This is a genomic window from Streptomyces formicae, from assembly GCF_002556545.1.
In the GTDB taxonomy this organism is placed as follows: Bacteria; Actinomycetota; Actinomycetes; order Streptomycetales; family Streptomycetaceae; genus Streptomyces; species Streptomyces formicae_A.
In genome coordinates this window covers 8210367-8325709 of sequence record NZ_CP022685.1, presented here as the reverse complement: position 1 = coordinate 8325709, position 115343 = coordinate 8210367, and the positions used below count along the sequence as shown (strand labels likewise).

Here is a 115343-nt window from a genome sequence, read left to right as displayed (position 1 = left end):
GAAGTCGGTACTCTCTCGGTACTCGTCGAAGACCTGGCCCGCGCCCTCCACAAAGCTCCTGCCGAGCGCAAGAGCCCTTTCAAGGGCGCACTCGGGCGTCATTCCCTGAGTCGACTGCAGGGTGAGCCTGTGAATACTGTCGCCGACGAGCACGGTGCACCTGCTGAATCTCCGGGAGATCCACTTGACCATGCTCGTGAGTTTGGCAGTGGTGAAGTTGCTGTTCTCTAGGCTGACGCCGAGAAAACATGTATCGCGCCGTTCGAAGGTGTTCCTGCTCGATTCCGGGGAAACCGACGCGATCTCCGCCTTGTAACGCGTCCTGCGGGTGGGCGCTATCCGTGGTATCGGAGCAGCGATCCCCTGCGCATCTAACGACATCACATCCGCCTGGGTCCATGGGGGGAGGTACAGGAATGGCATTCGTCTGCCGCATGAAATTACTAACAGGAAGTTGAAGCAGCGGCCAATACCCCGGGGTTGGATTCAAGCCGCACCGCCAAGGAACCGAACCCTTCAGGGTTTTCACAGCAACTGACCAGGAAGCCAGTCCGTGTAGACACCATGAACCCGACCGTTCGGTACGGAAGGTCACCACTCGGCTGCACTGCGTGCGCGGCCCCGCCGGGCACCGGGCGGCACAGGCATCCGCATATCACTCAACGCCCCTCGCTGAGCAGGGAGTTGCCGATGGGGAGGCAAGTGCGCGCGGCGCCACCCGCACGGGCCGAGAGCACCGCGAAACGACCGAAGAGCGGACCGGCGTCCGCCCCGCCCGTGATGGCTCAATGCTTTCCCCGGGCCCGACAAGCCGCTCTCCGGGGACGTGTTGGCAAGCACCTCCACGTCCGTTACGGTGATCTCGTCTCCACCGCTCATCGAGCGCCGGACCTGTCGTCGAACGAGGACCTGCGAGGGCGACCTTCGCAACCGGCCCCGCCGACATGGCACTTCGAGACCTCTCCCGTTCTCCCCACCTCTCCAGCAGCGGCGCTCCGTATCCGGAAGCGCTCTTCGGCTGCGCCCTCTCCCCCGCCACCGGCACCGTCTCTACCGCCGCACGCCCGTGCGACGGCGATCAGGCCCGTCCGGCAGGGGCGGCCGCGAGGAGAAGTGGGCAATCGTGAGCGAGGGCACGACCGTGAGGAAGGGCACCGGCGGCGCGACGCCGCCGCCCTTCGCCGCCCGGCGATGGGCGCTGATCGCCATGTCCGTGGGCGTGTTCTGCATCCAGCTCGACTCGTTCGGCCTGAACCTCGCGCTGCCGAGGATCGGCCGCGACGTGGACGCGGGCGGCGCCGGTCTCCAGTGGGTGATCAGCGCCTACCTGCTCTCGACCGGCACGCTGATGCTGGGAACGGGCAGACTCGGCGACCTGTTCGGCCGTCGGCGACTCCTCGTCGCGGGTCTCTCCGTGTTCGGCGCGGCCTCGCTGGCCTGCGCGCTCGCGCCGACCCTGCCCGTCCTCGTGGGCGCCCGCGTCGCCCAGGGCGCGGGCGCCGCCATGATCATGCCGGTGGGCCTCTCCCTGCTGACCAACGTCTACCCGGCCGAGCTGCGCGGCCGCGCCACGGGCTGGGCCCTCGGCATCGGCGGCATCGCCACCGCCTGCGGTCCCTTCGTCGGCGGCGCCCTGACCGAGACGGTGTCCTGGCGGGCGATCTTCTGGCTCAACGTCCCTCTCGCCGCGCTCGGCGCGCTCTGCGCCGCGCGCACCGCCGAGAGCTTCGACGCCAGCGCGCCCCGCACCGTCGACTGGAGCGGACTGCTCAGTGCCACGGCCGCGCTCGCGGCACTCAGCGTCGTCATCGACCGCGGACCCCACTGGCCGTGGCCCGCCATTCTGGCGGGCGCGGCCGTCACGGCGAGCCTGCTGGCCCTCTTCGTACGACGTGAACGGTCCGCCGCCAACCCGCTGGTGCAGCTCACGCTCTTCCGCAACGGGCCGTACATGGCGCTCACGCTCGCCGGCGCCGCCGCTAACACGACGACGGTGATGTTCCTGTTCGTCGTACCCCTGACGCTCCAGGGCCAGTGGGACCTGTCGGTCGTCGTCGCGGGCACCGCGTTCCTCGCCCCCGCCCTCGCCATGGCCGTTGCCGGGCCGCTCGCCGGGCGGGTGCCGCCGCGTGCCGCGGTCCGGCTGATGACGGCCTGCCTGTGCGCGGGAGCGCTGGTGCTCGGCTGCCTCGCCCTGACCTCGTCCCTCACGCTGTACGTCGCCGTCGCCACGGTGGGCGGCGCGGTCCTCGGAGTGGCCAACTCCCTGACGCTCATCGCCACTCAGGGGGTCATCCGCCCCGAGCGGGCCGGTGAGGCGTCCGGAGTCACCAAGACGGTCATCACCGTGGCCGCGGGGCTCGGTGTCGGCCTGGCCGGAGCCGTCACCGACCAGGACCACGGCGTGGGGTCGGAGACGGCCGCCGACACGGCCCTGCTGATCACCGCGTCGGGCTGTCTGGTCGCGTGCCTGGTCCTGGTGGCATGGATCAGGACGCGGGAGGACCGGTGACTCCGCGGTCACCGCGCAGCACGAAGGCGCCCTCCCGGGGAAGGACGCCTTCGGTGTCGGCAGAGTCGCGCTCCTGTCCTCAGGAGGCTTCAAGAGGACTCAGGAGGCCGCCTCGATGTGCATCTTGATGGTGTGCGGGTTGCGGAAGCCCTTCGCCTCCACGTGGTCCCCGGAGCTCTCGCCCCGGATGCGCCGCCCGATCCACGGCACCAGGTACTCGCGCGCCCAGTGGATGTCGTCGCGCCGCACCTCCAGCGTGCCGCGCGGCGGCAGCGGCGGCCATGCCTGGTCCGGGTCGGCGGGCACCTCCAGGCCGAGCACCTGTCCGGCGCGCAGCGCCACGCGCGTGTGCCCCTCGGCGGAGAGGTGCAGGCGGTCGCCGTCCCAGGCGCGGCGGTCCTGGACGGTCTTGAGGGACCAGAGGTCGAGCACGGGGCAGCCGTACCGGTCGGCGATCGCGCGCACGTGCATGTTGTACGTGGCGATCTTGCCGCGCAGGTGCTTGAGGAGGGCCACGCCCCGGGTGTCGAAGCCCGTGGTCACCATGACGGTGCCGACGGCCGACGAGAGGTCCGCGACGGCCCGCTCGAACCGCTCGGCGACCTCGTCGGGGTCGGTGCCGGGACGGATGATGTCGTTGCCCCCGGCGCAGAAGGTCACCAGGTCGGGGGCGAGCTCCTTGGCACGCGGCAGCTGGTCCTCGACGATCTGGTCGAGGAGCTTCCCGCGTACGGCGAGGTTGGCGTACCGGAAGGTGTGTTCCGGCACCCGGTCGTCCAGCAGGACGGCGAGACGGTCGGCCCACCCGACGAACGTGCCGTCGGGGCCCGGGTCGCCCACCCCTTCCGTGAAGCTGTCGCCGACCGCTGCGTAGGAGTTGAATACGCCGTTGTTGATGGGGTGATTGATGAAGGATGTCGACTCTGCGCTCACAAAGTCACATCTTTCACCTCTCTAAGTGACCTACGCCACCGTAGGGAGGGGTTGACGGAGCGTGAGATAAGCCACCGGTCAAGTTTCCGCCAAGCCGGAATAAGGACGGGGCCGCGCGCCGTCAGACCCTCCGCAGCCGGAACACCCCGGCGTCCAGGTCCCCTCGGAGGCCGGTGAGCAGCCCACGCCGCAACAGGACTCCGCCCCGGTAGGTCTCCCCCGTGTCCCGGCACTCGTAGAGCGCCGCCGGGTCGAGCCCGCGCAGCCGCAGCGGCGCCTGCTCCTCGCCGTACGACTGCGACGGCAGCCAGGCGAGGACCACGGCATGGTCGCCGAGCACGTACTGCACGGCGCTCAGGCCCCCGTCCCAGGGGCGCAGCCGGTACAGGTCGCCGAGTTGCACCAAGGGCCTGATCTCCTTGTACAGATCCACCCATTCGCGTGCTTCGGCGAGTTCGCCCTCGTCCCACCGGGTGAGGTCGCCGCCGATCCCGAGCACCCCGGCCATGGCGCTGACGAACCGGAAGCGCAGCGAGCTGACCCGGTCGTTGAGCTGGACGTTGGGGCTGTCGGTGACCCAGGCGGCCATCACGCGCGCGGGGTGCAGCTGACTGAAGCCGTGCTGGATGGCGAGCCGGTCCAGGGGGTCGGTGTTGTCGGAGATCCACACCTGGTCGGTCCTGGCGAGGATGCCGAGGTCGACGCGGCCCCCGCCGCCCGAGCAGGACTCGAAGGACACCGTGGGGTGCGCGGCCCGCAGCCGGTCGACGAGGTCGTAGAGGTGCTGCGGGTGGGCCCACCACAGCTCCGGCAGATCGGCGTCGCCCGGCCGCCCGGCATCGGTGAAGCTCCGGTTGAAGTCCCACTTCACATAGTCGATGGGCGCGCTGGAGAGCAGCCCGTCGAGCTGTTTCCACAGGTACGCGCGTACGTCCGCGCGCGTGAGATCGAGCACCAGCTGGTTGCGGAACTCGGTACGGGCACGGCCGGGTTGGTGCTGCACCCAGTCGGGGTGTGCGCGGTAGAGGTCGCTGTCGGGGTTGACCATCTCCGGCTCCACCCAGATCCCGAACCGCATGCCGAGCCGGTGCACCTCGTCGGCCAGGGGCCCCAGCCCTTCGGGGAAGCGGTCGGGGTTCGGCGTCCAGTCGCCGAGCCCCGTCCGGTCGTCGACGCGGCCGCCGAACCACGCGTCGTCGACGACGAACAGCTCGACGCCGAGGTCCGCGGCCCGGTGCGCGAGCGCCCGCTGCTGCTCCTCGGAGATGTCGAAGCCGGTGGCCTCCCAGGAGTTGTAGAGCACCGGACGGACCGTCCGCGCGTCCGGGATCACGTGCGCGCGCTGGTAGGCGTGCCAGGCCCGGCTCGCACCGCCGAAGCCCGCGCCGCTCCACAGACCGGCGAAGACGGGGGTGACGATCGCCGTGCCGGGCCGCAGGACGGTGACCCCGGCGTCGTCGTGGCCCATGCCGCCGGTGATCTGTACGGCGCCGTCGGGCAGTTGGCGCACGGTGATCCGCCAGGACCCCGACCAGGCGAGGGCGCAGCTGTAGACCTCGCCGCTCTCCTCGCTCGCGCCCTCCGCGTCGAGCGCGACCCAGGGCAGATGGGCGTGACCGGTGTGCCCGCGCCTGCTGCCGATGGTCTGCTCGCCGTACGTGAGGTCGCCGCGCGTCAGGCGTGACTCGGCACCCCACCGGCCGTGCAGCTGCGAGAGCCGCCAGCGCTCGCGGCGCGGCAGCGTCCAGGTCGCCGAGTCCGCGCGCAGCACTTCCAGCGGCCGGGTGCGGTGGTCCCCCTCGTGGGTGAGGATCACGAACCGCTCGACGACATCGCCGCGCAGCCGGTGGACGAGGCTGATCGCGAGGTGGTGCAGGGGGTCCTCGAAGTGCAGCTGGAGTTCCTCGTCGAGCGCGGCCGATGCGGTGTGGCGCCACTCGGTGCCGCGCACCCGCTCGTCGCGGACGGACAGCGCGGGCCGTACGAAGCGGCGGCCGCCCTCCACCGGATACTCCTCGCGCCCGTCGAGCCACGACTCGAAGCCGCGCTCCGGAGGCGGTGGCTCGGCGGCCAGGGCCTCGGCGTCGGCCAGGGCGATGCGTGCGCCCCAGTACAGGTGCACCAGCTCGTCGCGGTCCGTGAGCCGCAGGGCGTAGCTGCTGGTGGGGCCCGAGAGCAGCCAGGTGCGGCCGTCCGTACCGATCTCGATCATCAAGCCCCCACCGACCCGGTTCCACGGTCCGCGCCGGCACGCGCGCGTGGGCACATCCTGGTGGGCGCTTCGCCGCCGGGGCAACGCCCGCGCAGGGGTGATTGCCTCAGGAACCCATGTCGTATCGTCGGAAGACGCGTCCACCGGCGAGCCGCGCCGGCAGCAGAGTCCGAGGAGAGCCCGTGACCCAGCAGGTCCCGTCGACAGAGCCCGAGCTTGCCGGAGTGCGCAACTTCCGTGACGTGGGCGGGCTGCCGACCGTGGACGGCCGCCGCGTACGCCCCGGCAGGCTCTTCCGCAGTGGTCACCTGGCACACGCGACCGAGGCCGACGCCGTCTTCCTCGGCTCGCTGGGACTGCACACGATCTTCGACTTCCGCAACGCCGCCGACCAGCGCCTGGAGGGCCCCGACGTCGCGCTGCCCGGCGTGCGCAACGTGAACCTGCCGCTCACCGACCCGGCCGACGGCGCCGAGTTCTGGAAGATGGTCCGCGACGGCGAGCTGGACCAGCTGCGCTCGGTCCTCGCCGACGGCAAGGCCGCGGACCGCATGTCGTCCTCGTACCGCGCGATCATCAAGCAGCGCACCGCCGAGCACAGCCAGGTGCTGCACGCGCTCGCCGAGGACAGCGTGCCCGCCCTGATGCACTGCGCGGCGGGCAAGGACCGCGCGGGGCTCTCCATAGCCGTGACGCTGCTTGCCGTCGGCGTCGAGCGCGATGCCATCGAGGCGGACTACCTGGAGTCGAACGCGGCGCACCGGCGCTACCGCGTGCAGCGTGCCACCGACGCCCCCGGCGGGATGTCCCCCGAGGTCATGGAGCTGCTCAGCCCGCTCTTCGACGCCCGTGCCGAGTATCTGGCGGCGGCCTTCGCGACGATCGACGAGACCTGGGGCACCGTGGACGCCTACCTCGCCGACGGCCTCAAGGTGACCCCGGCGACCCGTGAGCGGCTCCGCGAGCGCCTGCTCGACTGACCGGGCTACTGGTTCTGCGCGCCCAGCTCGAACAGCAGGTAGATGAAGGCCGCGAAGATGTGGCCCACCGCCACATAGATGATCAGCCGGACCCAGAGCGCCCTCGGGAACTTCTCCTCCAGGCGCATCGCCTTCTTGGCGGGCTGTTCGGGCTGCTCGGCCTCGACAGGTTCCTGCGGTGCGGATTCCGTCATGTCGACTCTCCCTGAGTGGGGCCCCCGAGGCACAGCGCGGTGGCGGGGCTCTGCAGCAGTGTGTGGACGAAGAGGAGATCGGCGCCGTCCCGGTCGGCGGCGGCGATCCGGTGCGGGGTCAGCGAGTCGAAGTGCGCGCTGTCCCCGGGCCCGAGGAGGTGCGCGGTGTCCCCGAGGCGCAGCCGCAGCCGCCCGGTGAGGACGTACAGCCACTCCTCACCGGGGTGGACGCGCACGATGTCGCCCTGCGCCCCGTACGGGACGTGCACGCGCAGCGCCTGCATGCCCCGGCCGGGGGCGCCCGCCTGCCAGTAGGTCCAGCCGCCCGCGCGGGTCGGCTCCATGGCGGCCGCGCGCACGATCGAGTCCCGGTCGGCGACCGTCTCGCCGAGGAGCTCGGAGACCGTCGTACCGTAGATACGCGCGAGCGCGAGCAGCATGGGCAGCGAGGGCTGGCGCTGCCCGGTCTCCAGACGGGACAGATGGGCGGGCGAGAGTCCGGCGGTGCGGGCCGCGGCCTCCAGGGTGAGCGACGCGCGGCGGCGCAGCTCACGCAGCTGGGGCGCGACGGCGGGCAGTGCCTCGTCCGCCGGGGACGGCTCGGCGGGCGGCTCTCCGTCCGCGCGGGACGGCTCGGCGGGCCCCAGGGGCTCGGCTTGGCTCATGGTCCGATTGAGCCAGAGCCTTGCCTCTCGGGCAACTTTCTTGCCCGAGAGGCAAAATCCTCAGGAGTGCGCCGTCACGTCACCGGTTCGCGACCGCCTGCTTCACCAGTGTCTTGCCGAAGTCCCACATCAGACCGCCCCCGCTGTGCGCGTCGTCCATCACGGCGGTGAACGCCTCGACGAAGCGGTCCACCTCCGCCTCGCCGACGGTCAGCGGCGGGATCAGCTTGATCACCTCCAGGTGATCGCCGGACACCTGGGTGAGGATGCGGTGCTTCTGCAGCAGCGGTACGACCACCATCTGCGCGAAGAGCCCCTTGCGGGCGGCCTGGAGCATCGTCCAACGACCGCGCAGCTTCAGCGACTTGGGCCTGCCGAACTCGATGCCGACCATGAGCCCCCGGCCGCGCACCTCGCTCAGCAGCTCATAGCGCTCCACCAGGGCCGCGAGCCGCGTCTTGAGCAGCTCCCCGGTCACCCGGGCGTTCTCGACGACCTTCTCGTCCTCCATCACGGACAGGACGGCGAGTCCCGCCGCCATGGCCTGCGCGTTGGACCCGAAGCTCGCCGAGTGCACGAGCACCCGGTCCATCGAGGAGTAGACCTTCTTGAAGATCCAGTCCTTGCCGAGGGTCGCGCCGACCGGCACGTAGCCGCCCGACAGCGCCTTGGCGACACAGAGCAGATCGGGCTCGACGCCCTCCTCGTGCTGATAGGCGTAGAAGTCGCCGGTCCTGCCGAGGCCCGTCTGCACCTCGTCGGCGATCAGCAGCGCCTTGTGCTGGTGGAGCAGCTCCTGGGCGGCGCGCAGATAGCCGGGCGGCGTCTCGTGCACCCCCTTGCCCTGGATGGGCTCGACGATGAGAGCGGCGACGTCGCCCTTCTTCAGCTCCTTGCGCAGCGCGTCCAGGTCGCCGAGCGACACGGCGGTGTCGGGCAGCAGCGGCGCGAAGCCGTCGCGGAAGCCGCCCTCGCCGTTGACGGAGAGCGATCCGGTGGTCAGCCCGTGGAAGGCGTGCGCGCAGTAGAGCACCCTCGGCCTGCCGGTGGCGTACCGGGCGAACTTCAGCGCCGTCTCGACCGCTTCGGTGCCGCTGTTGCCGAAGAACACCCGGTCCAGGTGCGGGCTGTGCGTGAGCAGCCGCTCGGCGAGCAGCCCCGGCAGCGGCTGGCAGTCGAAGCGGGTGAGGTCGGCGAGCGAGGCGTCGAGGACGTCGTGCAGCGCCTTGCGTACGACGGGGTGGTGCCTGCCGAGGCCCATCACCCCGAAGCCCGCGAGCATGTCGAGGTAGTCGTTGCCGTCCGCGTCCCAGAAGTACGCGCCCTCGGCCCGCTCGTAGACCTTGTCGAAGCCGATGGTGTGCAGCATGCGCGGCAGTTGGTGGTTGAGGTGCCGCGCGTGCAGTTCGTACCGCTCGGCGCCCCGCTCGGCGAGGAGTCTGCCGAGGTCGAACTCCTTGGCACCGCGTTCCTCCGTGCCGAACTCCTTGGTCATGCGCTGTGCTCCTTGCCTGGACCCTGCTCCCCCGTGCTCTCCTTGGCCGCCAGTGTGGCGCTGATCCGCCCCGCGATCTCGACCGGCGTGAGCCCGAGGTCCGCGAGCACCTCGCCGCGCTTGGCGTGCGCGAGGAACTGCTCGGGGATCCCGAACCTCCGTACCGGTACGTCCACTTCGGCCTCGCCGAGCGCGAGCGCGACCGCGGCGCCGACACCGGCGGAGCGGCTGTTGTCCTCGACGACCGCCACGACGCGGTGGCGCGCGGCGAGCCCCGGCAGCTCCGCGTCGACCGGCTTGACCCAGCGCGGGTCCACCACGGTGCAGCGCAGACCGCCCGCCCCGAGCAGCTCGGCGGCCTGGAGGCAGACCGGCGCCATCACGCCGACGGCGACCAACAGCACGTCGGCGTCGTCCTCCTGGAGCAGGATGTCCATCCCGCCGAGCCGGTCGACGGCCGGGATCGCGGGTCCCACCGACTCCTTGGGGAAGCGGAGCAGGGTCGGCGCGTCGTCCACGGTGACCGCCTCCCGCAGCTGGAGCCGCAGTTGGTCGGCGTCGCGCGGCGCCGCGATCCGCAGGCCCGGTACGACCTGGAGGATCGACATGTCCCACATGCCGTTGTGCGAGGCGCCGTCGACGCCGGTCACACCGGCCCTGTCGAGGACGAAGGTCACGCCGCACTTGTGCAGCGCCACGTCCATCAGGAGCTGGTCGAAGGCCCGGTTGAGGAAGGTCGCGTAGACCGCGACCACGGGATGCAGGCCGCCCGTCGCCAGTCCGGCCGCCGACACCGCGGCGTGCTGCTCGGCGATGCCGACGTCCCACACGCGGTCCGGGTACGCCTCGGCGAACTTGGTCAGGCCGACGGGCCCCAGCATCGCCGCGGTGATGGCGACCACGTCGTCGCGTTCGGCACCGATGCGGACGATCTCGTCCCCGAACACCGAGGTCCAGGAGGGTCCGTTGGACGGCGCGAGCGGTTCGCAGGTGAGCGGGTCCATGACGCCGACGGTGTGGAAGCGGTCGGCCTCGTCCGCGAGCGCGGGCTCGTAGCCGCGCCCCTTCTCGGTCAGGCAGTGGATCAGGACGGGCCCGTGGAAGCGTTTCGCGCGTCGCAGCGCCGACTCGACGGCCCCGATGTCGTGCCCGTCGATCGGCCCGACGTACTTGAGCCCCAGGTCCTCGAACATGCCCTGCGGCGCGAAGGCGTCCTTGAAGCCCTTCTTGGCGCCGTGCAGCGATTCGTAGAGCGTGCGCCCGACCACGGGGGTGCGCTGGAGTATGTCCTTGCCCCAGGCGAGCACCTGCTCGTAGCTGTCCGTCGTACGGAGCGTGGCGAGGTGGTTGGCGAGGCCGCCGATGGTCGGGGCGTAGGAGCGCTCGTTGTCGTTGACGACGATGATCAGCGGCCGGTCCTTGGCGGCGGCGATGTTGTTCAGCGCCTCCCAGGCCATGCCGCCGGTCAGCGCGCCGTCGCCGATGACGGCGACGACGTGGCCGCGCTCGCCGAGCACCTGGCGCGCCTTGGCGAGGCCGTCGGCCCAGCCGAGCGCGGTGGAGGCGTGACTGTTCTCGACGATGTCGTGCTCGGACTCCTCGCGCGAGGGGTAACCGGAGAGGCCGCCCTTGCCGCGCAGCTTGGAGAAGTCCTGCCGCCCCGTCAGGAGCTTGTGCACGTAGCTCTGGTGGCCGGTGTCCCACACGAGCCGGTCGACCGGCGACTCGAAGACCCGGTGCAGGGCGATGGAGAGCTCCACCACGCCCAGGTTGGGTCCGAGGTGCCCGCCGGTCCTGGCGACCGCGTGCACCAGGAACTCCCGGATCTCCTCTGCCAGTTCGTCGAGCTCCGCCTCGGACAGCGCCTTCAGATCGCGCGGCCCCCGAATGGTGTCCAGAATGGTCATGCTCGGGCCCCCTCTCCGGTTGTTCTCAGCTCACGGTGACGTCGGGCACCCCTGACGGGATGCCGTCGTCCTCCATCTGCGCGGCGATCTTCATCGCCTCTTCGATGAGGGTCTCGACGATCTTCGACTCGGGAACGGTCTTGATGACCTCGCCCTTCACGAAGATCTGCCCCTTGCCATTGCCCGACGCGACCCCGAGGTCCGCCTCACGAGCCTCACCGGGACCGTTGACCACACACCCCATGACCGCCACCCGCAACGGCACCTCCATGCCGTCCAGACCCGCGGTCACCTCTTCGGCCAGCTTGTACACATCCACCTGCGCCCGCCCGCACGACGGACACGACACGATCTCCAGACGCCGCTGGCGGAGATTGAGGGACTCCAGGATCTGGATGCCGACCTTGACCTCTTCGGCGGGCGGCGCGGACAGCGAGACACGGATCGTGTCGCCGATGCCCTCGCTCAACAGCGCACCGAACGCCACCGCCGACTTGATCGTGCCCTGGAAGGCGGGACCCGCCTCCGTCACCCCCAGGTGCAACGGATAGTCACACGCCGCCGCCAACTGCCGGTAGGCATTCACCATCACCACCGGATCGTTGTGCTTCACCGAGATCTTGATGTCCCGGAAACCGTGCTCCTCGAAGAGCGACGCCTCCCAGAGCGCCGACTCCACCAGAGCCTCCGGCGTCGCCTTGCCGTACTTCTTCAACAACCGCGCGTCCAACGACCCCGCGTTGACCCCGATCCGAATCGGCGTCCCCGCCGCCGAAGCCGCCTTCGCGATCTCCTTGACCTTGTCGTCGAACTGCTTGATGTTCCCCGGATTCACCCGCACCGCCGCACACCCGGCATCAATCGCCGCGAACACGTACTTCGGCTGGAAGTGAATGTCCGCGATCACCGGGATCTGCGACTTCCGCGCGATCGTGGCCAACGCGTCCGCGTCATCCTGCGTCGGACACGCCACCCGCACGATCTGGCAGCCCGACGCGGTCAGCTCCGCGATCTGCTGCAGGGTCGCACCGATGTCCGACGTACGCGTCGTCGTCATCGACTGCACCGAGATCGGCGCACCGCCCCCCACGGCCACCGGTCCGACCTCGATGCGCCGCGAGACGCGGCGCTCCGAGACGGGTCGGACCGGCAGCTCGGGAAGCCCCAAAGAGACGGGCTCTCCGGAGGTCACGACGTCACCCGCGGTTTCCGGAGACCGTCTCGCGCGCCGCGCGGATGGACTCCTTCAGGGAGCCCATGGTGGCGAGGACGGCGGTCGGCTCGTAGCCGCAGTGGGCCATGCAGTTGGCGCAGCGCGGGTCCTTGCCGCGGCCGTACTTGCTCCAGTCGGTCTCCTCGATGAGCTCCTTGTACGTGGGGACGTACCCGTCGCTCATCAGGTAGCAGGGGCGCTGCCAGCCGAAGAGCGAGTAGTTCGGGATCGCCCACGCGGTGCACGGGAAGTCCGCCTTGCCCTCCAGGAAGTCCAGGAAGAGCGGCGAGTGGTTCAGGCGCCAGCGCCGCCTGTTGCCGCCCGCGAAGGCCTTCTTGAAGAGTTCACGGGTCTGCTCCACGCCCAGGAAGTGCTCCTGGTCCGGCGCCTTCTCGTAGGCGTAGGCGGGCGACAGCATCATCTCGTCGACCTCCAGCTCGTCATTGAGGTAGTTGAGGACCTCGATGATGTTCTGCGGAGTGTCGTTGCTGAAGAAGGTCGAGTTGGTGGTGACGCGGAAACCGCGCTTCTTGGCCTCCTTGATGGCCGCCACCGCCTCGTCGAACACGCCCTCCTTCGCGACGGATTCGTCGTGCCTCTCCCGCATTCCGTCGATGTGCACGGCGAACGCGAAGTACGGCGAAGGCGTGAACTTCTCCAGCTTCTTGCGCAGCAGCATCGCGTTGGTGCACAGGAAGACGTATTTCTTCTTCGCCACCAACTGCCGGACGATCTCGTCCATGTGAGGGTGCATCAGCGGTTCGCCACCGGCGATGGACACCATCGGCGCACCGGATTCGAGCACGGCACCCACGGCCTGGGCCACCGGCATGCGCTGCTTGAGCACCCCGGCGGGGTGCTGGATCTTGCCGCATCCCTCGCACGCGAGGTTGCATGCGAAGAGCGGCTCCAACTCCACAATCAGCGGGAACTTCTCCCGCTTGCGCAGCTTCTGTTCAAAGAGATACGTCGCGACCTTGATGGTCTGGCGCAGCGGCATGGCCATCTGGCTCACCTCCGAGGGAGCAAAGAAGAACGGTGCCATTCGAAAAATGCGGGAAGAACGGCACGGAGAACGCGGAAAGCCGATATTCCACCGCGCACCGTGCCGATGCGGACGAGTTCGTGCTGTGGGGCGTCCACGACCACCCGGACGGCGGCAACGGGCCGCCGTCCGGCGCGCATCGCGCTGTGCAGCGTCGCGGCGGACTCCATGTCCACCGCGATCGCGCCCGTGGCCAGCAGGTCCTCCCGCTCGTGGCCGCGGACGACGTGATCGGAGCCGGTCAGCGGGCCGGTGTGCACCGTGCGCCCCGGCACGGCCTTCACCAGTTCCTCGACGAGGAGGCCCGTGCCCTGGCACCGGATGCTGCCGCGCGCGTCCCTGGTCTCCTCGGCGACGACCAGGTCGCCGGGGTGCATGCCGGGGGCGAGCCCGGCGCAGAAGCCGGTCGCCAGGACGGCCGCTTCGCGCAGCGCCTCCGTGCCGAGCGCCTTGGTGACGGCGCTGTCGGCGTTCTTGGGACCCATGCCGGTGCGCAGCACGGTCGTGGCGCCCGGCGCGCCGCCGCGGTCGCCGGTGCGCAGGGCGAGGTGCTCGATGCCGAGCGCGCAGGCGATCAGCAGCGGCGGATGGCCCGGCGGCCGGGCCGGGGCCTCGGCCATCAGCTCCCCTTGCCGGAGCCGCCCGTGAACGGCTCGCCGTTGACGTACCTGCCGAGCGCGGTCAGCGGGAACACCTGCCGGTAGAGGTGGTAGTTGATGGAGAAGTCCCAGGGGAATCCGGTGCCGGTGAAGTACGGCTCGTCCCAGGAGCCGTCCTCGCGCTGCGTCTCGGCGAGCCAGGCGATGCCCCGCTCCACGGACTTGGCCTCGCGTTCACCGGCCGAGAGGAGCGCGAGCAGCGCCCACGCGGTCTGCGAGGCGCTCGACGTGCCGTGCCCGACCCAGCCCCGGTCGCGGTAGGAGCGCAGGTCCTCGCCCCAGCCGCCGTCGTCGTTCTGTACCGACTCCACCCAGCTCACGGCGCGGCGGATGGCGCGGTGCGAGGCGGGCAGCCCCGCCGTGACCAGGGCGGGCACCACCGACCCCGTACCGTAGATGTAGTTGACGCCCCAGCGGCCGAACCAGGCGCCGTTCTCCTCCTGTTCGGCGAGCAGCCACTCGATGCCGCGCCGGGTGCGCGGGTCGTGCGACCTGCCCTCGACGGCGAGCATCTCCACCACGTGCCCGGTGACGTCGGCGGACGGCGGGTCGATGACCTCGCCGAAGTCGCAGAACGGCAGCCGGTTGGGGAAGGCGCTGGTGTTGTCGACGTCGAAGGCGCCCCAGGCGCCGTTCTTCGACTGCATGCCGAGGTTCCAGCGCACCCCGCGCTCGATGGCGTTCTCCATGCGCGCCTTGTCCGGATGCTTGACCCGGCGCAGCGCGAGGGCGACCTCCGCGGTGTCGTCGATGTCGGGGTAGTTGTCGTTGTGGAACTCGAACGCCCAGCCGCCCGGGGTCAGTCCCGGTCTGCGCACCGACCAGTCCCCTGGACGGACGATCTGCTCGCCCAGCATCCAGTCCGCGGCCTTGACCAACTGCGGGTGGTCGGCGGGCACTCCGGCGTCCGCGAGCGCGATGGTCGCCAGGCAGGTGTCCCACACCGGCGACTGACACGCCTCGATCATCCGGGCGCCGTCGTCGCGCCACACCGCGAACCGGTCGAGCGAGTCGAGCCCGGCCTTCAGGACCGGGTGGTCCAGGTCGTAGCCGAGCAGGTGCAGGGCGATCACGGAGTAGACGGCGGGCGGCTGGATCCCGCCCCAGCAGCCGTCGTTCTCCTGCCGCTCGATGATCCAGCGCGCCGCGCTGTTCATCGCGGCCTTGCGCACCCGGCGCGGCGCGACCTTGTGGTAGACGTGCAGCGCCTTGTCGAGCCGCTGGAAGATCCCGTCCCAACTCGCCACCGGGGCCAGGGGCTTGACGGGGTTCGGGCGGCGCGCGTCGGCGTGCAGCTCGTCCAGGGCGAACGGCGCGGGGCGCACGGGCCGCTTGGCGGAGACGATCGTGAGCGGCACGATGGTCTGCCGCGCCCAGCAGCCGAAGTCGTAGATGTTGAGCGGGAACCACTTGGGGAAGTAGATGAGCTCCGGCGGGAGTTCGGGCAGGTCGTCCCATTTCCACCAGCCGAAGAGGGCCAGCCAGATGCGGGTGAAGACCCGGCTCGCGGCGATGCCGCCCTGCTCCCTGACCCACGCGGAAGCCTTCACCATGTGCGGCTCGTCGGGCCTGTCGCCTGCCAGGCGCAAGGCGACGTACGCCTCGACGGTGGTGGAGAGTTCGCCGGGCCCGCCGTAGAAGGTGGCCCAGGTGCCGTCGTCGCGCTGCTCGCCGCGGATGAAGAGCGCGGCGGCGCGCGTGGTCGGCTCGTCCCTGATCCCGAGGAACTGCCGCAGGAGGAGGTCCTCGGCGTCCATCGTCACATTGGTCTCGAGGTCGCCCTTCCACCAGCCCTGGGCGTCCTGTCGGGAGAGCAGGAAATCCGTGGAGCGTTGTATGGCGCGCGCGGCGGCGTCACGCGTGCCCGGCGTCGCGGCGGTCGTGTCGAGTGGCTGGCTGGCCGAGGCTGCGCGGGGCGTGGCCGCTCCGGTGCTTCCGTCGGTCGTCGCTGTCATGGCTTCCCCTTCGTGCAGTGCGGTGGCTACGTCTGCTGTGGGTCCGCCGTCGGCCGACGCGAAGCGCCGGCCGGCGACTGCGAGTCATATGCGGCCGATAATGATCATCTCTTTCGTACGACGACGAAGTCGGCGAGCGCGACGAGCTGCGCCCGCACCCGGTCCGGCATCTGGACGGTGTCAAGGGCCTCGATGGCGATGGTGTGCTGGCGCCGGGCCTCCTCGGCGGTCCACTCGCGCCCGCCGGCCTCGTCGATCAGGGCGGCGCGCGCGGCGAACTCCTCCTCGGAGAAGTTCTCGAAGTCACTGCTCTTGGCGTCGGCGGCGAGCAGCTCGCCGAGCCGCTCGGACGCGGGTCCGCCCGCGGCGAGGGCCGCGACGACCGGCAGCGACTTCTTTCGCTGGCGCAGGTCGCTCCACGTCTGCTTGCCGGTGGCCTCGGGGTCGCCCCAGATGCCGAGCAGGTCGTCCACTGCCTGGAAGGCGAGGCCGAGGTGGTAGCCGTACTTCTCCAGGGTGTCGGCAGTGCGGTCGTCCGCGCCGCCGAGGACGGCGCCGATGGAGACCGCGCAGGCGAGCAGGGCGCCGGTCTTGTTGCCCTCCATCTCCAGGCACTCCTCGACGGTGACCCGCTCGCGGTGCTCGTAGGAGATGTCCTGCGCCTGGCCGTCGATCAGCGCGCGCGTGGCGGTGGTGAGGCGGCGCGTGGCGCGGCCCGCCTCGACGGTGCCGATCTCCAGGAGGATCTCGTTGGCGAGCGCGAAGAGCGCGTCGCCGACGAGGATGGCCTGCGCGGGGCCGTGCACCTTCCACACGGTGTCGCGGTGGCGGCGCTGTTCGTCGCCGTCCATCAGATCGTCGTGCAGGAGCGAGAAGTTGTGCACGAGCTCGACGGCGACCGCGCCGGGCACGCCGACCTCGGGGGCCGCGCCCGCGGCCTCGGCGGAGAGCAGGGCGAGCGCGGGGCGCACCGCCTTGCCGCCGTCGCCGTCGGACGGGTTGCCCGCGGCGTCGATCCACCCGAAGTGGTAGGCGGCGACGGTGTCCATGGGCGGCGCGAGGCGGTCCACCGCGGCCCGCAGCACCGGGGTGGCCAGCGTCCTTCCGCGCTCGAGCAGTGAGGTCACGTCCACCGTGTCGGCAGCCGTTTCGGCCGAGGGCACAGTCGGCACAGTTTCTCCTCTTGGTCCGGTGCTGGTGTTCTGGGGACCTGACCCCAGAAGGTCGAGCTTCACGCCGCCGCCTCCTCGAATGCGAAGAGGTGATCACGGGGGCGGTCGAGAGTGGAGAGGGCGGCCTCGGCCGCGCTGATGCCGCTGCGTACGGCGCTCTCCATGGTCGCGGGCCAGCCGGTGGCGGTCCACGCGCCCGCGAGGTACAGACCGGGGGCCTTCGTACGGGCGCCGGGCCTGAGCCTGCCGACGCCGGGCGTCGGCGCGAACGTGGCGGTGCGCTCGCGGGTCACGAAGAAGTCCCGCACCTCGGCGCCGTGCGCGGCGGGCAGCAGCCGCTCCAGCTCCGGAAGATAGCGCTCTCGCAGCGCGGCGACGGGGGCGTCGATCTCGTCCTGCGCGGCCGACTGGGAGAGCGCCAGGTACTGCCCCGAGGCGAGGCCCGAGGCGTCGGTCCGGTCGAAGACCCACTGGATCGGCGAGCCGAGGGCGGCGAAGAACGGCCGCTTGAGGACCTTGCGGTCGTACACCACGTGGATGTTGAGGATCGGCGCGTTGTCGATGTCGAGCAGCCGGTCGGGCTCGTCGAGCGCGCCGTCCGGGAGCAGGTCGTGCGTCTCGTGCTGCGGCACGGCGAGCACGACGGTGTCGGCCTCGATGCGCTCGCCGGGAACCTCCACGCTCCAACCGCCGTTGTCCGTACGGGAGATGGAGGTGACTCGTGTCTTCAGTTCGGTACGGACTCCCGCGGCGTCGAGCGCCTTGCGGGCGAGTCCGTCGTGCAGATCACCGAGGGGCACCCTGGCCCAGCCGATGTCGGCGGCGCCGGGGTCGGAGAGCAGCCCGGTCTTGAAGACCATCGCGGCGAGCCCGAGCGAGGCGTCGCCCGCGACGGCGTTGAGGGTCGCGACGCCCACCAGGTCCCAGAGGGCCTCGATGGCGCGCGCGGACTGGCCGTGCGCGGCCAGCCAGCTGCCGAAGTCCTGGCCGTCGAGCACGGGATCGGCCGGATCCAGTCCCTTGAGGGCGAGCGCCGCGCGTCCCACCTTGGCGCGCTCGGCGACCGACAGGTGCGGGTAGGTGGCGAGGCTCGCCGCCAGGTGCAGCGGCACGGGCAGCGCGGTGCGGCGCAGGCGTCCGAGCCGGTTGCGGTCGGCGTCGAGCACCGGCACGTCGAGTCGTTCCTGCACGGGTGCGAGGTGCGCGCCGCCGACGCGGTCGAGGAACCACCGGTAGGCCGTGCAGCAGCGCAGATAGACGTGCTGGCCGTTGTCGACGGTCAGTTCGCCGCGCCGGAAGGAGAAGGCGAGTCCGCCGAGCCGGGGCCTGCCTTCGAGCAGCGTCACGCGCAGTCCCGCGTCGGCGAGCGAGAGGGCCGCCGTGACACCGGCGAGCCCGCCGCCGACCACTACGGCGGCCGCCCCTCCAGGGCGGCCTCCGGCGTCCGCGTCCAGCCCGTCGGGCCGCATGTTCTCGCTGTTCACGCACCCTCCTTTTCAGCCGTTGCAGTCTGGGACGCGACCATGGAGCGGAGGGTTGCCCGCCGCTTCGCGGTGCCGGTCCCAGCCGCCCCACGCACGCCCAGGAGGCCCATCACGCGCGCCTCCTGACGGTCCCTCGTGAGACGCTCCGCGCGTCGAGGCCGGACAGGCCGCGCACGGCGACGTACGCCTTCTCGCGGCCCGGCAGCGAGACGCGGCCGCGCAGGACCGCCTCCGGTTCGCGCTCGATGCGGTCGAGCAGGCGCCGGTAGATGCCCGCCATGGCCGCCACACAGGCACCACTGCGCCGGTCCAGCATCGGCAGGAGTCGGTATCCCTCGGCGAAGAGGGCCCGCGCGCGCCGGACCTCGAAGTGCACGAGCCCCGCGAAGTCGGATCCGGCGGGCGGCTCGGAGCCCGAGAACCCGGCGGAGCAGCCGAACTTGGCGAGGTCCTCGGCGGGCAGGTACGTCCGTCCGTCCTCGGCGTCCTCGCGAACGTCACGGAGGATGTTGGTCAGTTGGAGCGCGAGGCCGAGCGTGTCGGCATACTCCGGCGCGCGCTCGGCATGGAGCGCCCCCCGTTCGGTACCGAACACGCCCAGCGAGAGCCGTCCGATGGCACCGGCCACGCAGCGGCAGTAGACCTTCAGGTCGTCCCACGTCTCGTACGTCTCGCCGCGCACGTCCATCAGGACGCCGTCGATCAGCTCGTCGAGGCCGCCCAGCGGGATGGGGAAGTGGGTCGCGGCGTGCGCCAGGGCGACCGCCACCGGGTCGGTGTCGTCCTCCTCCACCTTGCCCTCGCGGATCCGGGCGAGCAGCGCCCGGGTGTCGTCGAGCCGGTCCGCCTTGACGTCCGGCGCGAGCGCGCCGTCGCCGATGTCGTCCACGCGCCGCGAGAGCGCGTAGAGCGCGGACATGGCGCGCCGCTTGGGCGTCGGCAGCAGCCTGATGCCGTACGCGAAATTCCGGGCCTGCTGTCCGGTCACGGCCTCGCAGTAGCTGTACGCGGCGAGTACCGGTGCGGACATCTGCGGATCTGACTCCACGGTCCGGCTCACCCCTCTCCTCGCAGAACCGCCCCGGCCGCGCGCAGCAATCGGGGCTTGGTGGGCTTGGGTGGTCCTGGAAGCACGTCGTATCCGACGGCGGCGATCGACTGGACCGCCGCCGTCCCCCCTGCCACGAACCCCGCAAGCAGCAGCTTGAGCCTGCCGTGGACGCTACCCACCAGGGGGGTGCCTTCATTCAGCAGGCGGCGGGCGCGTTCCGCTTCGAATGCGACCAGGGCGCGCACCGACGCGCCTGCGCTCGGAGCGGCCAGGTCGCGCTCCTGGACGTGGAAGCGCTTCATGTCCTCGGCCGGCAGGTAAACACGGTCACGCCTGAGGTCCTCACTGACGTCCTGGAGGTGCTCGACGATCTGCAGTGCGGTGCAGACGGCGTCGGAGCGACGGATGCGTTCGGGGGTGGCCGTGCCGGTGATGGCGAGGACCAGCCGGCCGACGGGATTGGCGGAGAGCTCGCAGTACGCGAGGAGGTCGTCGTACGTCTCGTAGCGCCTGACGAGCTGGTCCTGGCGGTTGGCCTCGATCAGGCCGAGGAACGGCTCGGGGGTGAGGCCGCGGCGGCGCACGGTGGGCTGGAGCGCGCGCAGCAGCGGATGGTGCGGGGTGCCGTCGAAGACCCGGTGCAGATCGGCCTCGAAGGCGTCGAGGAAGGCGATCCTGTCGTCCGCGGCCGCCGGGTCGACGCCGAGGTAGCGGGCGTCCGCGCCGCCGGGGGCCAGGTCGCCGTCGCCGATGTCGTCGACGAGGCGGGCGTAGCCGTACACGGCCATGAGGTCGTCGCGCCAGGCCCTGGGCAGGAAGAAGGGTGCCACGGGGAAGTTCTCGTCCGCGGCCTTGTCGAGGACGGCGGATGCATCGCGGAGCTGGAGATCATCCGTAGCCATTGCCGTCACATCTCCCGTTCTACACTGCCGACCCAATACATCCTATTTCGGACACGCCGCCCAGCCCTCCCCAAGGCGGACCATGCCTGGGACCGGGGCGCCGCGCCATATCGCCCTACTTGCCACGAATCAGCACCGGTACAGCTTACGTTGTACAACCCAGCGCGCCTCGTCGGGGTGTTCCGCACGTCACAAGAACACACCGATTGGCGTCAATCTTCCCTGAACTCAAGTGAGTTGAGGGAACTCTGGGACTGCCGCCGACCAGCAGAACGGCGGGGCCCCACCGGACTGCTCCCGGTGGGGCCCCGCCGCCGAACGAGTGGGCGCCGCGTGGCGCGATCGGGCTACTTGCCCGTGAACTTCTCGTACTCCTTGATGACCTCGTCGGTCGGTCCGTCCATGCGCAGCTCGCCGCGTTCCAGCCAGAGCACCCGGTCGCAGGTGTCGCGGATGGACTTGTTGTTGTGGCTGACCAGGAAGACCGTGCCGGCCTCCTTGCGGAGCTCGCGGATGCGGGCCTCGGAGCGCTTTTGGAACTTGCGGTCGCCGGTGGCGAGGGCCTCGTCGATCATGAGGACGTCGTGGTCCTTGGCCGCCGCGATGGAGAAGCGGAGGCGCGCCGCCATGCCGGAGGAGTAGGTGCGCATCGGCAGGGTGATGAAGTCGCCCTTCTCGTTGATGCCCGAGAAGTCGACGATCTCCTGGTAGCGCGCCTTGATCTGCTCGCGGGACATGCCCATCGCGAGCCCGCCGAGGATGACGTTGCGCTCGCCGGTCAGGTCGTTCATCAGGGCCGCGTTCACGCCGAGGAGCGAGGGCTGGCCGTCGGTGTAGACCTTGCCCTGCTCGGCGGGGAGCAGACCCGCGATGGCGCGCAGCAGCGTGGACTTGCCGGAGCCGTTCGAGCCGATCAGGCCGATGGCCTCGCCCCGGTAGGCGGTGAAGCTGACGCCGCGCACGGCGTGCACCTTGCGCACGCCCCGCTCCTCGCCGCGCTTGAGCATGCGGCTGAGGGCCGAGGTGGCGCTGCCCTTGCCGGTCTTCGCGCCGTTGACGCGGTAGACGATGTGCAGCTCGTCGGCGATGACGGTCGGGATGTGGCCCTTGCCCGCGTTGCGGTCGGCCACGTCGGTCGTGTCGTTCTTGTCGTCAGCCACGGCCGTAACGCTCCTCAGCCTTCCAGAAGTACACGAAACCGACCGCGCCGAGCAGGACCGCCCAGCCCACGGCGAAGATCCACACGTGGGGCGGCAGGTACGAGGATCCGTAGTCGTCGATCATGGCGAAGCGGATCAGGTCCATGTAGATGGAGGCCGGGTTCCACTGGAGGACGTCCCCGACCCACCCGGGCACGTCCTCCTTGTCCGCGAGCATCGCGGGGATGCTGAACATGACGCCCGACGCGTACATCCAGGTCCGCATCACGAACGGCATCAGCTGCGCGAGGTCGGGCGTCTTGCTGCCCATCCTGGCGAAGATCAGCGCGAGGCCCATGTTGAAGACGAACTGGAGGGCGAGCGCGGGCAGCACGAGCAGCCAGGACCAGGTCGGGAAGATGCCGAACCCGACCATGATCAGCACGAGCACGATCATCGAGAAGAGCAGCTGCTGGAGCTGCTGGAGCGCGAAGGAGATCGGCAGCGAGGCGCGCGGGAAGTGCAGCGCCCGCACCAGGCCGAGGTTGCCGGAGATCGCCCGCACGCCCGCCATGACCGAGCTCTGGGTGAACGTGAAGACGAACACGCCCGTCACCAGGAACGGCACGTAGATCTCGTGCGGGATGCCCTTCCTGGCACCGAGCAGGAGTCCGAAGATGAAGAAGTAGACCGCCGCGTTCAGCAGGGGCGTCGCCACCTGCCACAGCTGGCCCAGCTTGGCCTGGCTGTACTGGGCGGTCAGCTTCGCCTGGGAGAAGGCGAGGATGAAGTGACGCCGTCCCCAGAGCTGGCGGACGTACTCGAAAAGTCCGGGCCGTGCGCCGCTGACGGTCAGACCGTACTTGGCGGCGAGTTCGGCCCGGGAGAGCCCGTCATCGGGCGACGGAGTCGACGGTGATGATGTCACCGCGACCCCGCCGTCATGCGTTGTCTCACTCACGAGTGGAAACTTTCGTCTTCAGAAGCGCAGCCGGTCGGGCGTAGGCGTGGGCCAGGGACCGGGGTATGGCCCAGATGCTCTCAGACCCGAGCTTGTCAGATGACGGGAGGGCGGCCCAGTCGGGTCAGCCGCCACACCGTACGCCACTTCATGGGACGCCGAGGTCCGCAGGGCGTGGTCCAGCCCTCCTTGAAACCGCCGAACCAGGCCTTGAGCGCGGGCCGCGAGGGGCGCCGGGCCAGGGTGAGGAGCAGCCAGACCCCGAGGTAGACGGGGACGAGCAGCGCGGGGAGGTTGCGGCGGGCCAGCCAGACGCGGTTGCGGGCGACCATCCGGTGGTAGACCGCGTGCCGCGAGGGGGCGGTCGTCGGGTGGAACAGCACCATGTCGGCGCGGTAGTCGATCATCCAGCCCGCGTCGAGCGCACGCCAGGCGAGGTCGGTCTCCTCGTGGGCGTAGAAGAACTCGTCGGGCAGCCCGCCGACCTGCTCGGTGACCTTCGTGCGCACGGCGTTGGCGCCGCCGAGGAAGGTCGTCACGCGCGAGGAGCGCATCGGGTCCGCGGCGCGCAGGCGCGGCACGTGGCGGCGCTGGGTCTCCCCCGTGTCCGGGTCGGCGATGCGGAAGCTGATGATGCCGAGCTCCGGGTCGGCGGCGAAGGCCTCGCGGCACAGCTGGGCCGTGTCCATGTTCGCGAGCAGGCCGTCGTCGTCCAGGAAGAGCAGGATGTCGACGTCGGTGCCGCCGGGGCCGAAGGCCTCGATGCCGACGTTGCGCCCGCCGGGGATGCCGAGGTTCTCGGGCAGCTCCACGGTGCGTACGCCCGCGGGGACGTCCGGCACGGGGGCGCCGTTGCCGACCACGACCACCTCGACCGGGTCGCCGTCCTGCTTGGCGACCGAGTCGAGGAGGGCGCGCAGCTCCTGCGGCCGGTTGCCCATCGTGATGATGACGGCGCCGACCTTCAGCTTCTGTGCCGGGGTGCTCACTTCAACCTGCTCGATACGAGGATGGACACGAGGTGGAGCAGGGTCTGCAGCAGCGCGATGCCCGCGAGCACCGCGACGCCGAGGCGCGAGAAGAACAGGTCACCGCGGACCTGGTCGACGATCGCCAGACCCAGGATCAGCAGGGACGCCTCGACCCCGAGGATGAGGCGGTGGAACTTCAGCGCGGCGGCGGCCCTGCGGGCCAGCGCCATGCCGGACGAGCGCGGCTCGGACGCCGCCTCCTTGACCGGCTCCTTGCCGGTCTGGTGGCGGGCGACGCCGACCAGGTCCGTCTCCGCCTTGATCAGGATCGCGCCGAGTGCGGCGAGCGTGCCGAGGAAGGCCCACAGCCAGTCGATGCGCCCCGAGCCCCACAGGTCGGCCGCGCGCAGACCGAAGCCGACCAGGACGGCGGCGTCGCACAGGTAGGCGGCGACCCGGTCCAGGTAGACGCCCGCCATCGAGTACTGCTTCTTCCAGCGGGCGATCTCGCCGTCGACGCAGTCGAGCAGCAGGTACAGCTGGACCGCGAGCACGCCGAGCACGGCGCCCGTGATCCCCGGCACGAGGAGGGCGGGGGCGGCGAGGGCGCCGGCGACGGTCATCACGTAGGTCAGCTGGTTGGGCGTGACCTTCGTGTTCACCAGGTGCCGGTCGATGCGCAGGGAGACCTCGCGCATGTAGAGCCGGCCGGCCCAGTGTTCGCCGCTCCGTCGGTCCTTCACCCCCGGGGGGTGAACAACCGGGCGGAGCTCAGCTACCGATGGCTTTTGCATAGTCGGCGTATGCGTCCCTGATCTGGTCGGTGGACAGGTCGAGGTGTTCGAGGATCGTGTAGCGGCCCGGCCTGGTCTGCGGAGCGAACTCCACGACCTTCACGAACTCGTCCACGGTGAATCCGATCTCCTCCGGCAGCACCGGCAGGCCGTGGCGGCGCAGCACCTGGGCCATGAACCCCGACTCCTCGCGGGCACCGCGCAGGTGCATCGCGAAGGCCGCGCCGAGGCCGCACTGCTCGCCGTGGCTCGCGGCGCGCTTGGGGAAGAGGAGGTCGAAGGCGTGGTTGATCTCGTGGCAGGCGCCGGACGCCGGACGGGAGTCACCCGAGACCGACATCGCGATGCCCGTGAGGACCAGACCCTCGGCGAGGACCTGCAAGAAGGCGTCGTCGCCGACGCCGCCGGGGTGGCGGAGCACGGCCTCGCCCGCCTGGCGGGCCATCGCGGCCGCGAGACCGTCGATGTCCTCGCCGCGCTCGCGCGCCGCGAGCTCCCAGTCCGCGATCGCGGAGATGTTGGACAGGGCGTCACCGATGCCCGAGCGGACGAAGCGGACCGGCGCCTCACGGATGACGTCGAGGTCGATGACGACCGCTATCGGGTTGGGCACGCCGTACGAACCGCGGCCCGCGTCGTTGTCGAGGGTCGCGACGGGCGAGCAGAGGCCGTCGTGCGACAGGTTCGTCGCGACGGCGACCAGCGGCAGGCCGACGCGCGCCGCGGCGAACTTGGCGCAGTCGATGATCTTGCCGCCACCGAGGCCGACGACGGCGTCGTAGCGGCCCTTCTTCATGGCGTCGGCGAGCTTGATGGCGTCATCGAGGGTGCCGCCGCCCACCTCGAACCACTCGGCGCCGGGCAGCGACGACATCAGGCGCTCCCGCAGGACCGCGCCGGAGCCGCCGCTGATGGCGATGGCGAGCTTGCCGGTCGACGAGCAGATCCGCTGGTCGGCGAGGACACCGGCCAGGTCGTTGAGCGCCCCCGGCCGGATGTCGACGACGACCGGCGAGGGGATGAGCCTCGTCAGTACTGGCACGCGATCTCCCGGCCCTTGGCGAGGTCCTCGTGGTTGTCGATCTCGACCCACTTGACGTCGCCGATCGGCGCCACATCGATCTTGAAGCCGCGGTTCACGAGCTCCTGGTAGCCGTCCTCGTAGTAGAGGTCGGGGTCGCGCTCGAAGGTGGTCTTCAGCGCGTCGGCGAGCTCGTCGGCCGCCTCGCCCTCGATGAGGGTGACGCCGATGTACTCACCGGTGGCCGTCGCCGGGTCCATGAGCTTGGTGATCTTCTGGACGCCCTTGGCGGGGTCCACGATGACCTTCATCTCCTCGTCGGCGAGGTTCTTCACCGTGTCGAGGGCGAGGATGATCTTCTTGCCGTCGCCGCGGGCGGCGAGCAGCGTCTTCTCGACGGAGACCGGGTGCACGGTGTCGCCGTTGGCGAGGATCACCGAGTGCTTGATCGCGTCACGGCCGCACCACAGGGAGTAGGCGTTGTTCCACTCCTCGGCCTTGTCGTTGTCGATCAGGGTCAGCTTGACGCCGTACTTGGCCTCGAGCGCCGCCTTGCGGTCGTAGACCGCCTCCTTGCGGTACCCGACGATGATCGCGACCTCGGTCAGGCCGATCTCGGCGAAGTTCTTCAGGGTGAGGTCGAGGACGGCCAGCTCGTTCTCGGTTCCCTCGCCCACGACGGGCACCAGCGCCTTCGGCAGCGTTTCGGTGTAGGGGCGCAGACGCCGGCCGGCGCCGGCGGCCAGGACGAGGCCGATCATGCGGGTTCTCCTTCATCGTGTACGGCGGGTGCTCCGGAAGAGACCCAGAAGCGGATGCTCTCGACGAGCACCACGAGTGCCACGGCCACGGCGAGTGCCGTGAGCGCGACGGTGAAATCTGTGGTGGGCAGCAGGGCGGCGGCGAGCGCGACCACGAGGGTCCTGCCTTCTTGGCCGCCGATGGCCCGCACCAGCCAGCGCGGGGGCGCGCCGGTGCCGCCCTTGATGCGGTACACCGTGTCGTAGTGATGGTAGGCGACCGCGGCCACCAGCCCGAAAGCCGCGGGCAGCGCTCCGTTCACATCGGCTTTGGCCGCCAGTACCAGGACCGTGCCGTACTCGGCCGCGCGGAAGAACGGCGGAACCAGCCAGTCCAGGGGGGCCTTGAGGGAGCGCGAGAGCGCGAGGCCGGAGGTGATGACGTACACGACGGCGGCGACGACCACCCACGGGCTGCCGTAGGAGGTGAAGGCGGCCACCGCGACGAGGGCGGCGCCGCCGACGAAGGCGGTGACGGGCGCGGGCAGCGGCAGGCGGCCCCGCTTGAGCGCGGCGAACGCCGACGCCAGCGGGCCGTTGTCGGCGAGCTCGCCGAGGGCCAGCGCGGCACGGTCGGTGCGGGTCGCCTTGCGGGTCAGGGAGCGCAGGACGCGTCCCGCCGTGGTGTAGCAGGCGGCGAGCGCGCAGCCGATGATCAGGACGACGAGCGTGACGCGCGGGGTGGTGACCGCGGTGAGCACCGCGATCATCGCCCAGCGTTCGCCGATCGGCAGCACTATCATCCGGCGCACCCAGACCGTCCACCCGACGCTGTCGAGCTTGTCCGAGAGGGCGGCGGTGGGGCTGGTGTTGGCGGTGGCGTCGTGGTTCGCCTCGTTGAAGGAGAAGTCCACGACGTGCCGACAGGTCTGCAGGACCATCGCCCCGAGCGCGAGCGCCCACACGTCGTCGCCGCCGCGGGCCGCGCCGAGCGCGAGACCCGCGTAGTAGGCGTACTCCTTGGCGCGGTCGAACGTCGCGTCCAGCCAGGCGCCGAGCGTCGAGTACTGCAGGGAGTAGCGGGCGAGCTGTCCGTCCGTGCAGTCAAGGACGAAGGAGAAGAGGAGCAGCAGTCCCGCCGCGACGAAGCCGCCGCGGGTGCCGGTCGCCGCGCAGCCCGCCGCGATCAGGGCGGTGAGCAGCGAGGCCGTGGTGACCTGGTTCGGGGTCAGGCCCCGGCGGGCGCACCAGCGCGCGATGTAGCGGGAGTACGGGGAGATGCAGTACGTCGTGAAGAAGCCGTCCCGCGACTTGACCGCGGTCCGCAGGCGGACGGCCTCGTCGTCGACGGCGGCGACGGCCTGCCGCGCCTCGTTGCGGGTCTGCGGGTCGCTGGGCACGGTGGCGACGAGGGTGCCGAGCTCGGGGCGGTGCACGTCGGTGTCGGCCGACTCCAGCGCCGAGGCGACGAGGTCGGGGAGCGCGTCGAGCGTCACGACGCCGCCGGTGGTGCCCGCCGTGGTGCGCAGGGCGCTCGTCAGTTCCTTGCGGGCCTCGGGCTTGGCCGTGACGGCGCCGGGCACCGCCGCGGTGGCGAAGCGGGGGTCGGTGAGACCGAGGCGCAGGGCGTGGACGTGGCCGACGAAGCGCGCGTCGACGACCGCGACCCGCTGGTCGGCGGGGACCGCCGCGAGCAGCGTCTGCGCGTCCGCCGCGTCCGAGGCGACCCGCACGTCGAAGCCGAGGGACCGCAGATCACCTTCGAGCGGCGACCCGGGGACCGGCTGTCCGGTGAGGATGGCGGTCGACAGACGAACTCACTCCTTGAATCCCGGCGCGGCTCGCGCCGGGCGCATGCGTGAAGGGGGGTGCCCCTGGCCATGGCTGGCCTGGCGGCATGTCGGCAGAGGCTATCGGATGCTGGGAAGCGGGAATTCACCACCCGTTCACGGCGCGATCAACGCGACCTGCCAGGGCCTCGGCGTTCGCGATCATCATGGTCGATCGGGGGCCGCCCCCACAAACCGCGCCCGTCTTGCCCGCATAGCGTTCGCTTAGGGTGGGCGCCCATGACATGGCTGATCACAGGCGGAGCAGGATATATCGGGGCACATGTGGTGCGGGTGATGGCCGCCGCCGGGGAGGACGTCGTCGTACTGGACGACATTTCCTCAGGGGTGCCGCAGCGGCTGCCGGAGGACGTGCCGCTCGTCAAGGGCTCGTCGCTCGACGCGGACCTGCTGCGCCGGGTCCTGGCCGAACACGGCGTGACGGGCATCGTGCACCTGGCCGCCCGCAAGCAGGTCGGGGAGTCGGTGGAGCAGCCGCTGCGCTACTACCGGGAGAACCTGGGCGGCCTGACGACGCTGCTCGAGGCGGCGGCCGAGGCGGGTGTGCGGCGGTTCGTGTTCTCCTCGTCGGCGGCGGTGTACGGCAACCCGCCGGACGTGGACCTGGTCTCCGAGGACACCCCGTGCGTTCCGGTGAGCCCCTACGGCGAGACGAAGCTCGCCGGTGAGTGGCTGGTGCGGGCGGCCGGGCGGGCGCACGGCATGGCGACCGTGTGCCTGCGCTACTTCAACGTGGCGGGCGCGGCGAGCCCCGAGCTCGCGGACACCGGTGTCTACAACGTGATCCCGATGGTCTTCGACCGGCTGACCCGCGACGAGTCGCCGCGGATCTTCGGCGACACCCATCCGACCCCGGACGGCACCTGCGTGCGGGACTACATCCACGTGTCCGACCTCGCGGAGGCCCATCTGGCGGCGGCCCGTCGGCTCGCGGGCGCCGACGGGGGCGATCTGACGGTGAACATCGGCAGGGGCGAGGGCGTTTCCGTACGCGAACTGGTGACCCTCATCGGCGAGGTGAGCGGCGACCGCCGTCCCGCCGTGGTGGAGCCGCTGCGCGCCGGGGACTCCCCGCGCGCCGTCGCCGACGCCTCGCTCGCCGCGCGCGAACTGGGCTGGACCGCCCGGCGCGGGGTGCGCGAGATGGTCGAGTCGGCGTGGGCCGGATGGTGTCTGCACCACCCGGGAGCCCCTCGCGCGTGATCGTCGCGGAGCCCTGACCTGCACCCCTTCCCCTACCGGCAATCGTTGCCATTTTCGCAGGTCAGGGCACATGACAACGGTGTTCAGTGCAGCGTTGCGCGATACCCCCCACCCGTAGTTCACTGTCGTCTCGCGACCAACGGACAGCAGACCGATGACCGACGCGGGAGGGCGGCTCCATGGGGGCTGGGCACGATCACGGACACACACACGGGGCACCGACGACGGGGACGGCGGCCAACGCCTACAAGGGGCGGCTGCGCATAGCGCTCACCATCACGATCATCGTGATGTTCGCCCAGATCATCGGCGGCCTCATGGCCGATTCGCTCGCGCTCATCGCGGACTCGGCGCACATGGCGACGGACGCGCTCGGGCTCGGCATGGCCCTGCTCGCGATTCACTTCGCGAACAGACCGCCCACCGCGAACCGCACCTTCGGCTACGCGCGCGCCGAGATCCTCGCCGCGCTCGCCAACTGTCTGCTGCTGCTCGGCGTCGGCGGCTACGTGCTCTACGAGGCGGTCGAGCGGTTCATCACGCCCGCGCAGACGGAGGGCGGCCTCGCCGTGTTCTTCGGCGTCTTCGGACTCGTGGCGAACATGATCTCGCTGTCGCTGCTGATGCGCGGCCAGAAGGACAGCCTCAACGTGCGCGGCGCCTTCCTCGAGGTCCTCGCGGACACCCTGGGCTCGCTGACGGTGATCATCGCGGCGAGCGTCATCATGCTCACCGGCTGGCAGGCCGCCGACCCGATCGCCTCGCTCGTCATCGGCTTCATGATCGTCCCGCGTACGGTGAAGCTGCTCAAGGAGACGCTGAACGTGCTGCTCGAATCGGCGCCCAAGGACGTCGACATGGGTGAGGTGCGGGCCCACATGCTCGACCTGCCCGGCGTCGAGGACGTCCACGACCTGCACGCCTGGACGATCACCTCGGGCATGCCCGTGCTCTCCGCGCACGTGGTCGTCAGCTCCGACGCGCTCGACGCGATCGGCCACGAGAAGATGCTGCACGAGTTGCAGGGCTGCCTCGGCGACCACTTCGACCTGGAGCACTGCACCTTCCAGCTGGAGCCGAGCGGCCACGCGGAACACGAGGCGAAGCTCTGCCACTGACGGGCTCCCTCGGCGGACCTCCGCGCGCCCCCTGACAGTGCGGAATTCCCTTCACGCCCCCGTGCTCTTGTGGGACAGTCGACGGAGAGTTCACAAACGCACTTGCTCCGGGGGAAGGCAGTGTCACATCCACAACCTCCTGCCCCGCCCGGTCCGCCGCGGCCGGGGCACGATCCCGATTCCTTGGGCCGCCCGCGGCCGTTCTGGCAGATCGCCACCGCCGTCATCGGCGCTCTCGGGGCGGTCGCCGCGGCCGTCATCGGCGTCAAGCTCTCCGACAGCGGCGGCGGTCCCGGCCCGACCGCCGCGCCGCCGACCACATCGCCCGAACACCGGGCCAAACCGGCCCAGCCCTGGAAGCCCGGCAACGAGTTCTTCCTCAACGTGCCCGCCCAGCCCTACGACCTGGACAGCCCGTGGGCGCACGCCGACGCCCGGGTCTCGGGCTCGGACGTGCAGGTCGTCGGAAGCGACCGGGACACCCTCGCGGTGATGAACGGCGCGACGATGGCCGTCATCACCGCGAGCGGCAAACCGACGGTCGAGGAGTGCCGCAAGCGCGTCTCCGACACGGAGATGAGGACGGCCACCATCGAGATCGGCCAGTCCTACTGCTTCAGGACGACCGAGGACAACACCGTGGTGATGCAGGTCAAACGCCTGCAGAACGACGCGAACGGGGTGCGGCAGGTCGTGGTGGAGAACAGCTTCGCCGACGGGTAGCCATGTGACGCCGCCACGGGCTCTGTCACCGACGGTGTTACAGTGGCCAGAGTTCTTGAGTTCCCGAGGAGGTGGGTTGATGACTGTCGTGGCTTGCGCTGCTCTGCGCGGCGACACGTGCATCCCCACTTTCCGGGCGCACGTCTGACCTTCGTACGCAGTCGTACGTCAGGTCCGCGCGTCCTTCACTCAAGGATTTCCCGTTGACTGACAACACGTCCATCACCCACGCCTTCTTCGCCCTGCACCACGGCCTGCCTCGGCAGGGCCCGGGCTCCGACGCCACCACCCGGCGGCTGCTCTCCCTCGCGGGGGCGCTGCCCGAGCGTCCGCGCGTGCTCGACCTGGGCTGCGGTCCTGGCCGTGCCGCGCTGCTGCTCGCCGCCGAGGCCGGTGCCGAGGTGACCGCCGTCGATCTGCACGAGCCGTTCCTCGACGAACTCCGCGCGTCCGCCGAGGCGCGCGGGCTCACCGGATCGATCACCGCCGTCAACGCCGACATGACCGAACTCCCCCATCCGGACGGTTCGTTCGACCTGATCTGGGCGGAGAGCTCGGCCTACGCCGTCGGCTTCGACACCGCCCTGCGCGCCTGGCGCCGACTGCTCGCCCCCGGTGGGGCGCTCGTCCTCACCGAGTGCGAGTGGACGACCGCCGAGCCGTCCGCCGCCGCGCGCGCGTTCTGGGACCAGCACTACCCGCTGCGTACGGGCGAGGAGAACCTCAGGGCCGCCACCGGTGCCGGTTACTCCGTGCTCGGCGTGCACGCGCAGCCCGAGTCCGACTGGGACGAGTACTACGGGCCGCTGGGCGCCCGCGCCGACGCCGCCGCCCCGCAGAGCCCGGGCATGGCCGAGGCGCTCGCCGCCACGCGCGAGGAGATCGCGATGCGGCGCGAGCACGGGACGGAGTTCGGCTACACGGGCTACGTCCTGCGTCCCGTGGACGCGTGGCCCTGCCGCCCCGAGACGGAGTCGGACGTGGCCACCGTGCACGCAGTGAACGCCGCCGCCTTCGGCACCGAGAACGAGGCCGACCTGGTCGACGCGCTGCGCACCGACGCCGACGCCTGGCTGCCGGGCCTGTCGTACGTCGCGCAGGCGCCGGACGGCGAGGTCGCGGCGCACGCGCTGCTCACCCGTTGCCGGGTGGACGGGGCGCCCGCGCTCGCCCTCGCGCCGGTCGCCGTACTGCCGAAGTACCAGCGGACGGGGGCCGGTTCGGCCGTCGTCCGCGCGCTCCTGGACGCGGCACGCGCGCGTGGGGAGCGTCTCGTCCTCGTGCTCGGGCATCCCGCGTACTACCCGAGGTTCGGTTTCAAGCCCGCTTCCGGGTTCGGAATCCGGCCAGGGTTCGAGGTGCCCGACGAGGCCATGATGGCGCTCGTCCTGAACGGTCCGGACGATTCCTCGTGCGTACCGCAGGGCACGATCAGGTATCCGGCCGCTTTCGGCGTCTGACACGCCCCGGGCTCCGGCGTCCCTGACGCCCTCCGCATGTCCGCCGTGCCCCCCGCACGGCGGACATGCGGGCCCCGGGAGTGCCGGGAGTGTCCGAAACGTACGGCAGACTTGAGGCTCGAAGACCGAAGCGAAGGATGGGTATGCCGATCACACCTGCCACCGCGACGAACAGCTCGTCGAACGGCACCGGAGAAGCGATCTTGCTCGAACTCGTCGACGAGGACGGCAGGACGATCGGCACAGCGGAGAAACTCTCCGCGCATCAGGCGCCCGGGCAGCTGCACCGGGCGTTCTCCGTTTTCCTCTTCGACGAACAGGGCCGACTCCTGCTCCAACAGCGCGCCCTGGGCAAGTACCACTCCCCCGGCGTCTGGTCGAACACCTGCTGCGGGCACCCGTACCCCGGCGAGGCGCCGTTCGCCGCGGCCGCCCGGCGCACCTACGAGGAGCTGGGGGTCTCGCCCTCGCTGCTCGCCGAGGCGGGCACGGTGCGCTACAACCACCCGGACCCGGACTCGGGCCTGGTGGAGCAGGAGTACAACCACCTCTTCGTCGGCATGGTGCAGTCGCCGCTGCGCCCTGACCCCTCCGAGGTCGGCGAGACCGCGTTCGTGACCGCGCAGGAGCTCGCGGCCCGGCACGAGCAGGGTCCGTTCTCCGCGTGGTTCATGACCGTCCTCGACGCCGCGCGCCCGGCGATCAAGGAGCTGACCGGCCCCTCGGCGGGCTGGTAGCCACCGACCCGCGCTCATCCCCGTCGGGCTTCAGGGGCAGGGCCGCCCAGATGACCTTGCCCCCGCTCGCGGTGTGTTCGACGTCGCAGGCGCCGCCCGCCTCCGCCGTGATCTCGCGGACGAGCAGCAGCCCCCGCCCGCCCGTCTGGCCGTGGTCCGCCACCAGGGCCGTCGGGCGGTAGGGGTGGTTGTCCTCGACGGAGACCCGCACCCACTCGGCGCCGACCGCCACCTCCACGGCGAGCATCGGCGACAGCAGCGCCGCGTGGCGCACCGCGTTGGTGACCAGCTCGGAGACGATCAACAGCAGGCCCTGAATGAGGTCGTCGGACGCGGGTACTCCCTGCCTGGCGAGAAGATCCCGTACGGCGTGCCGCGCCTGGGGCACGGAGGCGTCGACGGCGGGGGCGGTGAAGCGCCAGACGCCCTCGTACGGAACCGTTCCCTCCCCCCTGGGAAGGGGGCCGGACCCCCTCCCGTCGTTCTCCATCGTCCGGTCGCCGCCCTTGCGCTCGATTGTCACCACACATCGAGTGTTGGGAATGCTCAGGTCCGGACCCCGCTACTGACCAGAAGTCAGCGACTATCGACGCGATTTGACCGTCGACGCATGACCCCGTCAGTTGTGCGACTGATCCTGTTCTTCCTCTTCCGTCTTCGAGGCTTCTTCAGGTTGTACGAGGCTGACGATGCGGCGGCCGCCGATGCCCGTGGCGATCAGGCCGAGGCCGTCGAAGAGCAGGGAGAGCGAGAAGAAGCAGCCGATCACGTACTGGCTGTCGCTGGGCCACCCGCCGAGCACCAGGATGCCGAGCAGCAGGCCGAAGGCGCCCTGCACCAGCGTCCAGCCGAACTGCGGACCGCGCACCACCAGGCTGCCGACCAGGCGGAACACCCCACCGGTGAGGAAGAGCAGCGCCGCGAACATGGTCAGCGCCTCCGCGGCCACCTCGGGCCTGCGGATGACGACGACGCCCGCCGCGAGGTTCAGCGCCGCGACCACGACGCCCAGCCAGAAGAAGTTGCTGCCGCGTGACTGGACCGCGTGCAGCAGGCCGACGAAACCGCCGATCAGCAGCAGCCAGCCGAACAGGAGCATCGAGGTGAGCGTGGCGAGACCGGTGTAGACGAGGCCGACGAGTCCGGCCACCGCGAGGATCCCGCCGAGCAGCGCGAGCCAGCCGAAGCTGCGGCTGAGTCTGGCGCCCTGGGCCGCGGGAGAGTCGGTCGTCTGCCGGGGAGCACCGGCGTCCTTGGATCGGGCCATCAGCGTCTCCCTCTCGCTCGACACCCCTTCTTGATCGTACGTTCGAGGGGTGCGGATAGCATCCGGCGCATGGAGCCGCAGCTGAGGCACACCGTCACGGACGGCGTCGCCACCGTCGTCATCGACCACCCGGCCAAGCGCAACGCGATGACCACGCGGATGTGGGGCCGGGTGCCGCCGCTCCTCGCGGGGCTCGCCGCCGACCCCGCCGTACGCGCGCTCGTGCTCACCGGGGCGGGGGACACCTTCTGCGCGGGCGCCGACATCTCCTCGCTGCGGGAGTCTGCGGGGTCCGCGCAGGACCTCGCGGTGCGGGCCGAGGAGGCCCTCGCGGCCTTCCCCAAGCCGACGCTCGCCGTGGTACGGGGCTACTGCGTGGGCGGCGGCTGTCAGCTGGCGGCGGCGTGCGACCTGCGGTTCGCGGCCGACGACACCTCCTTCGGGGTCACCCCTGCCAGGCTCGGCATCGTGTACCCGGCGACGACCACCCGGCGTCTGGTGTCGCTCGTGGGGCCCGCCACCGCCAAGTACCTGCTCTTCTCCGGCGAGTTGATCGGCGCGGAGCGGGCCCTGCGCACCGGCCTGGTCGACGAGGTGCTGCCCTCCGACGAACTCGACAAGCGCGTCGCGGAGTTCACCCGGGTCCTCGCCGCGCGCTCCCAGCTCACCCAGGCGGCGGCGAAGGAGTTCGCGGCGGGCCGCGTGGACCGGGACGCGTACTGGGCGGAGCAGGCGCGCGGCAGCGACGACACCGCCGAGGGTGTCGCCGCCTTCCTGGAACGCAAGCAGCCGCGCTTCACGTGGAGCCCGGCCGCCGACTGAACTCCCCCGCTCCGACTCCTACTGGTCGAAGCGGCTTCCCTCGCGGAACTTGGCCACGATGTGCGCGGGCGCCTTCTCCGGGGATCCCGCGTCGTAGGGCGGCTGCGGGTCGTACTCGGTGAGCAGCTGCACGGTCTGCGCGTGCTCGTCGCCCGCGATCTTCCCCGCCAGGGTGAGCCCCATGTCGATGCCCGCCGAGACGCCCGCCCCGGTGACGTACTTGCCGTCGAAGACCACCCGCTCCCCCGTCGACTCGACGCCGAGCCGCTCCAGCTCGCTCAGGGCCAGCCAGTGCGAGGTGGCGCGGCGGCCCTTGAGCAGACCGGCCGCGGCGAGCGCCAGGGAGCCCGTGCACACCGACGTCGTCCAGGTCGTGGTGGGGTCCACGGCGCGCAGCCAGTCGAGGAGCGGCGCGTTCTCCATCTGGTCGCTCTGTCCGGGGCCGCCGGGCACGACCACGATGTCGGGGCGCCTGACCTCGTCGAACGTCTTGTCGGCGATCAGCGCGAGGTTGCCGCTGTCGTCGCGCACCGGGCCCGCCTGCGCGGCCACGAAGACGGTCTCGGCGCCGGGCAGGCTGCTGAGGGTCTGGTAAGGACCGATCGCGTCCAGGACGGTGAAGCGCTCGTACAGGGCGATGGCGATCTGCATGGTGTCCCTATCGGTGAGTGGTGGATGTGACGTGCGGTGTGCGGTGGAAGCGGCGCCGGTACTCGGCCGGTGAGGCGCCGAGCGTCTTGACGAAGGAGCGGCGCATCGCCTCCGGAGTGCCGTAGCCACAGGCGCGCGAGACCTCCTCCACGCCGTCGGCGGTGTCTTCCAGGAGGCGGCGCGCGTGCTCGATGCGGACCCGTTCGACGTACTTGCCGGGCGTCGTGCCGGTCTCCGCCTGGAAGGCGCGGGCGAAGTGCCGGGGCGAGAGGCGGGCGCGGACGGCGAGCGCGTCGACCGAGAGGTCGTCGTCGGGGTGCTCGGTGATCCACTGCTGGACCTCGCGCAGCGGTTCGCGCCGTGCGGTCTGCGCGGCGAGCTGGGCGCTGAACTGCGCCTGGTTCCCCGGTCGGCGCAGGAAGACGACCAGATAGCGGGCGATGGTGAGTGCCGCCTCCCTGCCCAGGTCCTCCTCGACCAGGGCGAGGGCGAGGTCGATGCCCGCGGTGACCCCCGCGGACGTCGCCACGTGGCCGTCGCGTACGTAGATGGGGTCCGGGTCGACGTCGATGCCGGGGAAGTCCCTGGCGAGCTTGGCGCAGTACGCCCAGTGCGTGGTCACCCTGCGTCCCTCCAGGAGGCCCGCCTCGGCGAGCCGGATGGCGCCGGTGCAGACCGACACCAGGCGCTCGGCGCGCGGGCCGTGCTCGCGCAGCCAGTCGATCAGCTCGCGGTCCTCGGGGCGGGTGCCCTGGCCGCCCGGCACGAGCAGCGTGTGCGGGGCGGGGGCGTCCGCGAGCGAGGAGTCGGGGAGCAGGGTGAGCCCGCCGGAGGTGCGCACCGGGCCGCCGTCCAGCGAGGCCGTGTGCAGGCGGTACGCGCCGTCGGGGTCGCCGATGGCGTGCGCCGCGCCCGCGAAGACCTCCACGGGGCCCGTGACATCAAGGCTCTGGACGCCGTCGAAGAGGACGACCAGGACGATTCGCTGCTCCATGCCCCGATTCTTGACGGGGCCCCGGATGGCCGCAATGACGAGTTCCCCACCTTTCCTGCCATCGACGGCGGCCCCCTGACCTACATACCAACCAGTAGGTACCGTGCTCCCATGACCTCTTCGACGACCTCCCCCACGCAGGCCGCGCTGCCCCCGCGCGCCGGGCGCCGCTGTCACAACGTGCTGAACTCGCTCCACTCGACGCACTACTTCTCCCCCGACGTGTCGCGGGAGCTGGCCGGGCTCGGCATCACCCACCCCAGCGCGGTCAACTTCGCCGTGCGGGCGGCCGCCTTCGGCGCCGTCGGCGCCGGGGTGGTGACCGCCGCCTTCTACAACTACAAGCACACCCTCGTCGCCGAGCACCTGCCCGCGGTGTGGCGCACGGCCTCGCCCGAGGACGTCCTCGCGGCACGCGCGCGTGGCGTCGACACGACACTGCGCCGCCTCCTCGGCGAAGACCTCGTCTCCTCGCCCGAGATGGCGGAGGCCGCCGAACTCGCGCTGCGCGCCACCGAGGCGTGCTCGCGCTCCGCGCGCCCGCTCTACTCCGCCCACGCCGACCTGCCGGTGCCCGACGCGCCGCACCTGGCGTACTGGCACGCGGCGACGCTGCTGCGCGAACACCGCGGCGACGGGCACGTCAGCGCGCTGCTCGGCGCCGAACTCGACGGCATCGAGGCGCTGGTGAGCCACACCGCGACCGGCAAGGGCATGACGCCGAAGTGGAACTTCGCCACGCGCGGCTGGAGCCGGCAGGAGTGGGACGCGGCCACCGAACGGCTCCGTGATCGCGGAGTCATCGACGGCGAGGGCGAGTTGACCGAGCGGGGCGTGGAGCTGCGTCAGCACGTCGAGGCGGAGACGGACCGCCTGGACCGGGCGCCGTACGAGCACCTGGGCGAGGCGGGCGTGGAGCGCCTCACCGAGCTCGGCACGGTGTTCATCGGGACGGCGTTGCGGGCCGGGGCGTTCCCCGCGGACCTGCTCGGCAAGGCCTGAGCGCCGAAAAGCGCCACCTCACGGCACCGAACGGTGCCGAACGGCCCCGGCGGGGCATGGTCGTCGCCCACCGAGGTACCCGCTCGTCTCCCGGCCGCGCCACTCCGGCCGGACCGGGAGACGAAAGGGGAATGCATATGTTCCGTGCCATCGCGGACGTTCTGCGCCAGATAGCGGGCGCCATCGCCACGGTCGTCACCCTGCCCTTCCGGGCACTGGCCAGGCTGTTCGGCGGAGCCTCCGGTTCCGCGGGGCGCGGCGGCCGAGGAGGCCGGGCGCGCCGGGTCTGATCATGCGTTGTCGGCGCCACCTGCCACAATTGCCCGGCAACCTCTGTGAGAAGGCGGTACCGGAACGTGGCAGCTTTGACGACGTCCACTCCAGCGTCCATCGAAAGCAGGATCGCCGAAGAACTCGGCGTACGGGAGCGGCAGGTGAAGGCCGCCGTCGACCTGCTCGACGGCGGCTCCACGGTGCCCTTCATCGCGCGCTACCGCAAGGAAGCGACCGAGATGCTCGACGACGCGCAACTGCGCACGCTCGAGGAGCGGCTGCGGTACCTGCGCGAGCTGGAGGAGCGGCGCGCCGCGATCCTCGAATCGGTCCGTGAGCAGGGCAAGCTCACCGACGAGCTGGAGGCGCGGATCCGCGAGGCGGACACCAAGGCGCGCCTGGAGGACATCTACCTGCCCTTCAAGCCCAAGCGGCGCACCAAGGCGCAGATCGCCCGCGAGGCGGGACTCGAACCGCTGGCCGACGGGCTGCTCGGGGACCCGGGCGTGGAGCCCGCGGCCGCGGCCGCCGCGTTCGTGGACGCCGACAAGGGCGTCGCGGACGCGCAGGCCGCGCTGGACGGCGCCCGCGCGATCCTGGCCGAGCGGTTCTCGGAGGACGCCGACCTCATCGGCGAGCTGCGCGAGCGCATGTGGGTGCGCGGCCGCCTCGCCGCGAAGGTCCGCGACGGCAAGGAGGAGGCGGGCGCCAAGTTCGCCGACTACTTCGACTTCGCCGAGCCGTTCACCGAGCTTCCCTCGCACCGCGTCCTGGCGATGCTGCGCGGCGAGAAGGAGGAGGTGCTCGACCTGGTCCTGGAGCCCGAGGAGGCCACGGAGGGCCCGTCTTCGTACGAGGGGATCGTGGCCCACCGCTTCGGCGTGGCCGACCGCGGCCGCCCGGGCGACAAGTGGCTCCAGGACACGGTGCGCTGGTCGTGGCGGACCCGGATTCTCGTGCACCTCGGCATCGATCTGCGGCTGCGCCTGCGGACGGCCGCCGAGGACGAGGCGGTGCGGGTCTTCGCGTCGAACCTGCGCGACCTGCTGCTCGCGGCGCCCGCCGGCACGCGCGCGACGCTGGGGCTCGACCCCGGTTTCCGTACCGGCGTGAAGGTCGCCGTCGTGGACGCCACCGGCAAGGTCGTCGCGACGGACGTGATCCACCCGCACGTGCCCGCGAACAAGTGGGACGAGGCGATCGCCAAGCTCGCGCGGCTCGCCGCCGAGCACGCGGTCGACCTCATCGCCATCGGCAACGGCACGGCATCGCGCGAGACGGACAAGCTCGCCGGTGAACTGATCACCAAGCACCCGGAGTTGAACCTCACGAAGGTGATGGTCTCCGAGGCGGGCGCCTCGGTGTACTCCGCGTCCGCCTTCGCCTCGCAGGAGCTGCCGGACATGGACGTGTCGCTGCGCGGCGCGGTCTCCATCGCGCGCCGCCTCCAGGACCCGCTGGCCGAGCTGGTGAAGATCGACCCGAAGTCGATCGGCGTCGGCCAGTACCAGCACGACCTCTCCGAGGTGAAGCTGTCGCGCTCCCTCGACGCGGTCGTGGAGGACTGTGTGAACGGCGTCGGCGTGGACGTGAACACGGCGTCCGCCCCGCTGCTCGCCCGGGTCTCGGGCATCGGCGCGGGCCTCTCGGAGAACATCGTGGCGCACCGCGACGCCAACGGCCCGTTCAGGAGCCGCAAGGGCCTCAAGGACGTGGCGCGGCTCGGCCCCAAGGCGTACGAGCAGTGCGCGGGCTTCCTCCGCATCCGCGGCGGCGACGACCCGCTCGACGCCTCCAGCGTGCACCCGGAGGCGTACCCCGTGGTGCGCAAGATGGTGAAGTCGTCGGGCGGCGAGGTCGCCTCGCTGATCGGTGACACGGCGACGCTGCGCTCGCTGCGGCCCGACGACTTCGTGGACGACGTCTTCGGCCTGCCGACCGTGACGGACATCCTCAAGGAGCTGGAGAAGCCGGGCCGCGACCCGCGCCCCGCCTTCAAGACGGCGACCTTCAAGGACGGCGTCGAGAAGATCTCCGACCTGGCCCCGGGAATGGTGCTCGAAGGGGTCGTCACGAACGTGGCCGCCTTCGGTGCCTTCGTGGACGTGGGCGTGCACCAGGACGGGCTCGTGCACGTCTCGGCGATGTCCAAGACGTTCGTCAAGGACCCGCGCGATGTCGTGAAGCCCGGCGACATCGTCAAGGTGAAGGTGATGGACGTCGACATTCCGCGCAAGCGGATCTCGCTGACGCTGCGCCTGGACGACGAGGCGGCACCCGAGGGCGACGCGCGTCCCAAGCGGGGCGGGCGTCCGCCGCAGCAGCGCCAGCAGGGCCAGGGGCAAGGGCAGGGCCAGGGGCAGCGCGGCGGCGGACAGCGTGGTGGCGGTCAGCGCGGCGGGGGCCAGCGTGGCGGCCAGAAGCCGCAGCGCCAGGGCCCGCCGCCGGCGAACGACGCGATGGCCGAGGCACTGCGCAAGGCCGGTCTCGTCGATCCGGGGCGCCGCTGACGCGCCGGGAGTCCGGACGCGGAGGAGCGAGGGGGCGGCGCGGTCACGTCACCGTGACAGCTCCGTCACCTTGCCCTCCGCCACCTCGACGCGCCGCGTCACCCGCACCGCGTCGAGCATCCTGCGGTCGTGCGTGACCAGGAGCAGCGTGCCCTCGTAGGAGTCGAGGGCCGCCTCCAGTTGTTCGATGGCGGGCAGGTCGAGGTGGTTCGTCGGCTCGTCAAGGACGAGCAGGTTGACGCCCCTGCCCTGGAGGAGCGCGAGCGCCGCGCGGGTGCGCTCGCCCGGTGAGAGCGTGGCGGCGGAGCGCAGGACGTGCTCCGCCTTCAGGCCGAACTTGGCGAGCAGCGTGCGGACCTCGGCGGGCTCGGTGTCGGGCACGGCCGCGCAGAACGCGTCGAGCAGCGACTCCTCGCCGTGGAAGAGCGCGCGGGCCTGGTCGACCTCGCCGACCAGGACGCCCGAGCCGAGCGCCGCGTGGCCAGCGTCCAGCGGGACCCGGCCGAGCAGGGCGCCGAGCAGCGTCGACTTGCCCGAGCCGTTGGCGCCGGTGATCGCGACGCGGTCCGCCCAGTCGATCTGGAGCGTGACGGGGCCGAGCGTGAAGGCGCCGCGGCGCACCTCCGCGTCGCGCAGCGAAGCGACGACCGATCCCGAGCGCGGCGCCGCCGCGATCTCCATGCGCAGCTCCCACTCCTTGCGGGGCTCCTCGACCGCCTCCAGGCGCTCGATCATGCGCTGGGTCTGGCGGGCCTTGGCGGCCTGCTTCTCGGTCGCGTCGCTGCGGAAGTTCCTGCCGATCTTGTCGTTGTCCCCGTTGCCCGCCTTGGCCTTGCGGCGGGCGTTCTTGACGCCCTTGTCCGCCCAGGAGCGCTGCATCTGGGCGCGGCCCTGGAGCGCGGACATCTTGCCCTCGTACTCCTCGTAGTCGTCGCGGGCGTGACGGCGGGCCACCTCCCGCTCCTCCAGGTAGGCGTCGTAACCGCCTCCGTAGAGGTTGATCTGCTGCTGGGCCAGGTCGAGTTCGAGGACCTTGGTGACGGTGCGGGTGAGGAACTCGCGGTCGTGGCTGACCACGACGGTGCCCGCGCGCAGGCCGCGCACGAAGCTCTCCAGGCGCTCAAGACCGGCGAGGTCCAGGTCGTTGGTCGGCTCGTCCAGGAGGAACACGTCGTAGCGGGAAAGGAGCAGCGAGGCGAGTCCCGCGCGGGCGGCCTGGCCGCCGGAGAGCGAGGTCATCGGCTGGTCGAGGCCCACGGCGAGGCCGAGCGAACCGGTGACCTCCTCCGCCCGCTCGTCCAGATCCGCGCCGCCGAGGGCGAGCCAGCGCTCCAGGCTGTCGGCGTAGGCGTCGTCGGCACCGGGGGCGCCGTCGACCAGTGCCTGGGTGGCCTCGTCCATGACGCGCTGTGCCTCGGCGACGCCGGTGCGGCGGGCCAGGAACGCCCGGACGCTCTCGCCGGGGCGGCGGTCGGGCTCCTGCGGCAGGTGGCCCACCGCGGCGGTCGGCGGCGAGAGCCTCAGCTCGCCGCCCTCCGGGGTGTCCAGGCCGGCGAGCAGCCGCAGGAGGGTGGACTTCCCGGCTCCGTTGGCGCCCACCAGGCCGATGACGTCGCCGGGGGCGACGACCAGTTCAAGGCCGGAGAACAGGGTGCGGTCGCCGTGGCCGGCGGCGAGGTCTTTGGCGACGAGGGTTGCGGTCATCAGGGACGTGATTCTAGGCGAGCCAGGACGCCGGGCGGGGCTCAGGCCGGGCTAGCCCGATGTGGGGGCGACCAGGACGCTGCCGGTCGTGCGGGCCACCACGTACGACTCGCCCTTGGTGGCCTTCCCGTCGAGCGGCACCCGGTGCTCGCCGGGTTCGAGGACCGCGTCGAAGAGTTCCTGGGTGTGGGTGCGGTAGAGGCGGTCGAGGCGGTACGCGATGAGCTGGACCCGGCACGTCGAGGTGACCTCGACCGATGCCGTGCCGGGAGTGGCCGCGAGCCGGGTGAGGCGGCGCAGCTCCCCGGGGCTGCGGTCCAGGGCGTGCTCGATCTGGGCCACCAGGAGCGGGATGATCGGCGCGAGCCCGTCCACGTAGGCGACCTCGACGCCCGCCGAGTCGAACGCGGCGCGCACGGCGGCACGGTCGGCGGAGGGGACGGCGCGGCCGAAGGCGACGGCCCCGTAGGTGCGCAGCTCGTCCGGCGGGACCCCCGCCGCGTCCGCCGCGATCTCCGCGCCGATGCCGATGGTGCGCAGGGCGGCGGCCAGCTTGGCGAGTACGGCCACGCGGGCCCCGATCAGCAGGACCCTGCGGCGGGCGGGGGGTTCGTCGGCGGCGAGCAACTGCCCCAGTTCCCTGCGGTATTCGGTGCCGCGGAAACGGAAGGGCCCTATGCCGTGGTAGCCGTTGAGCTCCAGGTCGGCCGGTTCGGCCGTCTGCCAGGCGAAGTCGCGCCAGACGAAGTCGTCGGACCCGTCGGTGGCGCGTTCGATGACGGCGGTGACAGCCCCGCAGTCCAGGCCCTCGCACTCGGGGCAGCCGTAGATGACGTACCGGCCGTCGCGCAGCGGTGCCGCCGCCTCCAGGAGGAGTCTGCGCACGTGCGCGGTGAAGATCGCGGGTGGGATGTCGGAGGCCAGGGGGGAGACCGCGTCGAGGTCGGAGAGCTGGAAGAGGAGGGGCCGACCGTTGACGATGAAGTCGACGAAATCGCGGTGCACTTGGTAGCCACCGTTGGCGAGAACTCCACCGGCGCGCATGGCCGGTGCCAGACCGAAGGTCGCGTACTCGGCAGACATGCTTGGAGTATCCCCACCTGATGTGTGATGTGAGCACGGCATCGCACATTCCCCCGCGTTCCCGCGACGGGTGATGAGGGTGGGGCCGGGGATGCGCCCAGGAGGCGGCGCGTCCGGCGACCGCCGCCTCCTGATGCCGCTCTGCCGCCCCGCGTCAGCGGGTCTCGACGGTGGCGTTGTCGGCCTCGGGGCCCTCCTCGTCCTGGGCGGGGCCGATCCGGATCTCGAAGTCGCCGTCGTACTGCTGGTGGCCCGCGATCACGGCCTTCTCGACGGCCTCGGTGCCGTGCTCACCGCGCACGATCAGCGGGTCGTGGCGCAGGTCGCGCATGAGGGACACGCACATCCCGATCATCACGATGGTGAAGGGCGCCGCGACCAGGATGGTGAGGTTGCGCAGACCGGTCAGCGCGTCGTCGGAACCGTCGCCGATGAGCAGCATGATCGCGCCGACGGCACCGGTCACGATGCCCCAGAAGACCACGACGAACCGGCCGGGTTCGAGTGCGCCCTTCTGCGAGAGCGTGCCCATCACGATGGACGCCGCGTCCGCGCCGGAGACGAAGAAGATGCCGACGAGGATCATCACGAGCAGGCTGGTGGCCGTGGCGATGGGGTACTCGTGCAGCAGGCCGAAGAGCTGTGCCTCCGGTGTCGTGTCACCCTTGAGCCCGCCCCGGTCGGCGACCGTCATGGCGCTGCCGCCGAAGACGCAGAACCAGATCAGGCTGACCGTGCTGGGCACCAGGATGACGCCGCCGACGAACTGACGGATCGTACGGCCGCGGCTGATGCGCGCGATGAACATGCCGACGAAGGGCGTCCAGGAGATCCACCAGGCCCAGTAGAAGACCGTCCAGGCGCTGAGCCAGTCGGCGACGCCCTTGCCGCTGGCCGCCTCGGTGCGGCCGATCAGCTGCGGGAGGTCGTCGAGGTAGGCGCCGAGCGAGGTCGGCAGCATGTCGAGCATGATGACGGTCGGGCCCGCGATGAAGACGAAGACCACGAGCAGCCCGGCGAGCACCATGTTGATGTTCGAGAGCCACTGCACGCCCTTCTCCACGCCGGAGATGGCGGACGCCACGAAGGCGAGGGTCAGTACGGCGATGATGACGACGAGCAGTCCTGTGCTCGCGTCGTCCATCCAGTCGAGCACCTCGATGCCGCTGCCGATCTGCAGGGCGCCGAGGCCGAGGGACGCGGCCGAGCCGAAGAGCGTGGCGAAGATGGCGAGGATGTCGATGATCCTGCCCCAGGTGCCGTGGGCGTGCTTCTCGCCGATGAGCGGCTCGAAGACGGCGCTGATGGTCTGCCTGCGCTGCCGCCGGAACGTGCTGTAGGCGATGGCGAGGCCCACGACCGCGTAGATCGCCCACGGGTGGAGCGTCCAGTGGAAGAGGGTGGTGGCCATGGCCGTTTCCATCTTCGCCGCGGAGTCCGCCGGGTCGGTGCCCGGCGGTGGCGTCGTGAAGTGGGAGAGCGGCTCGCTCACGCCGTAGAACATCAGACCGATGCCCATACCGGCGCTGAACATCATCGCGACCCAGGAGACGGTCTTGAACTCCGGCTCCTCGCCCTCCTGGCCGAGCGTGATCTTCCCGTACCGGCTGACGGCCAGCCAGAGCGCGAAGACCACGAAGCCCGTGGCGGTCAGCATGAAGAACCAACCGCCGTTGTGCATCAGGCCGTTGAGCATGTCCGTGGAGACGTTCTGGAGCGAGTCCGTCGCCACCCCGCCCCAGACCACGAACGCCAGGGTGAGCACGGCGGTGACGCCGAACACGACCCGGTCCGTCTGTGGTGCCCGGCCGGCGGGGGCGGTCGCCGCGATGTCCGGCGATCCTCCCCCGTCGTCCGATTTCTGATGATCCTGCGTCACAAGTGACACCTTTCAAGGGGTCGATTACGTCGGGACTTTGTCCTCCGTTACCCCCTACCACATGTGACGCACATCTCACCTCATCAACAGCTCATGTCGGGCCGCCCTTTGGCGAGGTGGTACGGAGCGCGCTCGTCAAGGAGCAGCGGCACCAGGGCCCTCGCGGACTGTCGCAGCGGGACGTAGGCGCCGTTCTTCTGGCGCTTCACCGTGACGCCGTGCAGCGCCAGTTCGTCCTTGATGTCGGCGTACTGGGCGGCGTCGAGCCGGTAGCCGCACGGCGGGTCCTGGATGATCTCGGACGGCTCGGCGGGGTCGTTGTCGGCGCCGCCGAGGTAGACCGGGCCCCGGTCGCGGAAGCCCTCGGCGCGGGCCGCGTCCGTGGCCCGCTCCAGGCGCGCACGCCGCTCGTCGGTGTAGTCGAGGAGGCCGCCGAGCGCCGCGCGCTGGGACGTCACCCTGCGGCGGTTGTTGAGGGCCCCGTCGTTCTTCTCGGCGTCGGTCAGGGGGTCGACGCGGCTCTCGATGAGCAGGCCCGCCGCGTGCTTGATCCCGGAGACGTTGCGCAGGATGCGCTCCTGGCCGTCGCCCGCGGTCTGCTTGATGGGCTCGCCGGTGACCGGGTCGGTCCAGATGCCGTAGGTGCCGGTGGTGTGTCCCGCGTGCTCGGCGGCCGGTCGCACGTAGTCCTTCGACAGGGTCTGCGCCTCGCCGTGCACGGCCTCGTCGGTGTTGAGGTTGCGCGGCCAGAGGTCGAAGAGGTCCTTGTCGTAGTACTTGGGCGTGGCGCCGTACTCGTGCAGGTCGTAGATGACGTCGGGCCGCCGGTCGCGGATCACGGCGGCCATGGCGCGGGCCTCCGCGGTCGCGAGCGAGATGTGGTCGCGGTTGATGTCGACGCCGTCGGAGTTGCCCCGGGTGTCGGCGGCGCGGCCGTCCGGGTTGGCGGTGGGGACCACGAGCAGCGTGGTGCGGTTCAGGAACCGCTCGGTCTTCTTGTCCTTGGCGTACGCCAGGTCGCGGATCGTGGAGAGACAGGCGTCGCGGCCCGACGGCTCGTCGCCGTGCTGGCTGCAGATCAGCAACACGGTGTTCTTCGTCGGCCGTTCACCGATGCGGACCAGCTGGACGGGCCTGTCCTGCTTGGTGGTGCCGATGCGGGAGACGGAGACCCGGTCGCTCGCCTTGTCGACGGTGGCAAGGAGCTGCTGTTCCTCGGGCTGCGTCGTCCAGCGGGCGCCGTTGGACTGCTCGAATCCGGTACGGGGCGGTGTGGCCGTCGCCTGGGCGGGCACGGTCACCAGTGGTGCGGCGAGCGCCGCGGTGGCACAGGCGAGTGCCAGGGTGCGGAAGCGGGGTGTCATGAAGTACGGCCTCCCGGTACGGGGTTGAGCGGACGCGGCGGGGCCACGCCGTCGAGACGGGCTTCGCGGGGGGTGACGGATCCGGGGGCGGTGGCGGAGGTGGCGAACGCCTTCGCGCCGCCGACCAGCGGGACCTTCGCGTACGTACGGGACAGGTCGATGCCGAGTGTGGGGGTGTCGGCAGGAGGGTCGATGAGGTTCTTGTCGGTGCCGCCGATGATCAGCGCGAGGCGGTGGCCCTTCGGTACGACGTGATCGCTCGCGGCGAGATCGAGGGTGATGGTGTACGGCTTGCCCGGGGTGAGCGGGCGGCCCTTCTCGTCGTCGGCCCAGTTGCCGAGGTCGGCCCAGCCCCGGCTGAAGATCGTGTAGTCGACGTCGGCGGTCTTCGCGCGGGTCTCCTTGAAGCAGGCACTGTCACCCGTGGTGCTCGCGCCCCAGCAGGAGCGCTCGGGCAGCGTGCTGATGCCCTCGCCGGACGCGGCGTAATTGCGGATGGTGTCGGGTCCGAGGTCGACGAGGACCGCGGAGAGGTGGGCGGTGCGGGTCGTCGGGGTGGCGGTGACCGTCACCTTCGACGAGCCGGACAGGCGCAGGTCACGTGCGAGCGGCTTGCTGAGGAACCCGGCCTTCTCCGGGGTCGACGTGCCGATGCGCGCCGCCCAGTCCGTCTCGCCCAGCTTCGGGTCGTCGGTGAAGGTCTCGGTGCCGGAGCCGCGGCGCGGGCCCAGGGTGCCGACGCCGGGCGAAGTGCCCTTGGCGGGGCGGAGCTTGACGGTGTCGGTGGTGCGCGGGGGCCAGACGCGGTCGGTGGTCCAGCGGTCGGGGGCGCGCTCGATGTCGGCCATCGGCTCGCGGTCGACGCCGTTGTCGTAGCCCATGAGCTCATGGTCGAACCAGCGGTGCAGGGTGCGCACCCAGTCCGCGCGGCGGAAGTCGAAGGGGTCGACGTGGCCGGTCTGGCTGAGCCAGATCTTGCGGTCGACGCCGTGCTCGGCGAGGGCGTCCCACCACTGGCCGAAGTGCTTGGTGCGGACGTTCAGGTCCTGCATCCCGTGCACGACGAAGACGCTGGCCTTCACCTTGTCCACGTCGGGGACGTAGTCGCGCTCGCTCCACAGCCGGGTCCAGTCGCCGGTGCGCGGCGCCTCGTCGACCAGGCGGCGCTGCACCGCGCCGCAGCGGGCGCGGGCCTCGGGGCTCTCCACGTAGTCCGAGAGCGAGTCGGGTCCGCTGTCGTAGAGCGGGGCGCCCTTGGCGAAGTAGTAGTCGTACCAGGAGGAGATGGCGCCGATCGGCACGATGGTCTTGAGACCCGGCACTCCGGTGGCGGCCACGCCCTGCGCCACGGTGCCGTCGTAGCTCTTGCCGATCATGCCGGTCTTCCCGTTGGACCAGGAAGCCCTCGCGGGTTCCGTGCCGGTGCGGCTGGTGTAGCCGCGGGCGCGGCCGTTCAGCCAGTCGACGACGGCCTTGGCGGACTGGGTGTCGGAGCGGCCGCCGATGTCGACGCAGCCGTCCGAGCGGTTGGTGCCCGCGAGGTCCACGGCGACGTAGCCGTAGCCGCGGGGCACGAAGTAGTTGTCGTAGTAGAGCGGAAGTTGGACCGGCTGCCCGTTCGCGTCGTACGTCTTCTTCTGGCTCTCGTTGCCGCGCCCGCAGCAGGAGTAGTACGGGCTGGCGTCCATGATCACGGGTATCTCGCGGCCCGCGCGGTCCAGTTCGCGGGGCCTGACGATGTCGACGGCGACGCGGTCGGTCCTCCCGTCCGCGTCGCCGTCGATCCTGGTGTCGACCCATACGGATTCGCGTATCGCGTCCTCGTACGAGTACACGGGTCTGCTCTCGCCCGGCGGGCGGAGCGTCTCCCCCGGAGCGGCCGGGGCCTGTGCGGCTCCCAGCGCCGCGCCCGGGGACATGAGGGTGGCAAGGAGGGCGGTCAGGGCCGCCGCGATGAACGCTCTCCAGAGGAGGCGGGTGCGTCGCGCACGTATCGGCATGGCGCGGAAGGTACACCGGGGAACCCTCGCGCGACAGAGGGCGTGAGCATGCGCGACAGGTCCGTGGGTCGTAAAGGCACATGTCGGCCGAATGGCGATCGTGTGACGTCCGGGGCCATGGACATGGCGCGTGCGGGGAGTGCTGAATAGGGTCGACGATCAACGGATCCTGTGCGGACAGGTCTTGCAGGACCCCTTGTGGCAACCGTTCTTGTGCCCCTACGACTTGGAGCTTTCGTGCACCGCAGACTCATCGCCCCGGGCGCGCTCGCGGCCTCCCTTCTGCTGGCGATCCCGGCGTCGGCCGCCGACTTCTCCCCCGGGGCCCCGGGCATCGGCGACCCCTATTACCCGGCGAGCGGCAACGGCGGATACGACGTCTCGCACTACGACCTGCGGCTGAAGTACCAGCCCAAGACCGACCTCCTCGAAGGCACGGCGACCATCAACGCCCGGACCACGCAGGACCTTTCGCGGTTCAACCTCGACTTCGGCCTCAAGGTCTCCGAGGTGCGGGTCAACGGCAAGAAGGCGAAGTTCGCGAAGACCGGCGACCAGGAGCTGGAGATCACCCCGCCGGCCGGTCTCGCCAAGGGCACGGCGATCACCGTCGTCGTGCGGTACGCGGGCAAGCCCTCCGAGCTGAAGATCAACGGCTACACGGCCTGGCACCGCACGCCCGACGGCGGCGTCGCGGCGCAGGAGCCCGAGGCGGCCGTGTGGTGGTTCCCCTCCAACGACCACCCGCTGGACAAGGCCACCTACGACGTGTCGGTCTCGGTGCCCGACGGCAGCCAGGCGATCTCCAACGGCGTGCTCCAGTCGCAGAGTTCGAAGCTGGGCTGGACCCGCTACAACTGGCGCTCCAACAAGCCGCAGGCCAGCTACCTCACCACGCTCGCGGTCGGCAAGTTCGACATCACCACGGACAAGACGGAGTCCGGCCTCCCGGTCCTCAACGCCTACAGCAAGGACCTCGGCGACAACGCGGGCTCGGCGCGGGCCAGCATCGAGCGGACCACCGAGGTCGCCGAGTGGCTGGAGACGGTCTTCGGGAAGTACCCGTTCAACGCGCTCGGCGGCTACGTCCCGAACGTGAAGAGCAGCTACGCCCTGGAGACCCAGACCCGGCCCTTCTACAGCCCGGCCGCCTTCGCGAACGGCTCCAACGCGTCGATCGTCGTCCACGAGATCGCCCACCAGTGGTACGGCGACAGCGTCTCCGTGGACGGCTGGAAGGACATCTGGGTCAACGAGGGCTTCGCCCGCTACAGCCAGTGGCTGTGGTCGGAGAAGGAGGGCGAGGGCACGGCCCAGGAGCTCGCGGACTACGTGTACGCGCAGCACCCGGCCGACGACCCGTTCTGGACGGTCAAGCCGGGCGACCCGGGCCCGGACAACCAGTTCCACGGCGCGGTCTACGACCGGGGCGCGCTCGCCCTCCAGGCGCTGCGCAACGAGGTCGGCGACGACACGTTCTTCGCGATCCTCAAGGGCTGGCCGCAGAAGCACGCCTACGGCAACGCGAAGGTCTCCGACTTCGTGAAGTACGCCGAGAAGGTCTCGGGCAAGCCGCTCGCCGAGCTCTTCGACACCTGGCTCTACCAGCCCTCGCGCCCCGGGGCGCCCGCGGCGAAGCAGGCCAGGGTCGCCAGGTCTGCGGCGTCGGCCCCGGTCGCGCCCAAGTCCTGGAAGGAGATCGCCGCGACGAACGGCGTGCACGGGCACGGGGATGCGGACCGGCACGGGCACTGACCCGCGCACGCGCGGCCGGGCGCTTGACCGCGCCCGGCCGCGTCACGCCCTCGCGCGGTGTGCCGCCCTCGCCCTGCGCGCCGCGGGCAGATAGCGCAGCCGCTCCGGCAGCAGCGGCACCACCGTGCGTACGACCGCGCCGAAGCGGCGCAGCCTGCGTTCCTGCACGGGGGTCCAGGGAAGGCCGATCGCCTCGCGGGCGTCCGGAGGCAGCAGGCCGATCGTGACGAAGCTGCGGAAGCGGGCCAGCGGGGGCAGGAGCACGGGCCACAGGGCGCGGGCCACCAGGCGTACGGCGAGCGGGCCCCGGTCGGGCGGGGGCAGCGAGAGGTCCACGGCGGTCAGCTCCCGGGCGACGGCCGTCAGCTCCAGGTCCTCGGCGAGGACCGTTCGGTAGTACGGCCAGAACTCCTCGACGCTTCCCGGCATGTCCCGGTCGTGGAGGCCGAGGACCCGGCCGACCTGGAGCCACTCCGCGTACAGCCGCCGCTCCTGCTCCTCGGTGAAGGGCCTGGCCAGATACCGCTGGGCCTGTCGGTACACGGGGAAGCCGGTGGCGTGCACCCAGGCGTAGTGGGCGGGCGTCAGCGCGTGGTAGCGCCTGCCGTGCGCGTCCGTGCCCCGGATCCTCCTGTGCAGCACGCGGAGCCTGCGGCCCTCTTCGGCCGCCGCCGCTCCCCCGTACACCCACAGGAGCAGCGACCGCAGCGAGCGCTCGCCGCGCCCCCACGGGTCGGTGCGGAACACCGAGTGGTCGTCGACGCCCGCGCCGACGGCCGGGTGCGCGACCTGGAGGGCGAGGGCGGGCGGCAGGGAGAGGAAGACGCGGATGTCGCCCGCGATGCTCCAGAGGATGCCGCCGGGCGGGGGCGGTTCGGGGGCATCGGTCGCGTCGTCGGTCCTCATGCGGCGTGCTCCTTCGCCGTACGCGGGGGTGGGCCCGGAGCAGGGCCCGGAGCACCCATGAAATGCACACACTGTGGGCCTGTGCCCGTTATGTGTGCATTTCAGTATGCGACGGCGAGGATTACCGCGAGGCGCGCGGGCAGAGGTAGAAGAGTTCGGGATCTCCCTCGTCGAGGCCGTGGAGCAATCCGACCGGGCGCCAGTCGGCGCGTCGCAGCAGCTGCTGCATGGGGTGGTTGGAGACGTTGGTCGAGGTGAACAACTTCGCCGTGGTGCATCCGGCCTCGACGGCCGCGAGGAGACGTGCGCCCACACCTCGGTGTCGGGCGCCGGGGGCGACCATCAGCATGGTGAGGAAGCCCTGCTCGAAGAAGTTGTACTCCAGCACGCTGTACCCCACAGGTCCGGACGAGTCCCGGGCCACGAGGACCGCACCGCTCTCGCACCAGCGCCGGATGCTGTCCCGTCGTGCGCGGTCGCCCGCCGCCGCGACGGAATCGATCGTGGCCACCTCGGTCCAGTCCGACGGGTCCACGCGGTCCACTCGAAGCCCGCTGGGGTTCTCGACATCCATGGGGTGCATCGTGGCAGCGTACGGGTGGTAGGCGCTCGCCCATTGTGCGGCGGACGGCCTGTCAGCGCGGTGGTCCTCCGTCAGCGCGCGGCGGCGTACGCGTCCAGGATGATCTCCGCCACGGCGTCCGGTTCGCGCACCGTCGGGAAGTGGTCGCTGTGCGCGAGGCGCACGAGGCGGCAGCCGGGGATGCGCTCCGCCATCGTCTCGTTCACCCGGATCACGCCGGGCTGGTCGTGCTCGGCCAGGGCCAGGACGCACGGCACGTCGAGCTCGCCGAGCCGGTCGTAGACGGGCGGGTCGGGGACCTGGTGGGGATGGACCGCGAGCCACGCGGGAACCACCGCTCGCAGGTACTCCGCCACTTCGGGGTCGTCCCCGGTGCCGAGCACGGCGGACACGCGCCGGATCATGACCACGATCCCCTCCACGTCCCCCGCCCGGGCGAGGCCGCCGACCTCGGCCATGAACTCCGGCGTGAGGGGGTCCTCGGCGCCCGTGACGGTGGGGACCACCAGGGCGAGGCTCGCCACCCGCGCCGGGTCGCGCAGCGCGAGGCTGACGGCCGTCGCGCCGCCCATGCTCGATCCGGCGAGCACCGCGCGGGCCACCCCGAAGTGGTCGAGGACCGCGATCAGGTCCTCGACCAGCGAGAAGGGCGCGGTCGGCGCCGGTGACCTGCCGTACGCCCGCGCGTCGTAGCGGATCACGCGGTGCCGCTCAGTGAGGCGCGGCAGGACGCGGTCCCAGACGCGGGAGTCGGCCACGCCCGGGTGCAGCAGGACCAGGGGCAGGGCGTCGTCGCCCGTGCCGCCCGGGGCGCCCGAGTCGTGCGCCCAGACCTCGCCGTCCTTCACCGACACCATGACGTCCATGCCCCGAGTCTCCGGGGGCGCGGGCCGGGGCGCCAGAGGAGCCGTCCCACGAGGGCGCGAATGCGTACCGCTAGCGACCGGAACCCGTCGACCCGCCGTCCGGAGGGGCGCTCCCCGTACCGCCGTCGGGCCCCTCGAACCGTCCGGCGTTCACGGCGGGTACGGGTATCGGCTCGCCCACGATCCTGCTCGCCAGCTCCGACGCCACCTCCGAGACGCATCCCCGCAGTTCGGCCTCGGCCTCGGCGCGCTCGGCCTCCACCCTGGCCTGCCCGGTGGCGAGGAGCTCGGCGCGCTCGCGCAGACCCTCCTCACGGGACTCGGCGATCAGCGCGGCGCCCTCCTCGCGGGCGGCCTGGCGCACGCGCGCGGCCTCTCTGCGAGCTTCGGAGAGCAGCACGTCCCGCTCGCCACGGACGCGTTCGGCCGCGTGCCAGAGCTCGGCGGTCGGTCCTCCGGTGACGCCTTCGAGGATCGTCGCGCGTTCCTCCAGCACCCGGTTGACGCGGGGCAGGAAGCGTCCGACGGCGAGGTGGACGACGACGAAAAGGGCCGCCGCCAGGGCCAGGTGCTCGACCTGGGGGTTGAGCGGTCCGAGTTCCATGGGAATGAGCAGCATGCCGAAGCCATACCCGCTCATCCGTGCGCAACAACGCACACCTGCACGGCAGTTGGGAGTCGTCGCTCACATCCGCGCGCCACTAGGCGCTCGGGTCCCAGCGGCGCGCCCTCGCGGCGCGGTGCCCGCCACGGACGCCGAACGACGCGGTGGCGCCACCTCGGACATCCGTGATCTCCGACATGACGCCACCGTGCGGGCACCCGGCCGCAGCGCCGGGCCTGCCGCTGTTGCCGCTAGCGCGGTTCCTTCGGATCCGTGAGGCTCTGCGCCTCCTGGTCCACCCGGCGGCGGACGCCGAACCAGCCGACGACGAGAGCGACGCCCACGATCGGGATGAGGAACAGCGTCTTGCGGCCGACCTCGGCGTCCTTCCACATCAGGCAGAGGACGGCGAGCAGGAACGCGATCGTCACGTACTCCGTGATCCCGCTGCCGGGGAGGCGGAACTTCGGCCGGGTGATCTCGCCCCGCTTCGCACTGCGCACGAAGGCCAGGTGGCAGACCATGATCATGATCCAGGTCCCGATGATGCCGAGCGAGGCCACGTTCAGGACGATCTCGAAGGCCTGGTCGGGGACGATGCTGTTCAGGCCGACGCCGAGCACGCCGATCGAGGCGGTGAGCAGGATGCCGCCGTAGGGCACCTGGCTGCGGTTCATCCGCGCCGTGAACTTCGGGGCGGAGCCCGACATCGCCATGGAGCGCAGGATGCGGCCGGTGGAGTACAGGCCGGAGTTGAGCGAGGACATGGCCGCGGTGAGCACCACGAAGTTCATCACGTCACCGGCCGCCGGGACGCCGATCTTGGACAGGACCGTCACGAACGGGCTCTGGTCGGCCGAGTACACCGAACCGGGAAGCAGCAGGGCGAGCAGCACGACGGAGCCGACGTAGAACAGGCCCACGCGCCACATGATCGAGTTCACCGCGCGCGGGACGACCTTCTGCGGGTCCTTGGTCTCGCCCGCCGCGACACCGACCAGCTCCAGGGACGCGTACGCGAAGACGACGCCCTGCATGACGATCACGACCGGCATGATGCCGTTCGGCAGGAAGCCGCCGTGGTCGGTGATCATGTTCAGGCCCGGCGTCTCGCCGCCCACCTCGTGCTGGCTGGCCAGCAGGAAGATGCCGATGACCATGAAGGCGGTCAGCGCGGCCACCTTGATGATCGCGAACCAGAACTCCATCTCGCCGAAGTACTTCACCGAGATGAGGTTCACGGAGAGCACCACCGCGAGGGCGATCAGCGCGAGCACCCACTGGGGTATGTCGGTGAAGAAGCTCCAGTAGTGGGTGTAGAGGGCGATCGCCGTGATGTCGGCGATGCACGTGGTCGACCAGTTGAGGAAGTACATCCAACCGGCGAAGAACGCGCCCTTCTCACCGAGGAACTCACGCGCGTACGAGACGAAGGAACCCGACGAAGGACGGTAGAGGACCATCTCACCGAGGGCTCTGACGACGAAGAACGCGAAGATGCCGCACACGAGGTACGCGACGGCGAGTGCGGGGCCCGCCGAGTGGAGGCGGCCGCCCGCCCCGAGGAAGAGTCCTGTGCCGATCGCGCCACCGATCGCGATCATGTTGACGTGGCGGGCCTTGAGGTCCTTGCTGTATCCGGCGTCTCCCGCGTCCGCGGGGGCCTGGTTCGCATCGGTGCGGGATGCGTCCAGGGCGGCCGAATCTACGGCTTCCTTGCTCACGTGGTGGATCTACTCTCTGGTGCCCGGAAGAGAACCGGGGTCCGGATGTGCTCCGGTCCGCGACACCCCTGACGCGCGCGGACCGACGGGACACCTTCCCCCAGAGATCACCTCGTACGCGGTGGCGCACGTCACATAGCGGAACTTCTCACATGGTGGTCAAGGGGTGTACAGGGCGTCGATGACCTGCTCGTACTTGGCGCGGATGACCCGTCGGCGCAGCTTCAGGGACGGGGTCAGCTCGCCGGTCTCCGGGCCCCACTCCTCGCGGACGACGCGGTAGCGCTTGATCTGCTCGGTGCGGTTGAGCCGCGCGTTGGCCGCCGCCACGGCGCGGGCCACCTCTTCCCGCACGGCCGCGCTCTCCATCAGGTCGCCGGTGATCCCCCGCGCGGCGGCCCAGGCGGGTGCGAGCTCCGGGTCGAGGACGAGCAGCGCCACCAGATAGGAGCGGCCGTCGCCGTGCACCAGGGCCTGACCGATCAGGGGGTGCTCCTTGAGCGTGTTCTCGACGAGGGCGGGCGAGACGTTCTTGCCCGTCGAGGTCACGATCATCTCCTTCTTGCGGTCGGTCACCCAGAGGAAGCCGTCCTCGTCGATGCGCCCGATGTCACCGGTGGCGAACCAGCCCTCCGCGTCGCAGGCGCTGTCGACGCCGCCGTCGGGCCGCAGATAGCCGTCGAAGACGGTGGCACCGCGCACGAGGATCTCGCCGTCGTCCGCGACGCGCACCTCCAGACCGTCCAGCGGCTTGCCCACCGAGCCGAGCCGGAACGCGTCGGGGCCGTTCGACGTGACGACACCGGTGGTCTCGGTGAGGCCCCACGCGTCCATGATCACCAGGCCGAAGCCCGCCCAGAAGCGGGCCACGTCGAGCGGCATGGGCGCCGCCGCGCTCGCGGTCCACACCAGGCGGTCGAAACCGGCGAGCGCGAGCAACGGGTCGAGCACGCGCTCCTTGGCCTCCTGGTACGCCGCCGCGAGAGCGGCGGACGGTTCCTCGCCGCGCTCCCGGCAGTCGACGTGCGCGCGTGCGGTCTCGTTCGCCGCTTCGAGGGCCCGCCGCTGCTCCTCGGGCAGCCCCGCGAGCGCGGACTTCACGGACGCGGTGAGCTTCTCCCACACCCTCGGCACCCCGAAGAACTGGAAGGGGTGCAACTCGCGCGCGGTGGCGGCCACGTGGGCCGGGTCCGCGCACAGATGGACGTGCGCGGCGCGCAGGACCGGCAGGTAGATGCCGAGCATGCGCTCCGCGATGTGCGCGAAGGGCAGGTAGCAGATGTGCCCGACGTGTTCGGGGAACTCGACGGCGGCGTCCAGGGCGACCCCGTTGAGGACGACGTTGCGGTGGGTGAGCCGGACCCCCTTGGGCTCACCCGTGGTGCCCGACGTGTAGACGACGGTCAGCGCGTCGGTGGACCGGCCCTCGCGCCACGCCTTCTCGAAGGCGTCGGGATTGAAGAGGCGGCCGCCGGTGGCGTGCAGGGAGCCGTACGTACGGTGGGTGCCCGCCTCGGCGGCCTCCACCACGACGATCCTTTCGAGCGGGGCCGTGGCGTCGGCCAACAGGGGCCCCCAGCGCGGCAGTTCGCGGGCTCCCTCGACGATCGCGAAGCGGGCGCGGCTGTGCCGGACGATGTGCGCGACCTGTTCGGGAGCGGCGGTGCCGTACACGGTCACGGGGACGGCGCCCAGGTGGGTCAGGGCGAGGTCGCTCAGCCAGTGCTCGGGGCGGTTGCCCATCATCATCAGGACGTGCTCGCCGCGCCCGACGCCGAGGGCCTGGTAACCGGCGGCGAGCACCGCGACCTTGCGCCGCACCTCGCGCCAGGTGAGCGTCGCCCACCCCTCCCCCGACCGCCAGGAGAGGGCGGGAAGATCTCCGTGGTCCTCGGCGTTGCGGAGCAGCAGAGCGGGGAGCGTGATGTCGGCGAGGTCCCCGGGGAGTCGCGGGATCGTGGTCATGACCGCCTCCTGGCGCCATCGGCTGAGCGTGAGCGGATGCGTGCGCGGATGCCTGCGTGAGGAGCAAGTGACTGGCCCGGAGGGTTTCACAACACTGGTGTGCCAGCAATACTGTTGCACCGGATTGGTGCAGGCCGACGGGGAGAGAGGGCGCTGCCATGACGACGGACACCGGGAGCGTGCCGACGAACGGCGACGAGCCGACGTTCACGGTCGACGAACTGGCCGCCCGCGCGGGCGTCACGGTCCGCACGATCCGCTTCTACAGCACCAAAGGGCTGCTGCCGCCCCCGGTGATCGGCCCGCGCAGGGTGGGCCACTACGGCCCCGAGCACCTGTCCCGCCTCGCGCTCATCGAGGAGCTCCAGCACCAGGGCATGACGCTGGCCGCGATCGAACGCTATCTGGAGCAGTTGCCCGCGGACCTGAGCGCGCACGACCTGGCCATCCACCGTGCGCTGGTGGCGAGTTGGGCACCGGACGCGGCCGAGGACGTGTCACGCGCCGAGCTGGAGCGCAGGGCGGGCAGGACCCTCGCCGAGGCCGACCTGGACCGCCTGACCGCGATGGGGGTGACCGCGCGGACCCAGACCCCGGAGACCTACCGCGTGGACCCGGGGCTGCTGCGCCTGGGCGTACAACTGCTCGACGTGCCCATCGCGCACGAGACGATCCTGGCGGCGCGCACGGTCCTGATGGAGCACACCCGCTCGGCGGCGCACGAGCTGTCGCGGCTCTTCCGCGACGAGGTGTGGAGCCCCTACCGCGAGCGCGAGTCCGACCCCGAGCACGTCGCGGCGATGCGGTCGCTCTCGGCGCACATGCAGCCGATGGTGGTGCAGGCGCTGGTGACGGCGTTCCAGCGCTCCCTCAAGGAGGAGCTGCGGGGGTGGCTCAAGGAAGGCTGAGCCGCCCCCGGCCCGCGCGCTACACCCTGACGTCGGCCGCGCTGGCGGTCGGCGTCTCGTCCCGCGCGGCCTGCCGCATCCGCTCGGCGTAGACCTCGGAGAGGGCCCGCAGGTCCTTGCGCGCGTACGCCTGGCCCGAGTTGTCCCTGAGGTCCAGCGTGGCGATGTAGGCGCCCTCGCGGATCACGATCGACTGCGAGGTCTTCCTCGCGGGCGCCGCGTATCCGTAGGTGATGCTCGCGTCGCCCCGCGAAGGCCCGCCGAGGACCTCGAGCTCGTGGCGGTTGTTCTCCACGTAGCTCTTCCAGGCCGTGAAGGCGCGTTCGGCGGCCCGCTCGTTCCGGTACACGATGAGGTCGTAACCGGCGCTCTCGCCCTTGTCGTCGCTGCGGTAGCCGGCCCGGCCGTTGGCGACGGCGCCCTTGCACCTGACGCCCGGGTCCTTGCACACGGACGGCGCCTTGGCACGGCTGTACGGCTTGGTGGAGACGGTGCGCAAGGCGGTGGGCATCGCGTCGAGGGGCGGCAGGATGGCCTTGGCGTCCTGGGCTCCGCTCAGCGAACCGCCGCTCGTCCTGCCGCTGCCGGAGCCGCCCGTCGCGCCGCCGATGGTGCGGCTGTGCGAAGAGCCCGAGCCCGACTTGTGCTTCTTCTTGTTCTTCTTGCCCCCGCAGCCCGTCAGGGCCAGCGAGAGGACCAGCACTCCGACGCCGACTGCTCGCGTCGTTCCCCCAGTCGTGAACCGCACAGCGGTCACCTTCCACTTGTCGTGATCATGCCTACGGCAGGATACGACGCGGGAGCGGTGGTTCCGGTTCCGCCCCTGACCAGGCGGAACCGGAACCACCGGCGGGGTCAGGCGTCGCTGAACTTCTCGCCCTTGTCCGCCTTTTCGACCAGCAGGGCGGGCGGCGCGAACCGCTCCCCGTAGGTCTCGGCGAGCTCACGCGCGCGTGCCACGAATCCGGGCAGGCCGCCCTCGTAGCCGTTGATGTACTGCAGCACGCCCCCGGTCCAGCCGGGGAAGCCGATGCCGAAGATCGAGCCGATGTTGGCGTCGGCCACCGAGGTCAGCACGCCCTCCTCGAGGAGCCGCACGGTGTCGAGCGCCTCGGAGAAGAGCATCCGCTCCTGCATGTCCTGGAACGGGATCTCGTACCCGGGCTTGGTGAAGTGCTCGCGCAGACCCGGCCAGAGCTTGCCGCGCCTGCCGTCCTCGTAGTCGTAGAAGCCCGCTCCCCCGCTCCTGCCGGGCCGCTCGAACTCGTCGACCATGCGGTCGATGACGGTGTCCGACGGGTGGCCCGCCCAGCTGCCGCCCGCTTCCTCGACGGCGCGCTTGGTCTCGTTGCGGATCTTGCGGGGCAGCGTGAGCGTCAGCTCGTCCATCAGCGAGAGCACCTTCGCCGGGTAGCCCGCCTGGGCCGCCGCCTGCTCGACGGAGGCGGGCTCGATGCCCTCGCCGACCATCGCGACGCCCTCGTTGATGAAGTGCCCGATGACGCGCGAGGTGAAGAAGCCGCGCGAGTCGTTGACGACGATCGGCGTCTTGTTGATCTGGCGCACCAGGTCGAAGGCACGGGCGAGCGCCTCGTCCCCGGTCCGCTCGCCCTTGATGATCTCGACGAGCGGCATCTTGTCGACGGGCGAGAAGAAGTGCAGGCCGATGAAGTCCACAGGCCGCTCGACGCCTTCGGCGAGCTGGGTGATCGGCAGCGTCGAGGTGTTGGAGCACAGGAGCGCGTCGGGATCGACGACGTGCTGGATCTCCTGGAACACCTTGTGCTTGAGCGAGGTGTCCTCGAAGACCGCCTCGATCACCGCGTCGCAGCCCGCGAGCGCCTGGGGGTCGGCGGTCGGCGTGATGCGGGCGAGCAGCGCGTCCGCCTTCTCCTGGCTCGTACGCCCCTTGGCGACCGCCTTGGCACAGAGCTTCTCGGAGTAGCCCTTGCCCTTGGCGGCGGCCTCGGCGGAGACGTCCTTGAGGACCACGTCGATGCCCGCGCGCGCACACGAGTAGGCGATGCCCGCGCCCATCATGCCCGCGCCGAGCACGGCCACCTTGCGTACGGTCCTGGGCTCGATGCCCTGGGGGCGGTTGGCGCCGGAGTTGACGGCCTGGAGGTCGAAGAAGAACGCCTGGATCATGTTCTTGGCGATCTGCCCGGTGACCAGCTCGGTGAAGTACCGGGCCTCGATGGTCAGCGCGGTCTCGAAGTCGACCTGGGAGCCCTCGACGGCCGCCGCCATGATGTTGCGCGGGGCCGGGTAGGGGGCGCCCGCCGTCTGCTTCTTGAGGTTGGCGGGGAAGGCGGGCAGGTTCGCCGCGAACTTCGGGTGGGCGGGGGTGCCGCCGGGGATGCGGTAGCCGGGCTTGTCCCAGGGCTGCTGAGACTCGGGGTTGGCGTCGATGAAGGCGCGGGCCTTCTCGATCATCTCCTCGGGCGTGGCGGCCAGTTCGTGGACGAGCCCGTTCTCCAGGGCGCGCTTCGGGTTGTACTGGGTGCCCTGGAGGAGCACCTTGAGGAGCGCGTCAGTGATGCCCATGAGGCGTACGGTGCGGGTGACACCGCCGCCCGCGGGCAGCAGGCCCAGCGTGACCTCGGGCAGGCCGATCTTGGAGCCGGGGGCGTCGAGGGCGACGCGGTGGTGGGACGCGAGGGCGATCTCGTAACCGCCGCCGAGCGCGGCGCCGTTGATGGCGGCGACGACGGGCTTGCCGAGGGTCTCGATGCGGCGCAGCGAGTTCTTGATCTCGGTGCCCGTGTCGAACGCCAGCTGTGCGTTCTCCGGACCGATCTTGATCATGTCCTTGAGGTCGCCGCCCGCGAAGAAGGTCTTCTTGGCGGAGGTGTAGATGATGCCGCGGATCGAGTCGCGCTCGGCCTCCGCGCGGTCGGCGATCGCCGCGATGGAGTCCTTGAACGCCTGGTTCATGGTGTTCGCGGACTGGTTGGGGTCGTCAAGGACGAGGGTGACGACGCCGGTGTCGTCCTGTTCCCAGCGGATCGTGGTGCTTGTGGTCATGTCTGTGTCTCCGTGAAGTCTGTGGCAGGCGGAATCTGGGGAGGGCGGCGGGGTCTCGTGGCCGGTTCGACCGCCGGTGGGGGCTGATCGCGCAGTTCCCCGCGCCCCTGAGATGCGCACTCCGTGCGCCATCTCAGGGGCGCGGATCGGGGAAGGCCGCGGCGGAGCCGCATGCCTTCAGGGGCGCGGGGAACTGCGCGAGCAACCACGGCGCACCCGCGGTCGGCGACGCACCCCGGCCCCTACGGCGCGAAGCCCTACAGCCGCTCGACGATCGTCGCGATCCCCATGCCCCCACCCACGCACAACGTGGCAAGCCCGTACCGAAGGTCCCTCCGCTCCAGCTCGTCCACGAGCGTGCCCAGGATCATCGCCCCGGTCGCCCCCAGCGGATGCCCGAGCGCGATCGCGCCACCGTTGACGTTGACCTTGTCCAGGGACAGACCCATGTCCTTCACGAAGCGCAGCACCACCGCGGCGAACGCCTCGTTGATCTCGACGAGGTCGATGTCGTCGATGGTGAGCCCCGCCTTGGCGAGCGCCTTGCGCGTGGCGGGCGCGGGCCCGGTCAGCATGATCAGCGGATCGGATCCGGAGACCGCCGCGGAGACGATCCGGGCGCGCGGCGTCAGCCCGTACCGCTCGCCGACCTCCTTCGTGCCGACGGCGACGAGGGACGCGCCGTCGACGATGCCGGAGGAGTTGCCCGCGTGGTGGACGTGGTCGATCTGCTCGATCCAGTGGTACTTCTGCAGCGCCACCGCGTCGAAGCCGCCCAGGTCGCCGATGTCCTTGAAGGACGGCTTGAGCCCCGCGAGGGAGTCCGCGGTGGTGCCGGGGCGCATGTGCTCGTCGTGGTCGAGGACGACCAGGCCGTTGCGGTCCTTGACCGGTACGACGGACCGGCCGAAGCGGCCGTCCTTCCAGGCGGTCGCCGCGCGCTCCTGGGAGAGCGCCGCGTACTCGTCGACGTCGCGCCGCGAGAAGCCCTCGACGGTGGCGATCAGGTCGGCGCCGATGCCCTGCGGCGCGAAGTCGGTGTCCCAGTTGGTCATCGGGTCGTTGAACCAGGCGCCGCCGTCGGAGGCCATCGGCACCCGCGACATGGACTCGACGCCGCCCGCGAGGACCAGGTCCTCCCAGCCCGAACGGACCTTCATCGCGGCCAGGTTGACGGCTTCGAGGCCCGAGGCACAGAAGCGGTTCTCCTGGACGCCCGCGACCGTGTCGGGCAGTCCCGCGGCGATCGCCGCGATGCGCGCGATGTCGGATCCCTGGTCGCCGACGGGACCGACCACACCGAGCACGATGTCGTCGATGGCGGCCGGGTCGAGGCCCGGGAAGCGGGCCTGGATCTCGTGGATCAGGCCGACGACGAGATCGATCGGCTTGGTGCCGTGCAGGGCGCCGTTGGCCTTGCCGCGTCCGCGCGGGGTGCGGATCGCGTCGTATACGTACGCTTCGGTGGTCACGCGAGTGCCTTTCAGGGGTTCTTGGGGGTGAGGGGTCGGCCGCTGGGGCTCAGCCGAGGAGGGAACGGCCGATGATCTCCTTCATGATCTCGGTCGTACCGCCGTAGATGGTCTGGATGCGCCCGTCGGTGAAGGCCCTGGCGACGCGGTACTCACTCATGTAGCCGTAGCCGCCGTGCAGTTGCAGGCACCGGTCCGCGACCCGCTTCTGCAGCTCGGTGGCCCACCACTTCGCCATCGAGGCGTGCGTCGCGTCGAGTTCCCCGTTCGAGTGATCGACGATGCACCGGTCGAGGAACGTACGGGTGACGGCGCATTCGGTGGCCATCTCCGCGATCTCGAAGCGGACGTGCTGCAGCTTGGCGAGCGGCCGCCCGAACGCCTCGCGCTCCTTGACGTACGTCGTGGTGATCTCCAGGAGGTGTTCGGCGGCGGCGATCCCGGCGACGGCGATGCCCATGCGCTCCTGCGCGAGGTTCGTCATCAGATGGACGAAGGCGCCGTTGAGCTCGCCGAGCAGGTTCTCCTTGGGGACGCGTACGTCGTTGAAGAACAGCTCGGCGGTGTCCTGGGACTTCTGGCCGATCTTGTCGAGGTTGCGGCCGCGCTCGAAGCCTTCCGCGCCGCGCTCGACGACCAGCAGCGACAGGCCGTGCGCGCCGCCCTCGGGGGACGTCTTGGCGACGACGATGACGAGGTCGGCGAGGATGCCGTTCGAGATGAACGTCTTGGAGCCGTTCAGGAGCCAGTGGTCGCCTCTGTCCTCGGCGCTGGTGCGGATGCCCTGGAGGTCGGAGCCCGCCCCGGGCTCGGTCATCGCGATGGCCGTGATGGTCTCGCCGGAGCAGAAGCCGGGCAGCCAGCGCCGCTTCTGCTCGTCGGTGGCCAGCGAGGTCAGATAGGGGCCGATGATGTCGTTGTGCAGGCCGACGGCGAGCCCCGCGGCGCCCGCGCGCGTGAACTCCTCGGCGAGGACGGCGGAGTAGCGGAAGTCGTCGTTGCCGCCGCCTCCGTACTCCTCGGGGACGGCGAGTCCGAGCAGCCCCTGCTTCCCGGCCGCGAGCCAGGCCTCGCGGGAGACGATGCCGTCCTTCTCCCACTGCTCGTAGTGCGGGAGCACCTCCTTGGCGAGGAAGGTGCGCACCGTCTCGCGGAACGCGTCGTGCTCGGCGGAGAAGATCTGCCGTTTCATCTGTTCGTGGCCTCCTGGGGCCTAGAGCCAGCCCTTGACGGTTTCGATCGACGTGGCGGGGTCGGGGCCGACCGGGACGACGTTGAGCATGGTGACGCCCGCCTCGCGGAACGCCTCGACGCGCTCGCGCACGTAACTCTCGGGCCCGCACAGCGACATGAGCTCGCAGAACTCGTCCGGGACGGCGGCCTCGGCCTCCTTCTTCTTCCCGGAGAGGTAGAGCTCCTGGATGCGCGCGGCCTCCTTCTCGTAGCCGTACGCGACCGCGACGTCGTTGTAGAAGTTCTTCCCCTTGGCGCCCATGCCGCCTACGTAGAGGGCGATCGTGGGGCGCGCCAGGTCGCGCGCGGCCGCCGCGTCCTCGCCGATGGCGAGCAGTCCCCCGGCGACCGTGTGCAGCGGCCCGAGGGCCGGATCGCGCTTCTCCTTGCCCTCGGCGAGCGCGGCGCCCCACACCTGGTGGGCCTTTTCCGGGATGAAGAGGGTGGGCAGCCAGCCGTCGGCGACCTCGGCGGTCATGCGGACGTTCGCGGGGCCGAGGGATGCCACGTACAGCGGGACTTCGGGGCGCACCGGCCTGGTGAGGATCTTCAGGGGCTTGCCGAGCCTGCCGCCCTTCTCCGCAGGCAGCGGCATGTCCGTGATGCCGTGGTGGTCGATCACCTCGCGGCGCAGGATGCGGCGGGTCAGCTCGATGGTCTCGCGGGTACGGCCGATCGGCTTGTCGTACGCCCTGCCGTGCCAGCCCTCGACGACCTGCGGTCCTGAAGCGCCGAGGCCGATGATCGCGCGGCCCCCGGAGATCGCGTCGAGGCCCGCCGCGGTCTGGGCGATCAGGGCCGGGGTGCGCGAGTACACGTTGAGGATGGCGGCGCCGATCCTCATGCGCTCGGTGCGGGCCGCCAAGTAGCCCATGATCGTGGGCGAGTCGAAGCCGTACGCCTCCGCGACCCACACGGCGTCGAGGCCCGCGGCCTCCAGGGCCGCGACGCCGTCGGCGGCCTCGCGCGGGTCGCCCGCGTAGGCGAGCGGTGCCGAGATCTCCATCAGTGGTCCTCTTCCTCGTTCAGCGCCGGTACGTCCCAGTCGCGGGCCACCTCCGCGGTGTGCGCGCCGGGCCGGGCCGGGCCGCTGCGCACCCGGCCGGGCGTCGCGGAGAAGCGCGGCGCCGGGGCGGGCTGGGTGATGCCGCCGTGGTCGGTGAAGGTGCCGCGCGCGGCGAGGTGCGGATGTTCGGGCGCCTCGCGCAGCGACAGCACGGGCGCCACGCACGCGTCGGAGCCCTCGAAGACGGCCGTCCACTCCTCGCGCGTACGTTCCTTGAAGCGCGCGGCGACGGCCGTGCGCAGCTCGTCCCAGCGGGCCAGGTCCTTGCGGGCGGGGGCGGTCTCCGTGAGGCCGAGCAGCGCGATGAACTCGTCGTAGAACTGCTGCTCCAGGGAGCCCACGGCCATGTAGCCGCCGTCGGCGGTCTCGTAGGTGCCGTAGAAGGGGCAGCCGCCGTCCAGGAGGTTGGCGCCTCGCCGGTCCTGCCAGCCGCCGGCCGCGAGCATGCCGTGGATCATCGAGGACAGGTGCGCGGCGCCGTCGACGATCGCGGCGTCCACGACCTGCCCCTCGCCGTGCACGCGCGCGTGGTGCAGCGCGGCGAGGATGCCCACGACGAGGTAGAGCGAGCCGCCCGCGTAGTCGCCCACGAGGTTCGCGGGGATCGCGGGCGGCTCGTCCGGGTTGCCGATCATGCCGAGGGTGCCGGTGATCGCGATGTACGCGATGTCGTGCCCCGCGCGCTGCGCGAGCGGCCCCTCCTGGCCCCAGCCGGTCATCCGGCCGTAGACGAGCCGCGGATTGCGGGCGTGGCAGGCGGCGGGTCCGACGCCGAGGCGCTCGGCGACGCCCGGGCGGTAGCCCTCGATGAGGACGTCGGCACGCGCGACGAGGTCCAGGACGCGGTCCGCGCCGTCGGCGGCCTTGAGGTCGACGATCACGGAGCGTTTGTTGCGGTTGGTGACGTCGTACTCGGGATCGATCGCGAGGCCGCCGCCACCGGGGCGGTCCACGCGGACGACGTCGGCGCCGAGGTCGGCGAGGAGCATGGCCGCGAACGGTCCAGGACCGATGCCCGCGAGCTCCACCACACGCACCCCGGCGAGCGGTCCCTGAACGCCCTTGCCCGGCACTGCCATTGAGCCCCCAGCGTTATGACACAACTGATGTAACACCAGTGATGCTAAGAACGTGTTCCACTGTGCACAAGCCCCTGAAGAGCAAGCGCTTAGCCAATTTCGGCGGCGTCTAGCCTTCAGGCATGGATTCCGTACTGGTCAGCGCGTGTCTGCGCGGGGTGCCCTGCCGCTTCGACGGCCGCGCCAAAGCCTCGGCCGAGGTCGACGCCGCGGTGGCGGGCCGTGACGTCGTGTCGTTCTGCCCGGAGGCCGCGGGCGGCCTGCCGACGCCGCGCCGTCCCGCCGAACTCGTCGGCGGTGACGGGCACGACGTCCTGGACGGCGGCGCGCGGGTCGTCGAGGACACCGGGCGCGACGTGACGGCCGCATTCGTGGCGGGCGCCCACCGCGCGCTCGCCGCGGCGCGGGCGAGCGGGTGCACGGAGGCGCTCCTGATGCCGCGCAGTCCCTCGTGCGGGCGCGGCGCGGTCCACGACGGGTCGTTCGGCGGGGAGCTGGTGGCGGGCGACGGCGTCACGGCGGCGCTGTTCGAGCGGAACGGGATCAGGGTGCGTCCGGCGCCGGGGGCGTAGGCCCCGTTGCCATCGGCTAGCCTCTGCCACCGACAACTGCTCGGGCCCCACGGCGGAGAGGTGCCATGACCAGCCAGCACAGCAAGAACAGTGATCGCCCGTACGACATCGTGCTCTTCGGAGCGACCGGTTTCGTGGGGGTGCTGACCGCGCGGTACCTGGCCGCGCACGCGCCCGAAGGGCTCCGCTGGGCCGTCGCGGGACGCGATCCGAAGAAGCTGGAGCGGCTCAGGGAACGGCTCGCCGAGCAGCACCCTCGGTGCGCCGAACTCCCGCTGGTCGAGGCCGATGTCGCCGACCCCGCGAGCCTGCGGGCGCTGGCCGGTGACGCGCGCGTGGTCGCCACGACCGTCGGCCCCTATCTGACGTACGGCAAGGAGCTGGTCGCCGCGTGCGCGGAGGCGGGCACCGACTACGTCGACCTGACGGGTGAGCCCGAGTTCGTCGACCTCATGTACGTGCGGCACGACACCCGCGCGCGGGAGACCGGCGCGCGCCTGGTGCACGCCTGTGGCTTCGACTCGGTCCCGCACGACCTGGGCGCGTACTTCACGGTCAAGCAGTTGCCCGAGGGGGTGCCGCTGCGCGTCGACGGTTTCGTACGGGCGGGCGCGCAGTTCTCCGGCGGCACCTTCGCCTCCGCCCTGAACCAGTTCGGGCGGGGCCCGCAGATGCTGGCCGCCGCGAAGGACCGGCGGCGCCACGAGCCGCGCCTGGTGGGGCGCACGGCGTACGCCCCGCCGGGCGCGCCCCGCTATGCGGCCGAGGTCGGCGCGTGGGCCCTGCCGCTGCCCACCATCGACCCCCAGGTGGTGCAGCGTTCGGCCCGGGCACTCGAACGGTACGGGCCCGACTTCCGCTACCGGCACTACGCGGCCGTGAAGACGCTGCCGGTCGCGATCGGCGGCACCGCGGCGCTCGCCGGCGTGCTCGCCGCGGCCCAACTGCCGCCCGCGCGGCGCTGGTTGTCCGACCGTCTCAAGCCCGGAGCGGGGCCGAGCGAGGAGCGCCGCGCCACGTCGTGGTTCTCGGTGCGGTTCGTCGGCGAGGGCGGCGGCACCCGGGTCTACACCGAGGTCTCGGGCGGCGACCCGGGGTACGACGAGACGGCGAAGATCCTCGCCGAGTCGGCGCTCGCCCTGGCGCTCGACGACCTGCCCGAGACGTCCGGGCAGGTCACCACCGCGGTGGCCATGGGCGAAGCGCTGCTGACCCGCCTGACGGCCGCGGGGATCGGCTTCCGGGTCGCGGCGGTGCGCCAGACCTCCTAGGCGTATGCGGCGGCCGTGTCAGGCCCCGACGGCCCGGCGCAGCGCCGACCTGCACAGGGCGTCCGCGCGCCGCGTCGACTCCGGCAGCCGGTAGCGCGGGGTCAGGGCCAGTGTCTGGGCGCACGCGGTGGCCAGGCTCACGCGGTGGCCCACCGAGACGAACACCGGCTTGACGTCCTCGCGGGTGCGCAGCGCCTTGCCGACCTCCTCCACCCCTTCGAGCAGCGGCGACGCGCTTCCCCTCGCCGCCGCCGGAGGCTCGTACGAGAAGGTGAAGGGGTTCTTGGCGACGCCCAGGGTGGGAAGTCCTGTCAGCACGCCGAGGTGGCTCGCGAGGCCGAAGCGGCGCGGGTGCGCGATGCCGTAGCCGTCGCAGACGACGAGCCCCGGGTCGGCCGTCAGTTCGGAGAGGGCCGCGAGGACCGTCGGGATCTCGCGGAAGGCGAGCAGGCCGGGCACGTAGGGGAAGGCCACCGTGCCGACGGCGGTGGCCTCCTCCACGACGTCGAGCGTGGCGGCGTCCAGGACGACGACGGCGGCCGCGACGACGTCCCGCTCGTCGTCGTAGGCGACGTCCACGCCGGTGACGTGGCCCTGCCCGGGCGCGGGGCCCGGCTCGTCGAGGACGACTCGGGCGCGCAGTTCGTCCTGGACGGCACGGGCCGTCCGCTCGTCGGCGGGCCAGTCGGAGGGCGGCGCGTAGCTGGTCATGGTGCGGAACAGCCTAGTGGGCGCCGCGATCACCACCCGCAGGGACGACCGGCATCAAAGACGCGTAAAGATTGCCGGGATCCGGCAATGACCAAGCCCCTTCCGTGCTGTCAGGATCGCTGGGACCGAGGTGGACGGCATGACGGGGGAAGTGATCCGATGACGGTGTTTCTAGGTCTCGGCATCGCGGGAATCGTCCTGCTGGTGCTCTCGCTCGTCCTCGACGGAGTCCTCGAAGGACTCTTCGGCGGCGCGGGAGTTCTCGACGGGCTCTTCGACGGGCTGCTCTCCCTTCCGGTCATCGCCGGGTTCGTCTCGATGCTCGGCTTCGGCGGCGCGATCGCGCTCGGCACCACCGGCATCGGAGCGGGCCCCGCCACCGCCGTGGGAGTCGGCGCGGGGACCGGGGCGGCCTGGCTGACCTGGAAGGTCACCCGCGCCCTGATGCGCGACCAGACCGCGCGCACGCCCAACGGCGACGACCTCGTGGGCAGTTCGGGCGCCGTGGTCACCGCCATTCCGGCCGACGGCTACGGCGAGGTGCTCCTGCATCTCGCGGGCCAGCCGGTGAAGCTCGCGGCCCGCAGCCCGATCGCCGTGGCGCGGGGCACCGAGATCTGGGTCGACGCCACGCTGTCACCGACCTCGGTGGCCGTACGGCCCGTGGAGCGCTGACCACCGCGACCGCGGCGCCGCCACCACAAGATGTAGATGTACGCAACCGATCTGCCGTCCCCCGGGTGGCAGGGGGGAATTCGCATGAGTCCAGTCCTGACCGCAGTCGTCGGAGTCGTCGTACTCCTCGTCCTGTTGGCGCTCGTCGTCATCACCCGCTACAAGGTCGCGGGGCCCAGCGAGGCCTTCATCGTGACCGGGCGGCGCGGCAAGAGGTCCACCGATCCCGACACCGGCCGCGTGATGACCGACAACAGCGGCCAGAAGGTCGTGGTCGGCGGCGGTGTCTTCGTCGTGCCGTTCGTGCAGCAGAAGTTCACGCTCGACCTCTCCTCGCGGCACATCCCGATCGCGGTGCGCGGCGCGGTGACGCTGCGCGGCGTCAAGTCCAACCTCGAAGGCGTCGCCATCGTCAAGGTCGGCGGCACCGAGGACTCGATCAGGGCCGCGGCCCAGCGCTTCCTCGTGCAGCAGGACGGCATCGTCGGCTTCACCCAGGAGGTGCTCTCCGGCGCGCTGCGCTCCATCGTGGGGCGGATGTCGGTGGAGGACATCATCCGTGACCGTGCCGCGTTCGCCGGGCAGGTCGCCGAGGAGGCGGAGGCCAGCCTCTCCGGGCAGGGCCTGGTCCTCGACGCCTTCCAGATCCAGGACATCACCACGGAGGGCTCCTACCTGGAGGACCTCGGGCGCCCCGAGGCGGCCCGTGCCAAGCAGGAGGCCGACATCGCGGAGGCCGTGGCGCGCAGGGCCGCGGAGCAGGCGCGCCTCAAGGCCGAGGAGGAGATCGCGATCGCCCAGCGGACGTTCGCGCTCAAGCAGGCCGAGATCAAGGCCGAGACGGACGAGGCGTCGGCGCGGGCCGGGGCCGCGGGGCCGCTGGCCGAGGCGGCGCGCCAGCAGGAGGTCCTCACCGAGCAGGAGAAGGTCGCCAAGCGCCAGGCGGCGCTGACCGACAGCGAGTTGGACACCCAGGTCCGCAAGCCCGCCGACGCGGCGCGCTACCAGGCCGAGCAGGAGGCGGAGGCCCGCAGGATCGGCCTGGTCAAGCAGGCCGAGGCCGACGCCGAGCGGGCCAGGCTCACCGGTGAGGGCGAGAAGGCGCAGCGTGCCGCGCTCGCCGACGCCGTACGCCTGGAGGGCGAGGCAGAGGCCGCCGCGATCGGCGCGAAGGGTGCCGCGGAGGCCGAGGCGATGCTCAAGAAGGCGGACGCGTTCACGCAGTACGGCGACGCCGCGGTCCTGCAGATGCTCGTCGGGGTCCTGCCGGACGTGGTGGCCAAGGCGTCCGAGCCGCTCAGCGCGGTCGACAAGATGACGGTGATCTCCACGGACGGCGCGAGCCAGCTCTCCCGTACGGTCGCCGACAACGTCGCCCAGGGCGTCGAACTCCTCAACTCCACCACGGGAGTCGACCTCGCGCAGCTCCTCAAGGGGATCACCGGAGGAACGCGCGGCGCGTCGGCGGAGCCGGCGAAGCCCGCCGCCGACACCGCTCCCGACGCGGCGAACGGCAGGATCGAGATCACCCACTAGCCGCCGCGCCGCGCCCCGTCAGCGCTTGAAGGCCAGGCCGCCGTGCTCCCCGATGGGCTCGGCGGCCTCGGCGTCGGCGTCGGGCCGCCAGCAGGGCACGGAGACGACGCCGGGTTCGAGGAGTTCGAGACCGTCGAAGAAGGCGGCGATCTGGTCGACGGGACGCAGGAAGTAGGGCACGGCGCCGGACGCGTTGTAGCCGTCCTGGGCCGCTTCGTAGGCGGCGTCGATGCCCCGCGAACCGTCGTTGATGACCAGGTAGCTGCCGGACGGCAGCGCGTCCACCAGGCGTCCGACGATCTCCCGCGCCTGGTCGTAGTCGGGCATGTGGCCGAGGATGTTGCTGAGGATCAGGGCGGTGGGGCGGGTGAGGTCCAGCGTCTCGGCGGCGGACGCCAGGATGCGGTCCGGATCCGACAGGGTGGCGTCGACGTAGGCGGTCGCACCCTCGGGGGTGGACGTCAGCAGGGCGCGGGCGTGCGCCAGGACCATCGGGTCGTGGTCGACGTAGACGATCCGCGCATCGGGCGCGAGCCGCTGGGCCACCTCGTGGGTGTTGTCGACGGTCGGCAGGCCGGTGCCGATGTCCAGGAACTGCCGGATGCCCGCGTCGGTGACCAGGTGCGTGATGGCGCGCCGCAGGAAGGCGCGGCTGCTCCTTGCGACGGTGACGATGCCGGGGAAGACGGCGCTGTAGGCGTCGCCCGCCGCCTCGTCGACGGGGTAGTTGTCCTTCCCGCCCAGCCAGTAGTTCCAGATCCGGGCGGAGTGCGGCACCGAGGTGTCGATGCTCTGGTGTGCCGCCGCGGGTCCGGGCGTCGTCGCGTGGTCGGTCATGGTTCCCGTCCGTCTCTCCACCGTGGCCTGAATCGTTCATCGCACAACCTACGCGTCAACCGTCGCGTGGCGCACACCAGTTCACGCAAGCGGAGTTCCGGAGGATCGGAGCGAGTCGATTCCTCACGTTTCGGTACGTCCTGCCTATGTTGAGGCGGCAGACGATCCGCATCTAGGCCGGGACGGCACGTTGACCATGAACCGCACGAAGTACGCCTCCTTCTCCGCCATCGCGGCCACGGCCGTGCTCCTCGGCGCCCTGGCGGCACCGGCGACCGCGACGCCGCGCCCGGTCGCCGACCCGCCCCCGCAACCGGCGGCGGCCACAACTACGGCACCCCGTCCCACGCTCACCGCTCAGGCCACGCGGAGCACCGTGCGGCCCTCGGAGGAGTTCCGCGTCCTCGGCACGGCAGCGCACCTGCCGCCCGGCACCCCCGTCGCCCTCCAACAGAAGCAGGGCGAGCGGTGGGTGGGCCTGCCCGCGACGGTGCGCACCACAGCGCGCGGGACGTACTCGCTGCGGGTCGTGCTCGACTACCGGGGGCGCAACGCGCTGCGCATGACGGGCGGCGGCGCCGTCTCGCCCGTCGTGTACGTCACCGTGCGCGACTGTCCGGTTCAGGGCTGCGAGCCCAGCGCGGCCAAGTAGCCGTCCAGCAGCTCCGTCTGGCGCCCCGGCGGGAACCGGGCGGGGCTGAACAGGGCTTGCACCACCAGGCCGAGCACGAAGGACTGGGCCCCGGCGGCGAGGTCCGCCGGGTCCCCCGCGGGCAGCTCGCCCCGCTCCTGCGCCGCCGCCATCAGGTCGCGCAGCTTGTCCCTGCTCTGCTCGTACCTGCGGCCGTGCGCGGCGCTCAGCTCGGGATCGGCGAGCGCCACGTCCCAGGAGGAGACCCAGACGCGGTTGCTCGCGGTGGCCTCGTCGGTGAGCGGCAGGATGTCGAGCAGGGCGGCGCGGACGGCGGCGATCCCCGCGCCCGCGGCCCGCCGGGGCCGCGCGGCGCTGCGGGCGGCGAGCAGGTCGAGGGCGTAGGCGACCAGGTCGCGCTTGGCCGGGAAGTAGTGCGTGAGCAGGCCGGTGGTCGCGCCGAGTTCGGCGGCGACGGCGCGCATCGTCAGACCCCCGAACCCGTGCGCGGCAAGGACGCGCCAGACCGCTTCCGACACATCGCGGCGGCGGGCCTCGTGATCTCCCTTGGGGCGTGGCATGCTGCTACCGTACATAATCATAACGTTTGTTTTGTGAATGCGAGGTCACCCATGTTCTCCCTGCCGCTGCGGGACGACGCCCAGCTCCGACCGCTGGAGCCGTGGCACGCCGAGGAGTTCGCCGCCCACCTCGACCGCGCTCGCGAGCACATCCGGCCGTGGGTCGGCCCCGCCTTCGTCACGGACGACGTCGAGGGCGCGCGGGCCACCCTGCGCCGCTACGCGGAGCGCCAGGCCGCCGACGGCGCCCGCCTCTTCGGCATCTGGCGCGAGGGCACACTGATCGGCGGAGTGATGTTCGTGGCCCTCGACGCCGCGTCGGGCACCTGTGAGATCGGCTGCTGGCTGGAGCCGTCGGGCGAGGGCCACGGCCTGATCACCGGGGCCTGCCGCACGCTGCTCGACTGGGCGTTCACCACCCGGGGTCTGTTCCGCGCCGAGTGGCACTGCCGGGCGGACAACGACCGCAGCGCCGCGGTGGCCAAGCGGCTGGGCATGACCCTGGAGGGCGTGCGCCGGGGCGCGTGGCCCTACGACGGCGCGCGCCACGACAAGCAGATGTGGGCGGTCCTGGCCCCCGAGTACCGGGCAGGACGCGCCTGACCGGTCCTCCCCCACACCCGCCGTACCGTCTCCCGCGCCCCTCGGGATACTTGGATCATGGGATGGGCACTGCGCTCCGCCGGGGCCGCGGACAGGGAGACGATCGTCGAGCTTCGGGCCGTGGTGATGCGGCCCGACCTGGAGCGGCTCGGCAGGTTCGATCCGCACCGCGTGCGCCAGCGCTTCCGGGACGCCTTCCGGCCCGAGCAGACCTCGGTGATCGAGTCGGACGGCGCCTTCGTCGGCTGTGTCGCCCTGCGCCCCGCCGATTCCGCGTACTGGCTCGAACACTTCTTCCTGGACCCACGGGTCCAGGGGCGGGGCATCGGCTCGGCCGTCCTCGGCACGCTCCTGGGGCGCACCGACGCCGAGGGTGCGACCGTACGCCTCAACGTCCTCCAGGGCAGCGACGCCCGCAGGCTCTACGAGCGGCACGGCTTCACGGTGGAGAGCGAGGACCCGGTCGACGTCTTCATGGTCCGGGTGCCGGGAGCCCGGACCGTCCGGCGCCCCGGCGGGGTGCCGGGAGCCGCCGGGTAGCCTCACGATCATGTTCATTCTCGAATTGACCTACACCGCGCCCGTCTCCGCCGTCGACGAGCACCTGGAGGCCCACGTGGCGTGGCTCGACGAGCTGTACGAGGCCGGTGTCTTCATCGCGTCCGGGCGCAAGAACCCGCGCGACGGCGGCGTGATCATCGCCGTCGCGGACGACCGCGCGCGGATCGAGGAGATCACCGCGAGGGACCCGTTCACGATCGCCGGGGTCTGCGAGTACCGCATCATCGAGTTCATCGCGACGAAGACGGCGCCTGGACTCGACGCGTACCGTGAGCAGTTGCCCGCGTAGTCCGCTGGAGGTGCGGCCTTCGGCCTGCGGGCCGGTGGGGGCTGGTCGCGCCCCGCGGCGGAGCCGCGGATGATACGGCCCCGCGCCCCTCACGGAGCGCTCAGCGCCTCTCCAGGCGTGCGATCCGCCCCTTCTCGCCCGCGGCCCAGCAGCCCCGCGCCCCGGCACAGTCGACCGTGTCGTACGACCCGGTGTCGACCGTCCGCCAGGTGCGCCCGCCGTCCCTCGTGACGTCGGTGCCTGTCGGGCCGACCGCGAGCGCCGTGGAGCGGCTGTGCGGGAACCAGGCGACGCCCGAGCGGTAGGCGGGCGGCGGCCGGTGGGACGGGTCCCAGTCGCGGCCGCCGTTCCCGGTCACCGCCGCCGCCTTCGGGGACGGCTGGTCGGCCCGGTAGTCGCCGCCGACCGCGATCCCGTGCGTACGGTCGCGGAACGCGAGCCCGAACACGCCGCGGGCCGGGTCGCCCGCCGGGATCGGCGCGTCGGTCGCCCGCCAGGTCAGGCCCCGGTCCTCGGAGTGCAGGACCCGCGCGCGCGACGCCCCGCCGGTGGCCAGCCACACGTCGCGCGGGCCCGAACTCACCAGGCACTGGCCGCTGGCCGCGAAGCCGGACTCGCCCTCCTGGGCCGGGGGCATGCCGGTGTTCGGCAGCACCTTCCAGGAGCGGCCGCCGTCGGCGGTGGACAGGATGCGGAACCTGCCGTCGACCGGGTCGCTCATGGCGAGGCCGTGGCGGCGGTCGAAGAAGGTCACGCAGTCGTAGAACGCCTTGGCGTCGGTGTTGCGGAAGGACTCCGTCCAGGTCGCTCCGCCGTCCTCGGTGCGCAGCACCCGCGACGCCTCGCCCTCGCCGATGGCGAGCACCACGGCGCGGCGGCCGTCGAAGGCCTCCACGTCACGGAATTCGAGCGCGGAGGCGCCCGGCGGGGAGACATCGCGCCAGGTCTGGCCGCCGTCGGAGGTCCGCAGCACGGTCCCCTTGGTACCGGCCACCCAGGCCGCGTCGGGACCGACGGCGGCCAGGCCGCGGAACCGCGCGTCGGTCCCGCTCTTCTTGAGCTGCCAGCTCAGCGACCGTTCGGCGGCCGGTCCCCCGGCGTCACCCGCGTCCGCGAGAGCGGCGGCGGGCGGCACGAGCGCGGCTCCCGCCAGTGCGGCACCGCACAGTCCCACGAGTACCGTGCGCCTCAACGACTTCGACTTCCCCATGCCCCTCATGGCGGGCGAAGCTAGCCGACTCGCCGGGCCTCGTCCAGATGGCCGGAAGGGGTCCCCCCGTCGGTGATCGCAGGGAACCGTGGGCGCCCGGACGGTGTCGCGGTGACAGAGGTCACTCGGTCTGACCCGCCCTCCGTGTGCACGGATCTCGTCATTCCGTCGTCTATTCAAGTGCCCGACCCCAGTCGTCAAGCAGTCAGTGAGGGAGCAGGCGTTGTCCACCGTCATCGAGCAAGCCGTAGAGGCCCGCCTCGTCGCCGCCGCGCCGCGGATGCCGACCATTCCCGCGACACTCCACTACGACCAGCGGGACCCCTTCGCCGTCCGCATGAGTTTCCCGGCTCCCGCGACGCTGGAGGGCGTGGAGGTCTACTGGACCTTCGCCCGTGAACTGCTGAACCACGGGGTGGAGCGGGCGGTCGGCGACGGCGACGTGCGCGTGCGCCCCTACGGCTTCGACCGCACGGTCGTGGAGTTCCACGCGCCCGAGGGCACCGCGATCGTCCACGTGCGCACCGGCGAGCTCCGCCACTTCCTGCACCGCACCATGGCCCTGGTCCCCGTCGGCCAGGAGCACCGGCACGTCGATCTGGACCAGGACCTCGCCGAGCTGATGCGCGACGCCTGCTGAGCGCCGCCTGACGCAGCGACCCACGCTCCGGCCTCCGCCGTCCGCCCTCCGCCTCCCGGTCTCACCCGCCCCCACCCGAAGCGCGGGCCGCCTCGGCCGACGAGATGGCCGACGCGAGCGCCTTGCGGAGGTTCTCCATCACCGCCCGCAGCTCGGGCGACGCGCCACCGGCCCGCTCGGTCAGCTCGTCGATCCTGTCCCGGTAGCGCCTGCGGTCCTTGCCCGTGACGATCGTGCGCAGTTTGCCGGTGGCCGCGCACATGACCAGGGCCGCGTCTTCCTCGGGCACCTCGGCGACCGGCTGCTTGCCGTGCAGCACCGCGAGTGCCTCCGCGTGCAGCACTTCCACGTGTCCCACCCGCTCCAGTGCGTAGCGCCTTGCGGGGAAGAGACCGAGGACCCGGCCGCGCTCCGTCCGCAGATAGCCGTGCGCGACCAGCTGGTCGCGGACCGCGCTCAGGGTGCCGCGCGAGCGGTGCGTCAGCCAGCCTCGCCAGGTGCGCGGCCGGGACTGCTCGATCAGTTCGGCCAGTGCGTCGAGCGCCGTGTCGCCGGTGCGGGCGCCGATGACCGGGGTGACGACGCGGTCCTCCTCGAAGAGCACGCCGCGCTGGGCCAGCTCGGCGAGCGCGCCCGCCCTGACCGCCAGGTGCAGATCGGGTGCGCCGGTGATCTTGCCCCGGTGCGTGTTCCAGGCCAGCAGGAAGAGCCTGGCGGGCAGTGACAGCGTTCCGTGGTGCACGGCGCCTCCCACAATAAAACGTTGACATGCCCGCGGGCCCTTCCTACGGTGTACAGCGGTTCTGTTGCCGTCGATAGGAGAAGGACGTTGCTCGTCTGAGGTCATGAGACACCGCGTCACACAGCTGTCACCGCTGTGTACGTCGTTGTGCGACCTCGGCATCCGAGCCGTCCCGTCCCCCCGGCACAGGCCCTCTCTCCTCTCCGGCCTCACCCCGCCGCGGTGTCTCGAACGCGTTGCCCCTGACCGCGCTCCACACCACGCAACCGCGAGGCCCGTATGTCAACCTCCCCCCTCTCCCTCACCTGCACCTCGCTCACCTTCGGCTGGCCGGACGGCACCGGTGTCTTCGACGGACTCCAGATCGCCTTCGGACCCGGCAGGACCGGCCTCATCGGCACCAACGGGTCGGGAAAGTCCACCCTGTTGAAGCTGCTCGCCGGTGAGCTGAAGCCCACCGAAGGGACCGTCAAGGTCACCGGTGAGGTCGGCTACCTGCCGCAGAACGTCACCCTGGACACCGGGCTGCGCGTCGACGAGGTGCTCGGCATCGCCGAGCGCCGCGCCGCCCTGCACGCCATCGAGGCGGGCGACGCCGCCGAAGAACACTTCACCGCGGTCGGCGACGACTGGGACGTCGAGGAGCGCGCCCGCGCCACCCTCGACCAGCTCGGGCTCGGCCACATCGGCCTCGACCGCACGTCGGGCGAGGTGTCCGGCGGCGAGTCGGTGCTGCTGCGCCTGGCCGCGCTGCTGCTGCGCAGGCCCGACGTACTGCTGCTCGACGAACCCACCAACAACCTTGATCTGTACGCCCGTCGGCGCCTTTACGCGGCCGTCGACGCGTGGTCCGGGGTCCTGGTCGTGGTCAGCCACGACCGCGAACTCCTCGACCTCGTGGACCAGATCGCCGATCTGCGCGACGGCGAGGTCACCTGGTACGGCGGCAACTTCTCCGCCTACGAGGAGGCCCTCGCCGTCGAACAGGAGGCGGCGGAGCGCATGGTGCGCGTCGCCGAGTCCGACCTGCGCAAGCAGAAGCGCGATCTGGCCGACGCCCAGGTCAAGTTGGCTCGCCGCAAGCGGTACGGCCAGAAGATCCAGGACAGCGGGAGCCTGCCGAAGATCCTCGCGGGCGCGCGCAAGCGGGCCGCGCAGGAGTCGGCGGGCAAGCACCGCATCATGCACCAGGAGAAGCTCGCCGAGGCCAAGGAACGTCTGGACGACGCCGTCGAGGCGGTGCGGGACGACGACGAGATCCGCGTCGACCTGCCCCACACCCTGGTCCATCCGGGGCGCACCGTGCTCACCCTGAGCGGCCTCGAACTCTGCTACGGCGCCCGGGTGAAGGGCGAGTTCGAGCTGCGCGGCCCCGAGCGGATCGCGCTGATCGGGCGGAACGGCGCGGGCAAGACCACGCTGCTCCGTACGATCGCCGGGGAGCTCCCCGCGGTCTCCGGCGAGGCTCTCCCGCACGTGCCGATGCGGTTCCTGCCGCAGCGCCTCGACGTGCTCGACGACGAGCTGACCGTCGTGGAGAACGTACGGGCGTATGCTCCCGACGCGACCAACAACCGCGTCAGGGCGCGCCTTGCCCGGTTCCTCTTCAAGGGGGCCAAGGCCGATCAGCGGGCGGCGACCCTGTCGGGCGGCGAGCGGTTCCGCGCCGCGCTCGCGGCGCTGCTGCTCGCCGAGCCCGCGCCGCAGCTCCTGATGCTCGACGAGCCGACGAACAACCTCGACATGGCGAGCGTGAGACAGCTCTCGACGGCTCTGGAGTCCTACCGGGGCGCGCTGATCGTGGCCAGCCACGACCTGCCGTTCCTGGAGTCCATCGGCATCACGCGGTGGCTGCGGCTCGATGGCGAGCTGACCGAAATCACCCAGGAAAAGAAGACAGAAGCTGTCGGGTATTCGGACTAGCTTCGGTGGCATGGACCAGCTCAGCCACCAGTTCATCACCATCGCAGGGGCCCGTGAGAACAACCTCAAGGAGGTGAGCCTGCGCATCCCGAAGGGCCGTCTGACGGTCTTCACCGGGGTCTCCGGGTCCGGAAAGTCGTCGGTCGTCTTCGACACGATCGCGGTCGAGTCGCAGCGTCAGCTGAACGAGACCTTCACCTGGTTCGTCCGCAACCGGCTGCCCAAGTACGAGCGGCCGCACGCGGACACCATCGAGGACCTCTCGCCCGCGATCGTCGTCGACCAGAAGCCGATCGGCGGGCACTCCCGCTCGACGGTGGGCACGATGACCGACATCTACTCGGTGATCCGGGTGCTGTTCTCCCGGTACGGCACGCCCAGCGCGGGAGGGGCGACCGCGTACTCGTTCAACGACCCGGCGGGCATGTGCCCCGAGTGCGACGGCCTCGGGCGCACCGTGCGGCCCGACTACGACCGCATCCTCGACCCCGCCAAGTCCCTGGCGGACGGCGCGGTCCTCTTCCCGCCGTTCGCCGCCGGGACCTGGCAGGGCCAGACGTACACCAACACCACCGACCTGGACACGCACAAGCCGGTCGGTGAGTTCACCGCCGCCGAGCGGCAGTTCCTGCTGCGCGGCGGCGGCAGGAAGAAGGTCACGGTCGACAACACCGGCGGCGCGCGGGACATCGACTACGAGGGCCTCGCCGACCGCTTCGAGCGGCTCTACCTCAACCGCGACCTGTCGACGCTCGCCCAGAAGACCCGCGACATGGTGCAGGGGTTCCTCCAGGAGGGCCGCTGCCCGACCTGTCACGGCGCCCGCCTCAACGCGGCGGCGCTCGCCACCCGCGTCGGCGGCCTCGGCATCACCGACTGCACCCGCATGGAGGTCACCGACCTCATCGTCGCGCTCGGCCGGATCCACGACCCGGTGGCGGGCCCGATCGCCGGGGCGGCGGTGGCGGCCCTGGAGCGGATCGAGGCGATCGGCCTCGGCTACCTCAGCCTGGACCGCGAGACGTCCACCCTGTCGGGCGGCGAGGGCCAGCGCCTGAAGATGGTGCGCCACCTCGGCTCCAGCCTGACCGGCATGACCTACATCTTCGACGAGCCGAGCGTCGGTCTGCACCCGCGCGACGTGGGACGCCTGAACGACCTGCTGCTCCGGCTGCGCGACAAGGGCAACACGGTGCTCGTGGTCGAGCACGACCCGGACGTGATCGCGGTCGCCGACCACGTCGTCGACATGGGCCCGCGAGCCGGCACCGGCGGCGGTCTCGTCGTCTTCGAGGGCACCCCGGACGAGCTGCGCGGCGCGGACACCCTGACCGGGCGCCAGTTGCGCCGCACCACGGGCGTCAAGGAGCACCCGCGCGAGGCGACCGGCGGGCACTGGATCGAGGACGCCGATCTGCACAACCTCAAGAACGTGAGCGTGCGGGTGCCGACCGGGGTGCTCACGGCGGTGACGGGCGTCGCGGGCTCGGGCAAGAGCACGCTGGTGTCGGGGGCCTACGTCGCCTCGCACCCCGACGCCGTGGTCGTCGACCAGTCCTCGATCGGCATCTCGGGCCGCTCGACCCCGGCGACGTACCTCGGGATCATGGACACCCTGCGCAAGCTCTTCGCGCGCGAGAGCGGTGAGCGGGCGAGCCTGTTCAGCTTCAACTCGCAGGGCGCGTGCGAGCGTTGCCAGGGGCGCGGGATCATCTACAGCGACCTCGCGTTCATGGATCCGGTGACCACGACCTGCGAGGCGTGCGAGGGGCGCCGCTTCAAGGAAGAGGTGCTGCGGCTCACCGTCGCGGGCCACTCGATCGTCGACGTCCTGGAGATGACCGCCGAGCGGGCCCTGGACTTCTTCGACCGGCTCGGCGACGGCTTCGACGACAAGGGCGTACGCCGCCGTCTGAGCACCCTGCGGGACGTGGGCCTGACCTACCTCACGCTCGGCCAGCCGCTGAGCACGCTCTCCGGCGGCGAGCGCCAACGCATCAAGCTGGCCACCCAGTTGCACCGCACGGGCACGACGTACGTCCTGGACGAGCCGACCACCGGGCTGCACATGGCCGATGTCGACGGGCTGCTCGCGCTGCTCGACCGGCTGGTCGACGCGGGCAACACCGTGGTCGTCGTCGAGCACAACCTCGACGTGGTCAAGCACGCGGACTGGGTGATCGACCTGGGACCCGACGGCGGCAAGCACGGCGGGCGGATCGTCTTCGAGGGCACGCCCGCGCAACTCCTCGACGCCACCGGGTCGTTCACGGCGGATCATCTTCGCGGCGCTCTGGGCCGGGAGCGGGCACACGCTGCATGATGTGCGGCACTGCCCCGACGCCGTAGGGAGTCGCCACTGTGCCCAGCAAGAAGGCCCTGATCCGCCGCCCGGGACCGCGCATAGCGGAGGGCCTGGTCACCGGGGTGCGCCCGCCGGTCGATCCGGGCCTCGCGCTGCGGCAGTGGGCCGCGTACGTGGAGACGCTCGCGGCCCACGGCTGGCAGACCCTGGAGGTGGAGCCCGCCGACCACTGCCCGGACGCGGTGTTCGTCGAGGACACGGTGACCGTCTTCCGCAACGTGGCGCTGATAGCGCGGCCCGGCGCCCCGAGCCGCCTCGACGAGACACCGGGCGTGGAGGAGGCGGTGGCCAGGCTCGGCGCCTCGGTGGCCTGGGTGTGGGAGCCGGGCACGCTGGACGGCGGTGACGTCCTGAAGGTCGGCGACACGGTCTACGTGGGCCGCGGCGGCAGGACCAACGCGGACGGGGTGCGGCAGTTGCGGTCCGCCTTCGAACCACTCGGGGCGCGCGTCGTCGCCGTGCCCGTGACCCGGGTCCTACATCTGAAGTCGGCGGTGACGGCGCTGCCCGACGGGACGGTCATCGGATACGAGCCGCTCGTCGACCATCCCTCGCTCTTCCCGCACTTCCTGCCCGTGCCGGAGGAGGCGGGCGCGCACGTGGTGCTCCTCGGCGGCGGAAAGCTGCTGATGTCGGCGAGCGCGCCGAGGAGCGCGGAGCTCCTCGCCGATGTCGGATTCGACCCCGTTCTGGTGGACATCAGCGAGTTCGAGAAGCTCGAAGGCTGTGTGACGTGCCTCTCAGTCCGACTCCGTGACCTGTACGCCTGACCAGTAATGAGGCGGTAGTTGCGGCAGGGACGGGTGGGGCCGTGGCTCGGAGACCCTTTACGGCGGGTTTAACCTACGGCAACGTAACCTACGACACCGTAGGTAGTGCACCGCTCGCACTTCCCGCGCGCAACAATTCGTAAGAACTCCCGTCCCCCTCTGGAGCCCTCGTGACGATCACCTCTCCCCACCTCGGTAGCAGCGCGGACAGCTGGACCGACGCCCGGCTGCTCTACGCGCTGGAGGAAGTGGTCGAGCAGGAACTCAATCGCCACCTGAAGGTGGCCAAGGACTGGATGCCCCACGAGTACGTCCCGTTCTCCGACGCCCGGAACTTCCCCGGGATCTTCGAGGACGGCGAGGCGTGGGAGAAGGGCCAGTCCCCGGTCACCGACATCGGACGCATCGCCCTGGTGGTCAACCTGCTCACCGAGGACAACCTCCCCAGTTACCACCACGAGATCGCCTCGCTCTTCGGCCGCGACGGCGCCTGGGGCACCTGGGTGCACCGCTGGACCGCCGAGGAGGGCCGCCACGGCATCGTGATGCGCGACTACCTCCTCGCCTCGCGCGCCGTCGACCCGGACCAGCTGGAGCAGTTCCGGATGACGCACATGAGCGAGGGCTTCGAGTCGGACAACCGCCACTCGATGCTGCACTCGGTGGCGTACGTCGCCTTCCAGGAGCTGGCCACCCGCATCTCGCACCGCAACACGGGCCACCAGTCGGGCGACCCGGTCTGCGACCGCATGCTGGCGCGCATCGCGACCGACGAGAACCTCCACATGGTCTTCTACCGGAACCTGCTCAAGGCCGCCTTCGAGCTCGCCCCCGACCTCACGATGCAGGCCGTGCGCGACGTCGTCGTCAACTTCCGCATGCCGGGCCACGGCATGCCGGGCTTCGAGCGGGCCGCCGCGCAGATGGCCATCGGCGAGGTCTACAACATGCGCATCCACCACGACGACGTGCTCCAGCCCGTCCTGCGCTTCCTGAAGGTCCTGGAGATCGACGGGCTCGGCCCCGAGGGCCTCAAGGCGCAGGAGGAGCTGGGCCTCTTCATGGGCGGGCTCGACGCGGAGGCGTCGAAGTTCGACGAGAGGCTGGCCGCGCGCAAGGCGCGGATGGCGGCGCGGGGCGCCTGACCCGGCCGCCCGCCACCGTCAGGGCCCCGTGCCGCCGCCCGGCAGGGGCCGGACCGTGAGCATCTGCTGGGCCTGGCCGACCGGGCCCGCGACGTCGTGCAGCACGGTGCTCGTGGTGCCCTGCCCCGTGGGACCGAAGGTGACGCTGGTGTCGAGTCCGACCCAGCGTCCTTCGGGCTGCCGGTGGAGGTGGACCGTCAGGTCGACGTTGGGGAACATCCAGGCCGTGGGCGACCGGCGTACGGCGATGCCGTTGGCGGTGTCGACCAGCGCGACGTAGGCGGCGAGGGGGCCGACGTCCTGGCCCGCGACGAGGTCGAGGCCGGTGGAGACCCACGCCGTCGTACGGCCGGGACGTGGGGGCGCGACGGCGCGGGCGTCGAGCGACGCGATGTACCCGCCGGGCCACAGGTCGGCGAGCGGCCAGGGTTCGAGCGTTTCGGGGTGCGGGAGCGCGTCGGCGCCGCCCCCTGCCACGGCGGCCGTGTCCCCGGCGCCGAGCAGCCAGGCCCTGGCCCGCACCACGGGCCGCCCGGCGATGAGGGCGACCGCTTCGAGCAGCTCGATGGTGCGGTCCGGGCGCAGGGTCTCCACCCGGATCTCGCACTCGTCGAGCGCGAGCCGCCCGAGGATGTCGAAGCTGATCCTGGAGAGCACGAGGCCGCTGTCGGGCCGCCCGGCCAGATGGCGCTCGATCGCGTGGACGATGAGGCCGCCGAGCGGACTGAAGTGCAGTTCCGCCGTGTCCCACGCACCGCTCGCGTGCGCCGTGGGCTTGTAGCGGTGCTCGTCGATGGGCTCGTAGTAACTGCCGGTGTTCAACGGTGCGTACCTTTCCGGATGCGGCCCGGGGGCCTCACGTGGCGAAGACCGTGCTGGCCAGGATCACATGGACGGTCGTGCCGCCGAGAATGCTCAACAGCGCGTTGCGGCGCCACAGATGGAGGCCGACGGTGACAGCGAGGGCGATCACGGGGGCGAGGGCACGCGGCTCCGTGAGCGGCAGGTCGCGCAGGCAGTAGACGACGAGGATCAGCATCACGCCCGCGGGCATGCGGGTGCTGAGGTATTGGACGGTGCCGCTCGCGCGCAGCGGGGCGAGGGCCGCGAAGGGCAGGGCGCGCAGGGCCCAGGTGACGGCGGCGGTGACGACGACCGCGGCGATCGCGTAGCCGGGGTCAGACACGGCCGGGCCTCCTGTGGGTGACGAGGTGGCGGGCCAGGAGCCCGAGGGTGAACAGGGCGAAGGCGGCGAGGAGCAGCTCGCCGGGGAAGAGCAGCCGGGCGATCAGGGCGCTGAGCAGGGCGAGCAGCGGCGTGGGCAGATCGCCGCGCAGGTCGAGGACCGCCTCGACGGCGAGGACGGTGAACAGGGCGGTCAGCGCGAAGTCCAGGCCCGTGACGCCCTCGGGGATCAGCGAGCCGAGCAGGGCTCCCGCGGTCGCGCCGCCCACCCAGTACAGGTGCAGCAGGAGTTGCAGCCCGATGATGCGCGGGCCGGGCCAGGAGCGGGCCTTCTCCCCCGAGGTCAGGGCGTACGCCTCGTCGCTGAGCGCGAAGGTTCCGTACGCCTTACCGAGCCGCCCTTGGACGCGGTGCAGCGGGTAGGACAGCGCGTAGAAGACGTGCCGGACGTTGACCATGAAGGCGGTCACGGCGATCGAGGCCAGCGGGACGGCGGCGGCGACCATGCCGATGAGCAGGAACTCGAACGAGCCCGCGTAGATGAGCGCGGCGGACAGGGGCGCCCACCACCAGTCGATGCCCGACTGGGTGACGAGCGCTCCAAAGGCGAGGCCGATGGGCACGAAGGCCAGCCCCACGGAGGCGGTGTCCTTGAGGGCGACGCGCACCCATGAGAGGGGCCCGGAAGGGGGGACGGGGGTGGGCGAGGAGGTGGGCTCGGAGGGCGGCGCTGGGGTCGGCGCAGGGGTGTCACCGACGACGGGTGGAGCTGTTCGCATGCCGACATTTTATGAAGATCCACGCCTAATATGGTTGCGGATAGTGGCTCTATGATGGCTCCGTGAGCAATGAAATCCGCCTCGATGCGCTGGACAACGAAATTTTGTTTCACCTGCGGCAGGACGGCCGCCTGACCAACGTCGAGCTGGCCAAACGCGTCGGCCTGACCGCGCCCCCCTGCCTGCGCCGGGTCAAGCGCCTGGAGGAGACGGGCGTCATCGCCGGCTATCACGCCGTCATCAACACCGAAGCCCTCGGCCGCGGCCTCGAAGTCCTCATCGACGTCGAGGTCAGCGCCAACGACCGCAAGACCTACCTGGAGTTCGAGGAGGTCGTGGCCTCCTACGAGGAGGTCATAGAGGTCCGGCGCATGTTCGGCCGCCCCGACTACTTCATCCGCGTCGCGGTCGCCGACCACGCCGCCTACGAGGCGTTCCTCACCGGCAAGCTCACGGGCCTGCCCTGTGTCCTGCGCGTCGACTCCCACCTGACCATGAAGACGGTGAAGCCGGGACCCTGACCGCACCGATTTACGAACGCCCCTCGCGGTGCAACGGTGGGCGAGGGGGTGAACCCATGGCGCAGACCCACGAGTGGATGTTCTACGAGGTCATGTGGCGCAGCTGGGCGGGCAGGGCGCAGGTGCCCTATCCCGTCCCCTGGTGGACGCAGCAGGCCTTCCGGCACTGGAGCGACGACTTCGACTCCGGGACGTACGAATCCAAGGAGGCGGCACTCGCCTCCAACGCGCTGTACCGCTACTGGCACATGGTGGGCGTGAAGGACCACCGCCAGGAGTCCCTGATCGGACAGGCGGGTGAGATCGAGCCGGTCTACGACAAGTACTGCCTGTCCTTCTTCCTCTACGACCCGGCGACCGGCGCCCTGCACCTGCCGCAGCTCACCGACGGCGGCACGGTCGGCCAGCGCATGGAGGCGCCGCACCTGCCGGTGGTCCTCACCGAGTTCCGCACGCCGGACGGCGTCGAGTTCGTGCAGCGGACGTTCGCCACGGCGATCGGCGCCCGGCAGCGCGACCTCGTGGTCACCCGGCTCACCGTGGGCACCGCGACAGGGCAGCCGCGCGAGGGCTGGCTCTGCGCGGCGGTCATGCCCGCGGGCCCGAGCGGCTTCCAGCGGCACGACCGCAACGGACGGCAGATCACCGACCGGAGGCTGACGTTCCTGCGCCATCTGCCCGAGGAGAACCGGGTGGAGACGAACAGCGGCTGGGGCCCGGTGTTCGACACGGCTCCGGAGCAGTACGGCGTCTACGGCAACCCGGAGTTCTCCTTCGACCCCGACTCCTACCTCGCCCACAGCCCCTTCCACGACCTGGTCATGGGCGGCAAGCTGAACGGCGCGCGGCAGGCGCAGGACCAGGTGGCCGGTCTCTGCAGCGCGGCGTTCGCCTGGCCCTTCCGGGTCGTCGACGACGAGATGTTCGAACTGGACGTACGGCTGCCCGTCGATCTGTACAGCGGGGCGGCCGACCTCGCGGAGATCAGGGCCACACCGGCCGCCGAACTGGAGGAGGGCAACCGCGCGTTCTGGACGGCCAAGCTGCTCGGCCAGGGCGTCCAGCCCCATCTGCCCCGCCCCGTCACCCACTTGGCCGACCTGTTCCGCGAGGCGCGCTCGCAGTTGCTCATCCTCTCCGACCAGGGCGAGATCCATCCGGGCCCGACCGTCTACGACTCGTTCTGGATCCGCGACTCGTCGGTGGAGGCCACCGCCTGCTCGCTCGTGGGTGACGCGGCGCTCGCCGAACGCCAGTTGGGCACGCACTATCCGCTGAAGTTCAACCGGGGCACGGGCCGGATCGGACCGTGCGCCGAGTACGGCTTCTACGGCGGTCCGCACGAGCGCGACGACCGCGAGTGGGACAGCAACGGCCAGGCGCTCTGGGCGATCGGCCGCCTCGACCGCACGCTGGGCAGGGGCGCCGCGTTCGGCACCAAGCTGTACACGCCCTACGTCGTCGACGGCGCGCGCTGGCTGCGGGACAACCGCGACCAGTACGGCCTGCTGCACAGCGGCTGGAGCGCGGAGCACCTGGGCGAGCGCGACAAGCCGCACTACTGGGACGACCTGTGGGCCCTCGCGGGTCTCTACGAGGCGGCCCGGCTCGCCGAGCGCATCGGCTCGCCCGACGTGCCCGAACTCTGGGCGGCCTTCGACGACCTGAAGGGCGCGACGGCCGCCTCCGTGCGCTGGGTCCTGGACGAGCAGCGTCGGCGCGGGGCCTGGGAGACGTACATCCCCACCGGGCCCGGGGACGTCGGGCGGCTCGACTCGACGATGATCGGCACGGCCGCGTTCTTCCATCCGCTGCGGCTGCACATGGGCAGCAAGCTCGGGCCCGACATCGACCGGGCGGCGCGCTTCACCCTCGACACCATGTACACGCACTTCGTGGCGGGCGGCTACCGGCACGAGGCCGCGTGGAACGCCTACGGGCCCTATCTGACCACGCAGTTGGCACACGCCTACTTGCTGGCGGGCGACCCGGTGCGCACGGACGCGCTGCTCGGCTGGATCGTCGGTGCGGCCTTCCCGCGCACCCAGGAGCGGGCGGTGGCGCTCGGCGCGTGGAACGAGCAGCACGCCTTCACGATCGCCTCGGACTTCCACGAGGTGCCCTCCCGCCACTGGTACATGGGAGACATCCCGCACGGCTGGGCGGCGGCCGAGTACCTGCTGCTGATCCGGGACGTGCTGCTCTTCGAGGCGGACGAGGACCGCGATCCGCATCTGTACATCGCGCCGGGGGTGCGCCCGCACTGGGTGCCGGACGGCGACACGGTGGCGGTGGAGTCCGCGCCGACGCTGTTCGGTGAGCCCTTCGGCTACCGGCTCACCCATGACGCGGGCGACCGGACGGTGGCGGTGGAGCTCACCCAGGCGCCGGAGCGGGTGCGGTACGTGTATCCGTGCCGGTTCGGACACGTGCGGGCCGCTTCGGCGGACGGCCGACCGCTGACGGTCTCCGGCGACGACGTCCACGTCCCCGCAGGGACGCGGCACTTCACGGTGACGTACGCCTGAAGCGCCTGAAGGGCCCTTCGCCGATGGCGAAGGGCCCTGTGCGCAGCGCGGGCACTACCGGCCCGACTGGTGTCTGAGGGCGTACCGCTCCTTCTCGGAGAGGCCGCCCCAGACACCGAACCGCTCGTCATTGGCGAGGGCGTACTCGAGGCAGGCGGGGCGCATCTCGCACATCCGGCAGATGTACTTCGCTTCGCGCACCGAGCTACCGGGCTCGGGGAAGAAGAAGTCCGCTCCGGTCTGGGCGCACAGCGCCTGCTCCTGCCAGGCCAGCTCGGGCTCGGCCGTCATCTCGATCAACATGCCGCCGATGCTGCCGCACCGCGCGAAACGTTCGATCAACGAACGATCAACGCCCGGTCCGACGGTGTTTCGCCGCCGGGCACCGGCGCGAGGTTCCCGATGAGGGTTGCCCTCCGGAGGGATCTCCGAAACCGCGGGGACCGAAGACTACGCCCCCGTCTGCTCGCCGGGAGGCGAGGGCTGCAGCACGGCGAACCGGGCCCCCGCGGGGTCGGCCAGCTTGGCGAAACGGCCCACGCCCTCCATGGAGACCGGCTCCATCCGCACCTCTCCCCCGGCCCCTCGCGCCGTGACGACCGCTCCGTCGCAGTCGTCCACCTGGAAGTACGGCAGCCAGTACGGAGTCGACTCGGCGGGGTCGGTGTCCAGCGGCACCAGGCCGCCGAACATGTCGTCGGGGGTGCCGTCGGCCGGGTGGACCATCGTGTACGAACCCCCGGGGAAGGGCATCTCGGTGGTCCCCCAGCCGAACACGGAGCCGTAGAACGCGGTGGCCGCAGCGACGTCCGGGGTGTACAGCTCGACCCAGATCAGGCCGCCCGGTTCGTTCAGGACATCGAGGCCCTTGAGCTGTCCCTGCTGCCACACGGAGAACGGCACGCCCGCGGAGTCGGCGAGGCCCGCCATGCGGCCGAGATCCGTGATGTCCACAGCCTCGAAGAGCGTCCGGCCGCCCGCCTGCTCGACCGATTTCACGGTGGCGTCGGCCTCCGGCGTGCGGAAGTAGAGCGTCCATGAAGGTGGGGCCTCGTCCGCCGAGACGGCCATCGCGCCCGCCGCGGTCCTGCCCCCGATCCGGAACTGGCCGTACCCGCCGACTTCGGGGCCGCCCTGCTGGAGCTCCCAGCCGAACAGCTCCCGGTAGAAGGAGCTGACGGTGCCGAGATCCGGGGCGCACATGTCCACCCAGACCGGCGCTCCGGTGACGAAACGGTTATTGAGCATGATCGACTCCTTTGTCGCATCTCTCTGCCGTCCTCTTGAGTCTGGCACCCCCCACTGACAATCCGCCCGCCGTCCGGCAGACCGGCGGCGCCGCACCTAGCCCGACCCCTCCCACGTCGTCATTTCCTGAAGACACAAGATTTCTGAGAGCGCTCTCAGTCACATCTCTTGACGCCCCATCCCCCCGCCGCGACAGTGGTGCACCACCCCCACACCCCCCACCGCAGGAGACCTTCCGTGATATCGCGTCGAACGTTCCTGACCGCCACCGCGGGCGCCGCGGGTGCCCTCACCTATCCCGTCTGGGGCAGCGCCCTCAGCCCCGGCGCCCGGGCAGGAGGCAGGGCCGCGCCCGCCACCTGCGAGCTCGCCCTGCGGAACACGTCGCTGCCTGGACAGGTGCGCGCCTACGTCACGGGGCACGAGCAGGGCACGGACCGCTGGGTGCTGCTCAAGCCCGACGGCGGCGTCTACCGGCCCGACTCGCCCTCGGCGCCGCAGACCCCACTGCCCGTCGACTGCGCCATCCCGCTCGGCGCCGCCGGTTCGGCGCCCAAGGTCCTGACGCTGCCTCAGATGTACGGCGCCCGCGTCTACTTCGTACGCGACGACAAGCTCGACTTCTTCCTCAACCCCGGCCCCTCCCTGGTCGAGCCCGCCTTCGCCACCCGCGAGGACCCCAACTACGGGCGCACGTGGTCGTTCTGCGAGTTCACCTTCAACCCGCAGCAGCTCTACGCCAACATCAGCTACGTCGACCTGGTGACCGCCCTGCCCATCGGGCTGACCCTGGAGGGCGACGGCACGCACACCGTCGCCCCGCTCCCCGACGGCGCCGTCGACAAGATCGCCGCGGATCTGGCGGCGCAGACCGGCAAGGACGGACAGCCGTGGGACAAGCTGGTCATCCGCGGTGACGACGGCGGCGTCCTGCGCGTCATCTCGCCGCAGAACCTGATGGCCCCCTACTTCGACCGGCCCGACCAGATGCCGTTCCGCGACGTGTGGAACGACTACATCGACCAGGTGTGGGAGAAGTACCGGTCCACCGACCTGAAGATCGACCTCCAGGGCGGCAGGGGCGTGTTCACCGGGCGGGTCAGCGGCGACGTGCTGACGTTCAACGGCGGCCACTCCTTCGCCAAACCCACGTCGAAGGACGTCTTCACCTGCAACCACGGCCCCTTCGCCAACAACCCGGGCGACCCCGACGACAAGAAGGGCCTGCTCGCCAGGCTCGCCGCCGGGTTCAACCGGAGCATCATGCTCACCCACCCCGAACAGCCAGGCGGCGCGACGTCCGGCGACTACTACCGGGACGCGGTGACCAACCACTGGTCACGGGTGGTGCACGCCAACTCCCCCATCGGGTACGCGTTTCCGTACGACGACGTTCGGCCCGACGGCCAGCCGGACGTGTCGGGCGCGGCGCACGACGGGAACCCTCGGCGGTTCACGGTGAGCGTGGGCTCCTGACCACCCGCCCCCGACCGCGGCGGCCGCCTACGCCGAGGCCCTGCGCACCAGCGACGTCGGCAGCACCACACCGGCCGGTGTGGCGGCAGGGCTCTCGCCGCGCCCCTGAAGCAGGATCCGCGCCATCAACCGCCCCATCTCCTCGATGTCCTGACGCACCGTCGTCAGCGGCGGATCCACCTGCTCGGCCACCGGCAGCATGTCGTCGAAGCCGATGACGGCCACGTCGTCCGGCACCCTCCTGCCGCGCTCGCGCAGCACCCGCAGGGCGCCGGACGCCGACAGGTCGTTGGCCGCGAAGACCGCGTCCACGTCCGGGCAGGCGTCCAGGAGTTGACGCATCGCGCGCTCGCCGCCCGCGGGGGTGAAGTCGCCCTCGACGATCAGCCTCGGGTCGGCGTCGGCCAGGACGTCGCGGAAGCCGTCGAGCCGGTCGACCGCCGACGTCTGGTCGAGGGGCCCGGTGATGTGCGCGACACGGCCGCGCCCGAGGCCGACCAGGTGCCGCACGGCCTCGCGCGCGCCGCCCCGGTTGTCGCAGTCGACGTACGGGGCGCCGGGCCCTCCGGACACGGGGTCCGACCAGCCGGGGCGCCCGCCGAACACGGTGGGCACCCCGGCGCGGCGGATGATGCCGGGCAGCGGGTCGTCCAGGTGCAGCGAGAAGACGAGCGCGCCGTCGACGTGTCCGCCCGCGAGATACCGGCCGACCCGCTCGTGATCGTCCCGCCCCTCGGTCAGCAGCAGCACCAGCTGTACGTCGTGAGCGGTCAACTCCTTGCTGATGCCGCGCAGTTGCAGCGCGAAGAACGGGTCGGCGAACACGCGCGTCTCCGGCTCGGCGATCACCACGGCGACCGCGTCGTGCCGCCGGGTGACCAGGCTGCGGGCGGCCCGGTTGGGCACGTAGCCGAGCTCGTCGACTGCCTGTCTGACCTTCGCGGCAAGCGTCTCGCGCACCCCCGCGTCGCCGTTGACGACACGCGAGACGGTGGCCCTGGAGACCCCCGCCCGTGCGGCCACGGCCTCCAGCGTGGGACGCGGCGCGGCGCTCGACTCGTCGGTCACCTGTGGTCTCTCCTTCCGGGCGGACGCGGGACGACGCCCTCGGCGGCCGCCGTCGGGCATCATCTTCCCGCATCGACCCCGGGGCCTGCCCCGCGAGGGCGCCACCACGGCCCCGAGGTCTGCCCCCAACGCCCTAGGCCCTGTCGTCAAACTCCCGTCTGCCCCGCGACGTCTGGCACGCACGCTCGCGGCGTTGCCGGAATGCCCGAGTAGGCCCACTACGAGGACATCCCGGCGCCTTGCGATCGCACGCACCAGACACCGCGGGGCCGCCCTTCGGGCGACGACGGGAGTGTGACGACAGGCCCTAGCGCAGCGCGGGAAGCACGGTCTCGGCGACCCGGTACGCCTCCTCCAGGAGCGGGTTGCCGGAGAGGATGAACGTGTCGACCCCCAGCGCCTCGTACTCCTTCAGGCGCTCCACGACCTGGGCGGCGGATCCGACGACGGCCGTGCCGGGACCCGGCCGGAACAGGCTCATGCCGGGCCACAGGTTGGGGTGGGTCTCCAACTCCCTGGCGCGCGCGGGGGCCTTCCCGCCGTGCTCGCGGAACTGCCGCTGCCAGCCCACCCCGTCCTCGCCCGCGCGCTCGCCGAGCTGACGGGCGTACGTCGCCTGTCTTGTGACGTCGAGGAGCCGGTCGGCGGCGGCCCACGCCGCCTCCTCCGTGTCCCGCACGATCAGGTGCAGGCGCAGCCCGATCCGCAGCGTCCGCCCGTGCGCGGCGGCCCGCTCGCGGACCCGGTCCAGCTTCTCCTTGAGCAGGTGCGGGGGCTCGCCCCAGGTCAGATAGACGTCGACGTGCTCCGCCGCCATCTCGATGCCCGGGGCCGACGACCCGCCGAACCAGAGGGGCACGTGCGGCTCCTGGACGGGGCGCAGCTCGCGGAAGGAGGCGCCCGCGTCCTTCAGATCGTAGAAACGGCCCTGGTGGTCGAAGATCTCACCGGCCGTCAGACGCTTGACGATCGACCAGTACTCGGCGCTCAGCTCGTAGCGTTCGTCGTGCTCCACGTGAAGTCCGTACTCCTGAAGGGACTTGGTGGAGCCGTTGACGACGTTGAAGCGGAGCCGCCCGCCGAAGAGGGTGTCGAAGCTGAGCGCCATCTTGGCGAGCAGGGTCGGCGAGATCAGGCCCGGGTGGACGGCCAGGAGCGGCTTGAACGCGGTCGACGTCGAGGCGGCGAGGGCGCTGCCGAGCGGCCACACGTCGTACAGGTCGGTGGCGAGCAGGGCACCGGAGAAGCCGAGGCTCTCCACGGTGCCCGCGAGCCGCCGGAGGTAGCCGAGGTCGACGGGCCTGCGCCCCTCGGGCTCCCAGGGGTAGGCGCCTTCGCGCGGGATGATGTACCAGAGCACTTCCGATGACGCCATGCGCTATGCCGCCTTCCGGGGCAGGGCGTGGGCGACGGTCACCGGGCGGTCGATGAATCCGGTGCGCACGAAGATGTCGGCGGCCCGCTGCTGTTCGGCGACGAAGGCGTCGCCGACCTCCTCGATGCGCCAGGGCAGGGCGCGCAGCGCGCTCTCCCAGTCGTCGACGGTACCGCCCTGGTGGGCGGCGGCGATCTCGGCGGCCTCGCGCGGGTGGGTGGCCGCCCAGTCGTCGGCGCGCTGGAGCGCCCGGGTGAGCGCGGCCACGATCTCGGGCCGCTCCTCGGCCAGTTCGCGACGGGTGAAGAAGACGGACCGGTCGGTGATGACGTCCCCGGTGCGGATCACCACGCGCACTCCCCCGGCGCGCAGGGCCGCGACGAGCTGGGCCCCCTGGGCGACCCAGGCGGTGATCCCGCCCGCGCGCAGCAGGCTCTCGCTGTCCTCGCCACCGCGTACGGGGGTGATGTCGGTGGCGTACGAGAGGCCGGCGTCGTCCAGGGCCTTGGCGATCAGATGGGTCTGCCAGGAGCCGATGGCCAGGTGGACGGTGCCGCCCTTCAGGTCCGCGACGGTGCGGACCGGGCTGTCCTCGGTGACCAGGAGCGCGCCGTGGTCGGGGCGGGGCGCGGAGACGGCGGTGTACACGATGTCGTGTCCCGCGGCCTGGGCGGTCACCGGGGGCGTGGACCCCGTGCCGCCGAAGTCGATGACGCCTTCGGTGAGGAGCTGTCCGGTGCGTACGCCGTTGACGTACGTATGGAAGGCGACGGTCTCGCCGACGGCGGCCAGTTCCTCCTGGGCGTAGTCGAGCCGGGAGAGGTAGTAGAGGGTCGGATTGCTGTTGTGGACACCGATGGTGATGGTCATTCAGCTCACTCCAGTGGGGTCGGGGGTGTGGACTCCGAGGTCGTTCAGGAGTCGTCGGCGCAGGGCCGCGAAGGCGGGGTCACCGGGGTCGCGCGGACGCTCGGCGGCGACGGGCTCGTCGGTGATCAGCCGTCCTTCGCGGAGCACGCAGACGCGGTCGGCGAGGCGTACGGCCTCCTCCACGTCGTGGGTGACGAGCAGCACGGCGGGCCGGTGGACCCGGCACAGCTCGCCGACCAGGTCCTGCATCCGCAGCCGGGTGAGCGCGTCGAGCGCGGCGAACGGCTCGTCCAGGAGCAGCAGTTCGGGCTCGCGCACCAGGGCCCTCGCGAGGGCGACGCGCTGCGCCTCGCCGCCGGAGAGGGTGGCGGGCCAGGCGTCGGCGTGCCGTTCGAGACCGACCTCGGCGAGCGCGGTACGGCCCTGTTCGGTGCGGCCGCGGGGCAGGGCGACGGTCACGTTCGCGAGGACCCGCTTGGACGGTACGAGGCGCGGCTCCTGGAAGACGACGGTGCGCGACTCGGGTACGAGGACGTCACCGCCGTCGGCGCGGTCGAGGGCGCCGAGGATGCGGAGCAGCGTGGTCTTGCCGCTGCCGCTCGCCCCCAGCAGGGCCACGAACTCACCCTGCGCGATGGTGAGATCGAGCCCGTCGAGCACGGCGCGCTCCCCGAAGACGCGGCGCAGCCCGGCGACGTGAACGGCGGTGCTCATCGCGCCACCACCCCCTGCCCGGCGCGGCGCCATGGCATCAGCACCCGCTCAAGGAGGCGTACGACGCCGTCGGCCAGCAGCCCGAGCACGCCGTACACGAGGATGCAGACGGCGAGGATGTCGGTCCGCGCGAAACTCTGCGCCTGCGACATCAAGTAGCCGATGCCCGCGGTGGCGTTGATCTCCTCGGCGGCGATCAGCGCGATCACGCTGAGCGTCATGGACAGCCGCAGCCCCGCGAGCAGCGAGGGCAGCGCCCCGGGCAGGACGACCTCCCTGACGATGCCGATCCTGCCCATGCCGAAGCTGCGCATCGCCTCGACCAGTTTGCGGTCGGTGGCGCGGACTCCGCTGGAGGTCGACACGTACATCGGAAAGGTGGTGGCGACCGCGATGAGCAGCACCTTCGCTGTCTCGTTGATGCCGAACCACACCATGAAGAGCGGCACGAGGGACAGGAAGGGGATGGTGCGCAGCGTCTGCATGGACGAGTCGAGCAGCTCGTCACCGAGCCGGGTGAACCCGGTGACGATGCCGAGGGTCAGCCCGACGGCCAGCCCGATGAGCAGCCCGAGCCCGGACCGGGTGAGCGAGGTGGCAAGCGCGTCGGACAACTGCCCGTTCCCCCACAACTCCCCCACGGCACGCAGCACTTCGGCGGGCGACGCGAGCACGTCCGGCGTCAGCAGCCCGGTGGCGGACGCGGCCCACCAGAGGGCGACGAGGAGAAAGGGACCGAGGGCGCGGACGGTCAGGGAGTAGGCGCGGGGGCGGGGACGGGATGTGGGTGGGCGGGGGGTGACGAGGCGGGGTGGCGGGGTCGGGTGGGCTCGGTGTCCGTCAGTGGGTTTGGCGGGGGCCGCAGGGGTGGGGGCTGCGGGGGCGGGTGCTGGGTGGGGGGAGCTCTTCGCTACGGGTGCGGCGGGCTCGGCGGGCTCGGCGGGCTCGGCGGGCGCCGCTTCGGTGGGGGGCTCCGCATCAGGCGCACCGAGCGCGTCCGGCGCGCCAGACGCAGCGGAGGGGGACGGCCCTGCGGGCAGGCCGGGCGGCATGGCGCCTGCGGCACCCGCAGGAGGCACCGCAAGCGCCGGATCCTTCACCTCGGGTGTGGGCACGGCCGCCGCAGACGCGCCGGACAGATCGGAGGGGGCAGGCCCTGCGGGCAGGCCGGGCACGGGCCCGGTGGGTGACCCACCGTTGAGGCCCTCGGCCTCAGACCCACCGAGCACGCCCGGCGCGCCGGGTACAGCGGAGGGGGCAGGCTCTACGGGCAGGCCGGGCACGGGCCCGGCGGGTGCCCCACCGTTGAGACCCTCCGCCTCAGACCCACCGACCACATCCGGCCCGCCCGACACAGCAGAGGGGGCAGGCCCTCCGGACAAGCCGCGCGGCACGGCGCCTGCGGCATCCCCCGGCGCCGGATCCCTGACCACGGGCACCGGCCCGGCGGGTGCCTCATCCTTGAGGCGCACCGCCTCAGGCGCCCCCGGCTCGCCGGACACGGCAGAGGCAGCGGACTCAGCAGACGGGCCGGGCGCAGCGGCAGGCGCCGAGTCCCTCCGCGCAGGCGCGGGCACGGGTGCCCCACCCCCTCGCCCCGTCCTCACAGCCGCTCCACATCAAGTACGTGCGACGCGATGTCGACCGGCTTCTTCGTGACCTTCTGTTCGGCGTAGAACCTGGCCACCGCCTCGAAGCGCTTGATGTCCGCGGAGGTGATCGGCTCGACCGTGCCGCCCCGCGCGGTGAAGTCGGTCTGGATGCGCTCGGCCTCGCCGTTGAGCGCCTGCGGGCCCGCGTCCGTGGTGACGTTGAGGTAGCGGGCCGGGTCCTTCTTCTCCCTGGCGCTGTTCTCGTGGAGGTAGTCGTAGAGCGCCTTCACCACCTTCGGGTGCTGCTCGGCGAAGGCCGTGCGGACGGCGGTGAGGCTGTAGTTGTCGGAGCCGATCTCCTTGCCGTCGACGATGAACTCCGCCTTCCCGGTGCCGAGTTCGGACACGGCGTACGCCGCCCAGACCGCCCAGGCGTCGACCTTGCCGGTGTTGAACACCGCGGCGGTCTGGTCGGGCCGCAGGTACACCCGCTCCACCTCGCTCGCCGGGATGTCGTGCTCGGCGAGCGCCTTCAGGAGCAGGTACTCGCCCGTGCCGCCCTGGTTGACGGCGACCTTCTTGCCGACCAGGTCCTCCACCCCGTCGATGCCGGAGCCCTTCTTCGCGAGGATGCCCTCGCCGACCGGGTCGGGTGCGGTGGCGGTGAAGAACTTGAAGCCGGGGGTCTGCGCGAGAGAGGTGATGCCGGAGGTGATCGACCCCGTCGCGATGTCGAGCTGGTCGGCGTTCATGGCCTGCGCGGCCGGTGCGAAGGGACCGGCGCTGCCCGTCCACTCGACCTTCGCGTCGGCCTTCGCCAGGGCCGCGGCGAGGCTGCCGTCCTTCTTGCCGAGGGCGAGGACACCGGCGTTCCCCGGGTCGGGGATGCGGACGGTGACCTGTCCGCCGCCCTCCCCTGCGGAGTCGGCCTCCGAGGTGCCGCAGCCCGCGAGCGCTGCGAGGGCCGCGAGGGCCACCAGGAGTTTCGGAATGCGCATGACGGAGGTCCTTAGTGTGAGGCCGTACGGGACGACGGGTGCGGCGGCGCGGTAGCAGTGGCGGTGGCGGTCGTTCGGGGTGATGCGGGCGCGGACGTGAACTCCGGCTCCGCACGCACCAGTTCGGCGGCCCGCCGCAGCGGCTCGCGGTCCGTCCACGCGCGTACGTCGACGGGTTCGGGCAGGAATCCGTGCTCGCGCAGCCCTTCCTCCTGCCGGGCAAGGAGGCTCAGGCGATCCTCGGACAGATCGGGGTGGAGCGTGCGATGCGTGCCGGGCCGGTAGGCGCCCGCGACGCCCGCCGCGCCCGCGCCCGTCTCCGCGCCGAGAATGCGGGCGACGTCGGCGGGATGGTCCGCCGCCCAGTCGGCGGCGCGGAGGAGCACGGAGAGGAAGCGCGCCACGAGGTCCGGATGGTCGTCGAGCAGGTCCTGGTGGACGGTGATGGGGCGGGGCGTCCCGTTGTTCACGCGGTGCGCCCGGTCGGGGAGTTCGTCCAGCTCGACGGCGACCTCGGCCCCCGCCCGCCGGGCCGCCTCGACCGCGAGCGCACCCTTGACGTACACGGCGTCGACGTCCCCGCGCCGCAGCGCCGCCAGCTCCGCGGCCCACTGCCCCTCGTACCCCCGTGCCGAGACGTCGACCGGAGTCGCGTCACCGAGATCGAGCCCGGCCGACGCGAGGGCCCCGTCGAAGCCGCGCAGCGCCATGGCCCGCCAGAAGTCGATGGCCACGTCGTGCCGGGGCACCGCGAGGCGCAGGCCGCGCAGCGCGGCGGCACCGCGGATCCCCGATCCCGGCGCGACGAGCACGGCCTGGCGCTCCTCGATCCAGGTGAGGCCGACGAGCCGGGTCCGCTCGCCGCGCGAACGGGCCCACAACGCGGGCACGTTGCCGCCCTCGCGGAAGAGGCCGGGCAGCGCGTGCGTGTAGTGGGCCTGGCGGTCCACGGCGGGGTCGGCGGCGTCCGGATCGAGATCCTGAAGGGACCGTACGGCGATGCCGTCCCGCGCGAACTCGGCGCTCAGCCACCGTTGATCGGCCGCTATGCCGGTGGCGGTGGGCACTGGGCAGCGGGTGAACCAGAGTGTCTCCGGCACAGGGGGCACGAGGGCGTGCGTCATGGGCTCTTCCCTGAGGGGTGTGGTGGGTGCGCGCGGTGGCGCTGCCGAGAGCCGCGGAGCGCGGCGACCGGAACTACGGGCTGACGGGGTGAAAGGTCAGCGACAGGCGGCGCTGGCGACGCGGGCCAGGTCTATGTGGCGGCGCAGCGTGAAGGTGGCGCGAACCGGGCGGAGAGCAGGAACCGGGTGGGTGGCGAGCGCTGCGGTACGAGGACGACCGTGCATGGCGCTGCTCCCCTCTCCCGTTCTACGGGCGCTTCCCGTGGTGACGAGCGCAGACTGGCACGGGTGGCGCCCCCTCATCAAGCCGCTTCCCATGATGTGGGAACGAGCGTGAACAGGGTGTTTCACCAGGCGGTTCATGGCCGATTCCGCTGCCGCGATGTGGGAAGCGACGAGGAGAATCGGGCCGGAGAAGAGTGAAGACGCCCCCACCGGAACGGGAGAGGAACACCCCACGTGATCCCAGCGAGCCCCGCGAACGAGGCCCCCACCCCACGCCGCCCCACCGGCGCCCAGTCAGTACGCCGCGCCCTCGACCTCCTGCACTGCTTCCACGACAACGGCCCCGACCTCAGCGCGTCCGACCTGGCCCGCCGCCTGACGCTCCCGGTCTCGACGGCACACCGTCTGGCCCGCACCCTGCTCGACGCCGGTTTCCTGGAGCAGGACTTCCGCACGGCGCGCTACCGCCTCGGTCCGGCCGTGACCGAGCTGGGGCGCCTCTCGTACCACCAGCGCGGCCTCCACCTGGCCGCGCCCGAACTCACCGACCTTGCTGAACGCACGGGCGTCACCGCCGACTTGGCACTGCGCAGCGGACCGCACGCGGTGATCGTGGCGGGCGGCTCGGTCACCCCGAAGGTCGGCCTGCGCCGCCCGCTGCACTCGACGGCACTCGGCAAGGTCCTGCTCGCCTGGGCGCGCCCGGGCGAGGGCGGCCCTTCCTCGCTCCCGCCCCTGTTCCCGTTCACTGAGCGGACGATCGTCGAACCGGCCGCGTTGGAGGCCGAGTTGGCCCGAGTCCGCACCGACGGTTACGCCCGCAACGACGGCGAGTCGGCCCACGGCGTCCGCACCCTGGCCGTACCGGTGCTCGACCGCACCGGCCACGCCCGCTTCGCCCTCGCCCTGCGCGCGACCCCGGAACTGATCACGGACGACAGAACCGACTGGTTCCTCTCCAGGGCACGAGGCTGCGCCCGCGCCCTGGAGGTCCTGCTGCTGCCACCGGGCGACCGGAGCGAGTCATGAGGTGTCACCACGAATGCGCCACGTCCCGCTCTCCTGGTGCCAGACGAGACGAATCCGTCCCTCGTCGGGCCTGCGTGCCGTCAACTCGGCCAGGTCGAAGGAGGACAGGGCTTGCAACGCCTCGTCCGACACGGCTGACGACAGGTACAGCGTGACGCCCGCATCCGGGTCGTCGACGACGACGAACAGGGCCCCCGTCCCCGCGGAAGAGCCGGCTGGTTCACCGGCGCCGCGGTCGGACCCGCGCATGAGGGGCAGGCGACGGATCAGCTGGCGCGCCTGAGCGTATGCGTCCTCGGCGGTCTTGGAGACCAGCGTCTGGATGAAGGGGAGCACGGCCGTGGTGACCAGGGCCGTGAGGACGACCTCCTCACCGGCCACGCGGAAGGCGGGGAGACCTTCGAAATCCCCGTACTTCTGCGCCAGATGGTGCTCGATCTCCGTCGCTCGCCGACGCCAATGCTCTGCCTCGTCGTCGCGTCCTCGGCCCGTGAGGAAGCGTACGAACTCCCGCACTGCATGAAGCGATGTCCCATCCCGGTCACCGTCGGCAGCAGTCCGATACCAGTGCTCCGCCTCATCGAAGCACCCCTGCTCACTGAGGTGTTGGGCGAGCTTCAGCTGCTCGCGGCCGTTCCCGTCCTCGGCCTCCGCTCGCTGCCACGGTTCAGCCTCATCGAAACGCCGCTGTTCCCGCAGGAGTTCGAGAAGCCGGGCTCTGAGGCGACGATGCCCCATGGAGGCGCCGTGTCGGAGCCACCGCTCGCGCTCGTCGTCGCTCGTCGCCGAGATGGCCAAGAGCGAAATGGCGCCTTCGTGACCGACCTCTGCCGCGTTCACTCGCCAGCGGCGACCTTCGTCCGACCATCTCTTGGCCCGCCCGACGAACTCCGGATCCTTGCGAAGCTCCGCCAGCTTCTCCAGATCAACGGCGAACGTCCCGCCGAGGGCCATGGTGACGCAGATCTGGGCCAAGCGATCCATTCCCTCGGAGTCACCCGCCTCAGCAGCCGCGCGCGCCCACGGCTCGGCCTCACGGGGCCGCCCGCTCTCGACCAACCACCCAGCCAGCAGCACCATCGCGCGAACGTCGCCGCCCTCGGAGGCCACAAGGAGGCGACGCACGTCGTCATCCCGCGTGTACGTCCGCATCGCGCCCCTCCCTGCCGAGACCCGAGGGACCCATCGCCCCTGGAGCTTCAACGGCTACTCCCGTGAAGGGACGATGCCACAGGGCACTGTGGTTCCGCCCGCGCCCCGGCGGCACTCGGGACCGGCGACGCCGAGGCGCACGTAGCAGGCACACGAACTACAAAGAGTTCACTTGGCAATTTGGATTCACAACGCGGTCTTCCTCGGGAAACAACTAAGCCTTAGCTTGGTTTCGTGGATGCTGACGAAGAAGATCTGTACACCGCCGAACAGCTCCGGTGGGGCGTCTCTCGCCTCGGCTCGCGGATGCGGGCCGAGCACCAGGGAAGCCCCGAGCCGCTGACCCGCCTCTCGTCCTCGATCCTGGCCAACCTCAAGCACCGCGGTCCACTCGCGATCAGCGAACTGGCGGCGATCGAAGGAGTGCAGGCCCAGTCGCTGACCCGGGTCGTGCAGGACCTGGAGCACCAGGGCCGGGTCACCCGCCGCCGCAGCAGCACCGACAAGCGGCGCCAGGACATCGCACTCACCGAGGCGGGCCTGCGCGCCCTGCGGGACCACGTGAAAGACGGAAACGCCTGGCTGGCGTCGGCGTTGGCGCGGACCCTGACTCCTGCGGAGCGCGGCCTGCTGCGGCTGGCCGGAGAACTCATGCAGCAACTCGCGTCGGTGGACCTGGAGTTGCCCCACCCGGCAGCGCCCGGCGGCGAACGGCCGCCCGACGAGGCAGGACGCACGCGATGACGGCCGGGCGCACCGGCCGGGCCCGAGGCGCTGTCGGCACGGCGCCGAAGCCCGGCTCCCGTACGGCATTCCTCACCGTCATCGCAGCCCTCGGAGCCGTCGGCCCGCTGGCGACGGACATGTACGTTTCGGCGTTGCCGGACATGGCGCGCTCCTTGGGTACCGGTGCCGCCGCCACGCAGGCGACGCTGACCGCGTTCCTGCTCGGCGTGATCGCCGGACAGCTCGTCCTGGGTCCGCTGAGTGACCTGGTGGGGCGTCGGCCCGTCCTCCTGTACGGCACCGCCGCTTTCGCGGTGTTCAGCTTCGGGTGCGCGTGCGCGCCGACGATCGAGGCGCTGACAGCGCTGCGGTTCGGACAGGGCGTCGCGGGCGCCGCGGGCATCGTCGTCGGACGCGCGGTGATCGTCGACAGCTACCGCGGGATCGAACTCTCCCGCGCCTACGCCACGCTGTCCGCGATCGGAGCGCTCGGACCGGTGCTCGCGCCGGTCCTCGGCGGCGGGCTCCTGTCCGTGGCGCCCTGGCGGTTCGTGTTCATCGCGCTCGCGCTCGCCGGGGCGGGCCTGACGCTCGCGGCCGTACGGGTCGTACCCGAATCGCTCCCGCGCGAGCGGCGGGTCGAGGGCGGGGCGGGCGGAGCGCTGCGTACGGCGAGGACGCTGCTGTCACAGCCCGCCGTCCTGGTGCCGGTGGTGACCATGGGCTGCATGGGCGCCGCCGTCTTCTCCTACATCGCAGGGGCGACGTTCATCCTGCACGACCTCCTGCACCTGTCGGCCACCATGAGCAGCGTCGTCTACGGGGTCAACGCCCTGGCCAACCTCTGCGCCTCCCTGCTGTACGGCAGGTTGGTCCGCACACGGCGTCCCGAAACGCTGATGGTGATCGGCGCGGTGACCGCGCTGGGCGGGCAGCTCCTGCTCCTGGTGCTCAGCGCGGCGGCGGGCACCCACTTATGGACCTTCTGCTGGCCCCTGCTGATCACCGTCGCCTCCTTCGGCTTCCTCTTCCCCGCCGTGAGCGCCGTGGGACAGGGCCGCGGCCGGACGGCCCCGGGCACCATGTCGGCTCTGCTTGGCGTGGCCCAGTTCTCCTTCGGCGCGGCGGCCTCTCCTCTCATCGGCCTCTTCGGCACCCGCAGCGCCGCGCCGATGGCGGTGGTGATGAGCGTCTTCCTGGCGCTGACGGCCGTGGGAGCGATCAGCACATGGCGACAGCCAAGCTGACCACGTAGTGCTCCTCGACCGTCCCGTTCGGGAACGCCTCGGCAAGGAGAGTGCGTTCCTCGGCGATGAAGGTGTCCGTCGCCTCCTTGCCGAGAACGAGGAAGTCGGAGTAGCTGGCGAGGTTGGCCACGTGCCTGTCGAGAGGGACGCTCCGGCTCCACGACACGTGCCGGTGAACGAAGCCGAGCTCGGGCGGCAGGCCGCGGAACCGGGCCAGGGGGTCGTGAGGGATGCCGTCTCAGCCGAACAGGACCCGGAGAGCCTCCGGGACGGATTTCCGCTGGTCGGTCCAGTGCCACGCTTGGGCGTACGTCAGGACGTCGATGGAGGCGGAAGCCAGCGGCAGGCTGTTGCCGTCCCCGATCACCACGGGGACGTCGGGCAGGTGGAGACGGCACTGGGCAGCCATCTCGGGGCCGGGCTCGACCGCGACGACCTTGGCGCCTCGGTCCCGGAGGACCATCGTCGCCAGTCCCGTACCCGCCCCGACGTCGGCGACGCGGGCTCCCTTCAAGGGGGAGCCCGTGATGTCCTCGACCGCGTCGAGCAATTCCGGCGGGTACGAAGGACGGTTCGCGGCGTAGCTGGCGGCGATCCCGTCGAACGATCGGGCCTGCGAAGCAGAAGTAGGGGTCACGCTCACATTGTTCCGGCGCGTCCCCGCTACTCGTGGTGGTGCCCCGACATTCCCGAGGAGCCCTTCGCGGAGCCGGAGGAACCCTTCCCGGAGCCGGAGGAGCCGGAGGAGCCGGAGGAGCCGGACCCCTTCGACGCCGCCGCCCCCGCATGATGCGGCTCATAGTCCGGAATCGTCCCATCCGCCTTCTTCACCAGGAACAGCCCCGCCATCCCCATGTCCGAGTGGCTCTGGACGTGGCAGTGGTACATCCAGGCGCCCGCACCCACCCCCTCCCCCGCGATGACCTGGAACCCGAACGAGTCGCCCGGGCCCGTGATCTTGTCGTCGAGGATCTGGCTGGGGTCGTCGGGGCCCGTCAGCATGCCCGTCCTGTTGTCCGCCCAGCGGTGACCGTGCACGTGGAACGTGTGGTAGTACTCGCCGTGCGTGATCGAGACGAACTCGACCCGATCGCCCACCGTGGCCTCGAAGGTGGGGCTGTCGTGGCCGGACTTGTTGTTGATCGTCATGTCGTTGAAGACGATCGTGAACGTCTTGTCCGGCAGGATGTCGCCCTTGCGGCGCACGATCAGCGGGCCGTAGAGACCCTTGCGTACGCCGCCGGTGCCGTGATCGGTGCCGACCACGTGGTCGTGGTAGTGCCAGTAGCCCGCGGTCCCCGGCCGCCACGTGCCGTCCTTGCGGCGGCCCGGCGCGTGCGTGCGCCAGGTGTAGGTGCGCTTGCCGCCCGGCTCGACGTCGCTCCTGGTGTGCTTCGTGCCGTCGCTGGAGATCTCGTAGTCCATGCCGTGGACGTGCAGGCTCGCGTTGACGTCCATCGTGTTCTCGAACTCGATGTGCAGCGTGTCGCCCTCGTTGAGCTCGATCAGCGGGCCGGGAACGGACGCCTTGCCCTTCTCCAGGCCGTAGCCCATCTGCCCGTCGGCGAGCTTCTCCGCGTACAGCTTGATGCGTTTGACCTCACCGCCCGCGGGTGCCGTCCGCGGCGGCGCCTCGGCCGTGCTCGCGTCGGGCGCACCCGCGATCGACAACGATGTCACCCCCGCCGCCGCTACCGCGCCGCCCACGATCATCCGCCGGTTGAAACTCCGCCGGTCGAGCCCACGCCGTTCCGAGCCGCTCCCGTCCGAGCCACTCCGGTCCTGACTCCGTCTGTCCATGCCGAACTCCCCACTGCGGTACGGAGGGTGACGGGGCGCAGGAGGCCCCGGGGACGGCCACACGGTATCCGCGGGATCTTCGTTTATCCACACTCAGGACAAAGTTGGTGCTATCGCGGTCATACCTATTGGCGGCTGGCGAAAAGAGGTCTAGCTTCATCGGCGCCGTTGCTGCGACCGACGAGGGGTGGGTGTACTCATGCGGCTCACACCGCATCAAGAACCCTGGAACACCAGAGGGTTGAGCAGAGAACGACGACGCAGACCGAACCGTTCACCGCGGGCCTGGGCGGCAGTCCTGCTGTCCGGCGCCCTGGTCACCGGGGTGCTCTCGGCGCAGGCCGCGTCCGCGCGACCGTACCCGGAACCACCGCTGACAACGATGTCCCTGCCCTCGCCGCCCGGCGGGGCCAAGGTGAAGGTCCTGGTCTTCCACGGCTCGGCCGCGGGCGGCGACGAGTCCCCCGTCGTCAACGCCGGGATCGAGGCCATCGAGAAGATCGGCCTGTCGGGACCGGCCGCGCAGCGCTTCACGATCGAGGCGACGGACGACCCTGCCGTCTTCACCAACGAGACCAAGCTCGGCAAGTTCAACGCCGTGACCTTCCTGACCGGCGGCGGGGACGTCCTCGACCCCGAACAGGAAGCGGGCCTCGAAGCGTTCATGGAGGCGGGCGGCGGCTTCCTCGGCATCCATGACGCGGCCCGCGCGGAGCCGTACTCGAACTGGTTCACCGGCCTGATCGGGGCGAGGCCCGCCGACTCCAGCCCGACGACCGTGCAGCGCGCCACCGTCGAGGTCGGCGACCGCGAGAACCCCGCGACCAAGGGCCTGCCCCTCCAGTGGAAGCGCCCCGACCGGTGGCTGAACTGGACCAAGAACCCGTCGGGCGACGTGCACACGGTCGCCCGCGTCCGGGAGTCGACCTACCAGCCGGGCGCCTCCAAGAACGGCTGGGACCACCCGGTGTCCTGGTGCCGCGACTACGACGGCGGGCGCTCCTTCTACACCGGCATGGGCGGCACCGCGTCCTCGTACGACGAGGCGGACTTCCGCGGTCACCTGCGCGGCGCCCTGCTCTGGACGACCCGCATCGCGCGCGCCGACTGCAAGTCGACGATCAACGCCAACTACCAGGCGCAGCGCCTGACCCAGGCCAACCAGCCGGGCCAGAACGACCAGATCGGCGAGCCGCACGGCCTGGTCACCGCGCCCGACGGACGCGTGCTCTACATCGGCCGCGGCGGCGCCGACTCGTCGCAGCCGGTCGTCACCGACTGGAACGACCCCGACATCGGCAAGGGCAAGGGCGAGATCCACGTCTACGACCCGAAGACGAAGAAGGTGACCCTCGCGGGCGCGCTCTCCGTGTTCGGCAACAAGGGCGGCGGTGACGAGCTCATCAAGGTCGAAGAGGGCCTGCTGGGCATCGAGTTGGACCCGAAGTTCGCGCAGAACGGATGGGTGTACCTGCACTACACACCGCACTCGAAGATCAACCGCGATACGCACATGGGCGAGCGCTACGTCTCCAGGTTCACGCTCGACCAGGCCACGAACAAGCTGGACATGGCGAGCGAGAAGGTGCTCCTCAAGTGGCCGGTGCAGATCCACAGTTGCTGCCACGCGGGCGGCGGGATGGCCTGGGACTCCAAGGGCAACCTCTACATCGCGACCGGTGACAACAACTCCTCGCGGTTCAGCGACGGTTACTCGGGCAACAACCCGCAGCCGAACTTCAAGGGCGTCTCCTTCGCCGACGCGCGCCGCACGGCGGGCAACACCAACAACCTCAACGGCAAGATCCTGCGCATCCACCCGGAGCCGGACGGGACGTACACGCTCCCCGAGGGGAACCTCTTCACCGGCAAGGAGCCGGACGAGGGCGGCGGCAAGACGCGCGGTGAGATCTATGTGATGGGCGTCAGGAACCCGGCGCGCATCTCGATCGACAAGAAGACCGACACCTTGTACGCGGGGTGGGTCGGCCCCGACGCCGGTGAGCCGTCGACGACGTGGGGCCCGGCGAAGTACGACACGTTCGCGGCGATCACGCACGCCTCCAACCGCGGCTGGCCGTACTGCATGGGCAACAACCAGCCCTACCGCGACCGCAACCTGCCGGACCCGAGCAAGCCGCTCGGCTGGTACGACTGCAAGAACCTCAAGAACGAGTCGCCCAACAACGACGGCCTGGTGAACATCCCACCGGCCGAGCCCAACAACATCTGGTACTCGCCGCAGGGCGGCGGTGTGGACTATCCCCGTGACGCGAACGGCGTACCGAGCTACAAGACGTCGGAGCAGAAGCAGCTCCTGCCGTGGCTCAAGGGCGGCGGTCAGGCAACGATGAACGGCCCGGTCTACCGCTACGACGCGGCGAGCACGAGCGCCGACAAGTGGCCCTCCTACTGGGACGGCAAGTGGTTCGTCGGCGACTTCTACGACGGCGACCAGCCTCGGCACGCGGTGCTCACCGACCCCAAGACGGTCGGCAACGGCGGCCTTCCGGTGCACGCCGAGTCGCTGCGGAAGATCATTCCGATCGGCAACGACGGCATCAAGAACCTCATGGACTGGAAGTTCGCCCCCGACGGCTCGCTGTACGTCCTCGACTACGGGCGCGGCTTCTTCACCTCGGACGCGAAGTCGGCGCTGTGGCGCGTGACGTACAAGGGCGGGGCGGCGACCCCGGCCGCCGACGACCTGGCAAGGAAGGCGGGATGATGCGCTCCCCCACGAAGTCCCCCACGAGGCGAAGACTGTGGACGGCTCTGTTCGCCGCGCTCCTGATGGTGCTCGGCCTGACCTCGACCTCGGCGACGGCACGTCCCGACAACACCGGGATCTCCGCCGACCAGACACTGAACTGGACCGCGGACAACGACATCACCAAGTACAAGTCGGCGCCCACGACGGCGGTGGCGGGCAAGACGACGATCGTCTTCGAGAACAGCGAGGCGACCGGCAACACCACCGGCATGCCGCACACGCTGACGTTCGACGTCTCCGACCCCGAGTACAACAACGACGTCAAGCTGAACCTCCTGGCCAACCCCTATGACGCCCAGGGCGGCAAGCAGACCGCCGAGGTCACCCTCACTCCGGGCCGCTACCGCTACCACTGCACGATTCCCGGGCACGAATCGATGCAGGGCATCCTCGTGGTGACCGAAGGCGGCGGCGAGGACACCACCGCGCCGGAGGTCTCGGCCAAGGTGGAGGGCACCACCAACTCCGATGGCGCGTACGTCGGTTCGGCGGCGGTCGCGGTCACGGCGACGGACGCCGGGTCGGGCGTCGACAGAATCGAGTACGCGGTCGGGGCCGACGGCGCCTGGCAGCCGTACACCGCGCCCGTGGTCGTCGACCAGGTCGGCACCCACAAGATCCGCTACCGGGCTTCCGACAAGGCGGGCAACGTCGCGGCGGAGAAGGCCGCGGACTTCACCGTGGTCGCGCCGCCCACGGACGACAAGACGCCGCCCGAGACCTCGGCCACGGTGAGTGGCGAAAAGAACGACCAGGGCCAGTACGTGAGCATGGCGACCGTCACGGTGACGGCGTCCGACACCGGGTCCGGCGTCAACAAGATCGAGTACGCGGTCGGGGACGGCGCCTGGACGACGTACGCCGCGCCGGTCATGGTCCACGAGACGGGCACCCACAAGGTCCGCTACCGGGCGACCGACAAGGCCGGGAACCAGGCGGCCGAGAAGTCCGTCGAGTTCACGGTGGTCACGCCGCCGGTCCAGGACAAGACGCCGCCGGAGACCTCGGCGAAGGTCGACGGCGACAAGGACTCGGACGGCGCCTACCTCGGCAGGGCGAAGGTCACGGTCACCGCGACCGACGCCGACTCGGGCGTCGCCAAGGTCGAGTACTCCCTGGACGGCGGGCCCTACCTCGCCTACGAGGCGCCGGTCGTCGTCGACCGCGTGGGGCGGCACACCGTGGCGTACCGGGCGAGCGACAAGGCGGGCAACACGGCCGGGGCGAAGACCGTGTCCTTCACGGTCTCCGAGGGCGGCGGCGTCCCCGCGCCCAACTGTCCCGAATTCGACGAGCGGTTGACGGTGATCGTCGGAACGGTCGACACGGGCATACCGAACCGCGTCACCAACAACCGGTGCCGCATCAACGAGTTGATCGAGGACGAGAAGGAGTGGACGTCCCACGCGCTCTTCCTCAAGCACGTCAAGGGCGTCACCGACAAGCTCCTGAAGACGGGTGAGATCGACCAGCGCGAGTACAACAAGATCAACCGCGCCGCCAAGCAGTCCGGCATCGGCAAGCCCGGTCAGACGGACGGCTACCGCAAGCTCTTCGACGGCACCCAGGCGTCCCTGAACAAGTGGGAGCAGGTGGGCGGCGGCAAGTTCGGCCTGAACGCCGACGGCACGATCACCAGCAGCACCACGGTCCAGGGCATGGGCATGCTGTGGTTCCCCGAGCGGAAGTACGGCGACTTCTCCCTGAAGCTCCAGTGGCGCGACGACGCGCCGGGCAACGGCAACACCAACTCCGGTGTCTTCGTGCGCTTCCCGCAGGTCCACGACCACCCGGAGGAATCACGTCCGGAGTGGGTCGCCATCAAGTACGGGCACGAGATCCAGGTCCACGACCGCCCCGACGGCGACATGTACAAGACGGCGTCTATCTACGGCTTCGACCGGGTCGGCCTGGCGGGCGCCGGTGTCACCCCGAAGGGGACGTGGAACGACTACGAGATCCGCGTGGTCGACCAGCACTACTCGGTCTACCGCAACGGCGTGCTGCTCAACGAGTTCGACAACACCGGCGGGCAGGAGTTCGTCCCCGCGCGCTCCGACGATCCCGGCACGGACGGACGGCGGTTCGCGTCCGGCTACGTCGGGCTCCAGGTGCACGGTGTGACGGACGTGGTGTCCTACCGGGACATCAGGATCAAGGAACTGTAGGCACCAGCGCACCCGGTGCCCTCGTCCCCCCGGGGGCGGGGGCACCCTCGCGTCACCGGACCGGCCTCACCTCGACCGTCACCGCGTCCGGACCGCCCTGCGTGAGCACCGGGTTGCTCCGCACCGAGACGAAGTCCTCGGGCGCCACGGCCCCCGACCCGTCGACGTCCGCGTGGACCCGGACCGTGTAGCGGGCCCGCGGGTCCGGCTCGGGGAGCGCGAGGGTGAGCCGGGCCCCGGCGGTGAGGTCCACGCCCCGCTCGGCCGTACGGGACACCACGCGGGCCCGCGCGTCCGCCGCGGTGACCTCCTCGACCTGCGCGCGCAGGGTCACGGCGCCCGTCGGCGGTGTCGTACCCGGCGCGAGACAGACAGCGATTTCTACGTTGCGCATACGCTCGCCCAGCCCTTGTTGGTCGGCAGGTGCCCCACTACTTTCCGCAAAATAGCGCCTTTCGCGGCGTGGCGTGAAGTCGAATCCGAGGGGAGAACGGGATGCCTGCTTCAGAGTCACGAGTTTCCGGTGAGGGTCACGGGGAGTTCCGCTCCTCGCGGGACGTGAAGACCGGGCTGATCGACGGAACGAGCTTCCAGATCAAGCCGGTGCAGTACGTGGACATCGACGGACTCGCCGTGTTCGAGGGCGACATCGTGCTCGGCACCGTGGCGGAAGTCGAGCGCCGCACCTCGGAATTGCGGGCGGAATCGGAAGGGAAAGTACCGGAGTCGGCTGTCGTCATCACCGGACAGCAGTTCCGCTGGCCCAATGCCCTGGTGCCCTTCGAAATCGACGGGAACCTGCCGAACCAGCAGCGGGTGACCGACGCGATCGCGCACTGGCAGTCCCGCACCCGGATGCGCTTCGTGCAGCGCACGCCCGCCAATCAGGCGCAGTTCCCCGACTTCGTGCGCTTCGTGCCGGGCGGCGGCTGTTCCTCCTTCGTGGGCCGTCAGGGCGGATCGCAGAGCATCACCCTCGGCACCGGCTGCACGACGGGCAACTGCATTCACGAGATCGGGCACGCGGTCGGCCTGTGGCACGAGCAGAGCCGTGAGGACAGGGACCAGTTCGTGACGATCGTCTGGGCCAACATCACCCAGGGGTTCGAGCACAACTTCGACCAGCACATCACGGACGGCGACGACGTGGGTCCCTACGACTACGGCTCGATCATGCACTACCCCCGGGACGCCTTCTCCAGCAACGGCCAGGACACCATCGTCCCGACCGTGCAGGGCGCAGCGATCGGTCAGCGCACCGGTCTGAGCACGGACGACATCGCCGCCGTGCACGCGATGTACGGCCCCTCGCCCGCCGCGGGACCCGTGGTGTCGTGGGAGTCGGACCGCCTCGACGTCTTCACGACGGGCACCGACTCGGCGCTGTACCACAAGTGGTGGGACGGCAGGGCCTGGGGCCCGAACGTCAAGGGCTGGGAGTCCCTCGGCGGAACCTTCACCAGTGCCCCGACGTCCGTGGCGTGGGCGCACGACAGGCTCGACCTGTTCGCCAGGGGCACCGACTTCGCGCTGTTCCACAAGTGGTGGAACGGCAGCGCGTGGGGCCCGGGCGTCAAGGACTGGGAATCCCTCGGCGGAATCTGCACCAGTGCGCCCGAGGCCGTTTCCTGGGGGCCTGACAGGCTCGATCTCTTCGTGACGGGGACCGACGCGGCGACGTACCACAAGTGGTGGAACGGGAGCTCCTGGGGACCCAGCGTCAAGGGCTGGGAATCGCTCGGCGGAATCTGCATGACCAAGCCCAAAGCCGTTGCCTGGGGCGCGAATCGACTCGATCTCTTTGTGATCGGTACCGATTCGGCGCTCTACCACAAGTGGTGGGACGGAAACGCGTGGGGCCCGAGCGTCAAGGGCTGGGAATCCCTCGGCGGAACCTGCATGAGTGAACCCGTGGCTGTTTCCTGGGGACAGAACAGGCTCGACCTGTTCGTGATCGGAACCGATTCTGCGCTCTACCACAAATGGTGGGACGGAAACGCGTGGGGACCCGGCGTCAAAGGCTGGGAATCCCTCGGCGGAACCTGCGAGGGCACGCCCGCAGCCGTCGCATGGGGAAACAACCGCCTCGACCTGTTCGTCATCGGGACGGACTCCGCGCTGTTCCACAAGTGGTGGGACGGAAACGCGTGGGGCCCGAGCGTCAAGGGCTGGGAATCCCTCGGCGGAACCTGCACGAGTTCGCCTTCGGCGGTCTCCTGGGAGCCGAACCGGCTGGACCTGTTCGTCAGGGGAACCGACTCGGCGCTGTTCCACAAGTGGTGGGACGGCAAGGCGTGGGGGCCCGGCCTCAAGGACTGGGAGTCCCTCGGCGGCGTCCTGACCCATTTCACGGACTGACGCTCCAAGGAGCGGGCCGAGGGGGCACCGCACCGGCCGGTCGGTCCCGCCGCGGCGGCCGGGTCAGTCCTCGTGTCTGGCCCGGCTCGGCTGCACCCGCTTCGGTTCGCCCGGCATCTTCGGGTACTCCGGCGGGTACGGCAGGTCACCCAGGTCCCGGTCCCGCTCGTCCCGCTCTGCGAGGTCGAGGAGGGCGTCCAGGGAGTGGGCCCGGTCCTCCATGTCCGCGTGGACGTCGCCGAGTTCGGCGAAGCGCGCGGGCATGGTGCCGATGTCGAAGTCCTCGGGGACGGCGTCGTCGACCTCGTCCCAGCGCAGCGGCGCGGAGACCGGGGCGTGCGGACGGGCCCGAACCGAGTAGGCGGAGGCGATGGTGCGGTCGCGGGCCGTCTGGTTGTAGTCCACGAAGATCCGCGCGCCGCGCTCCTCCTTCCACCACGCCGTCGTCACCGCGTCCGGCATCCGCCGCTCCAGTTCCCGCCCGCAGGCGATCGCGGCCCGCCGCACCTCGGTGAAGGTCCAGCGCGGCTCGATCGGCACGAAGACGTGCAGGCCGCGCCCGCCGGACGTCTTGGGCCACCCGACCAGTCCCCCGAACTCGGCCAGAACCGCGCGGAGTTCGTGCGCGGCCCGCACCGCGTCGGCGTAGTCCGTGCCCGGCTGCGGATCGAGGTCGATGCGGAGTTCGTCCGGGTGGTCGGCGTCCTCGCGCCGCACCGGCCAGGGATGGAAGGTGAGCGTCCCGTACTGCGCGGCCCAGATCACGGCCGCCACCTCGGTCGGGCAGATCTCGTCGGCGGTGCGCCCACTGGGGAAGGCGATGGTGCCCGTCGGGATCCAGTCGGGCAGGTTCTTCGGGGCGCGCTTCTGGTAGAAGGACTCGCCGCTCACGCCCTCCGGGTAGCGCTCCAGGGTCGTGGGGCGGTTCCTGAGCGCGCGCAGGATGCCGGGGCCGACGGCCACGAAGTACTCGGCGAGGTCCCGCTTGGTGAACCCCCGCTCGGGAAAGACGACCCGGTCCGGACTGGAGAGCCGCACCGTCCGCTCCCCCGTGTCGATCTCCACGGCCGCACTCTTGCCCTTGGCTGCACCCATGCGAGCCACGCTAAGCGGGCCGGACACACAGCGCACATTCACTACCGGTTCACCGCACACCGGGCGATACACGCGAATACGCCGCAGAATCGGATCATGGACCTGCCGGTGACGCCCCCCGTGAAGCCCATGCTCGCCAAGCCCGTGGCGAAGATCCCGCCGGACATGCAGTACGAGGCCAAGTGGGACGGGTTCCGGGCGATCGTCTACCGCGACGGGGACGAGGTCGAGCTCGGCAGCCGTACGGGCAAGCCGCTGACCCGCTACTTCCCCGAGCTGGTGGCCGCCCTGCGGGAGCGGCTTCCGGCACGCTGCGTGCTGGACGGCGAGATCGTGATCGCCAGGGACGGGCGGCTCGACTTCGACGCGCTCACGGAGCGCATCCATCCCGCCGAGTCGCGCGTCGCCCTGCTCGCGGAGCGGACCCCGGCCTCCTTCGTCGCCTTCGACCTGCTCGCCCTCGGCGACGACGCGCTGCTCGACACGCCGCTCACCGAGCGCCGGGCCACTCTGGAGCAGGCCCTGTCCGGCGTCACGGCCCCCGTCCACATCGCCCCGGCGACCAGGGACCCCGAGGTGGCGCGGCGGTGGTTCGAGCAGTTCGAGGGCGCGGGCCTGGACGGCGTGATCGCCAAGCCGCTCGACCTGCTCTACCGGCAGGACGAACGCCTCATGTTCAAGATCAAGCACGCCCGCACGGCGGACTGCGTGGTCGCGGGGTACCGCTTCCACAAGAGCGGGCCCGTCGTCGGCTCGCTGCTGCTCGGTCTCTACGACGACGGGGGCGTCCTGCAGCACGTCGGCGTCTGTGCGGCGTTCCCCATGAAGCGGCGGGCCGAGCTCGTCGAGGAGCTGGAGCCGCTGCGGATGGAGTCGACGCAGGGGCACCCGTGGGCGGCCTGGACCGACGAGGCGGCCCACGAGAGCGCCCGCCTGCCCGGCGCCCCGAGCCGCTGGTCGGGCAAGAAGGACCTCTCCTGGGTGGCGCTGCGCCCGGAACGGGTCTGCGAAGTGGCGTACGACCACATGGAGGGCGGCCGGCGCTTCCGCCACACGGCCCGCTTCCGCACCTGGCGCCCCGACCGCACCCCGGAGGGCTGCACCTTCGCCCAGTTGGAGGAGCCGGTGCGCTACGACCTCACGGACGTGCTCGGGCCACAGCGCTGACCCGCACCCTCACGCCACGCGCGACGCATTCACGCCAATGTTCGAAGCGGCGCGCGCGTACCTTCCGCCCCACTGACCTCGACCCTAGGCTCCTGCGCCTGACACGTCAGTTACCGATGGTAAGGGGGACGGGGCATGGGGCGCAGTGGTGCCGAGGGCAGTACGCGACGGGGGTTCGTCGCGGGGGCGGCGGCGGTCGGCGGCGCGGCCGCGCTGGGTGTGGGGGCGGGGGCGCTGACCGCGGCGGCGGCCGCTCCCGGGGCCCCGCGCGCGCGGCAGTCCGTTGCCGTGCTCGGCGGCGGCGTGGCGGGCCTGACCGCCGCGCACGAACTGGCCGAACGCGGCTTCGCCGTCACGGTCTACGAGCGCAGGGCCCTCGGCGGCAAGGCCCGCAGCATGGACGTACCGCACAGCGCGAAGGGCAACCGCAAGCCGCTGCCGGGCGAGCACGGCTTCCGCTTCATCCCGGGGATCTACCACAACCTCCCCGACACCATGCGGCGCATCCCCTTCCCCGGCAACGCGAACGGCGTGTGGGACAACCTCGCCGCACCCCGCGAGATGTCGTTCGCGCGCACCGGCCGCGAGGACATCCGGATGCCGATCCCGTGGCCGGGCAGCGAGCCGGAGCAGCTGACGCTCGACGACATCGCGCGGGCGCTCACCGCGCTGCTCGACACCGCCTTCAACCTGCCGGGCCACGAGATCGCGTACTTCGTGAACCGCGCCCTGGTCTTCCTGACCAGCTGCGACGAACGCCGCGACGACGACTGGGAGTCGACGCCCTGGTGGGAGTTCGTGCGCGCCGAGCGGATGTCGAAGGACTACCAGCGCATCCTCGCGATCGGCGTCACCCGCAACATCGTGGCGACCAAGGCCGAGGTGGCGAGCACCCGCACCGTCGGCACCCTCGGCGAGGCGTTCGTCCTCAACGCGCTCGGCCAGGGCGCCGACGGCCCGCCCGACCGCATCCTGAACGCGCCGACGAACGAGGCGTGGATCGACCCGTGGGTGACCCACCTCACGTCCCTCGGCGTGGAGTTCAAGATCGGCTGGACCGTGCGCGAGCTGGCGTTCGGCGGCGGCCGTATCACCAAGACCGTGGTCGAGGACCCCCAAGGCGCACGGCGTGACATCACCGCCGACCACTACGTCCAGGCGATGCCCGTGGAGCACGCGCGCAAGACCTGGAGCAGCGAACTGAAGGCCGCCGACCCGCAGTTGGCGCGC

At 71.1% G+C, this 115343-nt stretch carries 101 protein-coding genes and 2 pseudogenes (2 of these 103 cut by a window edge); 37 read left to right on the top strand and 66 right to left on the bottom strand.

Translation table 11 applies throughout. The features are described 5' to 3' along the window. Positions 1-381, bottom strand: the 5' portion of a protein-coding gene (locus KY5_RS36190; protein WP_098247711.1) for a tRNA-dependent cyclodipeptide synthase. Its footprint begins 366 nt before the window's first position; 381 of the gene's 747 nt are visible here — the first part of the coding sequence; it begins with the start codon at positions 379-381; the stop codon falls past the left edge of the window. Between the two features lie 742 nt (positions 382-1123). Here KY5_RS36190 and KY5_RS36185 point away from each other — a divergent pair. Continuing rightward, positions 1124-2512: an MFS transporter gene (locus KY5_RS36185; protein WP_234363025.1), complete on the top strand. Its 1389-nt coding sequence runs from the start codon at positions 1124-1126 to the stop codon at positions 2510-2512. A gap of 99 nt (positions 2513-2611) precedes the next feature. Here KY5_RS36185 and KY5_RS36180 read toward each other — a convergent pair whose 3' ends face one another. Next, positions 2612-3445 (bottom strand): SGNH/GDSL hydrolase family protein, encoded by an 834-nt coding sequence (locus tag KY5_RS36180; RefSeq protein WP_234363024.1) that lies wholly within the window; start codon positions 3443-3445, stop codon positions 2612-2614. Between the two features lie 121 nt (positions 3446-3566). Beyond that, complete coding sequence (locus KY5_RS36175) at positions 3567-5657, bottom strand: alpha-galactosidase (RefSeq protein WP_098246165.1); 2091 nt, start codon at positions 5655-5657, stop codon at positions 3567-3569. A gap of 182 nt (positions 5658-5839) precedes the next feature. Between KY5_RS36175 and KY5_RS36170 the strand changes: the two genes are divergently transcribed. Beyond that, entirely contained in the window at positions 5840-6637 is a 798-nt protein-coding gene (locus KY5_RS36170) for a tyrosine-protein phosphatase (RefSeq protein ID WP_098246164.1), read from the top strand. Positions 6638-6642: 5 nt separating this feature from the next. Here the strand turns inward: KY5_RS36170 and KY5_RS36165 are convergent, their stop codons facing one another. The 19 genes from KY5_RS36165 to KY5_RS36075 all read right to left on the bottom strand — a co-directional run bounded on the left by KY5_RS36165 (position 6643) and on the right by KY5_RS36075 (position 27816). Continuing rightward, a complete protein-coding gene (locus KY5_RS36165) occupies positions 6643-6765 on the bottom strand; it encodes a DUF6126 family protein (protein WP_055545828.1) in 123 nt (40 codons plus the stop codon). 62 nt (positions 6766-6827) lie between these two features. Then, positions 6828-7496 carry a helix-turn-helix domain-containing protein gene (locus tag KY5_RS36160; RefSeq protein WP_098246163.1) on the bottom strand — a complete coding sequence of 223 codons (669 nt, stop codon included), beginning with the start codon at positions 7494-7496 and terminating at the stop codon, positions 6828-6830. Positions 7497-7575: 79 nt separating this feature from the next. Then, positions 7576-8991: an aspartate aminotransferase family protein gene (locus KY5_RS36155; protein ID WP_098246162.1), complete on the bottom strand. Its 1416-nt coding sequence runs from the start codon at positions 8989-8991 to the stop codon at positions 7576-7578. Further along, positions 8988-10898 (bottom strand): 1-deoxy-D-xylulose-5-phosphate synthase, encoded by a 1911-nt coding sequence (gene dxs, locus KY5_RS36150; protein WP_098246161.1) that lies wholly within the window; start codon positions 10896-10898, stop codon positions 8988-8990. The genes KY5_RS36155 and dxs overlap by 4 nt, the downstream gene beginning before the upstream one ends. Before the next feature lie 25 nt (positions 10899-10923). After that, the gene (gene ispG, locus KY5_RS36145) at positions 10924-12090 is read right to left on the bottom strand and encodes a flavodoxin-dependent (E)-4-hydroxy-3-methylbut-2-enyl-diphosphate synthase (protein ID WP_098246160.1); all 1167 of its coding nucleotides are present in this window, start codon (positions 12088-12090) and stop codon (positions 10924-10926) included. A gap of 4 nt (positions 12091-12094) precedes the next feature. Continuing rightward, complete coding sequence (gene hpnH, locus KY5_RS36140) at positions 12095-13117, bottom strand: adenosyl-hopene transferase HpnH (RefSeq protein ID WP_098246159.1); 1023 nt, start codon at positions 13115-13117, stop codon at positions 12095-12097. 5 nt (positions 13118-13122) lie between these two features. Continuing rightward, positions 13123-13776 carry a 1-hydroxy-2-methyl-2-butenyl 4-diphosphate reductase gene (locus tag KY5_RS36135; RefSeq protein WP_098246158.1) on the bottom strand — a complete coding sequence of 218 codons (654 nt, stop codon included), beginning with the start codon at positions 13774-13776 and terminating at the stop codon, positions 13123-13125. After that, complete coding sequence (shc, locus tag KY5_RS36130) at positions 13776-15770, bottom strand: squalene--hopene cyclase (protein ID WP_098246157.1); 1995 nt, start codon at positions 15768-15770, stop codon at positions 13776-13778. The genes KY5_RS36135 and shc overlap by 1 nt, the downstream gene beginning before the upstream one ends. A 104-nt stretch (positions 15771-15874) precedes the next feature. Further along, the gene (locus KY5_RS36125; protein WP_098246156.1) at positions 15875-17005 is read right to left on the bottom strand and encodes a polyprenyl synthetase family protein; all 1131 of its coding nucleotides are present in this window, start codon (positions 17003-17005) and stop codon (positions 15875-15877) included. Next, complete coding sequence (gene hpnE / locus KY5_RS36120; protein WP_098247708.1) at positions 17002-18411, bottom strand: hydroxysqualene dehydroxylase HpnE; 1410 nt, start codon at positions 18409-18411, stop codon at positions 17002-17004. The genes KY5_RS36125 and hpnE overlap by 4 nt, the downstream gene beginning before the upstream one ends. Positions 18412-18535: 124 nt before the next feature. Continuing rightward, positions 18536-19486, bottom strand: coding sequence for a presqualene diphosphate synthase HpnD (gene hpnD / locus KY5_RS36115; RefSeq protein ID WP_199843389.1), 951 nt, complete (start codon positions 19484-19486; stop codon positions 18536-18538). Beyond that, entirely contained in the window at positions 19483-20379 is an 897-nt protein-coding gene (gene hpnC / locus KY5_RS36110) for a squalene synthase HpnC (RefSeq protein WP_098246154.1), read from the bottom strand. The genes hpnD and hpnC overlap by 4 nt, the downstream gene beginning before the upstream one ends. 347 nt (positions 20380-20726) lie before the next feature. Further along, complete coding sequence (locus KY5_RS36105; protein WP_098247707.1) at positions 20727-21509, bottom strand: ABC transporter ATP-binding protein; 783 nt, start codon at positions 21507-21509, stop codon at positions 20727-20729. A 22-nt stretch (positions 21510-21531) separates the two neighbouring features. After that, positions 21532-22479, bottom strand: a complete 948-nt coding sequence (locus KY5_RS36100; RefSeq protein ID WP_098246153.1) for an ABC transporter permease — start codon at positions 22477-22479, stop codon at positions 21532-21534. Positions 22480-22574: 95 nt separating this feature from the next. Then, positions 22575-23447 (bottom strand): glycosyltransferase family 2 protein, encoded by an 873-nt coding sequence (locus KY5_RS36095; RefSeq protein WP_098247706.1) that lies wholly within the window; start codon positions 23445-23447, stop codon positions 22575-22577. A gap of 17 nt (positions 23448-23464) precedes the next feature. Next, positions 23465-24244: a CDP-alcohol phosphatidyltransferase family protein gene (locus KY5_RS36090; RefSeq protein WP_098247705.1), complete on the bottom strand. Its 780-nt coding sequence runs from the start codon at positions 24242-24244 to the stop codon at positions 23465-23467. After that, positions 24222-25286 (bottom strand): iron-containing alcohol dehydrogenase family protein, encoded by a 1065-nt coding sequence (locus KY5_RS36085; RefSeq protein WP_098246152.1) that lies wholly within the window; start codon positions 25284-25286, stop codon positions 24222-24224. The genes KY5_RS36090 and KY5_RS36085 overlap by 23 nt, the downstream gene beginning before the upstream one ends. Next, the gene (locus tag KY5_RS36080; protein ID WP_098246151.1) at positions 25274-26026 is read right to left on the bottom strand and encodes a sugar phosphate nucleotidyltransferase; all 753 of its coding nucleotides are present in this window, start codon (positions 26024-26026) and stop codon (positions 25274-25276) included. The genes KY5_RS36085 and KY5_RS36080 overlap by 13 nt, the downstream gene beginning before the upstream one ends. Continuing rightward, entirely contained in the window at positions 26023-27816 is a 1794-nt protein-coding gene (locus KY5_RS36075; protein ID WP_098246150.1) for a DUF5941 domain-containing protein, read from the bottom strand. Before KY5_RS36075 ends, KY5_RS36080 begins: the two co-directional genes overlap by 4 nt. Positions 27817-28074: 258 nt before the next feature. On the opposite strand from KY5_RS36075, the gene galE reads away from it, so the two are divergent. From galE to idi, 5 genes are all read left to right on the top strand, one after another. Continuing rightward, a complete protein-coding gene (gene galE, locus KY5_RS36070) occupies positions 28075-29058 on the top strand; it encodes a UDP-glucose 4-epimerase GalE (RefSeq protein ID WP_098246149.1) in 984 nt (327 codons plus the stop codon). 179 nt (positions 29059-29237) lie between these two features. After that, positions 29238-30176, top strand: a complete 939-nt coding sequence (locus tag KY5_RS36065) for a cation diffusion facilitator family transporter (RefSeq protein ID WP_098246148.1) — start codon at positions 29238-29240, stop codon at positions 30174-30176. A 183-nt stretch (positions 30177-30359) separates the two neighbouring features. Next, positions 30360-30899 carry a hypothetical protein gene (locus tag KY5_RS36060; RefSeq protein ID WP_098246147.1) on the top strand — a complete coding sequence of 180 codons (540 nt, stop codon included), beginning with the start codon at positions 30360-30362 and terminating at the stop codon, positions 30897-30899. A gap of 203 nt (positions 30900-31102) precedes the next feature. Beyond that, positions 31103-32359 carry a bifunctional class I SAM-dependent methyltransferase/N-acetyltransferase gene (locus KY5_RS36055; RefSeq protein ID WP_098246146.1) on the top strand — a complete coding sequence of 419 codons (1257 nt, stop codon included), beginning with the start codon at positions 31103-31105 and terminating at the stop codon, positions 32357-32359. Positions 32360-32502: 143 nt separating this feature from the next. Continuing rightward, entirely contained in the window at positions 32503-33096 is a 594-nt protein-coding gene (idi, locus tag KY5_RS36050; RefSeq protein WP_098246145.1) for an isopentenyl-diphosphate Delta-isomerase, read from the top strand. Here idi and KY5_RS36045 read toward each other — a convergent pair. Continuing rightward, the gene (locus tag KY5_RS36045; protein WP_098247704.1) at positions 33062-33586 is read right to left on the bottom strand and encodes an ATP-binding protein; all 525 of its coding nucleotides are present in this window, start codon (positions 33584-33586) and stop codon (positions 33062-33064) included. The two genes, idi and KY5_RS36045, sit on opposite strands and share 35 nt — an antisense overlap. 129 nt (positions 33587-33715) lie before the next feature. Further along, positions 33716-34363, bottom strand: a complete 648-nt coding sequence (locus KY5_RS36040) for an HdeD family acid-resistance protein (RefSeq protein ID WP_098246144.1) — start codon at positions 34361-34363, stop codon at positions 33716-33718. A gap of 69 nt (positions 34364-34432) precedes the next feature. On the opposite strand from KY5_RS36040, the gene KY5_RS36035 reads away from it, so the two are divergent. Continuing rightward, on the top strand, positions 34433-35185 hold the full coding sequence (locus tag KY5_RS36035) for an enoyl-CoA hydratase/isomerase family protein (protein ID WP_098246143.1): 753 nt from the start codon (positions 34433-34435) through the stop codon (positions 35183-35185). A gap of 18 nt (positions 35186-35203) precedes the next feature. Here KY5_RS36035 and KY5_RS36030 read toward each other — a convergent pair whose 3' ends face one another. Both KY5_RS36030 and KY5_RS36025 read right to left on the bottom strand, forming a co-directional pair. Beyond that, positions 35204-35836 (bottom strand): DJ-1/PfpI family protein, encoded by a 633-nt coding sequence (locus KY5_RS36030; RefSeq protein WP_098246142.1) that lies wholly within the window; start codon positions 35834-35836, stop codon positions 35204-35206. Between the two features lie 7 nt (positions 35837-35843). Continuing rightward, positions 35844-36830, bottom strand: coding sequence for a GlxA family transcriptional regulator (locus tag KY5_RS36025; protein ID WP_098246141.1), 987 nt, complete (start codon positions 36828-36830; stop codon positions 35844-35846). Positions 36831-36941: 111 nt separating this feature from the next. On the opposite strand from KY5_RS36025, the gene KY5_RS36020 reads away from it, so the two are divergent. From KY5_RS36020 to KY5_RS36015, 3 genes are all read left to right on the top strand, one after another. Beyond that, positions 36942-37832, top strand: coding sequence for an SCO6745 family protein (locus KY5_RS36020; RefSeq protein ID WP_098246140.1), 891 nt, complete (start codon positions 36942-36944; stop codon positions 37830-37832). Between the two features lie 137 nt (positions 37833-37969). After that, positions 37970-38122 carry an LPFR motif small protein gene (locus KY5_RS42325; protein ID WP_199843387.1) on the top strand — a complete coding sequence of 51 codons (153 nt, stop codon included), beginning with the start codon at positions 37970-37972 and terminating at the stop codon, positions 38120-38122. Between the two features lie 66 nt (positions 38123-38188). Further along, positions 38189-40615, top strand: a complete 2427-nt coding sequence (locus KY5_RS36015; protein WP_098246139.1) for a Tex family protein — start codon at positions 38189-38191, stop codon at positions 40613-40615. 48 nt (positions 40616-40663) lie between these two features. Here the strand turns inward: KY5_RS36015 and KY5_RS36010 are convergent, their stop codons facing one another. From KY5_RS36010 to KY5_RS35990, 5 genes are all read right to left on the bottom strand, one after another. Next, on the bottom strand, positions 40664-42319 hold the full coding sequence (locus KY5_RS36010; protein WP_098246138.1) for an ABC-F family ATP-binding cassette domain-containing protein: 1656 nt from the start codon (positions 42317-42319) through the stop codon (positions 40664-40666). Positions 42320-42370: 51 nt separating this feature from the next. Then, a complete protein-coding gene (locus KY5_RS36005; RefSeq protein ID WP_098246137.1) occupies positions 42371-43402 on the bottom strand; it encodes an oxidoreductase in 1032 nt (343 codons plus the stop codon). A 154-nt stretch (positions 43403-43556) separates the two neighbouring features. Continuing rightward, positions 43557-45233, bottom strand: coding sequence for a BCCT family transporter (locus KY5_RS36000; protein ID WP_234363267.1), 1677 nt, complete (start codon positions 45231-45233; stop codon positions 43557-43559). Between the two features lie 131 nt (positions 45234-45364). After that, a complete protein-coding gene (locus KY5_RS35995) occupies positions 45365-46645 on the bottom strand; it encodes a M14 family metallopeptidase (protein ID WP_098246135.1) in 1281 nt (426 codons plus the stop codon). Continuing rightward, positions 46642-48645 carry a Xaa-Pro dipeptidyl-peptidase gene (locus KY5_RS35990; protein WP_098246134.1) on the bottom strand — a complete coding sequence of 668 codons (2004 nt, stop codon included), beginning with the start codon at positions 48643-48645 and terminating at the stop codon, positions 46642-46644. The genes KY5_RS35995 and KY5_RS35990 overlap by 4 nt, the downstream gene beginning before the upstream one ends. A 237-nt stretch (positions 48646-48882) precedes the next feature. Here KY5_RS35990 and KY5_RS35985 point away from each other — a divergent pair, with 237 nt between their 5' ends. After that, positions 48883-50400, top strand: coding sequence for a M1 family metallopeptidase (locus KY5_RS35985; protein ID WP_098246133.1), 1518 nt, complete (start codon positions 48883-48885; stop codon positions 50398-50400). Positions 50401-50442: 42 nt separating this feature from the next. Here KY5_RS35985 and KY5_RS35980 read toward each other — a convergent pair whose 3' ends face one another. The 6 genes from KY5_RS35980 to KY5_RS35955 all read right to left on the bottom strand — a co-directional run bounded on the left by KY5_RS35980 (position 50443) and on the right by KY5_RS35955 (position 57048). Continuing rightward, positions 50443-51306 carry an oxygenase MpaB family protein gene (locus KY5_RS35980; RefSeq protein WP_098246132.1) on the bottom strand — a complete coding sequence of 288 codons (864 nt, stop codon included), beginning with the start codon at positions 51304-51306 and terminating at the stop codon, positions 50443-50445. 121 nt (positions 51307-51427) lie between these two features. Next, positions 51428-51889 carry a GNAT family N-acetyltransferase gene (locus tag KY5_RS35975; RefSeq protein WP_234363023.1) on the bottom strand — a complete coding sequence of 154 codons (462 nt, stop codon included), beginning with the start codon at positions 51887-51889 and terminating at the stop codon, positions 51428-51430. A gap of 71 nt (positions 51890-51960) precedes the next feature. Then, positions 51961-52755: an alpha/beta fold hydrolase gene (locus KY5_RS35970; protein ID WP_199843385.1), complete on the bottom strand. Its 795-nt coding sequence runs from the start codon at positions 52753-52755 to the stop codon at positions 51961-51963. Between the two features lie 70 nt (positions 52756-52825). After that, complete coding sequence (locus KY5_RS35965; RefSeq protein WP_098246130.1) at positions 52826-53374, bottom strand: hypothetical protein; 549 nt, start codon at positions 53372-53374, stop codon at positions 52826-52828. 236 nt (positions 53375-53610) lie between these two features. Continuing rightward, complete coding sequence (locus KY5_RS35960; protein ID WP_098246129.1) at positions 53611-55083, bottom strand: amino acid permease; 1473 nt, start codon at positions 55081-55083, stop codon at positions 53611-53613. Between the two features lie 159 nt (positions 55084-55242). Then, positions 55243-57048: an AMP-dependent synthetase/ligase gene (locus tag KY5_RS35955; RefSeq protein WP_098246128.1), complete on the bottom strand. Its 1806-nt coding sequence runs from the start codon at positions 57046-57048 to the stop codon at positions 55243-55245. Positions 57049-57227: 179 nt separating this feature from the next. On the opposite strand from KY5_RS35955, the gene KY5_RS35950 reads away from it, so the two are divergent. Continuing rightward, positions 57228-57956 (top strand): MerR family transcriptional regulator, encoded by a 729-nt coding sequence (locus KY5_RS35950; RefSeq protein WP_098247702.1) that lies wholly within the window; start codon positions 57228-57230, stop codon positions 57954-57956. A 19-nt stretch (positions 57957-57975) separates the two neighbouring features. On the opposite strand, the gene KY5_RS35945 is transcribed toward KY5_RS35950, so the two are convergent. The 6 genes from KY5_RS35945 to KY5_RS35920 form a co-directional block, all read right to left on the bottom strand. Then, the gene (locus tag KY5_RS35945) at positions 57976-58704 is read right to left on the bottom strand and encodes a hypothetical protein (protein WP_159072678.1); all 729 of its coding nucleotides are present in this window, start codon (positions 58702-58704) and stop codon (positions 57976-57978) included. A gap of 107 nt (positions 58705-58811) precedes the next feature. After that, positions 58812-60983 (bottom strand): 3-hydroxyacyl-CoA dehydrogenase NAD-binding domain-containing protein, encoded by a 2172-nt coding sequence (locus KY5_RS35940; protein WP_098246126.1) that lies wholly within the window; start codon positions 60981-60983, stop codon positions 58812-58814. A 257-nt stretch (positions 60984-61240) separates the two neighbouring features. After that, entirely contained in the window at positions 61241-62455 is a 1215-nt protein-coding gene (locus KY5_RS35935) for an acetyl-CoA C-acetyltransferase (protein WP_098246125.1), read from the bottom strand. Between the two features lie 49 nt (positions 62456-62504). Continuing rightward, positions 62505-63647, bottom strand: a complete 1143-nt coding sequence (locus tag KY5_RS35930) for an acyl-CoA dehydrogenase family protein (protein WP_098246124.1) — start codon at positions 63645-63647, stop codon at positions 62505-62507. Positions 63648-63668: 21 nt separating this feature from the next. After that, positions 63669-64694: an LLM class F420-dependent oxidoreductase gene (locus KY5_RS35925; protein ID WP_098246123.1), complete on the bottom strand. Its 1026-nt coding sequence runs from the start codon at positions 64692-64694 to the stop codon at positions 63669-63671. Then, entirely contained in the window at positions 64694-65833 is a 1140-nt protein-coding gene (locus KY5_RS35920) for a CaiB/BaiF CoA transferase family protein (protein ID WP_098246122.1), read from the bottom strand. The genes KY5_RS35925 and KY5_RS35920 overlap by 1 nt, the downstream gene beginning before the upstream one ends. 122 nt (positions 65834-65955) lie before the next feature. Between KY5_RS35920 and KY5_RS35915 the strand changes: the two genes are divergently transcribed. Together KY5_RS35915 and KY5_RS35910 are read left to right on the top strand one after the other, a co-directional pair. Further along, positions 65956-66405, top strand: coding sequence for a DUF523 domain-containing protein (locus KY5_RS35915; protein ID WP_098246121.1), 450 nt, complete (start codon positions 65956-65958; stop codon positions 66403-66405). Between the two features lie 65 nt (positions 66406-66470). Then, on the top strand, positions 66471-67676 hold the full coding sequence (locus tag KY5_RS35910; RefSeq protein WP_098246120.1) for a saccharopine dehydrogenase family protein: 1206 nt from the start codon (positions 66471-66473) through the stop codon (positions 67674-67676). A gap of 18 nt (positions 67677-67694) precedes the next feature. On the opposite strand, the gene KY5_RS35905 is transcribed toward KY5_RS35910, so the two are convergent. After that, positions 67695-68387, bottom strand: coding sequence for an endonuclease V (locus KY5_RS35905; RefSeq protein ID WP_098246119.1), 693 nt, complete (start codon positions 68385-68387; stop codon positions 67695-67697). A 159-nt stretch (positions 68388-68546) separates the two neighbouring features. Between KY5_RS35905 and KY5_RS35900 the strand changes: the two genes are divergently transcribed. Next, entirely contained in the window at positions 68547-69062 is a 516-nt protein-coding gene (locus tag KY5_RS35900) for a hypothetical protein (protein WP_098246118.1), read from the top strand. Between the two features lie 84 nt (positions 69063-69146). Next, a complete protein-coding gene (locus KY5_RS35895; RefSeq protein WP_098246117.1) occupies positions 69147-70598 on the top strand; it encodes a flotillin family protein in 1452 nt (483 codons plus the stop codon). Positions 70599-70616: 18 nt separating this feature from the next. Here the strand turns inward: KY5_RS35895 and KY5_RS35890 are convergent, their stop codons facing one another. Then, positions 70617-71435: an SAM-dependent methyltransferase gene (locus KY5_RS35890; protein WP_098246116.1), complete on the bottom strand. Its 819-nt coding sequence runs from the start codon at positions 71433-71435 to the stop codon at positions 70617-70619. 196 nt (positions 71436-71631) lie between these two features. On the opposite strand from KY5_RS35890, the gene KY5_RS35885 reads away from it, so the two are divergent. After that, a complete protein-coding gene (locus tag KY5_RS35885; RefSeq protein WP_098246115.1) occupies positions 71632-72087 on the top strand; it encodes a hypothetical protein in 456 nt (151 codons plus the stop codon). On the opposite strand, the gene KY5_RS35880 is transcribed toward KY5_RS35885, so the two are convergent. Beyond that, positions 72057-72647 (bottom strand): TetR/AcrR family transcriptional regulator, encoded by a 591-nt coding sequence (locus KY5_RS35880; RefSeq protein WP_098246114.1) that lies wholly within the window; start codon positions 72645-72647, stop codon positions 72057-72059. The two genes, KY5_RS35885 and KY5_RS35880, sit on opposite strands and share 31 nt — an antisense overlap. 51 nt (positions 72648-72698) lie before the next feature. Between KY5_RS35880 and KY5_RS35875 the strand changes: the two genes are divergently transcribed. Genes KY5_RS35875 through KY5_RS35865 form a run of 3 tightly spaced genes read left to right on the top strand, consistent with a single transcriptional unit; the run spans position 72699 to position 74100 of the window. Further along, on the top strand, positions 72699-73250 hold the full coding sequence (locus KY5_RS35875; protein WP_098246113.1) for a GNAT family N-acetyltransferase: 552 nt from the start codon (positions 72699-72701) through the stop codon (positions 73248-73250). A gap of 57 nt (positions 73251-73307) precedes the next feature. Next, positions 73308-73790, top strand: a complete 483-nt coding sequence (locus tag KY5_RS35870; RefSeq protein ID WP_098246112.1) for a GNAT family N-acetyltransferase — start codon at positions 73308-73310, stop codon at positions 73788-73790. A gap of 10 nt (positions 73791-73800) precedes the next feature. Beyond that, the gene (locus KY5_RS35865) at positions 73801-74100 is read left to right on the top strand and encodes a YciI family protein (protein ID WP_098246111.1); all 300 of its coding nucleotides are present in this window, start codon (positions 73801-73803) and stop codon (positions 74098-74100) included. 100 nt (positions 74101-74200) lie between these two features. On the opposite strand, the gene KY5_RS35860 is transcribed toward KY5_RS35865, so the two are convergent. After that, positions 74201-75310 (bottom strand): WD40/YVTN/BNR-like repeat-containing protein, encoded by a 1110-nt coding sequence (locus KY5_RS35860; protein ID WP_418952890.1) that lies wholly within the window; start codon positions 75308-75310, stop codon positions 74201-74203. Positions 75311-75533: 223 nt separating this feature from the next. Between KY5_RS35860 and KY5_RS35855 the strand changes: the two genes are divergently transcribed. Next, entirely contained in the window at positions 75534-75950 is a 417-nt protein-coding gene (locus KY5_RS35855) for an SsgA family sporulation/cell division regulator (RefSeq protein ID WP_098246109.1), read from the top strand. A 61-nt stretch (positions 75951-76011) separates the two neighbouring features. Here KY5_RS35855 and KY5_RS35850 read toward each other — a convergent pair whose 3' ends face one another. Further along, positions 76012-76692 carry a GOLPH3/VPS74 family protein gene (locus KY5_RS35850; RefSeq protein ID WP_234363022.1) on the bottom strand — a complete coding sequence of 227 codons (681 nt, stop codon included), beginning with the start codon at positions 76690-76692 and terminating at the stop codon, positions 76012-76014. 279 nt (positions 76693-76971) lie between these two features. Here KY5_RS35850 and KY5_RS35845 point away from each other — a divergent pair, with 279 nt between their 5' ends. The 4 genes from KY5_RS35845 to KY5_RS35830 all read left to right on the top strand — a co-directional run bounded on the left by KY5_RS35845 (position 76972) and on the right by KY5_RS35830 (position 82895). After that, positions 76972-78615 carry an ABC-F family ATP-binding cassette domain-containing protein gene (locus KY5_RS35845; RefSeq protein ID WP_098246108.1) on the top strand — a complete coding sequence of 548 codons (1644 nt, stop codon included), beginning with the start codon at positions 76972-76974 and terminating at the stop codon, positions 78613-78615. Positions 78616-78625: 10 nt separating this feature from the next. Next, the gene (locus tag KY5_RS35840; protein WP_098246107.1) at positions 78626-80938 is read left to right on the top strand and encodes an ATP-binding cassette domain-containing protein; all 2313 of its coding nucleotides are present in this window, start codon (positions 78626-78628) and stop codon (positions 80936-80938) included. 38 nt (positions 80939-80976) lie between these two features. Then, positions 80977-81750: a dimethylargininase gene (gene ddaH / locus KY5_RS35835; RefSeq protein WP_098246106.1), complete on the top strand. Its 774-nt coding sequence runs from the start codon at positions 80977-80979 to the stop codon at positions 81748-81750. Between the two features lie 170 nt (positions 81751-81920). Continuing rightward, positions 81921-82895, top strand: a complete 975-nt coding sequence (locus KY5_RS35830; protein WP_098246105.1) for an acyl-ACP desaturase — start codon at positions 81921-81923, stop codon at positions 82893-82895. An 18-nt stretch (positions 82896-82913) separates the two neighbouring features. On the opposite strand, the gene KY5_RS35825 is transcribed toward KY5_RS35830, so the two are convergent. Genes KY5_RS35825 through KY5_RS35815 form a run of 3 tightly spaced genes read right to left on the bottom strand, consistent with a single transcriptional unit; the run spans position 82914 to position 84718 of the window. Next, complete coding sequence (locus KY5_RS35825; RefSeq protein WP_098246104.1) at positions 82914-83717, bottom strand: thioesterase family protein; 804 nt, start codon at positions 83715-83717, stop codon at positions 82914-82916. Positions 83718-83751: 34 nt separating this feature from the next. After that, positions 83752-84081, bottom strand: coding sequence for a branched-chain amino acid transporter permease (locus KY5_RS35820; protein WP_098246103.1), 330 nt, complete (start codon positions 84079-84081; stop codon positions 83752-83754). Beyond that, positions 84074-84718, bottom strand: a complete 645-nt coding sequence (locus KY5_RS35815) for an AzlC family ABC transporter permease (RefSeq protein WP_418952889.1) — start codon at positions 84716-84718, stop codon at positions 84074-84076. Before KY5_RS35815 ends, KY5_RS35820 begins: the two co-directional genes overlap by 8 nt. Positions 84719-84921: 203 nt before the next feature. Here KY5_RS35815 and KY5_RS35810 point away from each other — a divergent pair, with 203 nt between their 5' ends. Together KY5_RS35810 and KY5_RS35805 are read left to right on the top strand one after the other, a co-directional pair. Continuing rightward, the gene (locus tag KY5_RS35810) at positions 84922-85380 is read left to right on the top strand and encodes an Lrp/AsnC family transcriptional regulator (RefSeq protein WP_098246101.1); all 459 of its coding nucleotides are present in this window, start codon (positions 84922-84924) and stop codon (positions 85378-85380) included. 56 nt (positions 85381-85436) lie between these two features. Continuing rightward, positions 85437-87908, top strand: a complete 2472-nt coding sequence (locus KY5_RS35805; protein ID WP_098246100.1) for a hypothetical protein — start codon at positions 85437-85439, stop codon at positions 87906-87908. 54 nt (positions 87909-87962) lie between these two features. Here the strand turns inward: KY5_RS35805 and KY5_RS35800 are convergent, their stop codons facing one another. Next, entirely contained in the window at positions 87963-88211 is a 249-nt protein-coding gene (locus tag KY5_RS35800) for a WhiB family transcriptional regulator (protein WP_199843383.1), read from the bottom strand. Between the two features lie 147 nt (positions 88212-88358). Next, positions 88359-89156: a VOC family protein gene (locus KY5_RS35795; protein WP_098246098.1), complete on the bottom strand. Its 798-nt coding sequence runs from the start codon at positions 89154-89156 to the stop codon at positions 88359-88361. Positions 89157-89393: 237 nt separating this feature from the next. Here KY5_RS35795 and KY5_RS35790 point away from each other — a divergent pair, with 237 nt between their 5' ends. Next, positions 89394-90632, top strand: a complete 1239-nt coding sequence (locus tag KY5_RS35790; RefSeq protein WP_098246097.1) for a glycoside hydrolase family 64 protein — start codon at positions 89394-89396, stop codon at positions 90630-90632. 27 nt (positions 90633-90659) lie between these two features. On the opposite strand, the gene KY5_RS35785 is transcribed toward KY5_RS35790, so the two are convergent. The 8 genes and pseudogenes from KY5_RS35785 to KY5_RS43310 form a co-directional block, all read right to left on the bottom strand. Continuing rightward, the gene (locus KY5_RS35785; protein WP_234363021.1) at positions 90660-91700 is read right to left on the bottom strand and encodes a LacI family DNA-binding transcriptional regulator; all 1041 of its coding nucleotides are present in this window, start codon (positions 91698-91700) and stop codon (positions 90660-90662) included. Positions 91701-92007: 307 nt separating this feature from the next. Continuing rightward, complete coding sequence (locus KY5_RS35780; RefSeq protein ID WP_098246096.1) at positions 92008-93075, bottom strand: LLM class flavin-dependent oxidoreductase; 1068 nt, start codon at positions 93073-93075, stop codon at positions 92008-92010. Positions 93076-93078: 3 nt separating this feature from the next. Beyond that, positions 93079-93945 (bottom strand): ABC transporter substrate-binding protein, encoded by an 867-nt coding sequence (locus tag KY5_RS35775; protein WP_098246095.1) that lies wholly within the window; start codon positions 93943-93945, stop codon positions 93079-93081. Continuing rightward, positions 93946-94659: an ABC transporter ATP-binding protein gene (locus KY5_RS35770; RefSeq protein ID WP_098246094.1), complete on the bottom strand. Its 714-nt coding sequence runs from the start codon at positions 94657-94659 to the stop codon at positions 93946-93948. Continuing rightward, a pseudogene (locus KY5_RS35765) lies at positions 94656-95492 on the bottom strand (ABC transporter permease); the annotation flags it as partial. The pseudogene KY5_RS35765 and the gene KY5_RS35770, both read right to left, overlap by 4 nt. Positions 95493-96262: 770 nt before the next feature. Next, positions 96263-97249 carry an NrtA/SsuA/CpmA family ABC transporter substrate-binding protein gene (locus KY5_RS35760; RefSeq protein ID WP_098246093.1) on the bottom strand — a complete coding sequence of 329 codons (987 nt, stop codon included), beginning with the start codon at positions 97247-97249 and terminating at the stop codon, positions 96263-96265. An 11-nt stretch (positions 97250-97260) separates the two neighbouring features. Beyond that, positions 97261-98373, bottom strand: coding sequence for an ABC transporter substrate-binding protein (locus tag KY5_RS35755; protein WP_098246092.1), 1113 nt, complete (start codon positions 98371-98373; stop codon positions 97261-97263). A 96-nt stretch (positions 98374-98469) separates the two neighbouring features. Continuing rightward, on the bottom strand, positions 98470-98598 hold the full coding sequence (locus tag KY5_RS43310) for a putative leader peptide (protein WP_418952843.1): 129 nt from the start codon (positions 98596-98598) through the stop codon (positions 98470-98472). 237 nt (positions 98599-98835) lie between these two features. Here KY5_RS43310 and KY5_RS35750 point away from each other — a divergent pair, with 237 nt between their 5' ends. Beyond that, positions 98836-99627, top strand: a complete 792-nt coding sequence (locus KY5_RS35750; protein WP_098247698.1) for an IclR family transcriptional regulator — start codon at positions 98836-98838, stop codon at positions 99625-99627. Here the strand turns inward: KY5_RS35750 and KY5_RS35745 are convergent. Then, a complete protein-coding gene (locus KY5_RS35745; RefSeq protein ID WP_098246091.1) occupies positions 99622-100779 on the bottom strand; it encodes a hypothetical protein in 1158 nt (385 codons plus the stop codon). The two genes, KY5_RS35750 and KY5_RS35745, sit on opposite strands and share 6 nt — an antisense overlap. A 234-nt stretch (positions 100780-101013) precedes the next feature. On the opposite strand from KY5_RS35745, the gene KY5_RS35740 reads away from it, so the two are divergent. Both KY5_RS35740 and KY5_RS35735 read left to right on the top strand, forming a co-directional pair. Continuing rightward, positions 101014-101523 carry a MarR family winged helix-turn-helix transcriptional regulator gene (locus KY5_RS35740; protein WP_098246090.1) on the top strand — a complete coding sequence of 170 codons (510 nt, stop codon included), beginning with the start codon at positions 101014-101016 and terminating at the stop codon, positions 101521-101523. Then, positions 101520-102752: a multidrug effflux MFS transporter gene (locus tag KY5_RS35735; protein WP_098246089.1), complete on the top strand. Its 1233-nt coding sequence runs from the start codon at positions 101520-101522 to the stop codon at positions 102750-102752. Before KY5_RS35740 ends, KY5_RS35735 begins: the two co-directional genes overlap by 4 nt. Here the strand turns inward: KY5_RS35735 and KY5_RS35730 are convergent. Continuing rightward, positions 102727-103389: pseudogene (locus KY5_RS35730) on the bottom strand (class I SAM-dependent methyltransferase). The gene KY5_RS35735 and the pseudogene KY5_RS35730 overlap by 26 nt on opposite strands. A 26-nt stretch (positions 103390-103415) precedes the next feature. Further along, on the bottom strand, positions 103416-104465 hold the full coding sequence (locus tag KY5_RS35725; protein WP_098246088.1) for a multicopper oxidase domain-containing protein: 1050 nt from the start codon (positions 104463-104465) through the stop codon (positions 103416-103418). A 286-nt stretch (positions 104466-104751) separates the two neighbouring features. Between KY5_RS35725 and KY5_RS35720 the strand changes: the two genes are divergently transcribed. Together KY5_RS35720 and KY5_RS35715 are read left to right on the top strand one after the other, a co-directional pair. Further along, complete coding sequence (locus tag KY5_RS35720) at positions 104752-107280, top strand: ThuA domain-containing protein (protein WP_098246087.1); 2529 nt, start codon at positions 104752-104754, stop codon at positions 107278-107280. Continuing rightward, a complete protein-coding gene (locus KY5_RS35715; protein WP_098247697.1) occupies positions 107280-109493 on the top strand; it encodes an OmpL47-type beta-barrel domain-containing protein in 2214 nt (737 codons plus the stop codon). Before KY5_RS35720 ends, KY5_RS35715 begins: the two co-directional genes overlap by 1 nt. 52 nt (positions 109494-109545) lie before the next feature. Here KY5_RS35715 and KY5_RS35710 read toward each other — a convergent pair whose 3' ends face one another. After that, positions 109546-109887 (bottom strand): hypothetical protein, encoded by a 342-nt coding sequence (locus KY5_RS35710; RefSeq protein WP_159072677.1) that lies wholly within the window; start codon positions 109885-109887, stop codon positions 109546-109548. 101 nt (positions 109888-109988) lie between these two features. Here KY5_RS35710 and legP point away from each other — a divergent pair, with 101 nt between their 5' ends. Continuing rightward, on the top strand, positions 109989-111851 hold the full coding sequence (legP, locus tag KY5_RS35705; protein WP_098246085.1) for a Dot/Icm T4SS effector Zinc-dependent metalloprotease LegP: 1863 nt from the start codon (positions 109989-109991) through the stop codon (positions 111849-111851). A gap of 63 nt (positions 111852-111914) precedes the next feature. On the opposite strand, the gene ligD is transcribed toward legP, so the two are convergent. Beyond that, the gene (ligD, locus tag KY5_RS35700; protein ID WP_098246084.1) at positions 111915-112946 is read right to left on the bottom strand and encodes a non-homologous end-joining DNA ligase; all 1032 of its coding nucleotides are present in this window, start codon (positions 112944-112946) and stop codon (positions 111915-111917) included. 96 nt (positions 112947-113042) lie between these two features. Here ligD and KY5_RS35695 point away from each other — a divergent pair, with 96 nt between their 5' ends. Together KY5_RS35695 and KY5_RS35690 are read left to right on the top strand one after the other, a co-directional pair. Then, positions 113043-114113, top strand: a complete 1071-nt coding sequence (locus KY5_RS35695) for an ATP-dependent DNA ligase (RefSeq protein ID WP_098246083.1) — start codon at positions 113043-113045, stop codon at positions 114111-114113. Between the two features lie 135 nt (positions 114114-114248). After that, positions 114249-115343 carry the 5' portion of a hydroxysqualene dehydroxylase gene (locus KY5_RS35690; RefSeq protein ID WP_098246082.1) on the top strand. Its footprint extends 699 nt past the window's final position, so 1095 of the gene's 1794 nt are visible here — the first part of the coding sequence; it begins with the start codon at positions 114249-114251; its stop codon lies beyond the right edge, outside the window.

Coding starts and splice junctions, on each gene's coding strand:
- KY5_RS36175 (WP_098246165.1), bottom strand. CDS start 5,657: ATGATCGAGATCGGTACGGACGGCCGCACCTGGCTGCTCTCGGGCCCC.
- KY5_RS36165 (WP_055545828.1), bottom strand. CDS start 6,765: ATGCGCCTGGAGGAGAAGTTCCCGAGGGCGCTCTGGGTCCGGCTGATC.
- KY5_RS36160 (WP_098246163.1), bottom strand. CDS start 7,496: ATGAGCCAAGCCGAGCCCCTGGGGCCCGCCGAGCCGTCCCGCGCGGAC.
- KY5_RS36155 (WP_098246162.1), bottom strand. CDS start 8,991: ATGACCAAGGAGTTCGGCACGGAGGAACGCGGTGCCAAGGAGTTCGAC.
- dxs (WP_098246161.1), bottom strand. CDS start 10,898: ATGACCATTCTGGACACCATTCGGGGGCCGCGCGATCTGAAGGCGCTG.
- hpnH (WP_098246159.1), bottom strand. CDS start 13,117: ATGGCCATGCCGCTGCGCCAGACCATCAAGGTCGCGACGTATCTCTTT.
- KY5_RS36135 (WP_098246158.1), bottom strand. CDS start 13,776: ATGGCCGAGGCCCCGGCCCGGCCGCCGGGCCATCCGCCGCTGCTGATC.
- shc (WP_098246157.1), bottom strand. CDS start 15,770: ATGACAGCGACGACCGACGGAAGCACCGGAGCGGCCACGCCCCGCGCA.
- hpnE (WP_098247708.1), bottom strand. CDS start 18,411: ATGCGGCCCGACGGGCTGGACGCGGACGCCGGAGGCCGCCCTGGAGGG.
- hpnC (WP_098246154.1), bottom strand. CDS start 20,379: ATGGCTACGGATGATCTCCAGCTCCGCGATGCATCCGCCGTCCTCGAC.
- KY5_RS36090 (WP_098247705.1), bottom strand. CDS start 24,244: ATGCAAAAGCCATCGGTAGCTGAGCTCCGCCCGGTTGTTCACCCCCCG.
- KY5_RS36080 (WP_098246151.1), bottom strand. CDS start 26,026: ATGATCGGCCTCGTCCTGGCCGCCGGCGCCGGCCGGCGTCTGCGCCCC.
- galE (WP_098246149.1), top strand. CDS start 28,075: ATGACATGGCTGATCACAGGCGGAGCAGGATATATCGGGGCACATGTG.
- KY5_RS36065 (WP_098246148.1), top strand. CDS start 29,238: ATGGGGGCTGGGCACGATCACGGACACACACACGGGGCACCGACGACG.
- idi (WP_098246145.1), top strand. CDS start 32,503: ATGCCGATCACACCTGCCACCGCGACGAACAGCTCGTCGAACGGCACC.
- KY5_RS36045 (WP_098247704.1), bottom strand. CDS start 33,586: ATGGAGAACGACGGGAGGGGGTCCGGCCCCCTTCCCAGGGGGGAGGGA.
- KY5_RS36040 (WP_098246144.1), bottom strand. CDS start 34,363: ATGGCCCGATCCAAGGACGCCGGTGCTCCCCGGCAGACGACCGACTCT.
- KY5_RS36035 (WP_098246143.1), top strand. CDS start 34,433: ATGGAGCCGCAGCTGAGGCACACCGTCACGGACGGCGTCGCCACCGTC.
- KY5_RS36030 (WP_098246142.1), bottom strand. CDS start 35,836: ATGCAGATCGCCATCGCCCTGTACGAGCGCTTCACCGTCCTGGACGCG.
- KY5_RS36025 (WP_098246141.1), bottom strand. CDS start 36,830: ATGGAGCAGCGAATCGTCCTGGTCGTCCTCTTCGACGGCGTCCAGAGC.
- KY5_RS36020 (WP_098246140.1), top strand. CDS start 36,942: ATGACCTCTTCGACGACCTCCCCCACGCAGGCCGCGCTGCCCCCGCGC.
- KY5_RS42325 (WP_199843387.1), top strand. CDS start 37,970: ATGTTCCGTGCCATCGCGGACGTTCTGCGCCAGATAGCGGGCGCCATC.
- KY5_RS36010 (WP_098246138.1), bottom strand. CDS start 42,319: ATGACCGCAACCCTCGTCGCCAAAGACCTCGCCGCCGGCCACGGCGAC.
- KY5_RS36005 (WP_098246137.1), bottom strand. CDS start 43,402: ATGTCTGCCGAGTACGCGACCTTCGGTCTGGCACCGGCCATGCGCGCC.
- KY5_RS35995 (WP_098246135.1), bottom strand. CDS start 46,645: ATGACACCCCGCTTCCGCACCCTGGCACTCGCCTGTGCCACCGCGGCG.
- KY5_RS35990 (WP_098246134.1), bottom strand. CDS start 48,645: ATGCCGATACGTGCGCGACGCACCCGCCTCCTCTGGAGAGCGTTCATC.
- KY5_RS35980 (WP_098246132.1), bottom strand. CDS start 51,306: ATGAGGACCGACGACGCGACCGATGCCCCCGAACCGCCCCCGCCCGGC.
- KY5_RS35975 (WP_234363023.1), bottom strand. CDS start 51,889: ATGCACCCCATGGATGTCGAGAACCCCAGCGGGCTTCGAGTGGACCGC.
- KY5_RS35970 (WP_199843385.1), bottom strand. CDS start 52,755: ATGGACGTCATGGTGTCGGTGAAGGACGGCGAGGTCTGGGCGCACGAC.
- KY5_RS35965 (WP_098246130.1), bottom strand. CDS start 53,374: ATGCTGCTCATTCCCATGGAACTCGGACCGCTCAACCCCCAGGTCGAG.
- KY5_RS35955 (WP_098246128.1), bottom strand. CDS start 57,048: ATGACCACGATCCCGCGACTCCCCGGGGACCTCGCCGACATCACGCTC.
- KY5_RS35940 (WP_098246126.1), bottom strand. CDS start 60,983: ATGACCACAAGCACCACGATCCGCTGGGAACAGGACGACACCGGCGTC.
- KY5_RS35930 (WP_098246124.1), bottom strand. CDS start 63,647: ATGAAACGGCAGATCTTCTCCGCCGAGCACGACGCGTTCCGCGAGACG.
- KY5_RS35925 (WP_098246123.1), bottom strand. CDS start 64,694: ATGGAGATCTCGGCACCGCTCGCCTACGCGGGCGACCCGCGCGAGGCC.
- KY5_RS35920 (WP_098246122.1), bottom strand. CDS start 65,833: ATGGCAGTGCCGGGCAAGGGCGTTCAGGGACCGCTCGCCGGGGTGCGT.
- KY5_RS35915 (WP_098246121.1), top strand. CDS start 65,956: ATGGATTCCGTACTGGTCAGCGCGTGTCTGCGCGGGGTGCCCTGCCGC.
- KY5_RS35910 (WP_098246120.1), top strand. CDS start 66,471: ATGACCAGCCAGCACAGCAAGAACAGTGATCGCCCGTACGACATCGTG.
- KY5_RS35905 (WP_098246119.1), bottom strand. CDS start 68,387: ATGACCAGCTACGCGCCGCCCTCCGACTGGCCCGCCGACGAGCGGACG.
- KY5_RS35900 (WP_098246118.1), top strand. CDS start 68,547: ATGACGGTGTTTCTAGGTCTCGGCATCGCGGGAATCGTCCTGCTGGTG.
- KY5_RS35895 (WP_098246117.1), top strand. CDS start 69,147: ATGAGTCCAGTCCTGACCGCAGTCGTCGGAGTCGTCGTACTCCTCGTC.
- KY5_RS35890 (WP_098246116.1), bottom strand. CDS start 71,435: ATGACCGACCACGCGACGACGCCCGGACCCGCGGCGGCACACCAGAGC.
- KY5_RS35885 (WP_098246115.1), top strand. CDS start 71,632: ATGAACCGCACGAAGTACGCCTCCTTCTCCGCCATCGCGGCCACGGCC.
- KY5_RS35880 (WP_098246114.1), bottom strand. CDS start 72,647: ATGCCACGCCCCAAGGGAGATCACGAGGCCCGCCGCCGCGATGTGTCG.
- KY5_RS35875 (WP_098246113.1), top strand. CDS start 72,699: ATGTTCTCCCTGCCGCTGCGGGACGACGCCCAGCTCCGACCGCTGGAG.
- KY5_RS35870 (WP_098246112.1), top strand. CDS start 73,308: ATGGGATGGGCACTGCGCTCCGCCGGGGCCGCGGACAGGGAGACGATC.
- KY5_RS35865 (WP_098246111.1), top strand. CDS start 73,801: ATGTTCATTCTCGAATTGACCTACACCGCGCCCGTCTCCGCCGTCGAC.
- KY5_RS35860 (WP_418952890.1), bottom strand. CDS start 75,310: ATGGGGAAGTCGAAGTCGTTGAGGCGCACGGTACTCGTGGGACTGTGC.
- KY5_RS35845 (WP_098246108.1), top strand. CDS start 76,972: ATGTCAACCTCCCCCCTCTCCCTCACCTGCACCTCGCTCACCTTCGGC.
- KY5_RS35840 (WP_098246107.1), top strand. CDS start 78,626: ATGGACCAGCTCAGCCACCAGTTCATCACCATCGCAGGGGCCCGTGAG.
- KY5_RS35805 (WP_098246100.1), top strand. CDS start 85,437: ATGGCGCAGACCCACGAGTGGATGTTCTACGAGGTCATGTGGCGCAGC.
- KY5_RS35800 (WP_199843383.1), bottom strand. CDS start 88,211: ATGTTGATCGAGATGACGGCCGAGCCCGAGCTGGCCTGGCAGGAGCAG.
- KY5_RS35795 (WP_098246098.1), bottom strand. CDS start 89,156: ATGCTCAATAACCGTTTCGTCACCGGAGCGCCGGTCTGGGTGGACATG.
- KY5_RS35780 (WP_098246096.1), bottom strand. CDS start 93,075: ATGGCGTCATCGGAAGTGCTCTGGTACATCATCCCGCGCGAAGGCGCC.
- KY5_RS35775 (WP_098246095.1), bottom strand. CDS start 93,945: ATGACCATCACCATCGGTGTCCACAACAGCAATCCGACCCTCTACTAC.
- KY5_RS35770 (WP_098246094.1), bottom strand. CDS start 94,659: ATGAGCACCGCCGTTCACGTCGCCGGGCTGCGCCGCGTCTTCGGGGAG.
- KY5_RS35760 (WP_098246093.1), bottom strand. CDS start 97,249: ATGCGCATTCCGAAACTCCTGGTGGCCCTCGCGGCCCTCGCAGCGCTC.
- KY5_RS35755 (WP_098246092.1), bottom strand. CDS start 98,373: ATGACGCACGCCCTCGTGCCCCCTGTGCCGGAGACACTCTGGTTCACC.
- KY5_RS43310 (WP_418952843.1), bottom strand. CDS start 98,598: ATGCACGGTCGTCCTCGTACCGCAGCGCTCGCCACCCACCCGGTTCCT.
- KY5_RS35745 (WP_098246091.1), bottom strand. CDS start 100,779: ATGCGGACGTACACGCGGGATGACGACGTGCGTCGCCTCCTTGTGGCC.
- KY5_RS35735 (WP_098246089.1), top strand. CDS start 101,520: ATGACGGCCGGGCGCACCGGCCGGGCCCGAGGCGCTGTCGGCACGGCG.
- KY5_RS35725 (WP_098246088.1), bottom strand. CDS start 104,465: ATGATCGTGGGCGGCGCGGTAGCGGCGGCGGGGGTGACATCGTTGTCG.
- KY5_RS35720 (WP_098246087.1), top strand. CDS start 104,752: ATGCGGCTCACACCGCATCAAGAACCCTGGAACACCAGAGGGTTGAGC.
- KY5_RS35715 (WP_098247697.1), top strand. CDS start 107,280: ATGCGCTCCCCCACGAAGTCCCCCACGAGGCGAAGACTGTGGACGGCT.
- KY5_RS35710 (WP_159072677.1), bottom strand. CDS start 109,887: ATGCGCAACGTAGAAATCGCTGTCTGTCTCGCGCCGGGTACGACACCG.
- legP (WP_098246085.1), top strand. CDS start 109,989: ATGCCTGCTTCAGAGTCACGAGTTTCCGGTGAGGGTCACGGGGAGTTC.
- ligD (WP_098246084.1), bottom strand. CDS start 112,946: ATGGGTGCAGCCAAGGGCAAGAGTGCGGCCGTGGAGATCGACACGGGG.
- KY5_RS35695 (WP_098246083.1), top strand. CDS start 113,043: ATGGACCTGCCGGTGACGCCCCCCGTGAAGCCCATGCTCGCCAAGCCC.